The organism is Terrimonas rubra (assembly GCF_042686025.1).
Lineage (GTDB): Bacteria > Bacteroidota > Bacteroidia > Chitinophagales > Chitinophagaceae > Terrimonas > Terrimonas rubra.
In genome coordinates this window covers 2,363,859-2,479,201 of record NZ_JBHUOZ010000003.1, presented here as the reverse complement: position 1 = coordinate 2,479,201, position 115,343 = coordinate 2,363,859, and the positions used below count along the sequence as shown (strand labels likewise).

Annotated in this window: 94 protein-coding genes and 1 other RNA gene (1 of these 95 only partly in view); 49 read left to right on the top strand and 46 right to left on the bottom strand. The window is 42.8% G+C overall.

Annotated features, from left to right (window positions below; translation table 11 throughout):
- The first annotated feature begins 167 nt into the window (after window positions 1–167).
- The 6 genes from ACFS6H_RS19565 (at window position 168) to ACFS6H_RS19540 (ending at window position 8,897) form a co-directional block, all read left to right on the top strand.
- Complete coding sequence (locus tag ACFS6H_RS19565; protein WP_386103142.1) at window positions 168–3,443, top strand: WGR domain-containing protein; 3,276 nt, start codon at window positions 168–170, stop codon at window positions 3,441–3,443.
- A 27-nt stretch (window positions 3,444–3,470) separates the two neighbouring features.
- Window positions 3,471–5,129, top strand: a complete 1,659-nt coding sequence (locus ACFS6H_RS19560) for an SWIM zinc finger family protein (RefSeq protein ID WP_386103141.1) — start codon at window positions 3,471–3,473, stop codon at window positions 5,127–5,129.
- 324 nt (window positions 5,130–5,453) lie between these two features.
- Window positions 5,454–6,980, top strand: coding sequence for a reverse transcriptase family protein (locus ACFS6H_RS19555; protein ID WP_386103139.1), 1,527 nt, complete (start codon window positions 5,454–5,456; stop codon window positions 6,978–6,980).
- A gap of 196 nt (window positions 6,981–7,176) precedes the next feature.
- The gene (locus tag ACFS6H_RS19550; protein WP_386103137.1) at window positions 7,177–7,539 is read left to right on the top strand and encodes a hypothetical protein; all 363 of its coding nucleotides are present in this window, start codon (window positions 7,177–7,179) and stop codon (window positions 7,537–7,539) included.
- Between the two features lie 24 nt (window positions 7,540–7,563).
- Window positions 7,564–8,052 (top strand): SRPBCC family protein, encoded by a 489-nt coding sequence (locus tag ACFS6H_RS19545; protein ID WP_386103135.1) that lies wholly within the window; start codon window positions 7,564–7,566, stop codon window positions 8,050–8,052.
- A gap of 11 nt (window positions 8,053–8,063) precedes the next feature.
- Window positions 8,064–8,897 carry a VOC family protein gene (locus ACFS6H_RS19540; RefSeq protein WP_386103133.1) on the top strand — a complete coding sequence of 278 codons (834 nt, stop codon included), beginning with the start codon at window positions 8,064–8,066 and terminating at the stop codon, window positions 8,895–8,897.
- A gap of 34 nt (window positions 8,898–8,931) precedes the next feature.
- Here ACFS6H_RS19540 and ACFS6H_RS19535 read toward each other — a convergent pair whose 3' ends face one another.
- Both ACFS6H_RS19535 and ACFS6H_RS19530 read right to left on the bottom strand, forming a co-directional pair.
- The gene (locus ACFS6H_RS19535) at window positions 8,932–9,513 is read right to left on the bottom strand and encodes a Crp/Fnr family transcriptional regulator (protein WP_386103131.1); all 582 of its coding nucleotides are present in this window, start codon (window positions 9,511–9,513) and stop codon (window positions 8,932–8,934) included.
- A 119-nt stretch (window positions 9,514–9,632) separates the two neighbouring features.
- Window positions 9,633–10,325 (bottom strand): NUDIX hydrolase, encoded by a 693-nt coding sequence (locus ACFS6H_RS19530; protein WP_386103129.1) that lies wholly within the window; start codon window positions 10,323–10,325, stop codon window positions 9,633–9,635.
- Between the two features lie 19 nt (window positions 10,326–10,344).
- Here ACFS6H_RS19530 and ACFS6H_RS19525 point away from each other — a divergent pair, with 19 nt between their 5' ends.
- Together ACFS6H_RS19525 and ACFS6H_RS19520 are read left to right on the top strand one after the other, a co-directional pair.
- The gene (locus tag ACFS6H_RS19525; protein ID WP_386103127.1) at window positions 10,345–11,937 is read left to right on the top strand and encodes a transferase; all 1,593 of its coding nucleotides are present in this window, start codon (window positions 10,345–10,347) and stop codon (window positions 11,935–11,937) included.
- 179 nt (window positions 11,938–12,116) lie between these two features.
- A complete protein-coding gene (locus ACFS6H_RS19520; RefSeq protein ID WP_386103125.1) occupies window positions 12,117–13,274 on the top strand; it encodes a homogentisate 1,2-dioxygenase in 1,158 nt (385 codons plus the stop codon).
- 155 nt (window positions 13,275–13,429) lie between these two features.
- On the opposite strand, the gene ACFS6H_RS19515 is transcribed toward ACFS6H_RS19520, so the two are convergent.
- Entirely contained in the window at window positions 13,430–14,035 is a 606-nt protein-coding gene (locus ACFS6H_RS19515) for a hypothetical protein (RefSeq protein WP_386103123.1), read from the bottom strand.
- Window positions 14,036–14,202: 167 nt separating this feature from the next.
- On the opposite strand from ACFS6H_RS19515, the gene ACFS6H_RS19510 reads away from it, so the two are divergent.
- From ACFS6H_RS19510 to ACFS6H_RS19470, 9 genes are all read left to right on the top strand, one after another.
- Window positions 14,203–14,616, top strand: a complete 414-nt coding sequence (locus ACFS6H_RS19510; protein WP_386103121.1) for a hypothetical protein — start codon at window positions 14,203–14,205, stop codon at window positions 14,614–14,616.
- A 277-nt stretch (window positions 14,617–14,893) separates the two neighbouring features.
- Window positions 14,894–15,112, top strand: a complete 219-nt coding sequence (infA, locus tag ACFS6H_RS19505; RefSeq protein WP_386103119.1) for a translation initiation factor IF-1 — start codon at window positions 14,894–14,896, stop codon at window positions 15,110–15,112.
- A gap of 50 nt (window positions 15,113–15,162) precedes the next feature.
- Window positions 15,163–15,279 (top strand): type B 50S ribosomal protein L36, encoded by a 117-nt coding sequence (ykgO, locus tag ACFS6H_RS19500; RefSeq protein ID WP_071836964.1) that lies wholly within the window; start codon window positions 15,163–15,165, stop codon window positions 15,277–15,279.
- Between the two features lie 70 nt (window positions 15,280–15,349).
- The gene (gene rpsM, locus ACFS6H_RS19495) at window positions 15,350–15,730 is read left to right on the top strand and encodes a 30S ribosomal protein S13 (RefSeq protein ID WP_386103116.1); all 381 of its coding nucleotides are present in this window, start codon (window positions 15,350–15,352) and stop codon (window positions 15,728–15,730) included.
- Between the two features lie 164 nt (window positions 15,731–15,894).
- Entirely contained in the window at window positions 15,895–16,299 is a 405-nt protein-coding gene (rpsK, locus tag ACFS6H_RS19490) for a 30S ribosomal protein S11 (RefSeq protein WP_386103114.1), read from the top strand.
- A gap of 192 nt (window positions 16,300–16,491) precedes the next feature.
- Complete coding sequence (gene rpsD, locus ACFS6H_RS19485; protein ID WP_386103112.1) at window positions 16,492–17,097, top strand: 30S ribosomal protein S4; 606 nt, start codon at window positions 16,492–16,494, stop codon at window positions 17,095–17,097.
- A 185-nt stretch (window positions 17,098–17,282) separates the two neighbouring features.
- Window positions 17,283–18,284, top strand: coding sequence for a DNA-directed RNA polymerase subunit alpha (locus ACFS6H_RS19480; RefSeq protein WP_386103110.1), 1,002 nt, complete (start codon window positions 17,283–17,285; stop codon window positions 18,282–18,284).
- Between the two features lie 177 nt (window positions 18,285–18,461).
- Window positions 18,462–18,977 carry a 50S ribosomal protein L17 gene (rplQ, locus tag ACFS6H_RS19475; RefSeq protein ID WP_386103108.1) on the top strand — a complete coding sequence of 172 codons (516 nt, stop codon included), beginning with the start codon at window positions 18,462–18,464 and terminating at the stop codon, window positions 18,975–18,977.
- Window positions 18,978–19,465: 488 nt separating this feature from the next.
- Window positions 19,466–22,042, top strand: coding sequence for a phosphoenolpyruvate carboxylase (locus ACFS6H_RS19470; protein WP_386103106.1), 2,577 nt, complete (start codon window positions 19,466–19,468; stop codon window positions 22,040–22,042).
- Between the two features lie 286 nt (window positions 22,043–22,328).
- On the opposite strand, the gene ACFS6H_RS19465 is transcribed toward ACFS6H_RS19470, so the two are convergent.
- The 14 genes from ACFS6H_RS19465 to ACFS6H_RS19400 all read right to left on the bottom strand — a co-directional run bounded on the left by ACFS6H_RS19465 (window position 22,329) and on the right by ACFS6H_RS19400 (window position 43,464).
- On the bottom strand, window positions 22,329–23,831 hold the full coding sequence (locus ACFS6H_RS19465) for a glutamate synthase subunit beta (RefSeq protein ID WP_386103104.1): 1,503 nt from the start codon (window positions 23,829–23,831) through the stop codon (window positions 22,329–22,331).
- Window positions 23,832–24,050: 219 nt separating this feature from the next.
- Window positions 24,051–28,565: a glutamate synthase large subunit gene (gene gltB / locus ACFS6H_RS19460; RefSeq protein ID WP_386103102.1), complete on the bottom strand. Its 4,515-nt coding sequence runs from the start codon at window positions 28,563–28,565 to the stop codon at window positions 24,051–24,053.
- A 157-nt stretch (window positions 28,566–28,722) separates the two neighbouring features.
- Window positions 28,723–29,991 carry a threonine ammonia-lyase IlvA gene (gene ilvA, locus ACFS6H_RS19455; RefSeq protein WP_386103100.1) on the bottom strand — a complete coding sequence of 423 codons (1,269 nt, stop codon included), beginning with the start codon at window positions 29,989–29,991 and terminating at the stop codon, window positions 28,723–28,725.
- Between the two features lie 239 nt (window positions 29,992–30,230).
- Entirely contained in the window at window positions 30,231–31,358 is a 1,128-nt protein-coding gene (gene ilvC, locus ACFS6H_RS19450) for a ketol-acid reductoisomerase (protein WP_386103098.1), read from the bottom strand.
- Between the two features lie 55 nt (window positions 31,359–31,413).
- Window positions 31,414–31,878 (bottom strand): DinB family protein, encoded by a 465-nt coding sequence (locus ACFS6H_RS19445; protein WP_386103096.1) that lies wholly within the window; start codon window positions 31,876–31,878, stop codon window positions 31,414–31,416.
- 8 nt (window positions 31,879–31,886) lie between these two features.
- Window positions 31,887–32,477 carry an acetolactate synthase small subunit gene (gene ilvN / locus ACFS6H_RS19440; protein ID WP_386103094.1) on the bottom strand — a complete coding sequence of 197 codons (591 nt, stop codon included), beginning with the start codon at window positions 32,475–32,477 and terminating at the stop codon, window positions 31,887–31,889.
- 142 nt (window positions 32,478–32,619) lie between these two features.
- On the bottom strand, window positions 32,620–34,383 hold the full coding sequence (gene ilvB, locus ACFS6H_RS19435; RefSeq protein WP_386103093.1) for a biosynthetic-type acetolactate synthase large subunit: 1,764 nt from the start codon (window positions 34,381–34,383) through the stop codon (window positions 32,620–32,622).
- A gap of 57 nt (window positions 34,384–34,440) precedes the next feature.
- Entirely contained in the window at window positions 34,441–36,123 is a 1,683-nt protein-coding gene (ilvD, locus tag ACFS6H_RS19430; protein ID WP_386103091.1) for a dihydroxy-acid dehydratase, read from the bottom strand.
- A gap of 481 nt (window positions 36,124–36,604) precedes the next feature.
- On the bottom strand, window positions 36,605–37,720 hold the full coding sequence (gene leuB / locus ACFS6H_RS19425; protein ID WP_386103089.1) for a 3-isopropylmalate dehydrogenase: 1,116 nt from the start codon (window positions 37,718–37,720) through the stop codon (window positions 36,605–36,607).
- Between the two features lie 22 nt (window positions 37,721–37,742).
- Complete coding sequence (locus ACFS6H_RS19420) at window positions 37,743–39,230, bottom strand: ATP-binding cassette domain-containing protein (protein WP_386103087.1); 1,488 nt, start codon at window positions 39,228–39,230, stop codon at window positions 37,743–37,745.
- 20 nt (window positions 39,231–39,250) lie between these two features.
- Window positions 39,251–39,865, bottom strand: a complete 615-nt coding sequence (gene leuD, locus ACFS6H_RS19415; protein WP_386103085.1) for a 3-isopropylmalate dehydratase small subunit — start codon at window positions 39,863–39,865, stop codon at window positions 39,251–39,253.
- A gap of 3 nt (window positions 39,866–39,868) precedes the next feature.
- Complete coding sequence (locus ACFS6H_RS19410) at window positions 39,869–40,624, bottom strand: class I SAM-dependent methyltransferase (RefSeq protein WP_386103083.1); 756 nt, start codon at window positions 40,622–40,624, stop codon at window positions 39,869–39,871.
- A gap of 7 nt (window positions 40,625–40,631) precedes the next feature.
- Window positions 40,632–42,053, bottom strand: a complete 1,422-nt coding sequence (leuC, locus tag ACFS6H_RS19405) for a 3-isopropylmalate dehydratase large subunit (protein ID WP_386103082.1) — start codon at window positions 42,051–42,053, stop codon at window positions 40,632–40,634.
- 250 nt (window positions 42,054–42,303) lie between these two features.
- Entirely contained in the window at window positions 42,304–43,464 is a 1,161-nt protein-coding gene (locus ACFS6H_RS19400) for a 2-isopropylmalate synthase (RefSeq protein WP_386103080.1), read from the bottom strand.
- Between the two features lie 211 nt (window positions 43,465–43,675).
- On the opposite strand from ACFS6H_RS19400, the gene ACFS6H_RS19395 reads away from it, so the two are divergent.
- The gene (locus ACFS6H_RS19395; protein WP_386103078.1) at window positions 43,676–45,226 is read left to right on the top strand and encodes a hypothetical protein; all 1,551 of its coding nucleotides are present in this window, start codon (window positions 43,676–43,678) and stop codon (window positions 45,224–45,226) included.
- A gap of 324 nt (window positions 45,227–45,550) precedes the next feature.
- On the opposite strand, the gene ACFS6H_RS19390 is transcribed toward ACFS6H_RS19395, so the two are convergent.
- The gene (locus ACFS6H_RS19390; RefSeq protein ID WP_386103076.1) at window positions 45,551–45,898 is read right to left on the bottom strand and encodes a hypothetical protein; all 348 of its coding nucleotides are present in this window, start codon (window positions 45,896–45,898) and stop codon (window positions 45,551–45,553) included.
- A gap of 262 nt (window positions 45,899–46,160) precedes the next feature.
- On the opposite strand from ACFS6H_RS19390, the gene ACFS6H_RS19385 reads away from it, so the two are divergent.
- Window positions 46,161–46,589 (top strand): PepSY-like domain-containing protein, encoded by a 429-nt coding sequence (locus ACFS6H_RS19385; RefSeq protein ID WP_386103073.1) that lies wholly within the window; start codon window positions 46,161–46,163, stop codon window positions 46,587–46,589.
- 52 nt (window positions 46,590–46,641) lie between these two features.
- Here ACFS6H_RS19385 and ACFS6H_RS19380 read toward each other — a convergent pair whose 3' ends face one another.
- The 6 genes from ACFS6H_RS19380 to ACFS6H_RS19355 all read right to left on the bottom strand — a co-directional run bounded on the left by ACFS6H_RS19380 (window position 46,642) and on the right by ACFS6H_RS19355 (window position 52,270).
- Window positions 46,642–47,298, bottom strand: coding sequence for a VIT1/CCC1 transporter family protein (locus ACFS6H_RS19380; protein WP_386103070.1), 657 nt, complete (start codon window positions 47,296–47,298; stop codon window positions 46,642–46,644).
- 76 nt (window positions 47,299–47,374) lie between these two features.
- Window positions 47,375–48,604 carry an ornithine--oxo-acid transaminase gene (gene rocD / locus ACFS6H_RS19375; RefSeq protein ID WP_386103067.1) on the bottom strand — a complete coding sequence of 410 codons (1,230 nt, stop codon included), beginning with the start codon at window positions 48,602–48,604 and terminating at the stop codon, window positions 47,375–47,377.
- Window positions 48,605–48,780: 176 nt separating this feature from the next.
- Window positions 48,781–49,626, bottom strand: a complete 846-nt coding sequence (gene ispE / locus ACFS6H_RS19370; RefSeq protein ID WP_386103064.1) for a 4-(cytidine 5'-diphospho)-2-C-methyl-D-erythritol kinase — start codon at window positions 49,624–49,626, stop codon at window positions 48,781–48,783.
- Window positions 49,627–49,679: 53 nt separating this feature from the next.
- Complete coding sequence (locus ACFS6H_RS19365; protein WP_386103061.1) at window positions 49,680–50,282, bottom strand: bifunctional nuclease family protein; 603 nt, start codon at window positions 50,280–50,282, stop codon at window positions 49,680–49,682.
- A gap of 245 nt (window positions 50,283–50,527) precedes the next feature.
- Window positions 50,528–51,490: an electron transfer flavoprotein subunit alpha/FixB family protein gene (locus ACFS6H_RS19360; protein ID WP_386103058.1), complete on the bottom strand. Its 963-nt coding sequence runs from the start codon at window positions 51,488–51,490 to the stop codon at window positions 50,528–50,530.
- Between the two features lie 36 nt (window positions 51,491–51,526).
- Window positions 51,527–52,270: an electron transfer flavoprotein subunit beta/FixA family protein gene (locus tag ACFS6H_RS19355; RefSeq protein ID WP_386103055.1), complete on the bottom strand. Its 744-nt coding sequence runs from the start codon at window positions 52,268–52,270 to the stop codon at window positions 51,527–51,529.
- Window positions 52,271–52,403: 133 nt separating this feature from the next.
- On the opposite strand from ACFS6H_RS19355, the gene ACFS6H_RS19350 reads away from it, so the two are divergent.
- The 8 genes from ACFS6H_RS19350 (at window position 52,404) to truB (ending at window position 60,788) form a co-directional block, all read left to right on the top strand.
- The gene (locus tag ACFS6H_RS19350) at window positions 52,404–52,715 is read left to right on the top strand and encodes a tetratricopeptide repeat protein (RefSeq protein ID WP_386103052.1); all 312 of its coding nucleotides are present in this window, start codon (window positions 52,404–52,406) and stop codon (window positions 52,713–52,715) included.
- Between the two features lie 304 nt (window positions 52,716–53,019).
- Window positions 53,020–55,464 carry an outer membrane beta-barrel protein gene (locus ACFS6H_RS19345; protein ID WP_386103049.1) on the top strand — a complete coding sequence of 815 codons (2,445 nt, stop codon included), beginning with the start codon at window positions 53,020–53,022 and terminating at the stop codon, window positions 55,462–55,464.
- Window positions 55,465–55,629: 165 nt separating this feature from the next.
- Entirely contained in the window at window positions 55,630–55,866 is a 237-nt protein-coding gene (gene rpmB, locus ACFS6H_RS19340) for a 50S ribosomal protein L28 (RefSeq protein WP_386103046.1), read from the top strand.
- A gap of 63 nt (window positions 55,867–55,929) precedes the next feature.
- Window positions 55,930–56,112, top strand: coding sequence for a 50S ribosomal protein L33 (rpmG, locus tag ACFS6H_RS19335; protein ID WP_038102283.1), 183 nt, complete (start codon window positions 55,930–55,932; stop codon window positions 56,110–56,112).
- 65 nt (window positions 56,113–56,177) lie between these two features.
- Window positions 56,178–56,351, top strand: a complete 174-nt coding sequence (locus ACFS6H_RS19330; protein WP_240827089.1) for a DUF4295 domain-containing protein — start codon at window positions 56,178–56,180, stop codon at window positions 56,349–56,351.
- Between the two features lie 89 nt (window positions 56,352–56,440).
- The gene (gene ftsY, locus ACFS6H_RS19325; protein ID WP_386103041.1) at window positions 56,441–57,403 is read left to right on the top strand and encodes a signal recognition particle-docking protein FtsY; all 963 of its coding nucleotides are present in this window, start codon (window positions 56,441–56,443) and stop codon (window positions 57,401–57,403) included.
- Between the two features lie 288 nt (window positions 57,404–57,691).
- Window positions 57,692–60,040, top strand: coding sequence for a prolyl oligopeptidase family serine peptidase (locus ACFS6H_RS19320; RefSeq protein ID WP_386103038.1), 2,349 nt, complete (start codon window positions 57,692–57,694; stop codon window positions 60,038–60,040).
- A gap of 43 nt (window positions 60,041–60,083) precedes the next feature.
- Window positions 60,084–60,788, top strand: coding sequence for a tRNA pseudouridine(55) synthase TruB (gene truB / locus ACFS6H_RS19315; RefSeq protein ID WP_386103035.1), 705 nt, complete (start codon window positions 60,084–60,086; stop codon window positions 60,786–60,788).
- On the opposite strand, the gene ACFS6H_RS19310 is transcribed toward truB, so the two are convergent.
- Window positions 60,778–63,150: a BamA/TamA family outer membrane protein gene (locus tag ACFS6H_RS19310; RefSeq protein ID WP_386103032.1), complete on the bottom strand. Its 2,373-nt coding sequence runs from the start codon at window positions 63,148–63,150 to the stop codon at window positions 60,778–60,780. The genes truB and ACFS6H_RS19310 overlap by 11 nt on opposite strands.
- Before the next feature lie 38 nt (window positions 63,151–63,188).
- Here ACFS6H_RS19310 and ACFS6H_RS19305 point away from each other — a divergent pair, with 38 nt between their 5' ends.
- On the top strand, window positions 63,189–63,935 hold the full coding sequence (locus tag ACFS6H_RS19305) for a TrmH family RNA methyltransferase (RefSeq protein WP_386103029.1): 747 nt from the start codon (window positions 63,189–63,191) through the stop codon (window positions 63,933–63,935).
- A gap of 189 nt (window positions 63,936–64,124) precedes the next feature.
- On the opposite strand, the gene ACFS6H_RS19300 is transcribed toward ACFS6H_RS19305, so the two are convergent.
- A complete protein-coding gene (locus ACFS6H_RS19300) occupies window positions 64,125–65,360 on the bottom strand; it encodes an ABC transporter permease (protein WP_386103026.1) in 1,236 nt (411 codons plus the stop codon).
- 147 nt (window positions 65,361–65,507) lie between these two features.
- On the opposite strand from ACFS6H_RS19300, the gene ACFS6H_RS19295 reads away from it, so the two are divergent.
- A complete protein-coding gene (locus ACFS6H_RS19295; RefSeq protein WP_386103023.1) occupies window positions 65,508–66,779 on the top strand; it encodes a type IX secretion system plug protein in 1,272 nt (423 codons plus the stop codon).
- 75 nt (window positions 66,780–66,854) lie between these two features.
- Here the strand turns inward: ACFS6H_RS19295 and fsa are convergent, their stop codons facing one another.
- The 9 genes from fsa to ACFS6H_RS19250 form a co-directional block, all read right to left on the bottom strand.
- Window positions 66,855–67,505: a fructose-6-phosphate aldolase gene (gene fsa / locus ACFS6H_RS19290; protein ID WP_386103020.1), complete on the bottom strand. Its 651-nt coding sequence runs from the start codon at window positions 67,503–67,505 to the stop codon at window positions 66,855–66,857.
- Between the two features lie 33 nt (window positions 67,506–67,538).
- Window positions 67,539–67,799 carry a four helix bundle protein gene (locus ACFS6H_RS19285; protein WP_386103593.1) on the bottom strand — a complete coding sequence of 87 codons (261 nt, stop codon included), beginning with the start codon at window positions 67,797–67,799 and terminating at the stop codon, window positions 67,539–67,541.
- Between the two features lie 162 nt (window positions 67,800–67,961).
- Window positions 67,962–68,060: signal recognition particle sRNA small type (ffs, locus tag ACFS6H_RS19280), an RNA gene on the bottom strand.
- A gap of 95 nt (window positions 68,061–68,155) precedes the next feature.
- Complete coding sequence (locus tag ACFS6H_RS19275; RefSeq protein WP_386103017.1) at window positions 68,156–68,545, bottom strand: hypothetical protein; 390 nt, start codon at window positions 68,543–68,545, stop codon at window positions 68,156–68,158.
- 85 nt (window positions 68,546–68,630) lie between these two features.
- A complete protein-coding gene (locus ACFS6H_RS19270; protein WP_386103014.1) occupies window positions 68,631–69,368 on the bottom strand; it encodes a pyridoxine 5'-phosphate synthase in 738 nt (245 codons plus the stop codon).
- 194 nt (window positions 69,369–69,562) lie between these two features.
- A complete protein-coding gene (locus tag ACFS6H_RS19265) occupies window positions 69,563–70,372 on the bottom strand; it encodes a 5'-nucleotidase, lipoprotein e(P4) family (RefSeq protein ID WP_386103011.1) in 810 nt (269 codons plus the stop codon).
- Window positions 70,373–70,521: 149 nt separating this feature from the next.
- A complete protein-coding gene (locus tag ACFS6H_RS19260) occupies window positions 70,522–70,794 on the bottom strand; it encodes a hypothetical protein (protein ID WP_386103008.1) in 273 nt (90 codons plus the stop codon).
- A 95-nt stretch (window positions 70,795–70,889) separates the two neighbouring features.
- Window positions 70,890–71,666, bottom strand: a complete 777-nt coding sequence (locus tag ACFS6H_RS19255) for a hypothetical protein (RefSeq protein WP_386103005.1) — start codon at window positions 71,664–71,666, stop codon at window positions 70,890–70,892.
- Window positions 71,667–71,740: 74 nt separating this feature from the next.
- On the bottom strand, window positions 71,741–72,202 hold the full coding sequence (locus ACFS6H_RS19250; protein WP_386103002.1) for a hypothetical protein: 462 nt from the start codon (window positions 72,200–72,202) through the stop codon (window positions 71,741–71,743).
- A gap of 50 nt (window positions 72,203–72,252) precedes the next feature.
- On the opposite strand from ACFS6H_RS19250, the gene ACFS6H_RS19245 reads away from it, so the two are divergent.
- From ACFS6H_RS19245 to ACFS6H_RS19225, 5 genes are all read left to right on the top strand, one after another.
- Window positions 72,253–73,254: a LuxE/PaaK family acyltransferase gene (locus tag ACFS6H_RS19245; protein ID WP_386102999.1), complete on the top strand. Its 1,002-nt coding sequence runs from the start codon at window positions 72,253–72,255 to the stop codon at window positions 73,252–73,254.
- Window positions 73,255–73,352: 98 nt separating this feature from the next.
- Window positions 73,353–73,970, top strand: coding sequence for a hypothetical protein (locus tag ACFS6H_RS19240; protein ID WP_386102996.1), 618 nt, complete (start codon window positions 73,353–73,355; stop codon window positions 73,968–73,970).
- Window positions 73,971–73,980: 10 nt separating this feature from the next.
- Window positions 73,981–74,412 (top strand): hypothetical protein, encoded by a 432-nt coding sequence (locus tag ACFS6H_RS19235; protein WP_386102993.1) that lies wholly within the window; start codon window positions 73,981–73,983, stop codon window positions 74,410–74,412.
- Window positions 74,413–74,554: 142 nt separating this feature from the next.
- Window positions 74,555–74,875 carry a carboxypeptidase-like regulatory domain-containing protein gene (locus ACFS6H_RS19230; RefSeq protein WP_386102990.1) on the top strand — a complete coding sequence of 107 codons (321 nt, stop codon included), beginning with the start codon at window positions 74,555–74,557 and terminating at the stop codon, window positions 74,873–74,875.
- Window positions 74,876–74,886: 11 nt separating this feature from the next.
- Window positions 74,887–75,264 carry a carboxypeptidase-like regulatory domain-containing protein gene (locus ACFS6H_RS19225; RefSeq protein WP_386102987.1) on the top strand — a complete coding sequence of 126 codons (378 nt, stop codon included), beginning with the start codon at window positions 74,887–74,889 and terminating at the stop codon, window positions 75,262–75,264.
- Window positions 75,265–75,315: 51 nt separating this feature from the next.
- On the opposite strand, the gene ACFS6H_RS19220 is transcribed toward ACFS6H_RS19225, so the two are convergent.
- The 9 genes from ACFS6H_RS19220 to ACFS6H_RS19180 form a co-directional block, all read right to left on the bottom strand.
- A complete protein-coding gene (locus tag ACFS6H_RS19220) occupies window positions 75,316–77,469 on the bottom strand; it encodes a S9 family peptidase (protein ID WP_386102984.1) in 2,154 nt (717 codons plus the stop codon).
- A 26-nt stretch (window positions 77,470–77,495) separates the two neighbouring features.
- Window positions 77,496–79,181 carry a M1 family metallopeptidase gene (locus tag ACFS6H_RS19215; protein ID WP_386102981.1) on the bottom strand — a complete coding sequence of 562 codons (1,686 nt, stop codon included), beginning with the start codon at window positions 79,179–79,181 and terminating at the stop codon, window positions 77,496–77,498.
- 343 nt (window positions 79,182–79,524) lie between these two features.
- On the bottom strand, window positions 79,525–80,403 hold the full coding sequence (locus ACFS6H_RS19210) for an AraC family transcriptional regulator (protein ID WP_386102978.1): 879 nt from the start codon (window positions 80,401–80,403) through the stop codon (window positions 79,525–79,527).
- Between the two features lie 320 nt (window positions 80,404–80,723).
- Window positions 80,724–82,481 (bottom strand): DUF885 family protein, encoded by a 1,758-nt coding sequence (locus ACFS6H_RS19205; RefSeq protein WP_386102975.1) that lies wholly within the window; start codon window positions 82,479–82,481, stop codon window positions 80,724–80,726.
- A 104-nt stretch (window positions 82,482–82,585) separates the two neighbouring features.
- Window positions 82,586–84,079 carry an L-arabinose isomerase gene (araA, locus tag ACFS6H_RS19200; RefSeq protein WP_386102972.1) on the bottom strand — a complete coding sequence of 498 codons (1,494 nt, stop codon included), beginning with the start codon at window positions 84,077–84,079 and terminating at the stop codon, window positions 82,586–82,588.
- A 33-nt stretch (window positions 84,080–84,112) separates the two neighbouring features.
- A complete protein-coding gene (locus ACFS6H_RS19195; protein WP_386102969.1) occupies window positions 84,113–85,267 on the bottom strand; it encodes a galactose-1-epimerase in 1,155 nt (384 codons plus the stop codon).
- Between the two features lie 132 nt (window positions 85,268–85,399).
- Window positions 85,400–86,101, bottom strand: coding sequence for an L-ribulose-5-phosphate 4-epimerase (locus ACFS6H_RS19190; RefSeq protein WP_386102966.1), 702 nt, complete (start codon window positions 86,099–86,101; stop codon window positions 85,400–85,402).
- Window positions 86,088–87,728, bottom strand: coding sequence for a ribulokinase (locus tag ACFS6H_RS19185; RefSeq protein ID WP_386102964.1), 1,641 nt, complete (start codon window positions 87,726–87,728; stop codon window positions 86,088–86,090). Before ACFS6H_RS19185 ends, ACFS6H_RS19190 begins: the two co-directional genes overlap by 14 nt.
- Before the next feature lie 56 nt (window positions 87,729–87,784).
- Window positions 87,785–88,495 (bottom strand): NUDIX hydrolase, encoded by a 711-nt coding sequence (locus ACFS6H_RS19180; protein WP_386102961.1) that lies wholly within the window; start codon window positions 88,493–88,495, stop codon window positions 87,785–87,787.
- 357 nt (window positions 88,496–88,852) lie between these two features.
- Between ACFS6H_RS19180 and ACFS6H_RS19175 the strand changes: the two genes are divergently transcribed.
- The 10 genes from ACFS6H_RS19175 to ACFS6H_RS19130 all read left to right on the top strand — a co-directional run bounded on the left by ACFS6H_RS19175 (window position 88,853) and on the right by ACFS6H_RS19130 (window position 101,858).
- Window positions 88,853–89,734, top strand: coding sequence for an AraC family transcriptional regulator (locus ACFS6H_RS19175; protein WP_386102958.1), 882 nt, complete (start codon window positions 88,853–88,855; stop codon window positions 89,732–89,734).
- A gap of 166 nt (window positions 89,735–89,900) precedes the next feature.
- Window positions 89,901–90,851 (top strand): dihydrodipicolinate synthase family protein, encoded by a 951-nt coding sequence (locus ACFS6H_RS19170; RefSeq protein ID WP_386102955.1) that lies wholly within the window; start codon window positions 89,901–89,903, stop codon window positions 90,849–90,851.
- An 84-nt stretch (window positions 90,852–90,935) separates the two neighbouring features.
- Window positions 90,936–92,417 (top strand): aldehyde dehydrogenase (NADP(+)), encoded by a 1,482-nt coding sequence (locus ACFS6H_RS19165; RefSeq protein ID WP_386102952.1) that lies wholly within the window; start codon window positions 90,936–90,938, stop codon window positions 92,415–92,417.
- Window positions 92,418–92,697: 280 nt separating this feature from the next.
- Window positions 92,698–93,705 (top strand): 4-hydroxyproline epimerase, encoded by a 1,008-nt coding sequence (locus ACFS6H_RS19160; RefSeq protein ID WP_386102949.1) that lies wholly within the window; start codon window positions 92,698–92,700, stop codon window positions 93,703–93,705.
- Window positions 93,706–93,721: 16 nt separating this feature from the next.
- Window positions 93,722–94,981 (top strand): NAD(P)/FAD-dependent oxidoreductase, encoded by a 1,260-nt coding sequence (locus ACFS6H_RS19155; RefSeq protein ID WP_386102946.1) that lies wholly within the window; start codon window positions 93,722–93,724, stop codon window positions 94,979–94,981.
- Between the two features lie 13 nt (window positions 94,982–94,994).
- Window positions 94,995–95,936 (top strand): ornithine cyclodeaminase family protein, encoded by a 942-nt coding sequence (locus ACFS6H_RS19150; protein WP_386102943.1) that lies wholly within the window; start codon window positions 94,995–94,997, stop codon window positions 95,934–95,936.
- A gap of 164 nt (window positions 95,937–96,100) precedes the next feature.
- The gene (locus ACFS6H_RS19145) at window positions 96,101–97,834 is read left to right on the top strand and encodes a DUF885 family protein (RefSeq protein WP_386102940.1); all 1,734 of its coding nucleotides are present in this window, start codon (window positions 96,101–96,103) and stop codon (window positions 97,832–97,834) included.
- Between the two features lie 188 nt (window positions 97,835–98,022).
- A complete protein-coding gene (locus ACFS6H_RS19140; protein ID WP_386102937.1) occupies window positions 98,023–99,456 on the top strand; it encodes an APC family permease in 1,434 nt (477 codons plus the stop codon).
- Between the two features lie 9 nt (window positions 99,457–99,465).
- Window positions 99,466–100,992 carry a M61 family metallopeptidase gene (locus tag ACFS6H_RS19135; RefSeq protein ID WP_386102934.1) on the top strand — a complete coding sequence of 509 codons (1,527 nt, stop codon included), beginning with the start codon at window positions 99,466–99,468 and terminating at the stop codon, window positions 100,990–100,992.
- 131 nt (window positions 100,993–101,123) lie between these two features.
- Window positions 101,124–101,858, top strand: coding sequence for a GLPGLI family protein (locus ACFS6H_RS19130; RefSeq protein ID WP_386102931.1), 735 nt, complete (start codon window positions 101,124–101,126; stop codon window positions 101,856–101,858).
- Between the two features lie 66 nt (window positions 101,859–101,924).
- Here the strand turns inward: ACFS6H_RS19130 and ACFS6H_RS19125 are convergent, their stop codons facing one another.
- Window positions 101,925–103,394 (bottom strand): hypothetical protein, encoded by a 1,470-nt coding sequence (locus tag ACFS6H_RS19125; protein ID WP_386102928.1) that lies wholly within the window; start codon window positions 103,392–103,394, stop codon window positions 101,925–101,927.
- A 203-nt stretch (window positions 103,395–103,597) separates the two neighbouring features.
- Window positions 103,598–106,345, bottom strand: a complete 2,748-nt coding sequence (locus tag ACFS6H_RS19120; RefSeq protein WP_386102925.1) for a DUF5695 domain-containing protein — start codon at window positions 106,343–106,345, stop codon at window positions 103,598–103,600.
- Window positions 106,346–107,074: 729 nt separating this feature from the next.
- Between ACFS6H_RS19120 and ACFS6H_RS19115 the strand changes: the two genes are divergently transcribed.
- The 5 genes from ACFS6H_RS19115 to ACFS6H_RS19095 form a co-directional block, all read left to right on the top strand.
- The gene (locus tag ACFS6H_RS19115) at window positions 107,075–110,209 is read left to right on the top strand and encodes a SusC/RagA family TonB-linked outer membrane protein (protein ID WP_386102922.1); all 3,135 of its coding nucleotides are present in this window, start codon (window positions 107,075–107,077) and stop codon (window positions 110,207–110,209) included.
- Window positions 110,210–110,226: 17 nt separating this feature from the next.
- The gene (locus ACFS6H_RS19110; protein WP_386102919.1) at window positions 110,227–111,858 is read left to right on the top strand and encodes a RagB/SusD family nutrient uptake outer membrane protein; all 1,632 of its coding nucleotides are present in this window, start codon (window positions 110,227–110,229) and stop codon (window positions 111,856–111,858) included.
- 25 nt (window positions 111,859–111,883) lie between these two features.
- Entirely contained in the window at window positions 111,884–112,576 is a 693-nt protein-coding gene (locus ACFS6H_RS19105; protein ID WP_386102916.1) for a hypothetical protein, read from the top strand.
- 29 nt (window positions 112,577–112,605) lie between these two features.
- Complete coding sequence (locus ACFS6H_RS19100) at window positions 112,606–113,583, top strand: DUF5007 domain-containing protein (RefSeq protein ID WP_386102913.1); 978 nt, start codon at window positions 112,606–112,608, stop codon at window positions 113,581–113,583.
- A gap of 107 nt (window positions 113,584–113,690) precedes the next feature.
- Window positions 113,691–115,343, top strand: partial view of a S9 family peptidase gene (locus ACFS6H_RS19095; protein WP_386102910.1) — the 5' portion only. 624 nt of this gene lie beyond the right edge of the window; 1,653 of the gene's 2,277 nt are visible here — the first part of the coding sequence; its start codon is at window positions 113,691–113,693; the stop codon falls past the right edge of the window.

Below are 115,343 nucleotides of genomic sequence, written 5' to 3'. Positions count from 1 at the left end.
TAAATAATTTGCTTAATTATGAAGCAAAAATAAAATCTTTTTTGATTTGACCAAATAATGCTTAAAAAATAAGCAAAATAAAGTAAATGGAATTTCAAAATTTTATTGATCTTAAAAGTTGGTAAAATGAAATAAATAGTATCTTACTACCGGATAATAAATGAATTATGAAGTTAGTCAGGCAGGCAAAACTTTTTTTTAGGGAAGGCAACTCTGATAAAGTATACGAAATTGATTTATGCGATATTGGCAATGACCGCTATGTGGTCAACTTCCGCTATGGCAGGCGCGGAGCTGCATTAAAAGAAGGAACCAAAACAGAGATAGGTGTGGATAAAACCCGTGCAGAAACTATTTTCAATAACCTGCAACAGGAAAAAACAGCGAAGGGATATATATTATCAGATGGTGAAGTGTTGCCGGTAACTGCTCCGGTTGCCGATGCTGTTATGCCCGTTTTTGAGCCGGTAGACTGGGATGCAATACCCGAAGGAAGGGAAAAGGCTGTATTACGCCGTTTACAAAATGCACTTGAAGGAAAAACCAGTACAAAAATTCCCTGGAAGATATCCCGTATCATGTGGATGGCCGGGGTGTTACAATTAAAAGAAGCTGTTCCTTATATTTACCAGTTAGCGCTTAAGGGCGATAGTATGCAGCAATATGCGGCGGCCTGGGCACTGGGTCGTATAGGTGATATACAGGCTATCCCATTATTGCAGGTTTTAGCCAGCTCTTCCATTGCTACTGTTAAACGTATTGCGGGTGATGCTTTACTGCAATTAAGTGACGGGGAGGAAAAGGAAAAAATGATCCGTCATCACCTTAACTCTCTGGCCGAACCTTTTAAGCTGGCCATTACTGAAAATGATCCTGTCACGCTTGAAAAGTTATTAACCGAAAGGGTAATACAACAAAAACAACCCGATTATCCCGTTCTTGAACATTTATATGCTATTTCATTGCAGGAAAAATGGCTGCGTGAACCTTTAAAACAGTTGCTGATCCAGTTACCAGCCAGGCCCGGTTATTTTAAGCATATCCGGCATATTTTTAAGTTAGCCGAATTCAGGGATGATTTTGAAATACTGGGTGTTTTAACACTGAAGTTTGAAAGAGAGCCGGAAATGTTCAGCAGCAGTATCGCGTATGCCGGGCAAAGAACTTATATAACAGAGCTCAGTGATTTTTTTAATGTAAAAGAGGAGCTTAAGAAAAAAACAAGCGCTCTAGCTTATAGTAATAAAACCCGGAATTATTTCCGTAAAAGGATCCACAGGAATTTAACTAATACAGGCGTTTATGGGAATGTGAATTATGTGCGTATGGCTACTGGCATTTTATTGGCCTATGATAAACAGGATCATAAACCTGCCTATTCTTCCAATAATTATATATGGCAAAACGGGCGTTACCAGACAGTGATAACACAATTTCCTGCTAATGCTCATGCTACTTTATTACACCAGATCATTTCGGGTAATGACCCGGCTTATTTTTTAGACAACAACAATACCTGGCAACTGATAAACCCTGATGATAGAAAGAAAATAAACAGGGAGCAGCCGGCTCCTGCCAACGAGCCTGGTCTATTTAAAAAAATTATCTCCTTATTTGGCAGTAAGAAAAAAGAAGCTCCTCAGCCGGAACCAGTAGTGCAGCAGGAAACAATACAACATGCCACCCCTTTTATTCATTTATGGAACCAGTTACCGCAGGCCTATATACAGTTACTGGTAAATGGCAGGATGAGCGAATTGCACAGATTTGCTTTAGAAAACCTGCAAAAACACCCTGACTATGAAGCTATCCGTACAAAAATAGATAACCAGGTGTTGAGCCTGTTATTACGCAGTGAATTTGATCAGCCGGCGGATTATGGTTTTACACTGGCAAAAGAGCGTTATAACCCGCATGCGCCTGATTTTGGATTAGTAAGTGCTGTACTGGCAAGCCGCATCGTTGCTGCCCGTGATCTGGCCAGGCAGTGGATAGCGGGGGATCCCAAAGTCTTTTTTGAGGATACGGAATGGGTGGCGAACGCATTATTCAATCCTTATAAAGATGCCAGGAACTGGATAGCCATGCTGATGGAACAGCAGTTATATACACCCACACAGGCCGAGCTGATCTGCGGAAGAGTAATTACAAAAGCCATTACGTTAAGAGACAATAATGCCGAAAATAATGAGGCGCTGGATGATGCTTCGGCCATTATACGGAAATTGTTTGCCGATAAATTAAGTACAATCAGTACTAATGTAATTGAAGACCTGATAAAAAGTCCTGCAGCAGGGGCCAAACTATTAGGATTATATATTCTCCTGCTTAAAAAGGATACGGTCAATTATGATGATATACCGGTTAGTGTATTTATGGGTTTACTGGAAAATGAATCTGCAACGGTAAGAGAAACAACTGTTCATCTCTTATTGAACCTGAGCGTGGATGAACTATTAAAGCGCCAGGAACTGGTAGCAGCCTGCACGGTATCGGGCTTTTCTAATATCAGGGTAGCAGTGCGTCCTGTACTGCAAAAAATGACAGACCGGGATACTGCTTTTGGCAGCAATATGGTAGAGCTGTTGATCCCCTACTTACTACGTAAAGAAGTTTCGGAGGGGCTGCATAAAGATGTTAGTGAGACATTACAGACGGTTTTATTGGCGCATGTAAAAAATGCTGATAAAGCGATGGTATTAAAACTGGTATACAGTGATTATATGCCTACGCAACAGTTTGGTATAGCTGTTTTAAACAAATACGTTGATCCTGATACTTTCACCCTGCGCCAGATCATTGGCCTGGGAAATCATGAAACTTTGCTGGTAAGGGAATGGTGCCGGCAATATTTTACCGGCCATGTAGCCCGTATTAAATATGAACGGGACGAAGCTATCCGTTTGCTGGATGCAACATGGGAGGATACCCGTGAGTTTGCCAAAGCTTTTTTTGAAGAACAGTTTACAGAGGCCGATTGGTCACCTGAAGCCCTGATCGCCCTGGCGGATTCGGTAAGGCCTGATGTGGAAGCTTATGGCCGCTTGTTGATAACAAAGTTTTTTACAGATGAGGCAGGGGAGGAATACTTGATCAAATTAAGTCAGCACCCAAGTGTCAAAATGCAATTATTTGCGACCAATTACCTGGAAAGATTTGCAACGGATAATCCGGAGCGGTTAGAACAACTGGGTTTTTATTTCCGTTCGGTATTGAGCCGTGTTAACCAGGCCAGGACAGCAAAGAACAGGATATTTAAATTTTTATTAGCGGAGGGGAAAAAATCTGAGCAGGCCGCAAGAATAGTGGTGCAGCTGATCACGGGTATTTCGGCAACTGTAGCGATCGGCGATAAAGCCAAGTGTATTGAAATATTGCACAGTTTAAAAAAACTGTACGATGTAGAAGTGCCAATGGTGCTAAAGCCGGTAAGTGTAAAATAAGATTAAACAGGATGACAAATAAAAGATATGTTATTTAACTATAAATATGGCGGTAATACAACGGTGACAAGCAGTGCGCTTGCAACCGGCTTATCATTTGCGCCGGATACCTTACGAGATCCTGTGTTTTTCGTTGGTAAACTGCAGCATAAGATAGCTTTCAGGGAAGCAATTTCTGCCTTGCATGATGTGGTGGTTTCGGACCTGCGTTTTAAACCAAAGGATAAAACTGCATATAAAGAATGGGCGGCACAACAGGAGGCGGTATGGTTGTCCGAATACCTGGCCGGATACAATGAAACAACTGCCGAGGCCAGCATAAAATTATTAAAACAGGAGATTGCTGAAGTAAGAAGCGAAAAGGATAAACTATTACAACCTTTTTATAAGGCAAAGAGAAAGTATTTTGATTACCTGTATCATAAAGATAAAGATGCGTGGATTGTACTGGACCCGGTCATTACGGTTCATCCAGATGAAATGTTTTTTGAATGTTTTAGCCAGGACGAATCTACCTATGGTCGCCTGGGGGCCAATTATAACGTGTTTAAAGAAGTGAATGATTTTAAATGCGGTACCACTAATATTGATTATTCGGCCGATCTGTACAATGAGTTTCAGAAGATAAGGGATTATAAAGAAACAGACTTTAAAGTGGATCCTTCAGGTTTTGAAGTACAGACGACTAGAGAGGATTTGTTTAAGGAAGTAAAAATTGATCTGCCGGAGAGTTGGGTACGGGGCTTTTTACAGGTAAGCTCCGCCATGACCCTGCCTGCTACCCGGTTTGACCTGCACCCGATGGATGTTCACAATTTTTGTTCCTGGTTAAGGCGGTTCAGGGAGAAAAAAGGCCCGCGTTATATCAGGTATGTTTTAAATCCCGGCGAGCCGGTTAAAGTAGTTTTTGAACCCTGGGGAAAAGAGATCATCTGCAGCAGATCGGTATATACCGGCAGCCACAAACAGGAAATAAAAATATGGGGTAGGAGAAGGTTACTGATCCTGGAGAGACTGATACCTCTTGCAAAAAAGTTTACCGTCCATTTGCTGGGAACCGGCATGCCATCATTTTATATTGCTGACCTGGGTGATATGAACTTTACACTGGGGTTATCGGGTTGGACGGCCAATGACTGGTCGCGGGCCGGGAATTTTGACCTGATGGCACCAAGGGCCATTATCGATGATGCCATCAAGGCAAAAGTATTTGCCGGATTAAGTAAAGAGTGGTATGCTGAGACGGAACAGCTGGCACAAAACCTGGGCCTCAGTACTGCCGAAGTAGCCGGTGCATTGGGTATTTACACACAGGCAGGACGTGTAATGTTTGACCTGGAGAAGAATGTTTATCGCCTGCGGGAATTATCAAGGGAACCTTTGCCTATGGATAAGCTAAGGTTTTCTAATCCTAATGAAGAACTGGCCAGTGAACTGTTAACACAGTTGAAACCGGTGGTAAAGGCCGAAACAATCAGTGGCGTTGGCCTTAAGCTATCGGCTACGATAAAAATTGGTAAACGAACCTATAATCCCGAGTTGGTTATTGACGAGGACGAACGTATAAAAACAGGTAATTGTGACTGTAGTTTTTATATAGAGAACAAATTATATAAAGGCCCCTGCGAACACATGCTGGCCATGCGTTTACAGTATGGCAATACAAAAAGAACAGAGAAAACTTAAAAACAATTTTGTTATAAAAACCGGAATAAGTAATTTTCGATTTCTTCAATGAATTAGTTCTTAGACAAGAGGGATTACAGGTAAGCACCTTGCCTCCGAAAGGAGCGAACGATGTATCGTCGTTCATGTTAAGTGATTGTATATGCATCACTACATGTAATCTTTACTATGGCCATGGGGTATCTGTGTAGTATTAACAGTACCGGCCCCATGTGCCTTAATACTACACAGATACCCCATGGCCTGGAGTTGATTAATATAGTCCGGGGCCAGCACGAAGGTTTTTCCTGCCCTTTTGTTTTGAACTAATAAAAAATGACCTACATGGATAGTCGTACTACCCGTCAGCAGATCTACGATAAAATAAGTGCTTCCTCCAAAGAAGAATATATACTGGAAGAAATGAAACGTCTTGGTTTTTGGAATAAAAACGAAGACGAGCCCCAGCTTCCTGAACTATTAATAAAAAAAGAAGGCGAGCTACAGCGTGACCTGAATAAATTATTAGCAGAAAAGAAACGCTATGAAGATAAGGAACAGGTATTGAGAGACATGCGGTTGAAACGTATGGAAGCAGCGAAGAAAAAGCGTATAGAAACCAAAGAAAAGAAAGAAAAGGAGCGGGCTGAAAAAGCGGCGCAATGGACCGTTACAAAAAATACCGATATTATTTTTTTAGGACAGGACGTATCGGGTGGTTTGCAACAGGTGGAAACGGATATCACACAGTTAAATAAATTTGGGTTACCTGCGTTTAATGATGTGGAAACATTAGCGGCGGCAATGGGTATTACTATCAGTGAATTAAAGTTTTTAAGTTATCACCGGAAAGTAGCTACCACCACACATTACAAAAGGTTTTTAGTAGCAAAAAAAAGTGGTGGTCACCGGGTTATATCGGCCCCTATGCCCCGTTTAAAAAAGATACAACATTGGGTATTGCAACATATATTGAATAAAGTGACATTACATGATGCCGCCAATGGGTTTGTCCTTAACCGTTCTATTTTAACGAATGCCGCACAACATATTAACAAAGCCATAGTAGTGAATATTGATTTAAAAGATTTTTTTCCTACAATCACTTATAAAAGAGTGAAGGGGCTTTTCTGTAAATTGGGCTACAGTGAAAAGATCGCTACCATCCTGGCCTTATTGTGTACGGAACCCGCACGGGAAGAGATGGAACTGGATGGAAAGAATTATTATGTGGCTTCCGGAGAACGTTTTTTGCCACAGGGAGCGCCTACCAGTCCCGCCATAACCAATATTATTTGTTATAAGCTGGATTGCCGGTTTACTGCTATTGCCGCAAAAATGAATATCAATTACACCCGCTATGCCGATGACCTGAGTTTTTCCATCAATGATAAGTCTGACACAGGCAACAAGTTGATACAACAATTACTTTGGCAGGTTAAGGCTGTGGTAAAAGAAGAAGGGTTTACCATCCATCCTGATAAGGTGAAAATAATGGCGAAAGGTACCCGACAGGAAGTTACCGGTATCGTTGTTAATAAAAAACCGGGCATCAACAGAAAAACCTTACACCGTTTCAGGGCTTTGATCCAGCAGATTGAAAAGACAGGACTTGCGGGTAAAACGTGGAAGGGGGGCGATAATATTGTTGCCGAAATGATAGGTTATGCCAATTTTATTATGCAGGTAAAACCTGAGCAGGGAATTAAACTGAAGCAAAAATTGCAAACGGTGTTTAACTTACCTCTTGTACAGGATGCCATCAGGGCATTACCCCAAACAAATAATATTGCTGCAAATAAGCCCGCAAACGATAAAAATAACGATAAGCCTGCTGCACCGGATAACAAAGACTGGTGGAATGTATTATAAGTAAGACTATTAACGTTTCTCCTTTTAAAATATTAACCGGGCTATTTTTAGCCCGGTTTTTTGTATAATGATGTTTTCTTGTCATATGCCAAGAGCCTTGTGTACCGGGCTGCTTAGCTTTACTGTGCAATAAAATGATACTTATTATCTTTTATCAGGTGATTGATTTGTAGTTGTTAATCCTAAAACTGTTCAAATGAGATTTGAAGCAGGCACAAATATTGCGATGAAAATACCAGCGTACCAGTATGCCGATACGGTACATTTTTACAGGGATGTATTATTGCTGGAAGTAGAAGAGAAGCCGATAACTCATCCGACTGTTTTACAAACCCATACCGTAAAATTCGGTACCTGCACTTTATGGCTGGATTGTGTGGAAGGTATTGACACATCCTCTATCTGGCTGGAAATAAAAACGCCTGATGTACCTAACGCTACCGATTATTTAACCACCAATGGCACGCAAACTTTTGATGAACTGGAAGAAATACCACACAACATGCATTGGATAAAAGACCCGGCCGGAACAATACTGCTGTTAAAGGAAAATAAATAATTTTTTAACATTAAACGGATGGTTATGAAAACGACTTACGAAGATTCCAAAGACGGAAAAGCATTAACGGCTATACGTACTTTTGAGGCACCACTGAATAAGGTGTGGAACGCCTGGACAAACAGTGAGGTACTGGATAAATGGTGGGCACCCAAGCCCTGGGTAGCAGCAACTAAGCGGTTTAGTTTTACTCCCGGGGGAGAATGGCTGTATGCAATGAAAGGTCCGGACGGGGAGGAGCATTGGGCTATTGTAACTTATAAAACTATTAACCCCAATGTATCTTTTACCGGTACAGATAATTTTTGTGATGCAGAAGGTAATGCCAGTACTGAATATAAAGATACACACTGGGATGTGCGGTTTGCGGATAATGGCAATAATACCACCACCGTAACCACTACCTTAACTTTCGGTACACAGGAGGATAAGGACAAACTGGTGGAAATGGGTTTTAAAGAAGGATTTTCCATGGGACACGATAACCTGGACGAACTTTTAAAAAATGAATAAAATATAATCGTATGAATAATAATATCTATCCCTGTATCTGGTTTGATGGCAATGCCAAAGAAGCTATGGAGTTTTATTGCCGTGTATTTCCTGATTCAAAAATTGTTGCTGATACACCCATGGTGGTCAATGCTGAACTGGGCGGACAACTATTGATGGGGTTGAACGGCGGTCCGCAATTTAAACCCAATGCCAGTATTTCTTTTATGGTGATTTGTGAAACAATGGAAGAAACGGATCATTGCTGGCATAAACTGGCAGAAGGTGGGGATGTTTTAATGCCCCTGGATAAATATGCCTGGAGCGAAAGATACGGATGGGTGCAGGATAAATTTGGTATCAGCTGGCAGATATATAAAGGGGATATTAGCCAGGTAGGGCAAAAGATCGTTCCTACGCTGATGTTTGCAGAAGCACAGCAGGGTAAAGCGAAAGACGCTATTCATTTTTACGTGGACCTCTTCCGCTCTTCTTCGTTGGGCGGTATATTGGAATATGGCACGGGTCCCACAGAGGGACAGGTACAGCATGCCCAGTTTAAGCTGAATGAGTATGTACTGATGGCCATGGATAGTGGTGTACCTCAGGCATTTAGTTTTACCGAGGGTATATCATTGGTAATACAATGCGATACCCAGGAAGAAATTGACTATTACTGGAACGGCTTTACCAAAGAAGGTAAGGAAAGTATGTGTGGCTGGTGTAAAGATCAGTTTGGTGTATCCTGGCAGATCATTCCACGAAAACTGGCACAACTGATGAGCGATCCGCAGCGGGCACAAAGAGTAATGCAGGAAGTATTAAAGATGAAAAAACTGGATATAGCTATTTTAGAAAATGCATAAGTAAAATAAAAGAGCACCAGAAGGTGCTCTTTTATTATTCGCTTAATAATTCTTTTCTTATCCTGCTTAAGGAAGTATCAGTAATGCCAAGGTAAGTGGCAATATGTTTTAAAGATACATTCTGTATGATATGTGGTTTCTCTTCCAGTAATCTTACATAACGTTCTTTTGCATGATCGGTGAGCATGGCAATACTATGCTGCTTTAAGGTAAAATAGCCCTGCACCATGGTGCCGCGGCCATGTTCATTAAAGGCCTTAATGCCATGGTAGAGCTTTTGAAATTTATCAAAATCAATTTCCCATACCACGCAATCGGTCATGGCCTGTATATTTTCCTTCGCGGGGGTATGCTGGAAAAAAGAGATCCAGTCAATGATCAGGTCGCCCACTGCATAAAAATTGGTGCTGATATCATTGCCCTGTACATCAATAACATAAGCCCTTACAAAACCACTTTCCACGAACCAATACTTGTAAGCGGTATTACCCTCTTTTATTAGATAATCATTTTTGGTAAAACTTACCTGTCGGAACTGGGATATGATCTCTTCCTGTTCGGCAGGGGTAAAATCCTTACTGGTAAATACATGATGTAAAAAGTGAGCAACTGGCATAGCAGGTTTTTTGTAGTCCGAAAGATAAGCATATATCCGATTGATCGTTGGCGGATGTGCATAAGAAAAACCGGAATCTCAAAGTCCCGCTTTTGGAGGTAGATAATCAACGCTAATAGTTATATCTCGAAATGAAAGCCTTCTTTCAATAATTCTTTATACCGTTTTTGGTTAAAACGGTACATCTTGCTGGGACGGCCTTTGCCCTCTGGTTTGGATAGTTCGCCGGTCTCCTCTAAAAAATCAAAGGAGAGTATCTTTTTACTGAAATTGCGCCGGTTAATCTCTTTATCCAATAAAGCAGCATATAATTTCTCGAGGTCGGAGAAGGGGAATTTTTTATCCAGCAATTCAAAGCCTATTGGCTGGTAGCGTATTTTACTTTGTAATCGTTCCACCGCCTGGCGGATAATTTGTTTATGATCGAAAGCCAGCGCAGGTAGTTTTTTAATAGAGAACCAGGCGGCATTCTCTGCATCCGTGCTGGCTTTCAGTTCGCGGAACTGGGAGGTTTTTACCAACCCGAAATAAGCAATGGATATTACCCGCTGGCGCGGATCACGGTCGGGTTCGCCAAAACTGTATAACTGTTCCAGGTAATTAACGGTAATGCCTGTTTCCTCCTGCAACTCACGTATAACGGCTGTTTCTAATGATTCATCGGCCAATACAAAACCACCGGGCAGGGCCCAGCTGTTTTTATAAGGCTCATATTTACGTTGTATGAGCAAGAGGGAAACACCTTCTTTTTTGGAATAGCCAAAAACAATGGCATCTACCGCTACTTTTATGTCAGAAGTTTTATTTTGCATAACTCAAAAGCAAATTTACATGTATTTATTAATTCCCGGCCGTCACCAGCTATTGACCAATTTTCAGCAAACCTATCTTACCAAGTTGTTGAATACGCCATTACAGGAATTAAAGGATATTTATGGCCGGGCTGTTACCACACCCGGAAAAATAGAAGCGGTCATTTTTGCTGTTACATCCGCCAATCATTCCAATACCAGGCGTAACCCCTTACCTTTTTATTTAAGGGCCATCAGTATTGAATCCATGGCGGCATCCTTGCCCGTGCCCGTGTATATATATGGTATTGATGATGTGGGCAGCCTGGATAGTTTTGCCGGTTATACTATTAAACGTATTAAACATGAAAGTGATGGCATGTTTGATTGCCGGCCCGCTAATACCCTGGTTGTTTGCTCCACGCCGGTATTACGGTTATATGAGTCTCTGGGTTTTACCATATTGCCTGCAGAACTAAAGGATATCAACAACTGGGAACACCATGCCACTATGCCCTGGGACCTGGTGGAACATATTGCACGTGTACCTCATTGGGAAGAGGATGATTTTGTAAAGCAGGAAATGCACAGAACCGCCTATGAAGTATGGAAGAAATACAAGCTGGGACAGAAGGTAAAACAATTGTTCAACGATACCATGATCAGCAGCGATGGTGACCTGACCGAAACCCGCGACTACAATGTGTACGTAAGGCAGATGGATGATATTGCCGGACTGAAATACAGGGAAACAGCCGCCTATTTACAACCCGGCCGTATTGGCGATATTGGCTGTGCAGTAGGTAGCTGGATAAAACTGGTAACAAAGGATGCCCGTTTAAGGGAAAGTGATGTGTATGGTATTGAAGTGAGCCGGCATTTGTTCGAGATATGTAAACAGCGGAAAGAGAACGGTGAGTTTGCCCATCCCTTTGTATTCTTTGCCCAAAAGAATGCCGTGACGGGCCTGGTATTTGATCCCCATTCCATGAATACCATTCATACTTCATCGCTTACCCATGAAATTGAAAGTTATGGCAGTCGCGAGGATCTGTTGCAGTTCATTAAAAACAGGTACGATGAATTAGTGCCGGGTGGGGTATGGGTAAACCGGGATGTGGTAGGTCCCTATAATAAACAACAACAGGTATATATGTTGTTAAACAGGGAAGACGGTAATAATGAAGATCCTTATAAAACATTCGCGGAAAGGGAACTGTTGTCACAATATTTACAGCAGCTATCCACCTATGCCCGTTTTTTACGTTTTGAAAGGGATTTCCGGGCTGCAGAGGGCTACCAGCTTTCTTATACAACTGTTGTAGCTGAAGGACATACTTACCTGCAATTAAGCCTGCAGGATGCTGCCGAATTTTTGAGCCGCAAGGATTATACAGATAACTGGCAAAGTGAAATGCACGAAACATTCTGTTTCTGGGATTTTGATGAATGGCAGGAGCAGTTGCGCAGTGCGGGTTTTAAAATTCATCCACAGTCTTATGTTACCACTAACCAGTGGATCGTAGAAAACAGGTGGAAAGACAAAGTCTCCTTATTTGTGCCGGAAGATGGTATATTGAAGCCATATGCCTACCCGGTAACACATATGGTATTGGTAGGGATAAAAGAATAGTTTTTCGTAACTTTATGCCAACGATTGTTTTATGCCTTACTTCAGGAACTTTACTTATTGGATAGATAAACGAAAGTGGAAATACTGTTTCCTGCTTTCTTCGCTTGCACAATCGTCCGGGGCGGTGTTGTATTAACGCAATTACCAAATTTCCAAATCATCAAATCAGTTAATTAGTTATGCCGCATTATCAACAATTGGGACAGATCCCGCATAAACGACATACACAGTTCCATAAACCCGATGGTGGTTTATATTCGGAGCAGTTATTCTCTACCGAAGGATTCAGTAACGATTACTCGCTGTTATATCATGTACACCCGCCCACACAAATTATTAAAACCGAACCGCAGGTAGATGTTTCGCCGCAGATAGCCGAAGAGAAAATGCTGAAGCACCGCAGCCTGGAAGGGTTTAATGTTAAACCCGTGGCTGATTACCTGCAAAGCCGTGTACCGGTACTGGTAAATAATGATTGCCATATTGTACTGGCCGCACCCCAGCAAAGCATGACCGATTATTTTTATAAGAATACCGATGCTGATGAAATGATCTTTGTGCATGAAGGGCAGGGGGTGTTACGTACCATGTACGGTGAATTGCCCTTTGGCTATGGCGATTACCTGGTTATACCGAGGGGAACTATTTACCAGATCCAGTTCAACGATACGCATAACCGACTGTTCATTGTTGAATCCTTCAGTCCTATACGTTATCCCAAACGGTACCATAGCAAATACGGGCAGTTGCTGGAGCATGCACCTTATTGCGAACGCGATATACGCGGGCCGCAAAACCTGCCTACGTTTGATGAAAAGGGCGATTTCCTGATCAAGGCTAAAAAGAAGGGCATGTTATACGGCCTGCATTACGGAACACATCCTTTTGATGTTATAGGTTGGGATGGCTGCTGTTATCCTTATGCTTTTTCTATTCACGATTTTGAACCCATTACCGGCCGGGTACATCAGCCACCACCGGTACACCAGACTTTTGAGGCGCATAATTTTGTGGTATGTTCCTTTGTGCCCCGTTTATACGATTATCACCCCCAGGCCATACCTGCTCCTTATAACCACAGTAATATTGACAGTGATGAAGTGTTGTACTATGTTGATGGTGATTTTATGAGCCGCAAACATGTTACCCGCGGTATGATCACGCTGCATCCTGCCGGTATTCCGCACGGGCCGCATCCGGGTGCCGTACAAAAGAGTATTGGTGCAAAGGAAACCAAAGAGTTAGCGGTAATGGTGGATACTTTTCATCCGTTAATGTTAACCAAACAGGCACTGGAAATTGAGAACAGTGATTATGTGATGAGCTGGGCGGAGTAATTTTTATGTAGTCAACTACAGTACTACTGTCATCGTCTGTTGCGTCGCACGCTTGTACGTTCGGTAATTCTATTCAGCATTGTGCAAGCAACTATATTAAATAAGAAAGCCTGTCAATTGACAGGCTTTCTTATTTATACCACTATAATAAAAAACTAGAAGTTTTTAGTGATACCAATGTTTACGGTTTTACCAAAAGTTAAACCGGTATTGGTAACAGCTTTAGCGCCGTCAACATCCACTTTTGAGCTGTTGAAATTAAAACCACCGAAGTTAAAGTTTAAACCAAAATTGTCTTTCAGGTTTACAAATACCGCAGGGTATAATTTTACACCAAAATTATTGATGTCATCATTTTTAACGGTTAAAGAAGTGCTGCCGCTTTTGGTTTCGGTTTCACCTTTAGTAACGCTGGTAGTACCTTCGGCCTGGAAGTACAGGTTAAAGATAGAAGACAGGGGTTTTGAGTAACGTACAAACAGACCGCCACCAAATGTGCTGTTTTTGGCAGTAGTAGTTACTGAACCGTTTACATCTTCGGTTTTACCAAAAGAAGATACACCTAATACACCCGCAGTCCAGTTATCGGTAAACTGGTAACCTACCATCGGGTTGAAGTCTATACTGTTTGTTTTTACTTCGGTGTTTTTGTTGTTGCCAAAATTAAAACCTAAATCACCACCTACTAAAATACTTCCTTTCTGAGCAAAGGCAAAGCTGGTCATTCCTAAAGCCAGGGCACTGATAAATAATCGTTTCATAAAGTTTTTAAATTTAATGGCGCAAAGTTATGGGTGGTTCATAGTAAGATAACGAATTGATAACCACATTTTAACATTTTTTAAGGTATTGCTGGGGAAACGATGGGAGGAACACTATTTATTATGGCGTGATTTTTCGGTATATTAGAAGTCTAAAACGTTTTGCTATGCTTAAACTATCTGAATTAAAAACAAACGACCTGGTTTTGGTAAATGAAGACGGTACCATAAGAGAAGGGAGGGTGGTGGAAGTAAACCATACTGATAATAAAGTACTGGTGGATAATGGGGTACAGGATTTCTGGTATACCAAAGACGCACTGACGGGTATCCTGATCAACGATACCATATTAATGAACAAATTAGGTTTTGAAAAACAACTGGAAGACGGGTTTGTTAAATATAAAAAAGACGCCTTCCGGCTGGTAGTAAAAGACAATTACGATTTCTCCCATATTGATATGTGGTACCGCGAAGACCGCAGGAGCTTCAACACCCACCTGGCCACCCATACTTTACAAAATCTTTTTTACGATATGACCAAGATCCACCTGGAGCCGGTGGGCATGGAACATGAATAGAAACGGTATCATATCTTAGATCTCAGATCTGAGATCTAAGATATGATACCATAGTCCGGAGTTTACAACTGATTCCCTGTTTATTAGTAAAGAAAGGGAGGTCAAATCTTTAAAAGTCTTCATATTTCTTCTTTTTCTCCTTATTTTCCCCAAATTCAGGCCTGTAAATCCCTGAATTTTACTTAGTTTTGCGCCTTCGGTGAGATTTTAGGAAAAAAAAGGTAGCTTTTTTCTTTTTTTGGCTACTTAGTCCTATCTTTGCACCCCTAAAAATAATATGTCAAAACAGGCGCTAATAAAACAAGACGGTGTAATTCTGGAAGCCTTATCCAACGCAATGTTCAGGGTAAAGCTTGAAAACGGTCACGAAATACTGGCCACCATCTCTGGTAAAATGCGGATGCACTATATCAGGATATTACCCGGGGATAAAGTTGGCGTGGAGTTGTCGCCATATGATTTAACAAGAGGGAGAATTAATTTTAGATATAAATAATAATAGCGAAAGCCCTATGCTACGGGCTGTGAGCAGTAAAACAAACACTCATGAAAGTAAGAGCATCTATTAAAAAGCGTAGCGCTGACTGCAAGATTGTACGTCGCAAGGGTAAGTTATATATTATTAACAAAAAGAACCCTCGCTTCAAGCAACGTCAGGGTTAATAACCTGGTGCCAGAAGCACGACAACGAACTTTTTTCAAAGCGATAACTAACAAACAATAAACAAAGACTATGGCTCGTATTGCCGGTGTTGACTTACCAAAAAACAAAAGAGGCGAAATTGGACTTACCTATATTTATGGTATTGGCCCAAGCAAAGCCAAATATATTCTTGATAAGAATAATATTGACCGTAACAAAAAGGTTAATCAGTGGAATGACGAAGATCTGAACGCTATCCGTACTACTATTACTGAAGAGTTAAAAGTAGAAGGACAATTACGTTCGGAAGTGCAAATGAGCATTAAACGTTTATTGGATATTGCTTGTTACCGCGGTTTACGTCACCGTAAAGGATTACCGGTTCGTGGTCAGCGTACTAAAACAAACAGCCGTACCAGGAAAGGTAAGCGTAAAACAGTTGCAGGTAAGAAAAAAGCAGCTAAAAAATAATAACAACTATCAGACGTCTGGCAACAGATGTCTGATTTGTTTATATACAAAGGCTTATAAAGACATGAACCTGCTTCGGATGGCCTCGTAAGCCGGCAGTAGAAAAGGGTTCGGTTCCGGGATACCGGGATTTTATTTTAAACATTTTTTGACTACCTCACAAGATGGCAAAAGCACAACAGAACAGCGCAAAAGCCGCTGCTAAAAAAAGAATTGTGAAAGTGGACGCTTATGGCGACGCTCACATTTCAGCTACATTCAACAACATTATTGTTAGTTTAACCAACAAAACAGGCCAGGTTATTTCCTGGAGCAGTGCCGGTAAAATGGGTTTCCGTGGTTCTAAAAAGAACACGCCCTATGCCGCACAAATGGCTGCCGCTGATGCTGCTAAAGTAGCATTGGACGCTGGTTTGAAAAGAGTTGACGTATACGTAAAAGGACCAGGTTCTGGTCGTGAAGGCGCTATCCGTTCTTTATCTCAAAGCGGTATCGAGATCGTGATGATTAAAGACGTTACTCCTTTACCTCACAACGGATGTCGTCCTCCTAAGAAAAGAAGGGTATAACATTAGTTATAAGTATTAAGCTAAAAGTTATAAGTAAAAGGATATTCCTTCGCTTATAACTTTTAGCTTTTGAAATAAAGATTTTTGAGCCATTCCGGTTTCATTTTTAAAAAGGGTACACGATTAATTTTTTTCAAAGCTTTTTACTGATCGAGGTACCGCATTCTAAAAAAGCTTAAATGAAAGTATATTATGGCACGTTACAATGGTCCAAAGACCAAAATTTCTCGCATTTTTGGAGAGCCTATTCTTGGCAATGGTAAATGGTTGGGTAAAAACAGTAACCCTCCAGGTCAGCACGGTGAAAAACGCAAACGTAAAACCTTAGGTGAATACGCTTTGCAGTTACGTGAAAAACAAAAAGCAAAATACACTTACGGTATTTTGGAAAAACAATTCCGCAAAACTTTTGAAGAAGCCGCACGCCGTAAAGGTGTTACCGGTGAAAACTTAATTAAATTGCTGGAAGCCCGTTTGGACAACACCGTATTCCGTATGGGTATTGCTCCTTCACGTCCTGCTGCCCGCCAGTTAGTAAGCCACAAACACATTGAAGTTAATGGTGAAGTAGTAAACATTCCTTCTTTCCAGCTGAAAGCCGGTGATGTTATTACCATCAAAGAAGGTAGCAGAGCTAACTCTTCTATTACCAGTGTTGTTCGTGCTAAAAATCCTAAATTCGGTTGGGTTGATTTCAACGAAACTACATTTACAGGTACTTTCATCACTTATCCTGAAAGGGAAAATGTTCCTGAGAACATTAAGGAGCAATTAATTGTTGAGTTGTACTCTAAGTAATAGTTAGATGGTTAAAAGTTATGGGTTTAACGAGGTAACAGCTGTTAACCTGGTAACAGTTAATATATAACCGAACTTGGATGGATTTGCTGGTTGCTGATGACTGTTTGGTATTCCTCCGGGAAGTATAAAGCAGGTATCGGCAAGGGTAACACAATCATTAAAAACCTAAAGACAAATAAAATATGGCAATCTTAAATTTCCAGAAACCTGATAAGATCATTTTACAAAAAGCTACCGACTTTGCTGCTCAGTTCGAGTTTCGCCCGTTGGAGCCTGGTTATGGTGTAACTATCGGTAATGCACTGCGTCGTGTATTATTAAGTTCATTGGAAGGGTACGCTATTGTAGGTGTTAAAATTGAAGGGGTTGACCACGAATTTGCTACCATGAAAGGTGTTAGTGAAGATGTGGTGGAAATATTCCTGAACTTAAAACAAGTACGTTTTAAGAAAATTGTTGACCACGAAGTGGCAAACGAAAAAATCGTTCTGTCATTAAAAAATAAAACAGAATTCTTAGCCGGTGATATCGGTGAGGGTACACACTCTTTCCAGATCATGAACCCCGAGCTGCTGATCTGTACTTTAGACTCATCTGCAAGAATGGATATTGAATTAACTATTGGCAAAGGCCGTGGTTATGTACCTGCAGAAGATAACAAAGTAAAAGATGCACCTGTTGGTTATATTCCTATTGATGCTATTTACACGCCTATTAAGAATGTTAAATACAGCATTGAGAATACCCGTGTGGAGCAAAGAACTGACTTTGAAAAACTGATCATGGAAGTATCTACCGATGGTACGATTCATCCGGAAGAAGCAGTGAAACAAGCGTCACGTATTTTGATCCAGCACCTGATGATCATTACCGACGAGAACATCACTTTCGATAACAAAGAAGAGAAAAAAGAAGACCTGGTGGACGAACAAACTTTACAATTACGTAAAGTATTGAAAACGCCATTAGAAGATCTTGACCTTTCTGTACGTGCCTTTAACTGCCTGAAAGCAGCTAAGATCAACTCATTAAGCGAGCTGGTACAGTACGAGCAGGAAGACCTGATGAAGTTCCGTAACTTCGGTCAGAAATCTTTAGCTGAAATTGAACAGGTTTTAAGCGAAAGAGGCCTTGGCTTTGGTATGGATCTGCAGAAGTTAGGTGTAGATAAAGACGAACTTTAATTAGATAATGAGGTAATTTGAAAATGTGATAATGTTTTCAAATTACCTCATTGCTTTATAAGTATTAATAACAAGTAGGTTACAATTCCTGACACGGTGTAACCGGATTTTTAAACAACAATTTGGGATTAATAATTTTCAAATTATCTAATTACCAAATTACCAAATTAAACAGTCATGCGTCACGGAGACAAAATCAACAATTTAGGCCGCAAAAAAGCACACCGCGAAGCCTTATTAAGCAACTTGGCTATTCAGCTGATCCAACACAAACGTATTGTAACTACTTTGGCAAAAGCTAAAGCATTACGCGTATTTGTTGAGCCGCTGATCACTAAAGGTAAAGACAATACCACGCATCAGCGTCGTGTTGTATTCAGCTACTTACAGGACAAAGAAGCTATCAAAGAATTATTTGGTACTATTGCTGAGAAAGTAGGTGGCCGCCCCGGTGGTTACACCCGTATCATTAAATTAGGCATCCGTCCTGGTGACGCTGCTGAAAAAGCAATGATCGAGCTGGTTGACTTTAATGAAGTTTACGGTAAAGTAGCTGATGAAGCTAAAGCAACTACCAAACGTACACGTCGTTCGGGTGGTGCTAAAAAGAAAGCAGAAGCTACTGAAGCTGCTGCGCCTGAAGCTACAACTGCTCCTGCAGAAGAAGCTAAAGAAGAAAAAGCAGCTGAGTAATCAGTTTCTTATATTACCAGGAAAGCCCCTTGCATTGCAGGGGGCTTTTTATTGCCATCGTCCCACCCCTGGTTTGGCTTTGGTTGTGTCACTCACTTGTACGTCCGGTAATGCTATTGGGCAGCTGATAACGCAGACGTTAATAGTTAAAGGTTATTCGTTAACAGTATTAATCATCTATTACTTTCTGCCCTTCGGACATAGGTACTTCCTGACTACCAGACTTTCCTCTGTTGATTAACGAACGGAACGATGCAGTGTGCGACGCAACGAAAGATGAGTACTATTCCTGTTGCCGGTAACATAAAAATTGTTTACCGGTATTTACGTTAAGGAGTATTATACAGGGATGATTGAATAGCTAACGCTTGTTTTTACTTTTAAATTTTCAGTTTTTACTTCCGGTTCCGAATCATTAAATTGTTTTATCTTCAAGGCCTATACGATGCTTGCTGCTTAATTTATTTACCGGATAATTTTATTTCCATATGGATCAATATGTAAGTGCTTTACAGCAGTTCAGGAATGAGGTTGGCATACGTTTTCAACTCTACAATAGTTTATTTACCTCTTTGCCTTTTCATAAAATTGAAAAGACGGGTATCTTATTATCCCTCTTATCCAGTAACTGTGAAGAAGGTTATGTAAAGGGCTTAAGTCCTATCAATATCATTGAAGATTTTTTTAGTAAACAAACTACTTATGTAACGGAGCAGGAGAAGGTGGACCTGTTATTCCGTTTTGTACAATATGCTGAAAGGCAGGTGGTATTGTTTGATGCACTGGAAGATGCCGCTTTTAATAAAGTGCATGATATGAACGGCGCCGGCACGCTGAAACATTTAGAGTCCGAAGTAATACAGGCATCCAAACAGGCCGACCTGGCCGAACAGTTAAAAGTATTTACCGTACGTTTGGTATTAACGGCGCATCCAACACAGTTTTACCCCGGCCCGGTACTAGGTATCATCAATGACCTGGCAAAGGCTTTATCGGCCAATAAAACCAGCCTGGTGAACGAATTGCAACAGCAGCTGGGCCGTACACCGTTTTTAAAGAAAGTAAAGCCTACTCCCTATGATGAAGCCGTAAGTTTAATATGGTACCTGGAGAATGTATTTTACCAGGCGGGAGGCAATATTGTGGCTTCACTGAAGAGCCGGTTCCCGGATGCGGTAAGCAAGGCTAACCCTGTTTTCCAGATGGGCTTCTGGCCCGGAGGCGACAGGGATGGTAATCCTTTTGTTAGAACAGAAACCACGTTAAAGGTTGCGGATGCTTTGCGCGGCAGCATTTTAAAATGTTATTATATGGACGTACGCAAACTGCGTCGCCGTTTAACTTTCCAGGGCCTGGAAACATTATTGCTGAACCTGGAAACCAAGCTATATAATAACCTGTTTGTGCCCGGTTATAAATCTGAATTAACAAAGGCTGAACTTACCGGTACTTTAGAAGAGGTAAAACAAATTATTATACACCAGCACAATGGCCTGTTCCTGGAGCTGGTAGAAAACCTGATCAACAAGATCGATATATTCGGTTTACACTTTGCCTCGCTGGATATAAGGCAGGATAGCGGCACTCATGGCAACCTGTTCAATTACCTTGCTGAAAATAATATTGTATTAAACAAGGACTATTTACAGTATGATGAAGCACAGAAAATAGAAGCACTGTTAAACGTAAATGAAACAATTGATGCCAGTGTATTTACCGATGATGTTCACCAGGATACGATCCAATGTATAGGTGCTATTAAAACCATTCAGCAGTTCAATGGTCCTGATGGTTGTAACCGTTATATCATCAGCCAGTGTAACAGTGCGCTGAATGCCATTGAAGTATTTACCTTATTCAAATTAGGCGGCTGGGAAGAAACAACAATAGAAGCCGATATTGTGCCTTTGTTTGAAACCATTGATGACCTGGAGAATGCGGCAACGGTAATGGAAACATTATACAATATACCGGCATACCGGGCACATTTAAAAAGGCGGGATAATTTTCAAACCATCATGTTAGGTTTTTCCGATGGTACCAAGGATGGTGGTTACCTGATGGCCAACTGGGGTATTTATAAGGCCAAGGAAGAGCTTACTGCTATTTCCCGTAAGTACGATTTGGATGTTATTTTCTTTGACGGCAGGGGAGGCCCTCCCTCAAGAGGTGGTGGTAAAACCCACAGGTTCTACGCTTCCATGGGTAAAAACATTTCCAGCAAGGAAATTCAGTTAACCGTGCAGGGGCAAACGGTGAGTTCCAATTTTGGTACTGTTGATTCTGCCGGTTACAATATTGGCCAGTTACTAAATGCCGGCTTATCCAATGCGCTATTCTATAATAAAGAAGAAACATTAACCGCTGAGCAGGAAGCATTACTGGGAAAACTATCGGATATCAGTTACGAAGCTTATAAAAAATTAAAGAACCATCCTTATTTAACGGCTTACCTGGTGCATGCCAGTCCGCTGCGTTTTTATGGTGAGACCAATATCGGCAGCCGTCCGGCAAAACGTGGCCAGGCCTCCGGTATTTCATTAAAGGACCTGCGGGCCATTCCTTACGCAGGCTCATGGAGCCAGTTAAAACAAAATGTAACCGGTTTCTTTGGGGTAGGAACAGCGTTGAAGGCCATGGATGAAGCGGGTAATCTGTCTGAGATAATGGCCCTGTACAAAAACTCACTGTTCTTTAAAACCCTGTTGGATAACTGCGAAATGGCCATGTCCAAATCCTTCTTTCCCTTAACCAGTTATTTGGCTAAACATAAGGAGTACGGGGAGATCTGGCAGATGATCTATGAAGAGTATCAGCTGACCAAAGAATATATCTTTAAATTATCCGGGCGAACAGAACTGATGAGTGATTACCCGGTTGACCGCCTGTCCATTCAAATGCGGGAAAAAATTGTATTGCCATTGGTAACCATCCAGCAATATGCACTTACCCGTATCCGTGAAATGGAAGAACAGGTAGCACGTACACCTATTGCCGATGTGTATGAAAAACTGGTGATGCGTTGTTCTTTTGGTATTATTAATGCCGGAAGAAACTCGGCGTAAATTTGTATAATTATTTATAGAGCTGCCACCTGGTATTTATCAGCGGCGGCTCTTTTCTTTTATTTATAGGTCATATTAACTCAGATTTCCGGTATAAATAATTATTATCCTCGCCGGTAAAAGGCGCTTTTCCAAATTCTTATTTTCCTTTATTTTATTATTGGTAGCCAAAAGTGGAAGATTTATTCAAACCATAGTGTAAACTCGCCGGGTCATCAAAAAAACAAAAACCTCCTGCCCGCGAGCAGAAGGTTCTGTTACACAACTTAAAACTCAATAAACACTATTAAAAGGAAGCTAAAATAGAAGCTTCTTTTGTTTCTAATATGGAACTGCCCATTAAAAACTCATCCACTTTACGGGCACATTCACGGCCTTCGCTAATGGCCCATACCACCAGGCTCTGGCCCCGGCGCATATCACCTGCTGTAAACACTTTGGCTATATTACTTTTAAATTCTTTTTCGCCGGCTTTTACATTACCACGGGCATCCAGTTCAACACCCAGTTCATCAATAAAACCAACATGCTGCGGGTGTACAAAACCCATGGCCAATAATGCAAGATCACAGGGAATCTCTCTTTCTGTACCGGGTATTTCGGTAAACTGAGCCGGGCGGCCGTCTTTACTGGCTGTCCATTGCAGGTTAACAATTTTAAGGCCTTTTAATTTACCGTTCTCATCACCAATAAACTCTTTGGTTGCAATAGCCCATTCACGAATGGCGCCTTCTTCATGCGACGTAGTTGTTTTTAACAACATGGGGTAAGTTGGCCAGGGCATAAAATCGGTGCGGTCAGCCGGAGGCTTTGGCATTAATTCAAACTGTGTAACCGAAGCAGCGCCATGGCGGTTACTGGTGCCTACACAGTCACTTCCGGTATCGCCACCACCAATCACCACTACATGTTTACCAGTAGCTGTTACTTCATGCGGTAATATATTGCTCTCGATATGAGCATTGGCCAATACATCTTTACCGGCTACACGTTTATTGTTTTGTTTTAAAAAATCCATCGCAAAATGTACGCCGTCCAATTCACGGCCTGGAATAAACAAATTGCGTGGTGCGGTACTGCCACCTGCTAATACAATGGCCTGGTGCTCCCTTAACAGGTCGTTAATGCTGATGTTCACACCTACATTGGCCAGGTAATGAAACGTAATACCTTCCTCTTCCAGTAAAGCAATACGGCGGTCAATCACCCATTTGTCCAATTTAAAATCGGGAATACCATAACGTAATAAACCACCCGCGGCATCATCACGTTCATACACATGTACGGTATGGCCCGCATAATTCAATTGCGCTGCGGCGGCCAGGCCGGCGGGCCCGCTGCCAATAACGGCAATTTTTTTACCTGTACGTACATTAGGCTTTTTGGCTTTTACAAAACCTTTTTCAAAAGCTATTTCAATAATATGTTTTTCTATTTCCTCGATAGATACGGGCGGCTGGTTAATGCCTAACACACAGGCGCTTTCGCAGGGCGCAGGGCATATACGACCGGTGAATTCGGGGAAGTTATTGGTAGAGGCCAGTATATGATAAGCTTCCTCATAGTTTTTATTATACACGGCATCATTAAATTCCGGTATCACATTACCCAAAGGGCAACCACTATGACAAAAAGGTATGCCACAGTTCATACAACGGGCGGATTGCTCGTTTAATTTATTTTCAGGGTATTGACTTACAAATTCCCTGTAATGTTGTAACCTTTCCTGCACTTTCGCTTTCGGCGGTGCTTCACGGGTGAATTCTAAAAATCCTGTTGGTTTGCCCATTTTTTATTTAATTAAAAAGTAAAAAGTAAAAATGAAAAGGGTGTTTATGACTGCTCTTCTTTTTTAACTTCTTAATTTGTTCACTTTTATTTTTTTGCTACCGGCTGCATTAACACAGATCATCGTTCCTTGCGTCGCACACTTGTACTGCAGTAATGCTATTGAACAGTGAATAACCAATATTCAATAGGCAGTATACAATAGGTAATGCCGGCTGATTTACTTACTTACTGTCACTGCTGCACGGCTTTGTAAAACCTTCTTATAATCCCTTGGGAATACCTTGATAAAGTTTTTAGTCTGGTTTTCAAAATCACTTAAAATGAATTTGGCTACCGCGCTGTTGGTCAATGCCGCATGCTGGCTGATCATATATTTTAAGGTACAGCTGTCGTCCTCATCTACCGGGTCAAGATCAACCATCTCGGGGTTACACCTGCCTGCAAAACTGTTGTTTACATCGTATATGTAGGCAATGCCGCCACTCATACCCGCTGCAAAGTTGGGCCCGGTCTCGCCAAGTACTACCACGGTACCGCCTGTCATGTATTCGCAACCATGGTCGCCAATACCTTCTACCACCACGCTGGCACCTGAGTTACGAACGGCAAAACGTTCACCGGCCTTGCCTCGGATATAGGCATTACCCTGCGTAGCGCCATAAAAGGCAGTGTTACCAATAATGATATTTTCCTCCGGTTTAAACGTCGCTTCCTTATCCGGGTATACCACCAGGGTAGCACCGCTTAATCCTTTACCAAAATAGTCATTGGCATCACCTTCCAGTTCAAACGTAATACCCCTGGTGCTGAATGCGCCCAGGCTTTGGCCCGCTGTGCCTTTCAGTTTTAAATGAATGGTATCATCGGGTAATCCTTCGGCACCATATTTTTTTGTTATTTCATTGGATAACAAAGTACCTGCGGCGCGATCGGTATTGATGATGTTGAACTCGGCCCTTATTTTTTCTTTATTGTTTAAGGCAGGTTGTGCCGCCTCTAAAAACTTCCAGTCTAAAATAGCATCCAGGCCGTGGTCCTGTTCTTCGGTATTGTATAAGCCTACCCATTCAGGCGCTTCCTCTTTATGCAGTAAAGGCGAGAGGTCAAGTTTACTGTATTTCCAGTGTGTAATATTTTCTCTTACCTGTAAAGCGTCTACCTGACCGATCATTTCATTTACGGTACGGAAACCAAGTTCGGCCATTAACTCGCGCAGATCCTGTGTGATGAACTTGAAAAAGTTAACCACGTATTCCGCATCACCGGTAAAACGTTTTCTCAGTTCCGCATCCTGTGTTGCTACACCAACGGGACAGGTATTTAAATGACATTTACGCATCAAGATACAACCTTCCACTACCAGGGCCGCTGTGGCAATACCCCATTCTTCAGCGCCTAATAAGGCTGCTATGGCAATATCGCGGCCGGTCCTGATCTGGCCATCGGTTTGTACAATTACCCGGCTGCGTAATTTATTTTTAACGAGTGTCTGGTGTGTTTCGGCCAAACCTAATTCCCATGGTAAACCTGCATGTTTAATAGAGCTCATGGGCGAGGCGCCGGTACCGCCATCAAAGCCGGCGATCAGTACCACATCGGCTTTAGCTTTGGTAACACCCGTAGCGATGGTGCCCACACCGGCTTTACTTACCAGCTTTACATTGATACGGGCTTTACGGTTCGCATTTTTAAGATCGTATATTAATTGAGCTAAGTCCTCAATAGAATAAATATCATGGTGAGGCGGCGGTGATATTAAACCTACACCAGGGGTAGAGTGACGGGTTTTACCGATCCATTCATCCACTTTATGCCCGGGTAACTGACCACCCTCACCGGGTTTGGCACCCTGTGCCATCTTAATCTGTATCTCGTCGGCCTCCGTTAAATAAATACTGGTTACACCAAAGCGGGCACTGGCCACCTGTTTAATGGCGCTGCGCATGGAGTCGCCATTGGGTAATGGGGTGTAACGTTGTTCGTCTTCACCACCTTCGCCGGTATTACTCTTACCGCCTAAACGGTTCATGGCAACGGCCAGGGTAGTATGGGCTTCCCAGCTAATGCTGCCAAAGCTCATGGCACCGGTAGCAAAACGTTTGTATATATTTTCTGCAGGCTCTACTTCATCTATGGAAATAGAGGGGCGTGTACGCTTAAAGTCCAGTAAGCTGCGTAATGTAATGGCTTTGTGCTGCTGATCGTTGATGGATTTGGTATACTTTTTAAATATGCCATAATCGTTCATACGGGTAGCATATTGTAACAGGTGAATGCTCTCGGGGTTAAACAGGTGTGCTTCGCCTTTACGTTTCCATTGGTATATACCACCCACCGGTAAACGGTCAACAGGAATATCTTTTTTACTGAAAGCAAAGAAATGTTTGGCCAGCGCTTCTTTGGCTATTTCATCCAGGCCCAAACCTTCAATACGCGATGTAGCGCCGGTGAAATATGCATCTACTACCGACCGGCTGATACCGATGATCTCGAATATCTGTGCACCCTGGTACGATTGCAGGGTACTGATACCCATTTTGGAGAATACTTTCAGTAAGCCTTCATTTACAGCCTTGATATAGTTCTTCTTCAGCTCGTCCTCGCTTAGTGCGGATTGCAGTTTGCCGCTTTCCTTCATATCACGAATAGAGGAAAGAGCTAAGTAAGGGTTAATGGCGGTAGCGCCAAAACCTAATAAACACGCAAAGTGATGTACTTCCCAGGCATCACCGGCTTCCACTACAATACCTACCTGTCCGCGTAAACCTTTACGTATTAAGTGGTGGTGTACAGCTGAAGTAGCCAGTAAGGAAGGAATAGGAGCGTGGTCACTGTCAATCGCCCTGTCCTGTAATATCAATACTTCAAAACCATCCCTTACCGCATCTTCGGCATAACGGCAAAGACGTTCAATACCTCTTTTTAAATTGCCGGGTTTGCCATCGGCCAGGAAATAACATTGTAATGTTTTGGCCTGGAAAATGCCGGTATCAATACTACGTAAGGTTTCTAATTCTTTATTGTTTAAAACCGGGTGTTTTAATCCTACCACGTGGCAATCCAGCTCATCCTCCACCAACAGGCTACCGTTATTTCCTACAAATGTTACCAGCGACATTACCCTTTTTTCCCGGATAGGGTCAATAGGCGGGTTGGTTACCTGCGCAAATAACTGCTTGAAATATGAAGATAAATGCTGGGGCTGATCGCTTAATATGGCCAGCGGTGTATCGGTACCCATTGAGCCGATGGGCTCTTTACCATCAAGGGCCATGGGTAAAATAATTTGTTCCAGGTCTTCGGTGGAATAACCAAAAGCTTTCTGGTATTTAAATACCTGGTCATGTTCCAGGTGGGTGAACATGATACGTGGCGGTGGTAATTCATTTAAGCGGATCTTATATTTATTCAGCCACTCATCGTAGGGCTTTTGCGTGCATATATTTCTTTTTACTTCCTCATCGCTGATGATACGGCCCTGTTCCATATCTACCACGAACATTTTACCCGGTTGTAAACGGCCTTTTTCTTTGATCAGTTTCTGGTCAATAGGCAATGCTCCGGTTTCCGATGCCATGATCACACGGTCATCAGTGGTAACGCAATAACGGGATGGGCGTAAGCCGTTACGGTCTAAAGTAGCGCCGATTATTTTTCCATCAGTAAAAGAGATGGAGGCCGGGCCATCCCATGGTTCCATTAAACAGGCATGAAACTCGTAGAAGGCTTTTTTTACCGGGTCCATATCTTCATTACCATCCCATGCTTCCGGTATCAGCATCATCATTACATGTGGTAAAGAACGGCCGGTAAGGGTCAGTAATTCGATCATATTATCCAGGCAGGCCGAGTCGCTCTGGTTATTGCTGACAATGGGCAATAACATATCCATTTCTTCCTTACTGAAGAAAGGTGTTTCAAAACCAGGTTCACTGGTCTTCAGCCAGTTTAAATTACCCTGTAAGGTATTGATCTCACCATTGTGGGCAATATAACGGAAAGGCTGAGCCAGTTTCCAGGAAGGGAAAGTGTTGGTAGCAAAACGGGAGTGCACCAAACCAAAGGCACTTACCACCCGTTTGTTGGTAAGGTCCGTAAAATAGTTACGTACCTGGTTACTGGTTAACTGTCCTTTATAAACAATGGTCTTATAAGATAAAGAAGCCAGGTAAAAACCTATCTCATCCTTCTTCACCGTATTATTAATAATATGTGTGGCGTAGTTACGCAGCACAAATAATTTTCTTTCAAATTCAAGTGCATTGGTAATATGGTCGGGACAGGCAATAAATACCTGCTCTATCTCCGGCTCCACACTCAATGCAGTAGGTCCGATATCCGATTTATTTACCGGTACCTTACGCCAGCATAATACTTCCAGGCGTAATTTTTCTGCAGCACGTACAAAAATCTCACGACACTCTTCACGCAATCTTAATTCCTTTGGAAAAAATACCATGCCTACGCCATATCTTTCAAAGCGGGGCAGGGGTACACCCAGTTTAAGACATTCATCAAAGAAAAACTCATGGGGTATCTGGATCATAATACCGGCGCCATCACCAGTGTTTGCCTCGTGGCCACAGGCGCCACGGTGTTCCATATTTTCCAAAATAGTTAAGGCATCACCAATGGTCTGGTGATTTTTATTGCCTTTAATGTTAGCAACGAAACCTATCCCGCAGGCATCATGTTCAAACGACGGGTCATATAATCCGGTAGCACGAACCATAAACAATGTTGTTTTGAATAAATTATAATAAACCTCACAAAAGGTTGGAAAAATTGGCAGGCAAACAGTCTAAATTACAAACTTTCTTCAATAAAACCATCATGTTGCTGTTGGTTTTTTCAAAAAAGTTTGATACAAACGCTTGTTAATGCAATCGTTAGACCAGGTAGCTAAACAAAGTATCGTTCTTGTTCAGTTCGGTATAGTTGATGGCAAAAGCATTTAGTTTTTCTAAGAATATCTTGTAGTCTTCTTTTCGTTGTAGTTCAATGCCTACAAGGGCGGGTCCGTTCTCTTTATTGGTTTTGTGAATGTATTCAAAACGGGTAATGTCATCATTAGGTCCTAATACATTATTCACAAATTCTTTCAGTGCACCGGGACGTTGTGCAAAATTGATCAAAAAGTAATGTTTTAATCCTTCGTACTGCAGGCTACGTTCTTTTATTTCCTGCATACGGTCAATATCATTGTTGCTGCCGCTGACAATACATACAATGGTCTTGCCCTTTATTTCACCGGCAAAAAAATCGAGTGATGCAATGGATAAAGCGCCGGCCGGTTCCGCAACAATAGCATCTTCGTTATATAACTTTAAAATACTGGTACATACTTTTCCTTCGGGTACCAGTTGCACCTTATCCACTACATCTTTACAAATATCAAAGGTGAGGTCGCCGATGCGTTTAACAGCAGCACCATCAACAAAACGTTCAATACTGTCCAGTGTAACAGGATGTCCGGCAGCTAATGCAGCCGTCATGGAAGGGGCGCCTTCCGGTTCTACGCCAATGATCGTTGTAGCAGGAGAAACATGTTTGAAATAGGTGCCGGTACCGGCAGCTAAGCCACCACCACCTATAGGTACAAATAAATAATCAACTGTAATATTGGAGTAAGTAAGATCGTCCAATATCTCTTTCGCAACAGAAGCCTGTCCTTCTATAATCCGCAGGTCATCAAAGGGCGGAATAAAGGTCATGCCATGCTCTTCGGTATATTTTTTGGCAGCAACGGCACAATCATCAAAAGTATCACCCACCAGTTTTATTTCTATATTACCATCGCCAAACATTTGTGTCTGACGTACTTTCTGTTTGGGCGTAATAACCGGCATAAACACCACACCTTTTACCTGGAGGCTTTTACAACTGAACGCAAAGCCCTGCGCATGGTTACCGGCGCTGGCACATACTACTCCTTTTTGTAATTCCTCCTTGGGTAAGCTGCTCATCATATTATAAGCACCACGCAGTTTATAGGAACGTACTACCTGGAGATCTTCTCTTTTTAAGTAAACATGACACCCGTACCGGCGTGATAAGTTGGCATTGTACTGCAAAGGGGTTTTGGTTACTACGCCTCTTAGTCTTTCTGCTGCGGTATCTACCTGTAATTGGTCCCAATATGTAGTTAATGCTTCCATTGTAGTGAATGATGAATTATGAATGATTAATTAATAATGAAGAATTAGTAATTAATAAGATGGTGCTATTTATCTCAAATAAACGGGTAATAAATTTTTAATGAGCAGTAGTCGAGGGCAAAGAAGTGTAAACAATTTAACTTATCAGTGACCGGGGCGAAATTTAATGCTCCCAGGAACAAAAGAAAATGATATTAAATAAGCCGTTACAATCTGTAACGGCTTATTTAATAAAATGATTAACCTACCGATTCTGTTTTTTGTGTCAGCTGGTCAAATACTTCTTTGGTTGAGTCGCTGCCTGCGTCAGCTGCTTTAGGCGCCTGGTTTTCCGGGCGTAAGCTACGCACGGTTTTACCAGCCTGCCACATTTCACTCTCTCTCAGTTCTTTTAATTCAGCATCTAATTTCTCACGGTAGTCGGCCTGTGAGTTGCTGTCAATGGAGCGTTGTGATTCTTTACCAGTTGCAACGCTTTCATATAATTCTTTAAATACAGGAGCAGTTGCATCCCTGAACTTTTTCCACCAATCCAATGCACCACGTTGTGCAGTGGTAGAGCAGTTGGCATACATCCAGTCCATACCGTTTTCGGCTACCAATGGCATCAGCGATTGTGTTAACTCTTCAACAGTTTCGTTAAACGCTTCAGAAGGGGTGTGGCCGGCATCACGTAATACCTGGTATTGTGCCGCAAAAATACCCTGGATGGCGCCCATTAAAGTACCGCGTTCGCCGGTAAGATCAGAGTATACCTCTTTTTTAAAGTTGGTTTCAAATAGGTAACCGCTACCTACGGCAATACCTAAAGCAATTACTCTTTCTTTAGCTTTACCGGTAGCATCCTGGAAAATAGCATAAGAGCTGTTCAAACCACGACCCTGTAAAAACATACGGCGTAAAGAAGTACCGCTACCTTTAGGTGCTACTAAAAACACGTCCACGTCTTTAGGAGGAACGATGCCGGTTTGCTCGTTAAAAGTAATACCAAAACCATGAGAGAAGTATAATGCTTTACCCGGAGTTAAATGTTTTTGTACAGTTGGCCATAAGGCAATTTGTGCAGCATCACTTAATAAATAACAAATGATGGTACCGCGCTGTAAAGCTTCTTCAATTTCAAATAAGGTTTCACCGGGTACAAATCCGTCAGCAATAGCTTTATCCCATGTTTTTGAATTTTTACGCTGGCCAACAATTACGTTAATGCCATTGTCTTTTTGGTTTAATGCCTGTCCGGGGCCTTGCACACCGTAACCAATAACAGCAACAGTTTCGTTGCTTAATACCTGTTGTGCTTTGCTAAGCGGAAATTCGTCACGGGTTACCACGTTTTCTTCTACGCCCCCGAAGTTTAATTTTGCCATTGTTATCTTTTTAATGATTAAAAACTTTGTTTTATTGTTTGTATAGATAAAGACTTTATTGTTGTACCAGTTTACGTAAAGCACTTACCTGGCCTGTATGCATATTGTCGTGTGCTACACAGCATAATAACATTTCATCAATATTTTGCACCGTGTACTTATAGGTGGAAGTTGCAAACGGTACAAAGTTCTCAAATGCTTTTGCCTGGTAATCCTGTTCTATCCTGTCAATGCTTTTTAAAAGCTCCTCCTTCATCCGTTCAATTTCTTCCGCACTGATCTCAGCTTCCGGTTTGGTGCCCTTCATATATTTTTCCAGGTAGGGTATAGGATATTGCGGTTGTACACTGCTGCGTAAGTAACATAATGCCGGAGTACTTACTACCAAATGCCCCAGGTTCCAGGCAATATTATTATTAAAACCGGCCGGTATTTTGTTTAACTGTTCTATGCTTAATCCTTCTGCGAGGGTTAACAATATTTTCCTGGTCTGCCTGGTATAATCAAAAATGCTGTTCATAATATCCATTACATGGTAAATACTTTCTCGTTATCATTCAGGAACTCATTCTCTACCAGCTCAGTGCCTGGTTCACGGTATTCAAATTCCTTTAACCGTTTGTGGAAGCCTTCACTGTTATTAATGATAGCAATACGGGCGCTGCGTACAAACTCGATCAGGCCGTGGTTGCCCAGCTTTTTTACCAGGCGGTCAATTTCTTCACCATGACCGGTGGTTTCAAAGACTGTATAATCTTTCCGGATAGCCACCGCTCTTGCCCCGTATTCACGTAACAGGCGTTCTACTTTAATGTTATCAATTACTTCCTCCGTGGATAATTTAAACAGACCCATTTCCTGCCAGGTGATCTCATCGTTGGTATTATAAAAAGCCCTTAAAATATCTACCTGTTTTTCAATCTGGCGGATCAGTTTACGCACTACTTCTTCCGTTTCATTGATGACGATCGTAAAACGGTGAATACCTTCAATTTCGCTAGGCGAGGTATTCAGGGTTTCTATATTAATTTTCCGGCGCGAAAAAATTATCGCAATACGGGGTATGATGCCGATCTGGTTTTCGGTATATACGGTTATGGTGAAATCCTGCTTTTGCATATTTTATAATTAAAAAGTAAAAAGGAAAAAGGAAAAGTTAAAAGGGTTACTGTTAGGGCTTGATTTTTCTTTGCATTAACAATAATGGCCCCGATTACTTTTGCTATTTCATTTACTTCGTTTTTTAATTTTAACTTTTTACTTATATCTCATCAGATGACAATACAATTTCCGCTACACCACGTCCCTGTGGTACCATTGGGAATACATTGTTTTCTTTACCTACCACTACTTCCAGTAAATAGCTGCCATCATGATCTAACATTTCCTGTAAAGATTGTTTCAGGTCGTTACGATCACTGATCTTTTTACCGGCAATACCAAATCCTTTTGCCACTTGCACAAAATCGGGACTGGTGATATTTACAAAAGAGTATCTTTTTTCATGGAACAGTTGCTGCCATTGGCGTACCATGCCTAAGAAACTGTTGTTAAGGATCAGGATCTTTACCTTAGGTTTAAACTGCATGATGGTGCCCAGTTCCTGCAAGGTCATCTGGAAACCGCCATCACCAATAATGGCAACGGTATGTCTTGACGGATCGCCAAAAGCGGTACCGATAGCAGCCGGAAGCGCAAAGCCCATGGTGCCTAAGCCACCGCTGGTAATATTACTTTTGCTTTTAGTGAATTGTGCATACCGGCAGGCTACCATCTGGTGCTGGCCTACATCGGTAACAATGATGGCATCACCTTTGGTTAATTCATTCAGGGTTTTAATTACTTCACCCATGGTCATTACGTCCGTAGTCGGGTTTAATTCCTCGTCAATAACCTTGGTCTGTTCTTTTTGCGCATAATCTTTAAACAGCTGCAGCCATTCCGTATGTTGCTTTTGATCTACCAATTGCGTAAGCAAGGGCAGGGTTTCCTTGCAGTCGCCCCAGATACCTACATCGGCTTTTACATTTTTATCAATTTCTGCGGGGTCAATATCCAGGTGTATTACTTTCGCTTGTTTGGCGTATTTATCCAGGCGACCGGTAACACGATCATCAAAGCGCATGCCTATAGCAATTAACAGGTCGCATTCATTGGTGAGTACATTGGGGCCATAGTTACCATGCATACCTAACATACCTACACCTAATGGGTGGTCAGTAGGTATGGCACTCATACCCATGATGGTCCAGGCTGCCGGCAGGCCTGCTTTTTCAATAAAAGCTTTAAACTCAGCTTCCGCTTTACCCAGTATCACACCCTGGCCAAATACCACAAAAGGTTTTTTTGCCTGGTTGATCAGTTGGGCTGCTTCCTCAATATATTCTTTGCGGATGATAGGGTTGGGACGGTAGCTGCGGATATGGTTACATTTTTTATAACCTTCATATTCAAACAACTGCATCTGCGCATTCTTGGTAATGTCTATCAGTACCGGGCCGGGCCGGCCACTGGCCGCAATAAAGAATGCTTTGGCCAATACCGATGGTATTTCTGTAGCATCCGTTACCTGGTAGTTCCATTTGGTAACGGGTGTGGTGATATTGATCACATCCGTTTCCTGGAATGCATCGGTGCCCAATAAGTGCGCAAATACCTGGCCGGTAACGCATACAAGCGGTGTGGAGTCAATCATGGCATCGGCCAAACCTGTTACCAGGTTGGTAGCGCCGGGGCCGCTGGTTGCGAATACAATGCCGGTTTTACCACTCACCCGGGCAAAACCCTGGGCTGCATGTATAGCACCCTGTTCGTGGCGTACCAGTATATGTTCTAACTTATCGTTATAATCGTACAATGCATCATAAATAGGCATGATGGCACCACCGGGGTAACCAAAGATAGTACTGACTCCTTCAGCAATAAACGCTTCCAATACCGCTACAGAGCCGGATATGGTTGTTTTTTTACTTGCTGCCGGCTCAACTGCCTGTGTGTCCTTTTTTGTTTCGATGATCGTATCCATGATCTGGTAATTTATAATTGTATTACTACTAGCTGATTATTGTTTACTGTTTGTCTGTTATGCTTCGTCGGTTACACAACCCTCACTGGCATCTTTAACCGTACGGGCATATTTAAATAAAACACCCTTGGTTACTTTAGGGGTGGGCTTTACCCATGCGGCCCTGCGCCGGGCAATTTCTTCTTCGCTTACTTTCAGCGTGATGGTGTTTTTTACGGCATCTAATTCAATGATATCATCGTCTTCTACCACACCGATCAAACCACCTTCAACTGCTTCCGGTGTAATATGACCTACCACAAAACCGTGGGTGCCACCGCTGAAACGACCGTCAGTAATTAACGCTACCGACTTGCCTAAGCCTGCACCGATAATCGCTCCGGTAGGCTTTAACATCTCGGGCATGCCGGGTGCGCCTTTGGGGCCTTCATTTTTAATTACTACCACATCACCCGCTTTTACTTTACCGGAGGATATGCCTTCAATTAATTTCTTTTCGCCGTCAAATACACGGGCAGGACCACTGAAGTATTCCCCTTCTTTGCCACTGATCTTAGCCACACTTCCTTTTTCGGCCAGGTTGCCATATAATATTTGTAAATGCCCGGTTGTTTTAATGGCTTTATCCAGTGGCAGGATGATATTTTGTTTTTCAAAATCAATCGGAGCAATATCCGCCAGGTTTTCTGCAATGGTTTTACCGGTTACCGTCATGCAATCGCCATGTAACAGGCCTTCATTCAGTAAATACTTCATTACAGCAGGTAAGCCGCCATGGTTATGTAACTCCTGCATCAGGTAACGGCCACTGGGTTTAAAATCGGCCAGTACCGGCGTCTTATCACTGATACGCTGAAAGTCATCCTGCGTTACAACCACGCCAACACTCTTGGCCATGGCTATTAAGTGTAATACCGCGTTGGTACTGCCACCCAATATCATAATAACCGTGATGGCATTTTCAAAAGCCTTGAAGGTCATGATATCTTTAGGCTTAATATCTTTTTCCAGTAAGTTTAAAATGGCTTTACCGGCAGCTAAACATTCCTGTTTTTTTTCATCGCTTAAAGCAGGGTTGCTGGATGAGTAGGGCAGGCTCATGCCCAGGGCTTCAATAGCACTGGCCATGGTATTGGCCGTATACATACCACCACAGGCGCCTGCACCGGGACAGGAATGTTTTACAATGCCTTTAAAATCTTCCTCATCCAGGTTGCCGGCAATTTTTTGTCCTAAAGCTTCAAAGGAAGAAATGATATTTAATTCCTGGCCTTTATAGTGGCCGGCGGCAATGGTACCACCATACACCATAATGGACGGGCGGTTCAACCGGCCCATGGCCATTATACTGCCCGGCATATTTTTATCGCAACCAGGTAGGGTAATTACACCATCATAATAAAAGCCGCCGCATACCGATTCAATACTATCGGCGATCAGGTCACGGCTTACCAGCGAGTAACGCATACCATCCGTACCGTTACTGATACCATCACTGATACCGATGGTATTAAAAATAAGTCCCACCATATCATTATCCCACACACCCTGCTTTACAATTTTAGCCAAGTCGTTCAGGTGCATATTACAGGTGTTACCATCGTAACCCATGCTGGCAATGCCTACCTGTGGTTTCTTCAGATCTTCTTCCGTTAAGCCAATGCCGTATAACATGGCCTGCGCGGCCGGTTGCGTAGAATCCTGCGTTAATGTTTTGGAGTACTTATTTAATTCACACATAATTATTTATTTATCCGTTGGTAACGGTGTTGTATTTACATAAAAAAACCCGCCAGTGTTGGCGGGTGTGTATGTTTGTTTTGGTTAAAAACTATAACTTATCCGCCTCCATGCAACGCAGGAATAATAATCACGACAATAATAATGACTAAGGCAGCCATTACTGATGTGATATATGATTTCTTGTTTTGCATATAAAGACGTGTAGAAAACGAATATACACCTGCCATATAACTTGTCAAAATTTTTTTTTGACTTTGGCAAACTTTTTAAAGAACTAATGGTTGTTTGTTGGTCGGCTGTGAAATGCTACGAAGCTTAATCGTAAGGCTAAAAGCTGAAAGCCGAAAGCAAAACCCGGGTCATGGTTCGTGGCATACGAACCAGTAACATGAATAGTACAACAGCAGCCGGTAACAAAAAAAGAACTAATGGTAATAGAATCTAAATACTATATACTTAATACTACATACTACTGTTATTAAATAATCGTCGACTTACGCAGCTCTATATTTTCGCTCATGGCCGAGCCGGGAATTTTACCGGAAACATAATCGCTGATCAGTTCGCCCACGGTTGAAGTGAAGTAGGAGTTAACCGGGTCAATGTCCTTGGTAACAAAACCGCTTTGTAAGGTCCAGGTTACGGCTTCTCTTACCAGGTTGGCTTCTTCTGTTAGGTTGAAATGATCTAACAGCATGGCCGCAGAAAGGATAGAGCCGATAGGGTTGGCAATATCCAGGCCGGCAGCCTGCGGGTAAGAACCATGGATAGGTTCAAATAAAGCTACACCATTGCCTACCGATGCAGAAGGTAATAAACCCAATGAACCGCTGATCACGCTGGCCTCATCGCTGATAATATCGCCAAACATGTTCTCCGTCAGCACCACATCAAATTGTTTGGGATTTAAGATGATCTGCATGGCAGCATTGTCAACAAACAAAAAGTCAAGGGTTACATCAGGGTATTCAGCCGCAATTTCTTTTACCACTTTACGCCATAAACGTGATGTTTCCAATACGTTGGCCTTATCAACCAGGGTTAATTTCTTTCTTCTTTTTTGCGCAGCTTTAAAGGCAAGGTGTGTAATGCGACTGATCTCATCGGCTGTATAGGTACAATCGTCGGATGATTGTGTACCTTCTTCATTCGTTAATTTATTACCAAAATAAATACCACCTGTCAGTTCACGATAGATGATGAAATCAACATCTTCAATATTCTTGGTCTTTAACGGCGATAAATGGTGCAAGGCCGGGTAAGTGGTTACCGGGCGTATATTGGCAAAAAGGCCTAACGATTTTCTAAGCTTTAATAAGCCTTGCTCGGGACGAACTTTGGCGGTGGGGTCATTGTCGTATTTAGGATGACCAATGGCGCCAAATAAAATACCATCGCTTTTTAAACAAACTTCCAGGGTTTCATCCGGAAGGGGAGAACCTGTTTTGTCAATGGCGTCTGCGCCCATTAACGTATAGGTGTATTCGAAACTATGGTTAAATGTTTCGGCAATAGCATTCAATACACGGATTGATTGTTTGGTTACTTCCGGTCCGATCCCGTCTCCTTCAATTATGGCTATATTCTTATGCATAAAAAATGTTTCAGCGTTTTATTTAATAGGTTGGTATATGTTCTTTTAATAGTTCGTGTTGTTTACTTTCGGTGGTTACCCTGTACGAATAGGCTTTGCCGCTCTTTAATTCAATTACATGCGATACACAGGCCGGGGTTTCAGCCGCATAATGACTGGTAAATACCATGCTTACTTTTGTAGCGGCATGAATGGTGTTGAGGAGGTTAATTAACCTCGCTACCTGTTCATCATCCAGTCCCTGTGTGGGTTCGTCCAATACGAGTAATACGGGGTTTTTAACCAGCGCCCTGGCAATTAATATCAGGCGTTGTTCGCTGGCCGATAGTAAGGACAGTGATTTATGCTGTACGGATGTTAAATTAAAATATTGTAACCAGGCTGTAACGGCTTTATGTTGTTCGGCATTTAACTGCCTGAACAACCCCATGGTATCAAAAAAGCCGGAGCCAATGGCATTATAGCCCGTGGTGGTAATATCGAAATACTTGTGTAATTCCGGCGATACAAAACCTATTTTGCTTTTAATATCCCAGATGCTTTCGCCCGTACCACGGCGTTTACCGAATAAAGAAATATTTTGTGAGTAGGCCTGTGGATTATCGGCCGTTACGAGGCTTAGTAAAGTTGATTTACCGGCGCCATTAGGGCCTTTTAATGCCCAGCACTCACCGCTTTTAACCTTCCAGTTAACCTGCTGCAGTATTTGTGTTTGACCGTAACGGATAGACACATTGTGCATTTCAATAACCGCACCTTCGTATTTAACCGGCTGCAGGGCCGGCATGCCTGTGGTGCTGAATTCCTGTTTTGCCGGTGCAGGAACAAATTTGTTTTTGGTAACCAGTTGCTGCAGGTTACCATCCTGCATTACCGCTACATGCGTAACATAGGCGGGCACCTGGTGCTCGCTGCAGATACTGATGATGTGTAAACCTTTTTGTGCCAGGCTGCTTAATTGTATTTCCAGCTGCTCACGGCTATTTACGTCTAACCCTACAAAAGCATTATCCAGTATCAGCACATCGGGGCGCTTTAACAGGTGTTTGATAAGCTGCATTTTTTTCAGCTCACCATTGGATAGTTGTAACAGGGGCGTATTGGTTCGGTGATTTAATGCGAATGTTTCCAGCCAGTATTGTATATCATTGGTATGATCGTTATCACGGCTTAACTCCTGTAACAGGGTCAGGCTATCTTCGTTTTCTGTACTGTTAAAACGTTGCTGGTAATAAAAGTCGGTAACATTCGACAGGTTCTTCAGAGTTTCCAGTTGCGCAACATAGGTGATCAGTGGTTTGTACGCTGTATTATTCTTAAAAAACTGAACCGTACCTGCAGTAAACAGTAAACCGGCTATGGCTTTGGCTAATGAAGTTTTGCCACTGCCGCCGGGGCCCATAATAGCTAACTGTTCCTGCTCATGAATAGTAAAGCTGATATTGTTCAATACCGTTTTACCAAACTGTTTTGCCGTAATGTTGTTTACTATGATACTTGCTTGCTTCATGCTACACTTGCCGTTGCCGCTTACAGGGTTCTGCTGGCTTCGAATTGTTCTATTTCTGCTTTTACACTTAATAAATAGTCTATATCATCATAGCCATTCAATAAGCATGTTTTTTTATAGTTGTTTATCTCGAATTTTTCCTGTTTAATACTGCCGGTATAATCAGCATCGGTTACCGTGATGGTTTGTTCCGGTAAGTTTACTTCAATGGTAGTAGCGGGCTTTTTTTCTATCGCTTCAAATATCTGTTGTAAAAAAGCCTCACTAACCGTTACCGGTAATAAAAAGTTATTTAAAGAGTTGTTCTTGAAAATGTCGGCAAAAAAACTGCTTACCACTACATCAAAGCCGGCATCTTTAATAGCCCAGGCAGCATGTTCACGTGATGAACCGCAACCAAAGTTTTTGGCCGCAACTAAAATATTACCGCTGTAACGGCTGTCGTTTAAGGGGAAGTCTTTTTTGGGCTGGTTCTCATCATCATTTTCATAACGCCAGTCGCGGAAAAGGTTTTTACCAAAGCCTTCGCGGCTGGTGGCTTTTAAAAAACGTGCGGGTATGATCTGGTCCGTATCGGTATTTTCAATATTTACCGGAACCGCTGATGAAGTAATGATATTTATTTGCTTGCTCATTTTTTAATTTTTAATTGCTTTAATTCTCAACCTTACATAATCTGCATACCAGGTGCCGTTGCTGTAATTAGTGGGTTTTAACCTGGCCACTGCTTCCTGCGTTACGGTTGCTGCTTTAGCCGCATCGATATTCCTGAACAAAAAGCTGCCAAACATATCTATCCAGTTTTTCATACCGTCCTCACCGGTTAAGGGGGTAGGTCGGTTAAAGTATAATACACTTTCTACAGTAAAGCCATGTTGCTCCAGCAGGGTAGTGTAAGCAGCTACTGATGGGAAGTACCAGAACTGGAAGGGTTGTCCTTCCAACAGTTCTTTTTCCTGCAAAGTAGTTACTACGGCATCGGCAATACTTTTAATATTGTTTTTGCCTCCCATTTCCAGTACAAAACGGCCACCGGGTTTTAATGCTTTGTTTACCGCGGTTAATGCCGCGTCCTGGTCGTTGATCCAGTGCAGGGTAGCATTGGAAAAAACAGCATCATACTGTTGGCTTGTTTCAAAACCGGTAGCATCACCTACAAAGAACTTTGTGCCGGGATAAGCGGCTGTTGCTTTTTCTATCATCTCAGCCGAAGCATCCATCCCTGTTACTGTTGCACCACTTTTTGTTATTTCGTGGGTAAGTTGCCCGGTACCGCAGCCAAGGTCCAATATGGTTTCATTTTCGCGGGCATCCAGCCAGCTCAACAGGTCTTCGCCATATTTGGCAACAAAACTGTGCTTGTTGTCATATAGATCTGCATTCCACTTTATCATATCAGTATCAGGATAAATGTTCTCTAATATCGCCTACAGTTCCGGTAACAGCTGCCAGTGCGGCCGTTAAAGGACTGGCTAAAAATGTACGGGCGTTTGGTCCCTGGCGGCCTTCAAAGTTGCGGTTGCTGGTACTGATACAATATTTACCTGCGGGTATCTTGTCCTCGTTCATGCCCAGGCAGGCACTGCAGCCCGGCTGGCGTAACATAAAGCCCGCTTCTTCAAATATTTTATCAATGCCTTCTTCTTTGGCCTGTGCTTCTACCTGTTTACTACCCGGTACAATCCATACTTCCACATCCTCTGCCTTATGTTTGCCTTTTACAAAATCGGCCACCATGCGCAGGTCTTCAATACGGGAGTTGGTACAGCTGCCTATGAATACATAATCCACTTTTTTACCTTTGATATCTGCACCAGCTTCCAAGCCCATGTAGGCGATGGATTTTTCAAAAGAAGGTTTTTCTTTTTCATCAATCTCGCTTAGTGCCGGTACATGACCACATACGCCAATACCCATACCCGGGTTGGTACCGTAAGTGATCATTGGGGTAATATCTTCCGCTTTAATATTTACTTCGGCATCAAATACAGCATCAGCATCGCTGTATAATGTTTTCCAGTAGGCCAGGTGTTTATCCCAGTCTTCACCGGTATACATAAACTTACGGCCCTTCATATAATCAAAAGTAATCTGATCAGGAGCGATCATACCGCAACGGGCGCCCATTTCAATACTCATATTACAAATGGTCATGCGGGCTTCCATGCTTAAAGAGCGGATAGCGCTGCCGGCAAACTCCACCGCATAACCGGTAGCACCGCTGGCCGATATAACAGACAGTATATACAGCACAATATCCTTACTCACCACTCCTTTTTTCAGGGAGCCTTCCACGTTAATACGCATTAATTTAGGCTTGCTCTGCATTAAACACTGGGTAGCCATTACCATTTCCACTTCGCTGGTACCAATACCAAAAGCAATGGAACCAAAGGCACCGTGTGTGCTGGTATGGCTGTCGCCGCAAACCATGGTCATGCCGGGTTTGGTAACACCCAGTTCAGGGCCTATTACGTGCACAATACCCTGGTAAGGATGGCCTAAACCATATAATTCAATACCAAACTCGTCGCAGTTGTTTTTTAAGGTTTCTACCTGTACTCTTGACAGCTCTTCTTTAATAGGCAGGTGCTGGTTTAAGGTTGGTACATTGTGATCGGCCGTAGCAACGATCTGTTGCGGGCGAAATACGCCGATGCCTCTTTTTTTCAGACCGCCAAATGCCTGCGGGCTGGTTACTTCATGTATAAAATGTGTATCAATATATAAAACCGAAGGCCCGCCTTCAATGGTTTTTACCACATGTTTGTTCCATATCTTTTCAAACAGTGTCAATCCTTTTTTATGTTGTTGTTCGCTCATTTTTATTTTATTTGGTCAGCTACATTATTACTTATCAGCTACTGTTGTGTCACTCACTGCATCGTTCTGTAATCCTATTCAGCTTTTGGCCCTGCGGCCTTATTCATGTGGTTCGTGAGACAGGAACCAAGGCATTGGTTTTGCTTTCAGCGTTCAGCTTTTTGCTTTAAGCTGTTGATTAACGATATACTGTACAAGTGTGCGACGCAAGGGACGATGCCAGGTGTTACTACAGCCGGTAACCAACTTGTTATGCTATACTGGCTACGGCTTCTGCCAATACTTTCAGGTCTTCATCCGCTACTTCTTTTTTGGCATCGGCCACCTGTAAAAACTGCTGGTATAAAGCATCTACTTCATCACGGGTAAAATCGTAACCCAGTTTTTTAAAACGGAAAGCCAGGGCGCTGCGGCCACTGCGGGCGGTTAATACAATTTTAGAGGTATCGGCACCCACTTCTTCGGGGGCAATGATCTCGTAGGTAGTGGCTTCTTTCAAAAATCCATCCTGGTGAATGCCCGAGGAATGAGAGAAGGCATTATCGCCAACAATCGCTTTATTAGGCTGTACCATCATACGCATGGTTTCGGATACCAGGCGGCTGATACGGGTAAGCTCTTTGGCGTTAACACCGGTGTACAGGTTCAGCTCCGGGTGTTTTTGTATGGTCATTACCACTTCTTCCAGTGAAGTATTACCGGCACGTTCACCAATACCGTTAATAGTACACTCAATCTGGCGGGCGCCTGCAATAGCACCGGCAATGGAGTTGGCAGTGGCCAGGCCAAGGTCGTTATGACAATGGCAGGAGATAATCGCTTTATCAATATTTTTTACGTTGTTCACCAGGTAGCTGATCTTTTCAGCATACTGATGAGGCAGGCAAAAACCGGTTGTATCGGGAATATTTACTACGGTGGCACCCGCAGCAATTACTGCTTCAATTAACTGGGCCAGGAAGGTCAGGTCGGCACGACCGGCATCTTCGGCATAAAACTCCACATCGGGAACAAAATTGCGGGCCAGTTTGGTAGCGGCCACTGCACGTTCAATAATGTTTTCGCGGGTGGTGTTGAATTTATATTTAATGTGGTTATCCGATGAGCCAATGCCGGTATGGATACGTGGCAGTACCGCAGGCTTTAAGGCTTCGGCCGCAACACGGATATCATTCTCTACCGCACGGGTTAAACCACAAACGGTTGTACGTTTTAATGTTTTTGCAATTTGATTTACTGATTCAAAATCGCCGGGGGAAGAAACAGGAAAGCCTGCTTCCAGGATATCAACACCAAGATGCTCCAGTTCTACCGCTAATTTTACCTTTTCTTCGGTATTCAGTTTACAACCCGGTACCTGTTCGCCATCTCTCAGTGTGGTATCAAAAATGTGAATTTTTCCGTCGCTCATGATTAGTTTTTAAATTGTTTTACAAAACTATCGGCATAATTTGCAAGCTCTTTTAAACTTTTAGGTTGATGCAAGCCGTATATTAGCTTACTAAATTACCTATAACACAAAGCGCAGGGAAAACAAAGTTGAGGTAGAATTACGCACCTGAAAGGGGGTGATTTTGGCTGAAACGCAGTACTGTAAAGAATTTTAAAGTTTTTCAATTACAATGCCCAACAGGTCAACAGATACACTATTCCAGCTGATTAAGTCGCTTACCAAGAGCGAAAAGCGCAATTTTAAGCTGTATGTAACCCGTAACACGGCCAGTGATACACTGAAAACCACCCAGTTATTTGATGCATTGGATAAATCGGCCGATTATGATGAGAAAGCCATCCTGCAAAAAAACAAGTCCATCAGCAAGCAGCAGCTGTCTAATTTAAAGGCGGCTTTATATAAACAGATACTTTCCAGTTTACGCATTATCCGCGATGAGGATAATATTGACCTGCGGCTGCATGAGCAGATGGATTATGCCCGTATTTTGTATAATAAAGGTTTGTATTTACAGGCCCTGAAAGCCCTGGATAAATTAAAAGACCTGGCCACCCAGTACCAGCAATACACGTATGTACAACAGGCTTTGTTTTTTGAAAAGAAGATAGAGGCTTTATACATTACCCGCAGCATGCAGGGCCGGGCAGATGAATTGTCCAACGAATCGGAGATCATCAATGAACGTTTGACCCTGGTAAGTAGGTTATCCAATTTATCCCTGCAATTATACAGCTGGTATATTCAACACGGGCATGCCCGTAATGAGAACGACCTGAAGAGCGTAAAACTTTTTTTTGAGACCAGCATGCCCAAGGAAGCCGCTTTAAGCAAGGGCTTTTATGAGCGGTTATATTATTACCAGTGTTTTGCCTGGTACTCTTTTATCAAGCACGATTTTTTATTGTACTATAAATACTGCCAGCGCTGGGTTGACCTGTTTGAACTGCACCCCGAGATGCTGGCCGTTGAAACGGCCAATTATATCAAGGGCATGCATAATTTAATGAGTGCCCATTTTGACCTGCTGAACCATGATAAACTACTGGAATGTATTAAAATGTTTAAAACATTTGCGCAGACAAAACTGGTAGAAGACAATGAGAATAACCGGATACTGACCTATGTATACCTGTACACGGCCAGGATCAACCTGCATTTCCTGGAAGGCACTTTTGAAAAAGGAACCAAACTGGTGCCGTTTTTAGAGGAGATGCTGGTAGAATATGGGCTTTACCTTGACCGGCACCGGGTAATGGTATTTTATTACAAAATAGCCTGCCTGTATTTTGGCAGTGGTAATAATGAAAAGGCCATTGATTATTTAAACCGCATTATTAACCAGAAAGATGACCTGCGTACCGACCTGCAGAGTTATGCCCGTTTGTTAAACCTGATTGCGCATTACGAGTTAGGCAATTTTGATCTGCTGGAATACCTGAGTAAATCGGTGTACCGGTATATGGCCAAGATGGAGAGTTTGAGTAAGGTGGAGGAGGAGATGTTCGCCTTCTTACGCCGTTCCTTTAAAGTGGGCGCCCATTCCATTAAACCCGAGTTTGAAAAGTTACTCAACAGGCTGAAGAAATACGAGGGTAACCCCTTAGAGACCCGGGCTTTTGCTTACCTGGATGTAATATCCTGGCTGGAAAGTAAAATATACAATATCAATGTGCAGGATGTGATCCGTAAAAAATACCTGCGGGAAAAGAAAGGGGAGTAGCGGGTAGTATGGAGTATATAGATATTTAGTATATAGTATTTAGTATGTAGACAAACAAGTGTATATGGCCTGCATACAAGTTTCTATATACTACATACTACTATCTAAATACTAATTTCTATATACTTTTTTTAATCATCGTCCCTCCCCTGATCGGGCTTTTGTTGCGTCGCACACTTGTACAGTATATCGTTAATCAACAGCTTAAAGCAAAAAGCCGAACGCTGAAAGCAAAACCAATGCCGTGCTTCGTATCCCTCGAACCAATAACTGCGAGGCTACATTGTAAAATAAAAAAAGACCGGCTTGCCGGTCTTTTTTATATTATGCTTCAGTTTCTTCTTCTTCCTCGTCATCAATGGGTTCCAGTTTACGCTCTTTTTCCAGTATCAGGTTGTCTTCATCGTCGTATAACTCGTAGCTGTATTCCAATTGTAACCTGTCAATGATATTGTGTAAGATCCTCAGGTTCTCTTTTTCGTAGTTGATATAACCTGTTACAATAGGTTTAATATCATCGCCTTCTAAAAATAAGGTTGACCACTCGTTTTTCAGGTCATAATTACCACCGCCGGCTCTGCTGGCCGTCCAGGTGTTCATTTCAAATGCGTCTTTCAATGCAGTTTTGCTAATTAAGGAGAATTTAGCAAAAAAGTTACTCTTTTCAGGCATACTGCGTTCTTTTATAGTTAGTTACAATTGATTTCTCCAATAGCCACAGGCTATCAATAACGCAAATATACAAGCCTATTGCATTTACAAAGCGGAAAAATGCATTTCGTAAAAAAATATGTTTCGCCGGTCCATTTTCAAATGTCCGGCCTTACAGGGGTTTTATTATAGGAATAGGGTAGCCCCGGTAGATTTTATGGTATAATTTCTGCATGGTTTTAGTATCTGATATTGTAGTAAACATTTATAAAAATTAATACTGATGAAAAAGTTATTGCTGTTATTGGCCGTTCCCGTTTTATTATTGAGTGCCTGTAAAAAGGAAAAGGTAATTGATGATAATGACCTGCCCAGGGATGCCAGGGATTTTATAGCTACGCATTTTTCCGGCATTACCATTTCGCAATCGGTAAGGGAGTGGGACGATACCAACTGGAAATACGAAGTGTATTTAAGCAATGGTACCAAGCTGGAGTTTAACCACCGGGGCGATATTGAAGAAATATCCGGCAACAGTGCTTTACCTGATTCGGCCCTGCCTTCTTTACTGGTAAGTTATGTTCGCACTAATTATCCCAATGAATATATCAGGAAATGGGAGCTTGAGAGCACTACACAGGAAATAACACTCTCTAATAATGTAGAGCTGGTATTTGATAAACAAGGCAATTTTTTAAGGATCGATCAGTAATCACTTACTGATCATATTGTATAGAAACGGGTAGGCTATGCTTACCCGTTTCTTATTGTATAAAAGTGCTGACAAAATAAACGGCAGCGGTACAGGCTGCTCCTATCAATGCAAGGGCCAGGCCACCTAATAAAGGGTTGGCACCCATGGACCGGGCTTTTAAAAAACCAATGATCAGTAGTACCGAATGACCAATAATAGCCGATAAGCGGAATGCAAAGCCGGTATCCTTACTTAAATAAAAGGGTAATACGGTAATAAATGCGCCAAATATATAGGACAGGCTTACCCAAAAGCCATATTGCACGGGATTTTTTACCCTTGCTTTATCGGCTTCGCTTGTTTCGGTATCCAGGGCATCGCGCCAGATCTTTTTTTCTCTCAGCTCATCAGCGATCACTCGTTCCTGTAACTCGCTGCTAAAGCCCAGGTTGGCATAAAATGCTTTTGATTTGGTAAAGCCGATGGTTTTTGTGGTATCGCTGATCTTAGCATCGGCATATATCTCATTCTCTAAAGTTGCTTCGCCCTTTGCTGCAAAAAAAATAGTAATGCCCACTAAAAAAGTAGCGATCAGGGTTACCGTAATAATTGTACCGCCTGCCGTGCTGAAGGCGGTCATGATGGCTAATAAACAAAGTAAAATTATGATGCCATCACTGGCACCCAGTAAAACGGGAGGGGCTGTATTATTAACTTTTTGCTGCAATAGTAATTTTTTAAGGCTGCAAATTAGGCCAATGTTTGTGAAAACAGTTTAAAAAATAAATAATATGACACTGCTGTTATACATCCAGGCAGGCCAGTGATTTTTGTATAATGGCTATTGATTGCTGAATTTCCGCTTCGGTTATCAATAGCGGCGGTGCAAAACGTATCTTATCACCATGGGTAGGTTTGGCCAGCAGCCCGTTCTGCATCAGTTCGGTACACAGTAACCAGGCAGCATCGGGATTAGCATGTTCAATTACAATAGCGGTTAACAAACCTTTACCGCGTACCTGTTTAATATGTTTGGATTGTAATGCAGTGAGGCCATCCCTTAATAATTTCCCCATTTTTTCGGCATTGTCCGCCATCTGTTCATTCTTTAATACTTCTAATGCCGCAATGGCTGTTACGCAGGCCAGGGGGTTGCCACCGTAGGTAGAGCCATGTTCGCCCGGTTTAATGGTGAGCATAATTTCATCATTTGCCAGCACCGCACTTACCGGTAACATACCACCACTGAGGGCTTTACCCAATAATAAAATATCGGGGCGTACCTTTTCATGATCGCAGGCCAGTAATTTACCGGTACGGCAAAGACCTGTCTGTATTTCATCGGCAATGAATAAAACATTGGCTGCAGTGCATAAAGCTTTTGCTTTGCTTAAGTAACCTTCATCGGGAACCAGTACACCTGCTTCACCCTGGATGGGCTCCACTAAAAAGCCGGCAACATCTTTGTCCTGCAGGGCCTCTTCAAGTGCTGCCAGGTCGTTATAGGGAATGCTGATAAAACCGGGTGTATACGGACCATAATTGTGTTTGGCACTGGGATCGCTGCTAAAGGAAATAACAGTAGAAGTACGGCCATGAAAGTTGCCTGCACAAACAATTATTTTAGCCTGGCCCGGGGCAATACCTTTTACTTCGTAACCCCATTTACGGCAAAGTTTAATGCCGGTTTCCACCGCTTCCACACCGGTATTCATGGGCAATACCTTATCATAACCAAAATACTGGCAGGTATATTTTTCGTATTCACCTAATGCATTATTATAAAAAGCACGGCTGGTAAGGGTAAGCTGTTGTGCCTGTTGTAAAAAGGCCTGTACAATTACCGGGTGGCAATGTCCCTGGTTAACGGCAGAGTAACCACTCAGGAAGTCGATATATTTTTTGTCATCCACATCCCATAACCAGATGCCTTGTCCCTTTTTTAATACAACGGGTAAGGGGTGGTAATTGTGGGCGCCAAAATCATTTTCTAGATCAATATAATACTGCGAGGCAACACTGGCTGTATGCATAACAACATTGTTTTAAAAGTGAAAGAAACGTGTAAAAGGAACGGGTATGGTGAATGATCATTCACCATGTAAGCACACTACTCAGTGATTGAGCAGGTCTAAGTTGTTACTTAAAAACAATGGTATGGTAGCTATTGAGGTAATAGTACAATAATTATTACGGCAAAGGTACGATATTAAATGGTAGCAGTCCCCAGTGAAACGGTTTTTTGAAAATAGTTGGTGGGGAAATTAAAAACGGGGTTGGCATCTTTGGGGAAAAGGCCGTATACCGTACTGCCCGAGCCACTCATAGAGGCATACTCGGCCCCTGCATCATAGAGTTCCTTTTTTAAACTTTCAATCTGCGGGTAGCTGCGGAAAACGGTCGATTCAAAATCATTATACAACTCCTTACGCCAGGTGCTGACCGGCTGTTGAATGATGGCTTTTAATGATCGCTCTGGTTGCATGGGTATGACATAAGTAAATGCCCATGCGGTGGATATTTCAATGCCGGGATTAACAATAACTAGTTTGTAATCGGACAGGTCCAGTTTTATCCGCTCCAGTACTTCACCGCGGCCTGTTGCATAACAGGGCTCGTTCACAATAAAAAAGGAGGTATCGCTGCCTATCTGTGCGGCATAGTCTATTAATTGCTGCTCGCTTAATCCCAGTTCATATTTATCGTTTAACCCTTTTAAGGCAAAAGCACCGTTGGCACTGCCTGCACCTAAACCGGCACCAGGCGGTATCATTTTATGTAAATGAAAATGTACGGGTGGTAAAAGGGGAAAGTCTTTTTTCAGCAGCTTATAGGCTACTACAATCAGGTTACCGGTAATGGTACCGGGTATAGGTATACCTGTCAGGCTCAGGTTTACGGAGCCCCCGCTTCTGCTGTCGGAGCCGGTCATTATTTCCAGTACATCATGAACAGGAACAGGGAAAAAAATTGTTTCTATATCGTGGTAAGCATCTGTTCGTTTTCCTGTGATATGTAACCCTAAATTGATTTTACAATTTGAAAATAGAATCACGATTGATATTGGTTTTAGGATAATGTAAATCAGTGATCGTTATACGGTGGATTTTATTTCTTTTTACGGCTATTGATCTCGTCGCGGATCGTAATGGCTTTTATGTAGTCTTCGTTCTCTAATACTTCGTTTAAAAGTTGATTTAATTCTTCGAGTGTCAGGTTTTTCAGGTTTTCATCTGCTGCGGGCTCACTGCTTTCTTCAAAGCTTTCCTCTTCAGCTTTTTTGCCTTGCTCGGAGCCTGTTTCGTCCATTAAGATACCCGCATTTTCCAGGATGTTCTCATATGTATAAATGGGGCATCCGAAACGTACGGCCAGGGCCAGGGCATCGGAGGTACGGGAATCAATTTCAATAGTGTCGTTGGCCGATGAGCAGATCAGCTTGGAGAAGAAAATACCTTCCTGCAGATCACAGATAATAATTTCGTGCAGTTCAATATTAAAGGCCTGCAGGAAATTTTTCATCAGGTCATGGGTCAGGGGCCGGCTGGGTTGCATTTTTTCCAGGGCAACAGCAATAGCCTGTGCTTCAAAGGCACCAATTACGATGGGCAATCTTCTTAATCCGTTTATCTCACCCAGCACTACCGCATACGAATGTGTTTGCGTAATACTATGTGATAAAGCCACTATTTCCAATTCTATTCTCTTCATAATTAGGAACACGAAACTAATGTTTTTACCTAAAAAAACATAGCCTGTTTTAATAAAGTTAGGGGCCGGGAGCCCGTTTAAGGTTTTGGGTTTACAGTTTAAGGTCCCGGGGCCGTTTTATGAGTTATGAATGTGGAATTATGAATGATGAATAAAGCGTGGGTGCAGGCGGTTTTGTAACAGGGCAAAAAAAGTCCGCCAACGTTTAGGTTGGCGGACATGGTATGATAAGGGGAGCGAAGGGTTTATGCTCCTTTTAGTTTATTGATGGCAGCAGTCAGTTTAGGTACTACTTCAAAAGCATCACCTACAATGCCATAATCTGCTGCTTTAAAGAAAGGTGCTTCCGCATCTTTATTAATTACCACAATCACCTTACTGCGGTTTACACCGGCCAGGTGTTGAATAGCACCTGATATGCCTATGGCAATATAGAGGTTGGGGGCAATGGCCCCGCCGGTCTGGCCTACGTGTTCGTTATGCGGACGCCAGTGTGCATCGGCCACCGGGCGGCTGCAGGCTAAACCTGCATGTAATGCTTTGGCCAAGTCTTCTACAATACCCCAGTTTTCCGGTCCTTTTAATCCACGGCCGCCACTTACCACTATTTCAGCCTCGGCCAATGGTATTTCGCCGGATGCTTTGGTGGTGCTTACCAGTTTTACTTTTGAAGCCGACAGGGTAGGCGCATAGGCTACTACCTCCGCACTGCCGCCGGTCTCTTCAATTTTATAGGCATTGGGGCTAAGCGCAATAATTTTTACGGCTGTGGTAATGCTGATATTGGCAAAAGCCTTACCGGAAAAAACGTTTTTCTTAACCGTAAATCCATTTGCCGTATCGGGTAAAGCTACAGCGCCGGATACCAATCCTGCTTTCAGTTTAGCCGATAAACGGGGTGCAATGGCTTTACCCGTTGTATTATTGGAGAAAACAATTACATCTGCATTAATGCTTTGCGCTAATTGGGCTATAGCGGCGGTGTACTGCTGTGCATCCAGGTGGTCCAGCGCGGCATCGGCGGCATGGTGTATTTTTTGTACGCCATACTTACCTAATGCGGCCAGGTCTTCGGTTACATTACCCAGTACAATACCTTCGGCAGTTGTGCCGTTTTGCTGTGCTATTTTTACACCATAGCTGATGGCTTCCAGGGAAGCTTTTTTTATTTGTCCTTCTGCGTGATCTATAAATATTAAAACGCTCATGATTGTAGTGTTAAAAAGGGTGAATAATGGTGCGGGTTAAATCGCTTTTGCCTCTTCGTGTAATAAACGTACCAGTTCTTCTACATTATCTGCATCCACCAGCTTTACACCGGCTTTTGCAGGAGGTAAACCAAAGCTGGCAATGGTGGTAAGCGTATCAACCGCAACCGGTTCCACCACTTTCAAGGGTTTTGTGCGGGCGCCCATAATACCTTTCATGTTAGGTATGCGCTGCTCGGCCAAACCTTTTGACGCACTCAGTACCAATGGTAAGGTTACTTCTGCTACTTCTTCACCGCCTTCTATTTCACGGGAGATGGTAGCCTGCGTGCCATTTAATTCAAATTTTGTAGCTAAAGCAATATAAGGAAGGTCCAGTAATTCCGCTACCATGCCGCCAATGGATGAACCGTTGTAGTCGATCGTCTCTTTACCGGTAAACACCAGGTCATAACCACCTTCTTTGGCTACTGCCGCAATTTGTGAAGCAATATAATAGCTGTCATGGCTGTCAGCATTTACACGAATGGCCTCATCGCCACCCAATGCCAGCGCTTTACGTATAATAGGATCGGCATCTGCCTGGCCTACAGTAATGAGGTGCAGCACCGTTGCAGGGTCTTTTTCTTTTAATTCTACCGCACGCACCAGGGCATACCATTCGTCCGATGGATTGATGATCCATTGTACACCATTGGTATCAAATTTTGTGTTACTGTCGGTGAAAGCAATTTTTGCCGTTGTGTCAGGCGTTTTACTAATACAAACTAATATTTTCATACAACTTGTTTTATTCCGTTATTTGCTTTTATACAAAACCTGGGAAAGTTTAAAAAGGTTGTTTATGCAACTAAACAAAGATAAGGGTTGTGTTAGTTCAATGATTATTAAATAAGGAATTTTTTTTGAAGTTATGAGCAGGGTTGAAAAACTATTGGCCATGTTGCAGGATAATGCGAATGATGCTTTTTTACAGCATGCATTGGCCCTTGAATATATCAAATTGGCGCAGGATGAGCAGGCAATAACTATTTTTGAAAACCTGCTGGCTGTTAACCCCGATTATGTGGGCAGTTATTACCACCTGGCTAAACTGCAGGAAAAAACCGGCGAGGTGGACCAGGCTATTTTAACGTATGAGAAAGGAATGGCCGTTGCCCAAAAGTTAAATGACCGGCATGCTTACGGTGAGTTGCATGGGGCCTGGGAGGAGTTAACCATGTAAGGGAAAAATAACCCGGTTAAAGAATGACGGGCCGGGCAGTGACTTTCATTTTTCAGCACAATAACTATGTGACAAGAATGGTTCCCTTCCAATGCCTGCAGGAAAAATGTAAGATTTTCTTTCAGGAGGATATGTACGGCGTATATTTTTTGTGTCTTTTTGTAAACAATACTAGTAAAATTACTATTTTGTATTATCCTGACTTTTAATATGTTAGGATTTTTTTGCGCTGTTTTGCGTTTTAAATCCACAAAATTTGTGTACTAGTCGCATTCTTTTTTATCTTGTTGGCCAATTTAGCTGCATGTTGCGTACCCAGTACATTAGACCATTACTGCTTATTTTTTTACTCATAGCCTCCAGTTTTCTGTACGGCCAGCAACCACATTTTCCCAAACATATCACCATAAAAGTAGCCGATTCCACGGAGCATGGTATAGCGGGTGCCACGGTTTCTTTATTACATGCCGATTCAACCGTTAATAAAATTAAGGTCACCGGCGATAATGGTGAGACAGGCTTTGATATAGCAGCAGAAGGCACTGTATTATTTAAAGTGTCGGCCCTGGGTTTTATCAGTATCTATACCCGGTTATACATCAGTCCGAACAGTAACTCCTTTAGTGTTACCCTGTTTTATAAAGATAATACCCTCGAACATGTTGAAGTAACGGCCAAGTTGCCGCTGATACAGATGCTGCCCGATAAAACGGTGGTGAATGTGGAGGCTTCCATATTAAGCAGCGGTTCTTCTATTTTGGAAGTACTGGAGCGTTCTCCAGGTGTATTTGTGGATCGCTCCGGCAATATCAGCCTGAAAGGCAGGCCTTCGGTCCTGATCATGATGGACGGAAAGCCGGTACAGGTAACGGGGCAGGAGCTGCAGCAGTTATTAAGCGGTATTAATGCGGCTACTATTGAAAAGCTGGAACTGATGGAAAATCCCCCGGCGCGGTACGATGCGGCAGGTAATGCCGGTATTATTAATATTGTTACCAAACGGATCAAACAGGTGGGTTTTAACGGTAGTGTGAATGCCAGTTACGGACAGGGGAAGTATCATAAGAATAACAATAACCTGCAACTCAATTTCAGGAAAAACAAGTTATACCTGTTTCTTACTTATGGTTTTAATGCCAACAAAAGCTTTACCGACCTGTATGCACACCGTAAGTATTACGATGCCAATGATGCCGTTTTATTACAGGTAGAGCAGCCTTTTTATACCACTGCTGATCATAAAAATCACCGCGTGTCAACGGGGATCGATTATAAATTATCCGGGCAAACCAATATTGGCGCTACTATATCGGGCATGTATGGTTACCGCACCAACAATGGCCGCAGTGAGGCGGTATGGTACAACGGTAGTATGGTCCGCGATTCGGTGATAGCCACCAACAGCCGCAATACCAACCGGCAAAGACAGGGCAGTGTGAACCTGTATATGCGTCATAAATTTAATGAGTACCATGAACTTTCCATTGATGCTGATGCAATAGGCTATGACCTGTTTGGTACACAGTATTTTATTAACCGTAAAACCATACCCATTAGCATGGCCAACCCCGATCAGGCCCGTGCAGATATCCCCTCCAATATAACCATCTATTCTGCGAAGGCCGATTACATTTATTCGCGTAATAACCTGGTTTGGGAAACAGGATGGAAGTCTTCCATTATAAAAACGGATAACCAATCCAGTTTTTACACCAATAACAATAATGTATGGCAGGATGACCTGGGCCGCAGTAACCATTTTTTATATGACGAAAATATTCATGCTGCGTACACCAGTATACAAAAACAAACCGGCAAATGGAACCTCCAGGGAGGATTAAGGTACGAGTTTACTGATTATAACGCCAACCAGTTGGGCAATGGTGTCAGCCTGGATTCTTCTTTTTCCCGTAAATATAACAGCCTGTTCCCGACAGCTTTTGTTACTTATGAAGCCGATACACTTAACTCTTTTACCTTCCGTGCCGGACGCCGTATTGACCGCCCTGCGTTCCAGAAACTGAACCCGTTTTTATACATCATTAACAAGTATACGTACCAGAGCGGTAATCCTTACCTGGTACCGCAATATACCTGGAATATGGAGCTGGCGCATTTGTTCAAGAGCTTTTTAAATACATCGGTGAGTTATAATTATACCCACGATTATTTTTCGCAGGTGTTTACACTGGATCCCGTTACCGGTATTGTGGTATACACGGATGGTAATATTGGCCGTATGTATAATATCGGTGTTTCTGTCAGCCTGCAAAAAGATATCCGGCCATGGTGGTTTGCAGTAGCCGAAGTAAACTATAATTACAAGGAGATCAGAGGCAGGGTACAAAATACTGAATATAACCCCACCATTAACCAGGTACAGTTTAACCTGAGCAGCCAGTTTAACTTTAAAAAGGGCTGGGCGGCGGAGCTGAGCGGTTTTTATATCAGCCGCAGCCAGAACGACCTGCAGGAAGTGCTGGACCCTAACGGGCAGGTATCGCTGGGCATTTCCAAACAGGTATTGAAGGATAAAGGCAATATCAGGTTCTCATTCCGGGATATTTTTTATACCCAGCGTATGCAGGGCAATACCTATTTTAACCGGTCGGACGAGTTTTTTACCATACAGTACGATACCCGGGTAGCTACTTTATCATTTACCTATAAATTTGGCAAACTGTTCAAACCGGCCCGTACTTCCTCCGGATCGGCAGCCGATGAGATACAAAGGGTGGAAAACCAGTAGCCGGCCAGGAGCCTCGAACGGGCTTTTTATGCCGGTTTTTAGCCTTAACGACTCTAAATCAGTACATTTGCCTGGCTTTTTTAAAAAAAGAGTGATTTTTTCTTCACGAATGCCATCTTTTCCATAAAATATCCCTACCTTCGCCGTCCAAAATTTAGAACAGTCATGGCAAGAGTATGTCAGGTTACAGGTAAAACCCCGATAGGTGGAAACAAGGTTTCCCACTCAAATATTAAAACAAAACGTCGTTTTTTGCCCAATTTGCAAAAAAAGAGGTTTTACCTTGTTGAAGAAGACAAATGGATCACCCTTAAGTTAACTACCGACGCAATGCGTACCATTAACAAACAAGGTTTGTATAATGTGGTAAAAGACTTAAGAGCTAAAGGAGAAAAAATATAAGTTTGATTTGTAGTCCGGTTGTAAGACCGGAAACCAAATTCTCACCTTTTCAAATAAACAACAATGGCAAAGAAAGGAAACCGTGTACAAGTTATATTGGAATGCACTGAGCACAAAACAAGTGGTCAGCCTGGCACCAGTCGTTATATCACGGTAAAAAACAAAAAGAACAACCCTGAGCGTTTAGAGTTAAAGAAATTTAACCCTATCCTGAAAAAAGTGACTGTTCACAAAGAAATTAAATAATTAAGCAAGGCAGGTTGTTGTTCACGCAGCAATACTTCCTGACATAACTTTTCAAATAATTTACAATGGCAAAAGCAGCTTCAAAGAACGCTAAAGTAAAAGACGCTAAAGCAGCAGCAGAATCTAAAAACTGGACCAAAGTTATTAGAGCCGTACGCAGCCCTAAAACAGGCGCCTATACTTTTAAAGAACAAATCGTTCACAAAGAAAAAGTAAAAGACTTTTTAGCTCAGAAATAATGCTGAGTTGGTGATATATTTAAAAGCTGTTCGTTTTTAGCGAATGGCTTTTGTTGTTTACGTACCTGCATCATTAATTTACTACAACTATGGGTTTTTTTAATAAGTTATTCGGTAAAAAGGAAAAAGAGAGTCTGGACCAGGGCCTGCAAAAAACCAAAGAAGGTTTTTTTGCAAAAATTACCAAAGCCATTGCGGGCAAAAGTACGGTAGATGAGGAAGTGCTGGATAACCTGGAGGAAGCCCTGGTAGGTGCCGATGTGGGCATTGAAACCACGGTTGAAATTATTAACCGTATTGAAAAAAGAGTAGCCAAGGATAAATACCTGAGCAGTGCCGAGTTGAATAAGATGTTGCAGGAAGAAATGGAGCAACTGCTCGTAAATGCACCTGAAAGCAACAGTTATGCTTTTACCAGCGACCTGCCTGCCAAACCCTATATTATTTTAGTAGTGGGGGTGAACGGGGTAGGTAAAACAACCACCATTGGTAAACTGGCTTACAATTTTAAAAAGGCCGGTAAAAATGTATTATTAGGCGCTGCTGATACTTTCAGGGCCGCAGCTGTGGACCAGCTCACCATCTGGAGTGAAAGGGTAGGCGTTCCTATTGTAAAACAGGATATGGGCAGCGATCCTGCTGCCGTGGCTTTTGATACGGCCCAGAGCGCTGTGGCCAAACAAAGCGATGTGGTATTGATTGATACCGCAGGCCGTTTACATAACAAAGCGCATTTAATGGATGAGCTGAGTAAAATTAAACGTGTTATACAAAAGGTAATTCCCGACGCACCGCATGAAGTACTGCTGGTACTGGATGGCAGCACCGGCCAAAACGCCCTGGAGCAGGCCAAACATTTTACCGCGGCTACCGATGTTACCGCACTGGCCATTACCAAATTAGATGGTACGGCAAAGGGTGGTGTGGTATTGGCCATTGCCAACCAGTTTAAAATACCCGTTAAATTTATCGGCGTGGGCGAAAAGATGGAAGACCTCCTGGTGTTTGATAAACACGAATTTGTCGATAGTCTTTTCAGTCTTGAAAAATAAAATAGCTAACCCCTCCGCAAGAGGGGTTTTATTTTAGGTATATTTTTTTGTTATCATCGTCCCTCCCTTGATGGGGCTGCTGTTGCGTCGCACCCTTCAGCTGTATATCGTTAATCAACAGCTTAAAGCTGAATGCTGAATGCAGAAAGCTTAAAGCGGAAAGCTGAAAACGAATACTAACCATTAATGATTAATTCTAACTCCTCATTCATCATTCATAATTCCTCATTCAAATTAACAAATTCCCAAATTTGATTTTCCTATCTTTAAGCAGGAAAAGAACTCTATATGAAAAAAGTTTTTTGTATTGTTATGATGAGTAGTGTACTGGGTGCGCAGGCACAAATAAAATATCCCCAAACGAAGAAAGAAGCTGTTACCGATAATTATCACGGAACTATTGTTGAAGATCCCTATCGCTGGCTGGAAGATGATAACAGCGCCGCCACCAAAAACTGGGTAACACAACAAAATACCGTAACACAGGATTACCTGGCTACCATCCCTTTCCGTAAACAGGTATATAGCCGCCTGGAGGAACTGTGGAACTATCCTAAATACGGCTCACCCTTTAAAAAAGGCGAATATTATTATTTCTTTAAAAATGATGGTTTACAGAACCAGTCAGTGATGTACCGGCAGATCGGCCTGGAAGGTATGCCTGAGGAGTTTTTAAATCCCAATACTTTAAGTACTGAAGGCATTGTGGCATTGGGCGGGGTGTACTTTACCAAAAGCGGTAAATATATGGCCTATTCGGTAGCAGTTGCCGGTAGCGACTGGCAGGAGATATATGTAATGGAAACGGCTACCAGAAAGATATTGAGTGATAAAATTGAGTGGTCAAAATTCAGCGGGGCCAGCTGGAATGGGGATGATGGTTTTTATTACAGTGCTTATAGTAAACCGGATTCAGCCGCCAGGTTAAGCGGCAAGAATGAATACCATAAAGTATTTTACCATAAACTGGGCACAGCCCAAACAGAGGATCAGCTGATATACGAGGATACCAAACATCCCCTGCGTTATCATGGTGTGAGTTTATCCGAAGATAAAAGGTTTTTATTCCTGACTATCAGTGAAGGTACAAGTGGTACGGAAATATGGTTCAGGGACCTGAAACAACCAGCACAGCAAAACTTTAAATTACTGATATCGGGTTTTAAAACCGAGCCGGATGTAATAGATAATGACGGCGATAAAATTTTAGTGCGTACCAACGATGGCGCTCCCAATTATAAAGTTGTTTTAATTGATCCGGCCAACCCGGCTAAGAAAAACTGGAAAACGGTTATACCTGAAACAAAAGAAGCCTTACAGGGGGTGAGCACTGCAGGTAAATACATGTTCCTGTCCTATTTAAAAGATGCGGCTTCAAAAATATACCAGTATACTTATGATGGCAAACTGGTACGTGAAATAAAATTACCCGGAGTGGGCAGTGCAGGCGGTTTTAGCGGCGAAAAGGAAGATGCCGAGTTATTTTATACCTATTCTTCTTTTGCCACACCGCCAACTATATACCGTTATAATATTGCATCGGGCGTATCTACACTATTCAGGCGTACGGAGGTTAAACTGGATGAAAGCCAGTTTACAACCGAGCAGGTATTTATTACCAGTAAGGATGGTACCAAAGTGCCGGTATTCCTGTCCTATAAAAAGGGCCTGGTGAAAGACGGCAGTAACCCGGTGTTACTGTATGGGTATGGCGGGTTTAATGTGCCTGTTACACCCGGTTTTAGTGTGAGTAATGCTTTCTTTATGGAGCAGGGAGGCATATATGCTGTAGTGAATTTGAGAGGGGGGAGTGAGTATGGGGAAGCCTGGCATAAGGCCGGAATGCTGGAAAAGAAACAAAATGTATTTGATGATTTTATTGCCGCGGCTGAACAGCTGATCAAATTAAATTATACCTCACAGGGAAAGATCGCTATACGTGGCGGCAGCAACGGCGGACTATTGGTAGGCGCCGCTATGGTACAAAGGCCCGACCTGTTTACTGTTGCTTTACCGGCAGTAGGTGTACTGGATATGTTACGTTACCATAAGTTTACCGTAGGCTGGGGCTGGGTAGTGGAATATGGCAGTTCTGATACGGCCAGGCATTTCCCATTTTTATACAAGTATTCACCCTATCATAATTTAAAGAAAGGAACTACTTATCCTGCTACACTTATTACTACTGCCGATCATGATGACAGGGTAGTACCTGCACACTCGTTTAAATTTGCGGCACGTTTGCAGGAATATCATATTGGTACAAACCCGGTATTGATACGTATTGAAACCAATGCAGGTCATGGCGCCGGTAAACCTACTGATAAACAGATTGCTGAAGCGGCAGATACCTGGAGTTTTGTAATGTATAACCTGGGCATGAACTTTAAAACTGAAACGGATAATAAAAGGGATAATGCCATAGAAAAGGAGCTTCAAAAAATACGGGAAGAAAATGGTGGTTCACTCTCCAAAGAAGAGGAAGAAAAACACCGGCTTAAACTTTCCCAAAAAATAGACGGCCGCCGGCAGGCAAAAGAACAAAGGGACAAAAAGAATGCAACGGCTGAACAACCAGCCAACGGTACGGAGGCCTCCAAAGGTGTTAAGCCGGTGAAGAAGGCAAAGCTGGATTAACGGGTACCCGCCGTATCAATTATATGCAGTAGTTTTGCCGCTTATGACAGTGAAACCGTTAACACCGCTTCAGCAAGCGTTTACCGAGGGAAAAGTATTATTGATTGACAAACCGCTGCACTGGACATCCTTTGATGCCGTAAGAAAAATACGTAACCTGATACGGATAAAAAAAGTAGGCCATGCCGGTACCCTGGATCCGCTTGCCACGGGGCTTTTAATCATATGCACCGGAAAGTTTACCAAGCGTATTAATGAATATATGGCAAAGGAAAAGGAGTACACCGGCACTTTTGTACTGGGTGCTACTACTCCCACTTATGACCTGGAAAGCGAACCGGAAAATCATCGTTCCATTGAAGGCATAGATATAACGGCCATAGAAAAGGCTGCCGGACAGTTAACCGGTGAGATCATGCAGGTACCGCCTGCACATTCTGCTATTAAAAAAGATGGCGTACGGGTATATGAGCTGGCCAGGCAGGGTAAAGAGGTAAAGCTGGAACCCCGTAAAATAACCATTCATACATTTGAGATTGTAAAGGTTGAACTGCCTGTTGTACATTTCAGGGTAGTATGTTCAACCGGCACTTATATACGCAGCCTGGCCCATGATATGGGGCAGTTATTAGGCTGCGGTGCTTATTTAAGCAGTTTATGCAGAACCCGCATAGGCGAGTTTGAACTGAAAGATGCCAGTACTATTGAACAGTTCAATGCCAGCGTAGATGCAATGACTAAAATATAAAAGGATAATTTATTCCTAACTGGAACTGGTCACCTTTAAAGAAAGGATAAGCAAAGAATTTATTTTTATAACTGCTGAACTCCACGGAAGGGCTCGGGTCTTTTATTTTATAGGCATAATCAAAGCGTATAACAAAAAAACTAAAGTCTATCCGCAGGCCTGCACCGGCGCCAATGGCTATATCCTGCGGCAGCCTGGAAAACTTAAACACTTCCTCTGCCGGGCGGTTAGGCGCATTTTTTAAATACCAGACATTCCCTATATCTGTAAACAAAGCACCGTTCACAGGTACACCAAATGGCTTGGCCACAGGGAAACGATATTCCACATTGGCCTCTATCTGTACATCGCCAAAACGGTCAGGGGTACTGCCTACACCGGTAAAACTCTTTACGGTTGATCCTGGTCCTAAGCGGCGTAACTGCCAGGCACGCATACTGCTGGGGCCTCCGGCCACATATTGTTTGAAGAAGGGCAGGTTATATTTCTTGGTTTCGTCGGCTGTAAAATCAAACTCGTAACCCACACCGGCAAAGCCTCGTAATACCAGTGATGTTTTTCCGAATGTAAACAGGCGTGCCAGTTCAAGGTCCACTTTAATATACCGGTATAAATTAGAGTCCAGGAATTTGTTTTTTATTAACCCGGTTAAAACACCGGCCTGTTCAATATTCACTTTAAACAAACGGTTCATTTTGGTATTGTCGCTACCCGATAAAGTGAAATTGGCTACAACAGATGAAATAAAACCATCCGAAAATACATTGGCCAGGCTGGGGTTTTGAACAATAAGATCATTTAAACCACTAAGCTTGGTTAAGTTGGAGTATTCAATATTGGGCAGCTTAATATTCAGTAACCAGTTATTACGCTGGTAGCGGCGTTGAAACTCGTAACCCCATGAACCGTTTACCGATACCAGGTTAAATAAGTTATAACGTTCGGTATTACCAATGCTGCTGCTGAACACACTCCTGATATTTCCTCTGAATCTTTCTTTGATACCTTTAATAAAACCGATATCCGGTGCTAAGAAACGGGAAAAATAGATCTGGTGTGTAAGGCTCACCTGCCGTGTTTGGATGAATTGTTTTTCATTAAGGTTGCCGAGCTCCACGCCGTAACGCAGGTTGGTATTGGTAATATTGGCGCCTTTTAAAAAGTTACGGTTTTGCACACCGGCCGTAATACCCACACCAAACAGGCTTCCTAATATGGTGCTCTGGTTAACACTGCTTTCAAAGTTGGTATTGAAAGTGTATTTCTTTTTAGGGGTAAGCCGGATTATAAAATCTACAGTGTCAGATCCTTTATTATAGAAAGGTTCAATATTTACAGCGCCCCAGGTATCCAGGCCGTTAAAGCGGTTAATGGTACGGTCGTAGTTGCGTTGCCGGAATAAACTATCGCTTTTTAAATACACGTAACCGGGAAATATCCTGGGCTTGAACTTATAATCGTATTGTATTACTTTTACCCCTTTTACAAAACTTACATGCGGCGTTTTACCTACCGTGTCAAGGGAGTGGTTAGGGTATAAAGTAATATTCCGTATAGTGTATTGCCAGTGTTTGGTACTGTCGGCCAGGGGATGTCGCCTTATTTCCAGGTTGGCAGTAGGATTTTCCCTTCTCACTTTCAGTTTTTCCAGGGCCTGGAATTGTTCAAAGGGATCGAGGTTGGGTTGTAATAAAGACACATCCAACGTATCCCATAGACCAAAGAGGTCGTCACGGTTAAACCGCAGGTAACCATTGTTGCGGTACAGGGTTACCAGGCGGTCCAGTTCGGCAGATATGATGCCCTGGGCAAAAGGCACTCCTTTTTTTATCAGTGCGTCTTTTTTATTTTGGTCAGTTATTTTTTGCAAGGTGCTATCCTTTAACAGGTATCCCACCGAATCAAGTTTTACCTGTTTACCCAGTTTAACATCAAATGCTATATGGGTACGGAACTGGTCATTTTGGGCAGTATCTACAGTAGTGATAAAGGAAATAGTATCGGTGAAATAACCTATAGAGTTGAGGTAGTATTTCATAAACTGTATGGACTTGCTGATGCTGCTGCTGTCGAATGAAGAAGGGTGTTTGATTAAAGCACCAAAGGGATAGTTAATTACTTCACCCAGGGATTTACGGCTTGTTCGTACCTGTAAGCTGTCATCTAACTGGTTTTCCAGTTCGGCAGTAATGTTTTGTAAACTATCTTTCGAGGTATTACCATTTACCTTTACATCCGTTTTATAAACAAAGGGTTTATTGGGCGGATAGTGTTTAACATAAGGTTCCAGTACGTTACACGAATCAAGCATAAATATGGCAATAATGCCCCCCAGTATACTCAGGAAAAGCCGAAAGCGCATAATTTTGTCCTGTTCGTTAATAAGATTAATTTAAAATAATGATCTCTAAATCAAAGCTCAAATATATTCAAAGTTTAGGCCATAAAAAATTCAGGGATGAGGCCGGTGTTTTCCTGGTGGAAGGCCCAAAAATGGTAGCGGAGATATTACAGGAAAAATTATTAACGGTAACCGGCCTATATGCCCTGCAGGACTGGATTACAGCCAATGAACAACTGGTACAACGGGTATCGGAACAGGTGGAAATAGTAGCAGTAGACGAGATTTCTTTAGCAAAAATATCACAATTAACCACTCCCAATAAAGTAGTGGCCGTTGTAACACAACAGCCATTATTGCCTGCTGTGGATACCTCGCAGCTGACCCTGGTGCTGGATACCATACAGGACCCTGGTAACCTGGGCACCATTATCCGTATTGCTGACTGGTTTGGCATACGCCAGCTGGTTTGCAGCCAGGAATGTGCGGACAGGTATAATCCTAAAGTGGTACAATCAACCATGGGCAGTATTGCCAGGGTAGGGTTTTATTACACGGACCTGCCCGATTTTTTAAAAGCCAATAACAATACCCGTATTTATGCCGCCGCCCTGGATGGTATACCGGTACAAAATCTTGGTAAGCTGGGCAATGGTTTTTTAGTGATAGGGAACGAATCAAAGGGAATCAGCCCCGAAGTGATGAACCTGGTGAATGTCCGCATGACCATTCCCCGTATCGGCCAGGCCGAGTCGCTGAATGCCGCGGTAGCTACGGGTATTATTTTATCGCATGTGACAGGGTAGGGAGTGTTTAAAGTTTAATGTTTTTGGTTTAAAGTTGGGAAGTTGAGAAGCCGGAAAGACAGAAGTCAGAAAAGACCGGAAGTCGGGAAGTCAGGAAGACGGATAGTTTAAGCAGACAAGTAAACTATCTGCTATATCATTGTCCATTTTCAACTGTCCATTGTCAATTCTCAATTGTCCATTGCAACCCTACCTGAACTGTATAGCCCTTACCGGCTGTACCTTACGTACAATAAGCGAGGGGATCATGAGGATGAGCATACATACCAGTAAAGTAGCTATACAAATCGCGGCTACCTGCCACCAGATTATGTGTACGGCCGCTTTGTCCATGTAGTAAGCATCTTCGGGCAACGTAATGAAGCCGGTATAAATTTGCAAGTACAGGATGCCTAAGCCTGCAACAGCGCCTGCAGCAACCCCCACGATGGTTATTAATAAAGAATGGCGTAAGAAAATCTTCTGGATGGTCCAGTCGGTAGCGCCCAATGCTTTTAACACACCTATCATACGCACCCTTTCCAATACCAGGATAATAAGACAGGTGATCAGGTTAATGATCGCCACCACCACCATAAAGCCGATGAGTACATTACGGGTAGTATCCTGCATGTTGAGCCAGTCAAATATATTGGGGGATACGGTTTTGGTACTTTCCGATTCCCAGGTGGCGGGGAAATCACCAAGGGTATAAATTTCATCGGCCACTTTTTCGGCCTTTTTGTAATTGTCGGTGAAAATTTCATAACCGCCGATCTGCGCCGGGTCCCATTCATTTAAACGTTGAATGAGTTTGAGATCACCAATGGCAAATGTTTTATCATAATCCTCTATACCGGTTTTATAAATGCCGGTAATGGTTAATTTATCAGGGCGGATATTACCATCGGGTTTAATGAAGTAGATGAGCAGGCCATCATTTACCTTTAAGTGCAGCTGTTCGGCAGTATAGGCCGATATCATGATCTCGCGGCTATAGGTACTGTCGTTGAACTGTACACTGCGGCCGGACTGCATAAAACCTTCCAGGTTTTTAAAGTCATAGTTCTTATCAACGCCTTTTAAAAGCACACCTTCAATATCTTCCCCGGATTTAAGGATAGCATATTTGGTGGCAAAAGGAGCTACGGTTTTTACCGCGGGGTTTTGTTTGATCTGCTGTACCAGTTCGGGGTAGGCTTCAATGGGAATTTCTTCGGCTATGAGTGCTTTATAAGGCTGTTTTTCCTGTATGCGGATATGGCCCCAGAAACTAAACACTTTTTCGCTTACCGTACGCTGAAAACCATTGGCAAAGGCCAGGGTAACGATCATTACCGCCACACTTATTATTGTTGCAATAATGGACAGGCGGATAATAAAACGGGAAATGGACCGTTGTTGATTAAAAGCTATTCTGTGTGCTATGAAACCTGCAACCTTCAATTGATAAAATTTGTCTTGGCTTCAAAATTAAGCGCTTTCGGGTTATAAGGGTGTTATAATTATAAATATCCACCCAAAAGGCCCGTTAACAAAAACATACTTATTTTTATAGCGTTTAACAGAATGTTTCCTCTTTAAAATACCGGCATGAATAAATTGTTGTTACTTGTTTTATTGTTTGCGGTGAATGTGGTACAGGCACAAACAGCGGATAAGATCTTTCATAATAATATCCGGTCCGTTAAGTTATACAAGGCCAATAACCAGGTGGCTTATCCTATACTCACCTTAAAAGGTACCGATAAACTGGAACTGCATTTTGATGATATGGATGGGGATGTAAAAAATTATTTTTACAGTTTTGTATTATGTGATGCCGACTGGACTGTAGCCAATGTAGTGCCGTTTGATTATATACAGGGTTTCCAGACCACCCGTATCAGCACTTACCGTATCTCCTCTATTTCAGAAACCAAGTATACACATTACACCGCTTCGTTCCCGGAACGCGGCTCCATACCCACCCGTTCGGGCAATTATATTTTAAAAGTTTTTCTGAACAACGATACGTCTAAGCTGGCTTTTACCAAACGGTTTTTAGTGATAGATACCAAGGTACAACTGGCAGCCCAGATCAAGCAGCCATTGAACGGGCAGTTGTTTCAGACTCACCAGCGGGTGCAGGCTACCATTAATACGGCCAATAATAAAGTGAATATATTATCGCCACAGGATATAAAACTGACCGTGGTGCAGAATTTTAACTGGAACCAGGCCGTATTACAAACCAGGCCTACAATTTTCAGGGGTAATTATTTTGAGTACAGTGATGACGGACTGACTTTCCCGGCCGGTAGAGAGTTTCGCTGGGCTTACCTGAACACTTTTCGTTTATTAACAGACAGGATGCTGAAGATTGATGATAAGGTGGACGGACAGATACAGGTATATTTAAAACCCGATGCCGACCAGAGTAAACAGGTTTATTTTTCGTTCAACGATATAAACGGTTTGTATACTTTGGAGAATGAGGATGGTAATAACCCGTTCTGGCAAAGCGATTATGCCTATGTACACTTTACTTATGTGCCTTCCAACAGGCTGGCCATACCCGGAAAGGATGTATATATTTTTGGAGAGCTGACACAGTACCAGACGAACGAGAGTAATAAAATGAGTTTTAATGAGACGGATGGTGTGTACGAGAAAACCTTGTTCTTAAAACAGGGTTATTATAATTATTCGTACGTAACACAAACGGCAGCACCGGGTAAGGCAGCTGCTAATCCTGAAAACCTGGAAGGGAATTTCTGGGCGGCCGAGAACACTTATATGGTGCTGGTATACTTCCGTCCTTTTGGTGCCCGTTCCGATGAGTTGATCGGTTATGCTACGGTAAACTCTGTAGCCGGCAGATAATAAATGATACACCTGATACATAAAGAAAAACGGCACCATTGGTGCCGTTTTTTATAGCTTGCTGCAGCGGTAAGCTTACAGTTTTTTTGCATCTTCCAAAAACTTGGCTAAGCCGATATCGGTAAGCGGGTGTTTTAATAAAGCTAAAATAGAATCCAAAGGACAGGTACAAACATCGGCACCTACTTCGGCACAACGGATGATATGGTTGGCATTACGGATAGAAGCGGCCAGTACCTGGGTTTTAAAGCCCTGGATAGCATAGATATTAGCGATCTGCTCTACCAGCTGAATACCATCCCAGCCGCTGTCATCTACACGGCCAATAAAAGGCGATACATATTTAGCGCCGGCTTTGGCACATAAAATAGCCTGGCCTGCAGAGAATACCAGGGTACAGTTGGTACTGATACCATTATCGGTGAACCATTTAATGGCTTTGATACCGTCTTTGATCATGGGTACTTTTACCACGATATTGGGGTGGATAGCGGCCAGCTTTTTTCCTTCGGCAATGATGCCATCAAAATCGGTGCTGATCACCTCTGCACTGATATCGCCATCCACAATATCACAAATAGCTTTATAATGATTGATAATAGCTTCCTGTCCTGAAATACCTTCCTTAGCCATTAAGGATGGGTTGGTAGTTACACCGTCCAATATGCCTAAATCGTTAGCTTCTTTAATTTGCGCAAGATTTGCAGTGTCAATAAAAAATTTCATAACTATGTTTATTTAATAGGTAATATATAATATTTAAGATTTTTGGGTCTGTGAAGTTTTACGTGAAGATGCTAAAATTCTGGTTAATTCGTCCGCTTCTTTTACAATTAATTCTAACTTTTCTTCCGGTATCAATTTAAGGTCTTTAATTGTTTCGAGCCAAAATAATGATTCATCAATTTCTTCGAAAGCAATACTAAGTTTGGCTACAAAGGCTTTATATGATTGTGCTTTACAGGCAGCACGATAATTGGCGGCGGCAGAAAAACTGGAACGTAATAACTGGTCTTCAATAATTTGGGATGTTTTTTCTTAGGCAGGGCGGTGCTTAGGGTGACAATCCGGTAAGCAAAATGCTTTAATCGTTGTTGTAAAGTACTGGCGTTCATTAGTAATAACAGTGGTTAGGTTGCAATTACTAAATTAATAAATATTACCTCAACAATAAGAAAATAAAAAAGGCAGGCTACTCACATCGCACCGCTCAACCACATATCCTTGCTGCCTTCCGGCCCTGGGGAGTTTCTGCAGGAGCTGGTCGTGTAAGACCTGCCGGGCGCAAAGATAAGGGAACCCGGCTAATTATTTAAATGATTGATAAAGAAAGTTGTAAGAAATGTATACTGTTTTACACGAAAAATAAGTTACGCTCAGTTCTTTTTGCGTTTGGGCTTCAGTACCTCATCGGTAGTGGGTAATACTTCGGGATTGGGGATGGTTTTGATCCAGATAGTTCGCTCCAGCCATAAGTTGCTGTTTGATTTAAGCACCGCTTTTACCGTTACTTTTTTAACAGTGGGGTTTTCGGGTAATACAAGATCGTTACCTGAAAAATGCCCGTAATCGGTAGTAAATGTCAGGTCCTTATCGGTTAAGGGCTGCCACCTGCCATTGGACAGTTTAGCATCAACATTGATATAGTTGTGGGTGCCTTTTTTTAAGCTGTCGGTATACAGGTGAAAATAAATACTGTCAACTTTTTGACTAAAAGCCGATTGACCGATTGCTGAAACCAAAAGAATAAGTAGAATTTTTTGCATTATACGTACCGGTTTATGTTTCAGACGGAAAATGGGATGAAATGGTTTGCCGTTTATTGCCTTTGGCAACAGGGTTAACAAGGTTTTAGTATTTGGGAGCCGGTACCAGTAAACGTTTGTATAGTTGTACCGTGTTTTGCAGGCCATAATAGAGTGCATCGGTAATGAGTGCATGACCAATGCTCACTTCGTCCAGCCAGGGAATGTTTTGGGCAAAATAAGCCAGGTTGTGCAGGTCAAGATCGTGGCCGGCATTGAGGCCTATTCCCAGTTCCCTTGCTTTTTCGGCCGCAGCCACATAAGGCGCAATGGCTTGTTTTTGCTGACCATCGGCAAACTGACGGGCATATTGTTCGGTGTAGAGTTCTATCCGGTCGGTGCCGGTGGCGGCAGCCCCGATCACCATTTCGGGATCAGGATCAACAAAGATGCTTACCCGGATACCGGCATTTTTAAATACCTGTATCATATCGGTAAGGTAATCTTTATGTGTAATGGTATTCCAGCCATGATCGGAGGTAAGCTGTCCCAGTACATCGGGTACAAGGGTAACCTGGTGGGGGCGGGTTTCCAATACAAGGTCAACAAATTTTTGTTCGGAGCAGTTGCCTTCAATATTGAATTCGGTGGTGATTATTTTTTTTATTTCCCGTACATCGTTGTAACGGATATGACGTTCATCGGGGCGGGGGTGTACCGTTACACCATCGGCACCAAAATGTTGTACATCAACGGCTGCTTTCACTACATCGGGATTATTGCCGCCACGTGAGTTACGCAGGGTTGCTATTTTATTGATATTGACGGAAAGTTTAGTACTCATTACTGATAGTTAATTGTTAAACGTTATTCGTTAAAGGTTAACTGTTAATTGCCCAACCCTTACATTTATCATTCATAATTCCCAACTCTTAGCCGACGGGCTGCCGGATTGCAGCGGCATACCGACCAGCGGGAGGTATACAGCGGAAAGCCGGAACAGCAGCTGAGGATAGTTACTACAGCTGACAGCCCCTGTTAATACCCGCTGAGATTAGCTTTGATAGCCGAATCTTTTTGTGCAGGTGTCAGGTTGTGCGAGTTACCGTATATGGCATCTTCCCAGCCACCATAGTTGGCATTGGGCAATACGATGAATTTTTTACCAAATTCGTTTTTCAGCTGTTGCACATTGGCGGCTCTTTGTGCAGTGCTTTGTTTATCAAACAATAGACTGAAGTCGGACAGGTTATCGCCCATGAGCAAAATAATTTCGTGGGTGTTTGCTACCTGCTGGCGGCGGCTTTCTTTACTGCTGGAGCCCTGGCGCAGTATGAGGTGCTGGTTATCGGCATTGGGGAAACCAAAACGCTGCAGGTTGGCCAGGGTGCCGGCACGTTCCTGTTCGTCGCGGTTAGTGATATAAAAGATGGTAATGTTTTTAGCGGCGGCATATTTAAAGAAGGCTAAGCCACCGGTTAGGGTATCGGCAATGCCTTTGGCGGTCCACTGGTTCCAGGTTTCCGGAGAATAATCCTTGCCCTGTAAGGCGCGGTGCACGGCGTAGGGGCTGTTATCTAAAAAGGTTTCATCAATATCGGTAATAATGGCCAGGGGTTTATTGTGCGGTTGCTGCACGGCCTGGTCCACCCTCAGCTGCGCAATATTAAAAGCCTGCAAACAGAGCGCCTGGTATTCGGCCGATTTTTGCTGGAATAAAGATGACCATAGTTTACCATCGGCCACCATATTGGAAGCGGACGGCGCACCCGTTTTTTGTACTTTAGGGCTACAGGCTGTAACCAGTAAACAGGTAATAACGGAGAGTATGAGCCAATTTTTTTTCATGGTATGAACCGCAATGAGTGAACTGCAAATTTATACCGATTGAACAAATAATACTGACCAATTTTAACGGCTTACACCCTTGCTACCGGCCAGTATTATTGAATTGCTGTTATATAATATTTGGGAAAAGTAAGGACAGCCGGGCCTGCCTAGTTTTCTTCGATACCTATTTCAATTTCGGAATTGAATTTGTCCTCGTTTTCGGTGATCCATTGAGGAAGGATCTGTAAAGGGGATAATATCCATTTGCCATCTTTTTTCTGCATACGGAATAAGATCCTGTTACCGCGGTCGTCCACGGTATCGGCGTTAAAAATCTCCTCACCATCCACGGTCACTTTACGGAAATTAAACTCACGAAGTCTGCCACCTGCTTTTATTAAACGAGTGAAATGAACAATTTTTGAAAAATTTATGTGCATAAGCGTTTTACATGAAGTTGAAAGCAATGTTACATCAATTTCTATGCTAAAAAAGCTATGAAAACCTTAATTTTTTATGCACATGACGTTTAGGCTTAAAAGAGACTGTAAATGGCATATAAAACTGCCGAAAATGCCATAACTCCGTCTAATACAAAATAATAAAGCGGGTCGGTGGGTTGCCGGATGGAACGGTTTTTTAAGGCGGCGGTGATAAAAACGGGTGCGATAAGTATGATAAAGGATATAAGCGAAAACCCGTTAAAAAACATAAGGCCGGTGAATAATAAACAAAGGATGAGGGAGAGCCGGAAGAGCTGGAATACCTTACGGGGCGATAACCAGGTAATGAGGCTGCGGATGCCGTTCTCCATATCGTAGTTCCTGTCGCGGTAGTCGAATAGGATACAGATGGCATACAATAAACAAAACCTGCTGCAGATGAAGAACCATATGGTGGCTGTAAAAGGTTGTTGCGCTATTACCAGGGGCAGGGCGGTAGTGGCATAGGTCCAAATAAAAGCCAGGAAGGCTGTTTTACCAATGGCTATTTTGCGCAGTTCCTTAAAAGCGGGCAGGGGGATTTTTGGGGCCGAGTATAAAAAGGTCATAACTGCGGCCGGGATAAGCCAGAACCAGCTGGCTAAAAGGAACGTAAAGAAGTAAATAGTGGCCACCAGGCTAAGGCAAAACAGTACCAGGTGAACCTTTTGGTGCTGCCGCAGCCATAACATACGGCCGGTAAAGGGGGCTTCTGCCGTGGTAAAGTACCAGTGAAAACTATAACTGGTAAGGGTGGAGAAGAAAAGGAAGCAATAAAAACCGGAATGCAGGGGTGTGGCTGCCAGGAGGGCAATACTATGCCAGGCCATGATTACCGCACAGCAACAGATAAAAATATTGCTGTAGACAAAAAAAGAGAATATTTTTTTTATAGCAACAGGAATTACATTTCAATAACGATCATATCGGTTACCAGGGTGTCGCTGGAATTTTGTGCCCTGTCAAGCAGCCAGATATTGAATTTAAGCGAATCGTTCTCAGTTCTGCTGTCTTTTAGAAAGTTATGGGAAAGCCGGAATAAGAGTTCACCGGTGGTGCGTTTGTCCTGTATATTATCAATGGCAAAGGAGCCGATGATGGAATCCCTGTTTACATCGCCGGTACCGAGGGGTCGTTGGTTTAACCTGGTTTGGGTAACATTCAGGCTGCCGCCCACCAGATCGCCTTCTTTATCGGTGTATTTTAAGGTTACCTGCCAGTAGGATTCACCTTCGGCCGCCCGTTTCAGGTTTTTGGTATTATATTCCTTGACTTCTAACGTGGGCCTGGTTTCAAACTTATCTTTGCTGCAGGCTGTTATTAAAAATACCAGCAGGAATGTATATAGATAATAATTTGCCTTCATATTGTAACTGTATATAACAAATATAACCCATAATTTGATATTGATAGAAGATGAGTAGCCAATGGAATGATAAAATTTTTGGCGTAACCGAAGCGGGTTTTGAAGCGCTGAGCCTTGAAATTTTCCGTTTTCAGTACCAGCATAACCCGGTTTATGGGCAGTATGTGGATGCGTTACAGGTTAAACCGGGAGAAGTGAAAAAGCTCGGGGACATTCCTTTTTTGCCTATCCGTTTCTTTAAAAGCCATGCGGTGACCACTACGGGCTTTACCCCGCAGCTGGTATTTGAAAGCAGCGGCACCACCGGTAGCATTAACAGTAAACACCTGGTAAAAGACGCCTTGGTGTATGAAGAGAGTTTTACCCGGGCATTCCGGCAGTTTTATGGTAATGCAAGCGACTGGTGCGTGATAGGCCTGTTACCGGCTTACCTGGAAAGGCAGGGCTCATCGCTGGTATACATGGTGGATAAGCTGGTAAAAGCCAGCGATCACCCGCAAAGCGGCTTTTATTTGTACGATTTTGAAAAATTGCAACAGGTGTTGCTGCAGCTGGAAAGCCGGGGACAGGAGGTATTACTGATAGGGGTGACTTTTGCCCTGCTGGATTTTGCCCGGCAATATCCCACACCCCTGCAACATACGGTGATGATGGAAACAGGTGGTATGAAGGGGCGCCGGGAGGAGCTGATCCGTCCGCAGGTACACGAAATATTGCAGCAGGCATTTGGGTTGCCGGCGATACATGCGGAGTATGGTATGACCGAATTATTATCGCAGGCTTACAGTAAAGGCAATGGCCTGTTTAGCTGTCCGCCCTGGATGCAGGTGCTGATAAGGGAAGAGGAAGACCCACTGGCCGTACGTTCCGCAACAGCTGTACAACAAAAACCGCTCAGCGGGGCCATTAATATTATTGACCTGGCCAATATTTATTCCTGTAGTTTTATTGCAACTGATGATGCGGGACAACTGGAAGCCGATGGCCGCTTTCGTGTAATGGGCCGGCTGGATAACAGTGATATACGGGGGTGTAGTTTGATGGTGGTGTAGGGAGAAGTGAGAAGTCAGAAGTGAGATCTAAGATCTGAGATCTCACTTCTTAGATCCTTGTCTATATACTATTTTCTATATACTATTAACACGATACTATGCTTGCTGAATGGATGGGCTATGCGGCCTCCCTTTTTTTAATATTATCCTTATCGGTTACCAACAGTCTTAAGTTCAGGTGGCTGAATGCTGCCGGCTGTGCCTTTTTTGTAGTGTACGGGGCATTGTTAGGCGCGATACCTGTATTACTGACGAATGGTATTTTGCTGGCTATTAATATCTACTACCTGGTGAGCATCTACCGGTACAGCGAAAAGTTTGACCTGTTATCCTTCAGGGCTGATGACCAGGTTGCCCATCAATTTATTGATTATTATGAAAAGGGAATAAAGGATTATTTCCCGCATTTTAAACGGGAGCAGATCGGACACGATCAATGCATTAATTTTTTTGTATTGCGGGATATGGCCATTGCCAATATGTTCAGCGCCAGCATAACACCAGCGGGAGAAGCCATAGTGCATATTAATTTCACGGTGGAAAAATTCCGGGATTATAAAGTGGGGCGGTATATTTTTAAACAGGAAAAACAATACCTGCGGGACAGGGGCATTCAGAAAATAGTGTACCAGCAAATGCCCAACCGTAAGCATATTGAATTTTTAAAAGTGATGGGTTTTGTTCAGGAGGGAGATTACTGGGTAAAACTTATTTAATTTTGTGGTTATGAAACATCGTTTAAAGCCCGAGGTGGATATTGTACTGGATGTATTGGTTGCTGTACAGGCTGCAAGGCCCAACGATGCTTTTGTGCAAAGTATTTTACAACAGTACCGGGAGAGAGGGGGGCTGAGCAAAAAGCAACTGGAGGGTTTATATGGCAAGGCCAGCCGTATTGAAACAGTACCCCAGCATAAGCTGAGTACCCTGGAAGCCATCATTATGCGTAAGCATACCAAAGAAAAATCGGTATTACCGCCTGTTACTCCTTTATATACAAAAGATGAAGCGGCCGATGCCGTGATTACCACCATTCTGGAAAAATTTCCCCAGCATAAAAGAGTACTTTTCTTTAAAGCCAAAGTGGATAATAATGAACCACTGTCTGCCGCTGAATTAACTGAATTACAAAAGTTTGAGAAGCTGCTGAGTAAGTAAGTAAAGGTAACCTGCGGGTTATGTATGTGTAATGCACATAAAATATTAGTCTATAAATTTGGTAGACTAATAAAGCCGACTTAATATTGTGTTGTCAATTCACCTGTTATTTACTTATAACCTGTTTTGTAAACCAAGTGTTATGCGTGTAAAATTTATTGGCTGTGCGGCCGCCCTATTGATCATGACATTTTTTTTAACAGCATATAGTCCCGGTGCATCAAAAGTGACCATTAGCGGTAAAGTGCTGGATCACCAGACGGGGGAACCTATTGTAAATGTTTTGGTATACACCCGTGCCGGTGAAATAGAAGCGGTAACGGATAAAAGAGGATTTTTTAAAATAGAGACCTGGCAGGAGCTGCCTGTTGAATTGCAGGCTTTTCATCCTAAGTTCAATTCCTATAAAGTGCAATTGAAGCAGGCAGGGCAGGACCTGAAAATAAAATTACTGGCTAAATAAAACGCATTGAAATGATAAGGATCATCACCGCTTTACTCCTGATCATAGGAATAGTTGGAATTATAAATGCACAAAATAATGACCGTACATTGACGGGCATTGTAACCAGTAGCGAGGATGCTGCCCCGCTGGAAGGGGTGAGTGTATTTATTAAGGGAACCAACGCCAGTTCGGGTACACAGGCCGATGGTATTTATTATATTAAAGTAAAACCTTCCGATTCAGTGGTTGTTTTTCAGCTGGATGGCTATGAAAAGCAGGAGGTAAAAATAAGCGGCAATGCAGAGATCAATATCGGCTTAAAACGTCTTCCTCAAGTGTTTTTATATGATGATCAAAAATATAAAAACGTTCCGACAGATGTAATAAAGGCAAGCTTTCTCAGATAGTTTACAAACAATAAACCCCTCAGTTGAGGGGTTCGTTGTTTAATGAATGAATCACCTGCCGCCACCCGGGCAATAGGTTTTTAAGAAGTTGGTAAATAATTTAGATAAATGGGCCGAAGTGCCGGGCCCTTCATTAATGCTGTGTGAGCGGTTGGGGTAGCTCATCATCTGGAATTGTTTACCTTGTTTTATTAATTCGTTGATCAGTCTTTCTGCACCCTGGTAGTGTACATTATCATCGCCTGTGCCATGTACCAGTAATAAATTACCTTTTAAGTTCTTGGCATGCGTAATAGGAGAACCCTGTATAAAAGGTTCCCGGTTTTCCTGCGGCAGGCCCATATACCTTTCCTGGTAAATATTATCGTACAATAACTGGTCGGGTACCGAGGCAATGGCAATGCCTGTTTTATAGATATCGGGGTATTGGAATAACAGGTTTAAGGTAGTAGAGCCACCACCGCTCCAGCCATGTACTGCGATGCGTTCACTATCAACAAAAGGCCATTCCAGTATTTTTTTAGCAGCCATGGCCTGGTCGCGGATATTGATGATGCCAATATTCTGGTAAATAGCTTTACGCCAGGCAGCGCCTTTGGGCGAAGGGGTGCCACGGCCGTCCAGGCTTATCTGTATATAACCGTCGGCAGCCATATCACCGGCATATAAATATGTGCCTGCACTTCCGGCTGCGTCGTTTACAGTAGTAGAAGCAGGCTCGGCATATACATAAAATACAACCGGGTATTTTTTAGTATTGTCAAAATTCTTGGGTTTGATCATCCAACCATCCATGGTCACATTATCTGCGGTGGTCACCTGTATCATTTCCACATTGCCGCTAGGGGTCATATTCCTCGTGGTTTCCTTGATGGTCTTATGTCCCGGGAATGATACCCATTCGTTTACCCGCTGATTTTTATGATTGGAAAAATTATGCGTGGAGAATTTGCCATTGGGCGATAAGCTATAACTATGCGTACCTTCCTGGTCGGCAGGGGATAACAGCTCTAATTTGCCTTTACCATTGATGGCAGTACGGTACAGGTATTCCTGCGTGGCATTTTTGGGCGAAGCCATAAAATATACATAACCTTCTTTCTCGTTCACGGCTTTCAGGCTGATGATATCATAATCGCCATTGGTAATAAGGGTTTCTTTTTTACCATCGCTTTGTATACGGTACAGGTGGCGCCAGCCGTCTTTCTCTGATAATAATAAGAATTCCTTGCCATTATTGATCCATTTCCAGCCATTGCCATCCGTCGGGATCACATCGATCCAGGAGTTGTTTTTTTCGTGGTAAATACTGGTAACAGTTCCGGTTGCAGCATTACCCAGGAACAGGTTACTTTCATTCTGCTTACGGGTCAGTTGCTGCAGCATCACCGTATTACCATCGGTCATCCATTCCATAGCCGGTACATAGTGCTGGCGCGGATCACCGGGAATATTTAACCAGGTGGTACTATTGGGCTGATTTATATTCACAATACCAACTTTATAAGGTGAAGGAGCTTCTCCTACTTTTGGGTATTCCACCGGTATGGTGAATGAGTAAAGGGAATCGGTATTATTGATCATCAAAAAATTCCTGATCTGGCGGGCATCGATCTGCCAGTAAGCAATTTTCTTGCTGTCCGGGCTCCAGCGAAAGCCATCACGGCAACTGAATTCCTCTTCATAAACCCAGTCAAAAGTACCGTTGATCAGTCGGTCCGTACCATCGGTAGTTAAAGGTGTTATCACACCACTCGCAATATCCTCTACATAAATATTGTGTTTGCTTACATACGCTACCTTGGTATTATCGGGTGATATTTTTGCAAACATCAGAGAGGATGCAGGTTTGTCTTTTCCTAACTGGCGCAGGCTTTTGGTCTGCAGGTTTAATATCCAGTAATCACCGCGGGTATCCATACGCCATACCCGTTTTGTATTGGTGTAGATCAGTACCAGGTTACCATCATTACTGAAACTGAAATCCCTTACCGGTAACGGGCTGCTTGCTCCCTGCGGAGTGAGCAGTTCGGGTTTGATCAGTTCTGTTTTGGTAAAAGAAGGCAGGGCATAACTGACAATGGTTCCTCTTTCATTGGTGAAATAAGCGGTACCATCAGCATTCCACTTCATGCCGCGCTGGGCAAGCAGTATACCGGGAATACTGATAAAGAATAACACACAAAAATAAACTAGCTGTCGCATGATCGTTATATGGTTTGTTTAATATTTTATCGGGCAGGTTTTTCCGTTAATAAAACCGGCTTCACATAATACATAAAATCGATGGTCTCGATTTTTACCAGGGCGGCCTGGGCTGCGGATAAAGCGGTTGTTTTCCAGTTATCCGTTGGCAGCAGTTTCAGTGTAGCGCTTTTATCCGTAAGCGTAATGGGCAGGTTAAAACCTTTTACACAGTTTGTGTAACGGTAGGTAACCGATTTTTTATCGGGTGAAATATAAAACTCAAAAACAGGTATCTGTATCGTACGCAGGTACTGATCAAATACTTTATCGTAATTGAATTTTGCTTTTTGATTAATGTAGTTCTCCACTTGTTTGGTGGTAACGGTCTGGTGATAAAAATCCTTATTCAACCCCCTCAGTATATTACGGAACAACACATCATCATTTAACCCGTGACGGATACTGTGTAACATATTGCTGGGCTTGGGATACATATCGCCACTGCCCTGTGCATTTACATTATAAGCGGGGATCACTGTTTTGTCATTACGGATAGCGTTCCTTACACCACGGTTGTAAGCATTACCGGCATCTTTACCAAAATGATATTCCACAAACAGGGTTTCGCTGTAATTGGTAAAGCCTTCGTGTACCCACATATCCGCCAGGTCTTTCGTGGTAATATTATTACCAAACCATTCATGACCACTTTCGTGTATCACGATAAAATCCCATTTCATACCCCAGCCGGTACCACTGCCATCACGCCCACGGTAACCGGGTTTAAACCAGTTGCCATAGGAAACGGCACTCTGGTGTTCCATGCCCGTGTGTGAGGTCTCTATCAGCTGGTAACCGTCTTCATAAAAAGGGTAGGGGCCAAACCAGTATTCAAAGGCTTTCATGGTATTATGTACCTCGGTGGGTAAATAAGCTTTGCCTTTGGCCAGGTTATAATCCAGCACCCAATAGTTCAGGTCCAGTACACCTTTTTCGCCGTTGTATTTTTCTTTAAAACTTTCGTATTTGCCTATATAAGGAATAATGCAATAATTGTTGATAGGATTGGTAACTGCCCAGGTATAAGCAGCCGTACCATCCTGGTTGTTTTTATGTGATTGCAAACGGCCGTTGCCAATAGCTACCAGCGTATCGGGTACGATCATGGTTAACCTGGCACCTTTATCGGGCTCATCACTCTGGTGGTCCTTACAGGGAAACCAGATAGAAGCGCCCAGTCCCTGGCAGGCCACGGTCATCCAGGGGCGACCTAATGAATCCTTTGCCCAGATCCAGCCACCATCCCATGGTGCACGAACGGCTTCATGCACTTTGCCCTGGTAATAAATGGCTATATTATGCGTACTGTTCACGGCCTGGTCCGGCACTGTTACATGCCAGGCATTACCTTCCTTGATAAAGGATAAAGGCTTTTTACCGTTTAAAATAATACTGTCTATCGCCAGGGGCTCCTGCAGGTCAAGCTGCATGGTTTTACCGCGAGGTGCACTCACCACTTTATAGCTGATAATGTTTTTACCAATGATGGTTTTGCTGTTATAATCCGGTTTTACGGTTAAATCGTAATGTTGCACATCCCACCAGGTACGGGCAGGTAATAAACTGCCCCTTAAAGTATCGGCATGGGTAAATGTTTTATCCTTTTGTGCCATCACGCATGATGACAGCAACAGCAACGTAACACAAAGCGAAATAATTTTTGTAGCCATAAAATATATGTATATAAAACTGTTAGATCTTGTCAAATGTATCTTTTCTTCATCTCGTCAACCTGTCCTATTTTACCGGGTACTAACCAATAATTAACCGGTCCGTTTGTACATAAAGCTGTTTTTCGGTTCGTGAGACACGAACCGCGGCTTCGGGGTCGGCCTTTCTTAAAGCTGTTTTTATTATGTAACCAGCTGTAGTACTACTATCATCGTTCCTTGCGTCGCACACTTGTACGGCTGATTTGCTATTGGTCAAAGTTACGGTTCGTGTCTCACGAACCGCGGCTTGGTTGGCAACATTCATTACCAAATTTCCCAATCAACTAATTACCAAATTATCCTACCCCGTTTTCTGCGCATACTCTTTCTGGTATTGTCTTGGCGACATACCTGTTGTTTTTTTAAAAACCCGGTTAAAACTCACAATACTGCTGAAGCCCGCTTCAAAAGCCAGGGCAGCAATAGAGTCATAATTGCCGGCGACCAGTTTTTTAGAGGCCGCATTGATCCTGATCTCGTTTAAAAAAGTAATATAGGTTTTGCGGGTATGTTTTTTAAAATACCGGCAAAAAGCCTGTGGCGTTAAATGAGCAATGGAAGAAACTTTTTTAAGGTTAATATCCCCGGAATAATTATCCATGGTGTATTGGTATACATCATTCATCCTTAGTCCTTCCTGCTCTGTAAAATGGTGATCGGCACGGATGGTGGATAATACTTTAATATCACTGATCTCGGCAAGCTGTTGTAACAGTTCAATAAAACTGCTGATGCGGCCGGCCTGTTTACTGTCATGAACCTTTAACATAGCGGCTGCAATTTCGGCTTGTTTACCGGCAGGTACCTGCAGGCCGGTATGCATGGCCTGTACAAACTTACCGGCAGCATCCAGCTCGGGTAAGAGTAATAAATTTTTTAAAGGCCCCAGCGGGTTAAAAAAAATGGTCAGTGCGGTAACCGTTTTTTTATTTTTTTTCTCGAAATAAGACGGGTCGCTTTTAAATATGTGCGGCTGGTTGGAGCCGATAATATAAATATCGCCGGAATGAAAGGCCTGCATATAGTTACCGGCAATCAGGGTGCCGTTGCCGTCAATGATCCAGGTTAATTGTACTTCGTTATGACGGTGCAGGTAATTATAAAAATGCGGCATTACTTCATGCTGTGCCACCACGGTATTATCGCGGGAAACCGGTATGGTAAATTGTACTACTTTCATGTGTGCCGTCTGCAATTTATTTATTATTCTTTACTTTTTATTGCCGCCTGTACATTTATACTTAAACGTTTGCGTAAATGTTAAAAGCGCCGTTTCATTACCATATAAAAAAGCAGCGCTTAAAAAAGCACTGCTTACGATATATGCCATGAGAAAATGACTATGTTTATCCGGGAATATTTGTCACTAATAACGCTCCCTTTAACCCTTGCAGCAAAATTTTACAAAAAAATACCTGCTGTAAGTATTTCAAAGCTATACTTACAACAGGTATTTCTATGCCTGATAATTGATATTTATTGTACAGATATTAACTGTACTTATTTACCGTAGAACCGCCAGTTGGTAGTAAAGTTCTTTTTAAGCGGCTGGTTGGTTAAAATAGCCCGCAGCATTTCAATCGGAATATTATTTTCTCTCAGGATAGCATCATGGTACTGTTTGTAGGTCATCTTCTTAGTATCTACCAGTTCCTTCTTCAATGCATAAAACTGCAGGCCGCCGATCATATAAGCTATCTGGTACAGGGGGCCATAACCGCCTGTGAAGGAACGGCGTACTTCGCCTTCGGCATTGGCACGTTCATGCCCGACACGGTCCACCAGGAAGTCGATACACTGCTGCGGTGTCCACTTATTCAAATGATAATTAAGGGAGAATATGATACGGGCACAACGATGCATACGCCAGAACAGCATGCCAATGCGGTCTTCAGGCGAACGCGGAAAGTTAAGGTCCCATAATACCAGCTCCCAGTACAGTGCATTACCTTCAATCCAGAAAGGAGTTCTGAAATTGCGGTAGGTTTTGGAGCGGTTATTCATATACCCCTGCAAATGATGCCCGGCTATTAATTCATGATGCACCGTTGCCCTGGAGAAATGCGGGTTATTACCACGCATACTCATCAGTTTATCTTCGTACGACATGGTATTGGTAGGGTAGGATACAATGAGTGATTCACCTCCCAGGAAAAAAGGACTTACCAGCTGGCGTTCGGGACTCATCATATAAATACGCCAGCTTTCTTCGGCTAGTGGAGGTATGGTTAACAGGTCATGTTTCTTTAAAAAAGCAACAGATTGGTTGTACAGGTCCAGCATGGCTTCGGGTTGTTGTCCCGGTGCAACATAACTGTTCTTTACTTTTTCCTGGGCTGCTTTCCAATCAGTGCCAAAGCCCATTTCTTTGGATGCTTTTAATAATTCGGCATCACACCAGGCAAATTCTTTATTGGCAATTTCTACCAGGTCTTCAGGCGAATAGGGTATGAACTCCAGTTTCAGCTGGCGTATCAGTTCTTCCCTGCCGATGGGGTTACCAATAATACCGCTGCCATCATCTTTTTGCGAGCTGGTCTGTTTTCCTTTTTTAGAAAGGGCATCGACATATTTATTCAATTGTGCATCCAGTTCAGTATAGGTCTTGGGTACCCACCAGGTAAACATGGGGTCATAGCCATTATAAAAATCAAAATAGTTCTTTAAAATACCCTGTAATCCTTTTGCGGCAGCTGTGGCCATCTGTGCCTGGGGAAGGTCCATGTCCGGTTCTTTCTTCAGGCTTTCTATGGCTTTCTCCACATCCTTAATAATGCTGCTCATCTCTTTGGCCACTTCCTCACCCTTTACCGAAAGGCCACGTTTACGGGGCTTTTCCAGGTTGAATATCCTGTCAGAAAAACCAAGGTATTTACTAACCTGTTTGTATAATTGTGCTTCCTGGTTCAACTGGTACTGTTCGTCTTCCAGTTTACTTTTAAATAAAATATAATCAACCTTTCCGTTGATGCTGGTTTTATCAAAATCCGTTTTATCCAGTTCGCTTAAATAGGTATTGATCAAAGTCAGCAACCTTTCCCGGCGTTCGGGTGTATTGTAATTACCGCTGCCGCCACGGCCCCATTCACCGCTGCTGATGCCATAGAAACGGGTAATGCTGCCTTTATCGGCATTATAACGTACCATGATATCATGTATCTCACTGGTTTGTATATACAATTTATCGGTAGCTGTCTGTGCAAATAGCGAATAGCTAAAAAAGAAAAGCGCTAGCAGGATGCTATAGTTTTTTTTCATGCTGAAAGTTTTGAGGTAGACAAATATAAGGTATCGTTGTATGATATAAAAAGAGGCTGTCTTATCCGGGACAGCCTCTCTGATCATTCGATCGGTATAACCTGTTAGCGATAGTAAACTTCGCTCCAGCGTAATTGATTTTTTAATTCTGATAAACGGGTATTGTTATCTATCTGTACATACTCAATACCTGCCATGGCAGCAAAATCCTCAAACTGGTCGGCAGTAAGGTTTTGGCTGTAACCGGTATGGTGTGCCCCACCGGCGTATATCCACGCTGCCAGTGCATCATTCATATTAGGGTGTGGTTTCCATAATACCCTGGCCACCGGTAGTTTAGGCAGGTCTCTTTTGGGTGATACTGCTGTAACGGTATTAACCAGTAAACGGAAACGGTTACCCATATCTATTAATGAAGCATTCAGTGCGGCGCCGCCGGCAACATTAAATACCAGGCGTACGGGATCGGCTTTACCACCAATGCCTAAGGGGTGTATCTCGCAGGAAGGTTTATTATCGGCAATACTGGGACATATCTCCAGCATATGTGATCCTAATACCATCTCGTCATTGGGTTCAAAATGATAAGTATAATCTTCCATAAAGGAGTTACCACCCTGTAAGCCGGTTGCCATTACTTTCATGGCACGTACCAGCGCTGCAGTTTTCCAGTCGCCTTCGCCGGCAAAGCCATAGCCTTCATTCATTAAACGTTGTACAGCTATACCCGGTAATTGTTCCATACCATAAAGGTCTTCAAACGTATCGGAGAAACCTTTGTAATTACCATCCTGTAAAAAACGGCGCATCCCGATTTCAATACGGGCTGCTTCACGTAAAGAACTGTGTTGCTCACCACCTTTACGCAGCACATCCATTACTTTATAACTGTCATCATACTCCTGTACCAGTTTATCTATCTCGGCATCGGTGGTTTGTTTGATCACATTCACCAGGTCACCGATACCATGGGTATTGCAGGAAAAACCAAATTTCAATTCGGCTTCTACCTTGTCACCATCTGTAACTGCTACATAACGCATGTTGTCGCCAAAGCGTACAAAGCGTGCTGTTTGCCAGTCGTTCCATCCAGCTGCCACACGGGCCCATTTGGCAATCTGTAAAATAACGTTCGGGTCCTGCCAGTGACCAACCACTACTTTTCTTTCCAGGCGCATACGTGATACCATAAAACCAAACTCGCGGTCGCCATGGGCCGACTGGTTCAGGTTCATGAAATCCATATCAATATCGCTCCAGGGAATATCGCGGTTAAACTGTGTATGTAAATGTAACAGGGGTTTCTGTAATTTCTTTAAACCGTTGATCCACATTTTAGCTGGTGAAAAAGTATGCATCCAGGTAATGATGCCGATACAGTTTTTGCTGTTATTGGCTTCTGCACAAAGTGCCGTTATCTCTTCTGTTGATTTGGCAATGGGCTTAAAAATAATATTGATGGGCATATTTTCTGCCTCATGTAAAGCCTTTGTAATTACCTGTGAGTTTTGTGCTACCTGCTTCAGGGTCTCTTCGCCGTATAAATTCTGACTACCGGTGATGAACCAAAGTTCCAGTTCGTTAAAATGTTTTTGCATTATTTTCTGTTTATATAGGAGTAATGTTCCCTTTTATTTTATGATATCAAATTTGTAAATGGTGGTTTGTTTGTAGGTTTCACCCGGCTGTAAAATAGTAGTGGGAAAGTTGGGCTGGTTAGGACTATCCGGGAAATGTTGTGTCTCCAGGCATAGTCCCGCATGTTTTACATATTGGGTACCGCCACGGGTATTGGTCAGTGTACCATCTAAAAAGTTACCAGAATAAAATTGTATGCCCGGTTCAGTGGTCCATACTTCCATTTTACGGCCACTTACACTATCCGATAATTCAGCAACTCTTTCCAGGTTATTGCCTTTTTTATTCAATACCCAGTTATGGTCATAACCGCCTGTTACCTGGGCAATATCACGTCCAATTAATTTGGCGCTGGTAAAGTCCATGGCATTTCCTTTCACGGGTGTAAGCTCACCAGTGGGTATCAGTTTATCGTTTACTGCGGTATAGCTGTCGGCATTGATCCATAAATGATGGTTCAATATGGTAGCATCCCTGCCCGCTGATAAATTGAAATAAGCATGGTTGGTCAGGTTTACCGGGGTGGCTTTATCCGTAGTAGCTGTGTAATCTATCTTCAGTTCATTATTGCCGGTAAGGGTATAAACCACCTGTATGTTCAGGTTGCCGGGATAGCCCTCTTCACCGTCCTTGCTCAGGTAGGTTAATAAAAGGCTGCTGTCGCCGGGTTGTTTAGTGGCAGTCCAGACTACCTTGTCGTACCCTTTATTACCACCGTGCAACGTATTGCCATTGTCGTTGGAAGCCAGCTGGTAGTTTTGACCGTTCAGGGTAAATTTAGCATTGGCAATACGGTTGCCAAAACGCCCGATGAGGGCGCCAAAAAAGGGATTACCTTTTTGGGTAAAGCCGCTCAGGGAATCAAAGCCTAACACTACGTTACCATTCTTACCTTCCTTATCCGGCGTTAAAATATCGGTAACGGTGCCACCATAGTTAATAATACTTACCTGCATATTATGGGCATTGGTAAGCGTGTAACGTGTTATGGTATCCTTGCCCAGAATACCATAAAAACTTTCAGTAACCGGTTTATGCGCCTGCTTTTCCCCGGTATCGCCGGTGGCAGGTTGTTCGGTTGTGTTGTTGTTACAGGCACTGAATAGTACGGCAGCTACCAGCGCTAAAGAGGTGATTTTTTTTATCATGTACAATCGTTTTTATTGAATTAATTTTTATTTGTTAGTCAGCTGTATTACTACTTTCATCGTTCCTTGCGTCGCACACTTCAACTTCATCAATGCTAATCGGCATTATAAAAATGCAAAGTGTATATAATTTTATGACTGACCATAATACGAATCCGGCCCGTGTTTACGCTCAAAATGTTTTTTGATCAGGGAGTCTTTTAAACGTGGAGCACCGGGGTTTATCTGTTGTGTTAACAACGCCATTTGTGCAATGCTTTCCAGCACGGCACTATTGTACACCGCTTTTGCAGCAGTTTTGCCCCAGGTAAAAGGCGCATGATTGCCTACTAAGATCATCTCCACCTCTTTATAATCCATTTTTTTATGATTGAGGCAATTGATGATCTGGTAACCGGTTTCATGCTCATAATTGCCCTTGATCATTTCATCATCCATAGGTGGGGCACAGGGAATGTCTACGGTATTATGATCTGCATGAGTGGTACCAAAAATAGGAATATCCAGCTGCGATTGCGCCCAGGCTGTGGCATAGGTAGAGTGGGTATGACAAACACCGCCGATACTGTCCCATTCTTTATATAATACGGCATGGGTCTTTGTATCGGAGGAGGGGCGAAGTGTTCCTTCCACCACCTTGCTGTCCAGGTCAACGATCACCATTTTACCGGGCGTAAGTTCGTTGTAAGGCACGCCGCTGGGTTTAATGGCAAACACACCCAGGCTCCTGTCCAGTGCGCTTACGTTGCCAAAAGTGTACAATACCAAACCCAGTACAGGTAATTGCATATTGGCTTCATAAGCCTCCTGTTGTATATGACTATATTTTCCCATGTTCAATAAAATTTCCTGCTTGTTTATATTGTTCGTAACGTTTGGCGTACACTGCAGCAGTGCTTTCATCGGGGTAATAGGTTTTATCAAAACCTTGTCCCATCTGTGTCATAGCCTCTTCCACTTTTGTGTATACACCGGCTACGGTGGCGGCAAACATAGCAGCCCCGGCAGCACAGGTTTGTTCGCTTTTATGTATGCGTAAAGGCATGCCGATAATATTGGTCATGGTCTGCATGATATAAGGGGCTTTCTGTGCCACACCGCCCATACCAATTAATCCTTTTACCGGAACTCCCTGTTCTATAAAACGGTCTGTAATAGCTTTGGCGCCAAAGCAGGTGGCTTCCACCAGGGCTTTAAAAATACGGGGCGCATCCGTTGCTAAGTTAATGCCTTGTATACTGCCTTTCAATAACTGGTTGGCATCGGGTGTGCGGCGGCCGTTTAACCAGTCAACAGCCAGCTCATCATTTTCCTGTAAGGGTAATTGTTCCGCTGCTGCGGAAAGTCTGGCAATAATAGTATCACTTACCTGTTGTTGTATCGTTTCATCTTCAATCAAACTTAAAGGCCAGGTAAGTATATTCTTAAACCAGGCATATACATCACCAAAAGCCGATTGCCCGGCTTCCAGGCCGATCATACCGGGAATGATGGAGCCATTCACCTGGCCGCAGATACCTTTTACCAGGGTATCCTGCATGGCATCAACAGGCGCTACCAGCATATCACAGGTTGAAGTCCCCATTACTTTACTCAGGTAATAGGGCTCTATCTGTCCGCCTACGGCACCCATATGGCAATCAAAAGCGCCAATGCCGATTACAACGGTATTGGGAATACCTAAGCGTGTGGCCCATTCTTCCGAAATAGTGCCGGCAGCTTCGGCAGCAGTATAAGTGTGCTCAAAATTCTTTTGTGCATGGCCTGCCAGTAAAGGGTCCAGCGAGGTAAAGAAATCTTCCGGGGGCAGTCCACCAAACTCCTCCGCCCATAGGGCTTTGTGACCGGCACTGCAGATACCTCTTTTCAATTGGGTGAAATCGGTACCGCCGGTTAATAAGAAAGGTATCCAGTCGCAATGTTCTACAAAAGAATGGACATGCGTACGCAGGGTTTCGTTTGTACGTAACAGGTGTAATAGTTTAGCCCAGTACCATTCACTACTATAAATGCCGCCGACAAATTGCAGGTAATCAGTATCAAATTTTTGTGCATGGCTGTTGATCTCGGCCGCTTCTTTTGTTGCCGTATGGTCTTTCCATAATACAAACATGGCATCCGGCTCGTTTTCAAATTCGGGTAACAATGCCAGCGGTGTGCCGGCTTTATTTACTGCTACGGGTGTGGAGCCGGTGGTATCAATGGATATGCCCACTACCTGGCTGGCAACCGATCCACCTGCTTTTTGTAAACAGTCTTTAATGGTGTGTTCCAACCCCTCCACATAGTCTAATGGGTGTTGCCTGAAGCGGTGTGCCGCAGCATTACAATACAATCCTTTTTTCCAGCGGGGATAATGAAACACAGAAGTGGCAAGCTCTTCACCGTTATGAGTATTCACCAATACTGCTCTTACGGAGTCAGTACCATAATCAATTCCAAAAACAAATTTTTGCATCATGACAAGATAATTAGTGTAAATTTAACACTTATTAATTCGAATAAAAAAATATAAGCTTACATGGTCTTAAATGATACCGGTACGGGTATCATGGTTAAAAAGGCCTGGAAATTATTTTTATAACTTTTCTTATTTAGTTTATAGTAATAAGCTCCTTTCTTGGAGCTGGTTTTTTCTTTATCGTTTTGTTTTACCAATAAATTGGTTGACAGTACTTTCCGGTTGAAATTACGTTTATCCAGGCTGGTATTGTATAAGGATTCATACAGGCCATGTAATTGCGGGATGGTGAATTTGGTAGGTAACAGTTCAAACAAAATAGGATGCAGGGCCGCTTTATAACGTAGCTTTTCCAGTGCCATGGTGATCATATCCTCATGATCAAAGATCAGTTCGGGTAATTCGTTCAATGCAAACCACTCGGCATGATACGCTTCTGTAATTTGTTTTTCGTACTGCTGTATATCTATTAAAGCAAAATAAGCCGTGGATAAGGTTCTTTCGTAGGGGTCACGGTTGGGATCGCCAAAAGTATGCAATTGTTCCAGGTATACGCCGTGTAAGCCGGTTAATGATGATAATACCCGGTTGGCGGCCTGGTCCGGGCCCTCGGTTGGCTGGATAAAGCCGCCCATCAGGCTCCATTTACCCTCTTCAGGTTTAAAGCCACGTTGAATAAGCAGCACTTTCAATGTTTGCTCGTAAAAGCCGAAGATGATACAATCAACAGCAGCCAGTAATTTTTTTTGGTTCTTGTAAGATGTCATTCCCGCAGAATTGTTTCAAATCTAAGTAAACTACCCATATAGTTACGCATTAATCACCACAAAATATTCACGCAATCGTTGTAATACCGCCTCCTGCTAAAATAATACCGGTAATCGCTAAAATTATGTCATACCGGCAAATACCGGTTGCGGGTACTATCTCAGCGTTTCCATTCCCCGCTCTTGGGGTGTTCATTGCGGCAACCCATACAGATAAAGTGTTGTTTAGACAATTATTTTAAGTTAAAAAATGACCATCATGAACTAATTATAGTCATATTTTAACCTGTTTTGCTATTAAATGATTGTTAAGTGATAAAATAATGTAGTTTACGGGTACAACAACAGCTATAGAAAATGAAACCTCTCCAATTTACCGTTCCGGTTACTGCCGAAAAAACCATCATGGTCCAGGAAGACAAAGTGCCTCATTTTTACCCGCATTTGCACAAACATAAAGAGGCGCAACTGGTATGGATAGTAAAGGGTCAGGGCACACTGATAGCCGATAATACCATGCATTTATTTGAGCCGGGTGACATTTTTTTAATAGCACCCAACCAGGCACATGTATTTAAAGGAAGTGAGTCAGATATGGCGGTAGCTACACATGATACCATACATACCATCTCTGTTTTCTATGATCCCAATGGTAACTTAAGTAAGTTACTGGAATTGCCTGAGCTGGTACAGTTGAACGGTTTTTTAAAGGAATATAAAGGCGGGTTTAAGCTGGATCCGGCCTATTTCCGCCTGGTATCACAAAAAATAAAGTTGTTGAAAGAGGCCAGTCATATGGACCAGTTATTTCATTTTTTATCCCTGCTGCGGATATTCTGTAAAATGAATCCCAGGCCTCAGTCATTATCATCCGTACCTACCTATGAAAAAACGGGCGAGCGGGAAGGTGTGCGGATGGAGCATATTTATAACTATATCATGCTGCATTATCACCGTGATGTAACCCTGGAAGAAGTGGCAGCAGAAGCCCATATGACCTCGCAGGCATTTTGCCGTTATTTTAAAAAACATACCGGTGTAACTTTTGTTACCTTCTTAAACCAGATGCGTATCAGCGAAGCCTGTAAGCAACTTACGGTTGGTAAATACAATAGTATATCTTCTGTAGCCTATAACAGCGGTTTTAACAGTATTACCAATTTTAACCGTGTATTCAAATCCATTGCCGGCACTTCCCCCAAAGAATATCTGGATAAGTACAAAAAAAACCTTGCTTAGGCTATTTTCATTAATTTACCGGTTAATATTTGCACATTGTTTACTAATAAACAGGCGTTGTATAAATTATCGCTGAGCGATATTTGCCTGTAAGCCGATGCCCCTGTTCATACAAACTGATAAAGGCAAAGGAGTAATATTTTGACTAATTAAACTACAAATCATCATGAGTAAAACAGCGTTATGGCACGGTGTGTACCCGGCATTATTAACACCATTCAAAGCCAACGGGGACATAGATTATGACATGTTTCAAAAAAACCTGAACGCGCAGGTAGAAGCGGGTGTATCGGGTGTTATCCTGGCCGGTACCCTGGGTGAGGCCAGCACTTTAACCGCACAGGAAAAATTTGACTTATTGGTTTTTGCTAAAAAGAATGTACCTGCACATATACCCGTTTTACTGAATATTGCTGAACAGGCCACTGCTGTTGCTGTAGAGATCGCCAAAAAAGCGGAGAGTATTGGTGCAGATGGTTTGATGTTATTACCGCCTATGCGTTACAAGGCTTCTGATAAGGAAGTGGTGACTTATTTCCAGGCTGTAGCTTCAGCTTCTTCTTTACCTATATTAATATACAATAACCCGGTTGATTACGCCATTCATGTTACGTTGGATATGTTTGCCGAGCTGGAAGCTTACCCAACTATCCAGGCGGTAAAAGAATCTACCCGTGACCTGACCAATATTACCCGTATGATCAACCGTTTTGGCGACAGGTTTAAAATACTGGGTGGTGTTGATACCATTTCACTGGAGTCGCAGTTAATGGGCGCCAGCGGTTCGGTTGCCGGATTGGTTGATGCTTTCCCTAGAGAAACTGTAGCCATTTTTAATTTGGCCAAAGCCGGTTACCTGGAAGAAGCGTTAAAAATTTACCGCTGGTTCATGCCTTTGCTGGAATTGGATATTCATCCGAAACTAGTTCAGTATATTAAGCTGGCGGCGGTAGCGGAAGGTATCGGCAATGAACATGTAAGGGCTCCGCGTTTACCACTAGAGGGTGAAGAAAGAGCACGCATTCAAAAGATCATCGACACGGCTATTGCATCAAGGCCTGAACTACCTGATTATTTAGCTTTAGAAACTATTTCAAAAGAAGCGGTACTGGCCTGATATCCGTAACCTGTACCATGGATAAAAGCAGCGAAGACTTATTTTTTATAACGCCTGCTTTTACCACATAATTTTATAATAAGCATGAGTTTGAATACTACTATTACAGAGATAGATAACCTCCTGGAAAAAGCCCAGGAGGCTTTTTTTATTTTTAAAAATTTCACAGTAAAACAAAGAGCGGCTTTCATGCACCAGGTGGCTGATGCGATTGAAGCGCTGGATGATGAATTAATTACAACGGCACAGGCCGAAACCAATTTACCTGTTGCCAGGCTGCAGGGTGAAAAAGGCCGCACTGTTTTTCAATGGCGCAGTTATGCCGATGCCTTGCAAAGCGGTGTAGTATTGCCTGTTCGTATTGATACGGCTTTGCCTGACAGGCAGCCTGCTCCAAGACCATCTATCCGCAAAACATACACGCCGTTGGGGCCTGTAGTTGTTTTTTGTGCCAGTAACTTCCCCTTTGCTTTTTCCACCGCCGGCGGTGATACGGCTTCAGCTATAGCAGCCGGCTGCCCGGTAATTGTAAAAGCACATTCTGCCCATCCCAAAACATCGGGCATTATGGCGGCGGCTATTAACGGGGTTATACAAAAAGCAGGTTTGCCCGAAGGTTTATTCGGACATGTGTACAGCAACTCATTTGAGAATGGTACTTACCTGGTATCACACCCGGTAGTAAAGGCAGTTGGTTTTACCGGCTCACATGGTGGCGGCAAGGCCTTGTTTGACCTGGCCAATAAAAGAGCCGAACCTATACCCGTATTTGCGGAAATGGGCAGTGTGAACCCCGTGTTTTTATTAGCGCAAAAACTGAATAATGCAGCGGAGGAAGTAGCTAAACAATATGCGGCTTCCTTAACATTGGGTGTGGGACAGTTCTGTACCAATCCCGGTATTTTTGTAGCGCCGGAATCGCCTGCTTTGGCTACTTTTATTAATACCCTGGCACAGCAGATCAGTGCAACACCCGCAGCGCCCATGTTACATAAGGGTATTGCAGCTGCTTACCATACCAACAAAACAAATGTATTACAACAGCCGGCGGTTGAAGTAATAGCACAGGCTACCGAAGGCGCCGAAGGCTTTGGTAATGCGGCCATCGCTATTACCACGGCAGCAGATTTTATTGCCAATAAAAAACTATCGCAGGAAGTGTTCGGTCCCTTTGGTCTGTTGGTTACCTATAAAACACAGGAAGAGGCAGCAGCGATAGCCAAAGCCCTGGAAGGACAACTGACCATTTCCATTTGGGGTGAAACAGAAGAGTTAGCAGATAATAAAACGCTGATCAATATTGTTGAATCGAAATGCGGCCGTTTATTATTTAATAATTTTCCTACCGGTGTGGAAGTATGTTATGCTATGACGCATAGCGGCCCTTATCCATCCTGCAGCGACAGCCGTTTTACAGCGGTGGGTCCTGATGCCATTAAACGTTTTGCCCGCCCGGTGAGTTACCAGAACTGGCCCGATGCTTTATTGCCGGATGAGTTGAAAGATGAGAATGTATTGGGTGTATGGCGTACGGTTAACGGTGAATTGAGTAAGGAGAATGTTTAATTTGATAATTTGGTGATTTGGAAATTTGCTAATGATAAACCCGGATAAAACAGGGAATATTGTAAAATGGTGAATAGAATTGTTGCCGCACAAGTGAGTGACACAACGGAAGCACCATCAGGGGAGGGACGATGGTAATAAAACAAATTTTAGTTTACCAGCTGCATAGCCCTGATTGAACTGTTGTTGCGACGCTCCGTTCAACAGTAGTAATGCTATTCATCATTTATAATTCGTAATTCATAACTCATAATTCAACATTCATAATTCATAAGAATAAATGAAAAAAACTTTCTCCTGTATTGACGCGCATACCTGCGGTAACCCGGTGAGGGTGGTAGCCGGAGGCGGTCCTTTATTGCGTGGAAATAGTATGATGGAACGCCGCCTGCATTTTTTAGCAGCGTATGACTGGATACGCAAAGGCCTGATGTTTGAACCCCGTGGACATGATATGATGAGTGGAAGTATCTTATATCCACCCATTGATGAAGCCAACGATATTGGGGTACTATATATTGAAACCAGTGGTTGCTTACCCATGTGTGGGCATGGTACTATCGGTACCGTAACCATTGCCATTGAAGAAGGGCTGGTGATACCCAAAGTGCCTGGCAAGTTAAGGCTGGAAACCCCGGCAGGACTGGTGTTGATCGATTATGTACAGGAAGGCAAGAAAGTAAAATCGGTAAAACTGACCAATGTAAAATCATTTTTACATTCAGAGAACTTAACCATTGAAAGTCCCGATTTAGGCACACTCACTTTAGATGTGGCCTATGGCGGAAATTTTTATGCCATCATTGATCCGCAGGAAAACTTTAAAGGTATTGAGCATTATACCGCCGATCAGCTGATCAGCTGGAGCCGGGTGATCCGTAAACGGATGAATGAAAAATACACGTTCATACACCCGCAGGATGCCAATATTAACGGGCTTAGTCATATACAATGGACAGGCGCCGTTATCAATGATAATGCCACGGCCCGTAATGCTGTGTTTTATGGCGATAAAGCCATTGATCGCTCGCCCTGCGGCACCGGTACATCGGCCCGTATGGCCCAATGGCATGCAAAAGGAAAACTGAAGAAAGGCGATCAGTTCATACACGAAAGTATCATCGGCTCGCAATTCGTAGGTACGATTGAAGAAGAAGTACCTAATGCCTTTGGCGATGGTAAACCGGCTATTGTTCCCGGTATTGAAGGCTGGGCAATGGTTACAGGTTATAATACAATTATTATTGATGATGATGACCCTTATGCACACGGGTTCCAGGTGATATAAACTTTACACACAAAAAATGAAACAGGATAAAGGTTCGGTACTGGTAATTGGCGGCGGTATTGTAGGTTTAAGCAGCGCTTTTTATTTAAGCAAGGCCGGCTGGCAGGTTACCGTTTTGGATAAAGAAGATTTTACAGACAGTTGCTCCTATGGTAATGCGGGCATGATCGTGCCCAGCCATTTTACACCATTGGCAGCACCGGGCATTGTAGCACAGGGCATTAAATGGATGTTTGACAGCAAGAGCCCCTTTTATGTAAAACCATCTTTAAGCTGGTCGATGATCTCATGGGGTATTAAATTCTTACGCCATGCCAATGAAAAGCATGTTACCCGTTCGGCTCCTTTTATCCGTGACCTGAATTTATACAGCCGGTCATTATACGACGAATTACAGGCTGAACTGGCAGCAGATATTGACCTGCACCACAAGGGTATTTTAATGTTGTACAAAAATACCAAAACACAGGACGAAGAAATAGAACTGTCTCATACTGCCCAAAAAATGGGCCTGGATATTGAAGTGCTGGATAAAACCCAGGTACAGGCTTTGGAGCCCGATGTACAGCTCGATGTATTAGGTGCCGTGCATTACCGTTGTGATAGTCATTTATACCCACAGGCATTAATGCAATCGCTGCTGGCGAAATTACAGGCAATGGGTGTTACCCTGGTTAAACATGCGGGTGTAACCGATATTACGGTAAGCAACGGAAAAATTACTGAAGTAATTGGTGGTGGTAATAGTTATAAAGCAGATAAAATAGTAATGGCCAGTGGCGCATGGTTAGGCACACTGGCTAAAAAAGCCGGCTTAAACGTACCCATCATGCCCGGTAAAGGGTATTCTTTTTTAACCGATGCTTTCCAGGGTAAGGTACAACACCCGGCTTTACTATTAGAAGCCCGGGTAGCCCTGACACCCATGGGTGGTAAAGTGCGTATTGGTGGTACAATGGAACTGGCGCCTATTAATCATGTGATCAACCGTAACCGTTTGGAGGGTATTGTGGCATCGGTACCTAAATACTATCCTGAATATACATTGCCGGTGCCTGCTGAAAGTGATACCTGGCATGGGTTCCGTCCCTGCTCACCGGATGGCCTGCCTTACCTGGGCGCTTCTTCAAAGGTCAATAACCTGGTCATTGCCGGTGGTTTGGGAATGATGGGCTTAAGCCTTGGCCCGGCAGTAGGCAGGGTGGTGGCCAATATTATTGAAGAGCGACCATCCAAAGTGAAAGTAGATATTTTTAACCCCGAACGATTTAATTAGCCTGCCCCCTGTTATGTTAGTAATACCGGATGATAAAGTAATAGCTGCATTAAACTATGCGGACCTGATCGATGCATTGGAAAAAATGTTCTGTTCCGATTATGAACTGCCGGTACGGCATCATCATTTTTATACGATAAAGGAACAACAGGAAAATGCGCTGATCCTGATGCCGGTATGGAACAAAACTTATTTAGGGGTGAAACAGGTAATTGTGGCCCCCAACAATCATACACGTAATATTCCTGCTATACATGCTGCTTATACTTTATGGGATGCGGTTACCGGTGAGCAGCTGGCTATGATGAACGCAGCCCAGCTAACTTCACGCCGTACAGCCTGTACATCGGCATTGGCGGCAAAATACCTGGCACCCGCAGATGCCAGGCGTTTACTGGTAGTAGGTGGTGGTAAAGTAGCTAAACACCTGGTGCAGGCACATAGTGCGGTGCGGAACTATGAAAGCATTGAAGTGTGGATGCGCAACCCGGATAAACTAAAGGCATTTATTACCGAACTGGAAAAGGAAGGTATTCGTGTTACTGCTATTGAAAATTTAGAGGAAGCTGCACGTAAAGCCGATGTTATTTCTACTGCTACCTTATCTCCAACACCCGTAATAAAAGGGGAATGGCTGAAACCCGGTACCCACCTGGACCTGATAGGCTCCCATAAACCTGATACCCGGGAAACCGACGATACAGCCATTACACGCAGTCATATTTTTGTAGACACCCGTGAAGGCGCTTTGCATGAAACAGGTGACCTGGCCATACCGATTAAAACAGGAGTATTCGATCCTGCGGATGTAAAAGCCGATATCCGGGAACTATGCCTGCAACAACATCCCGGCCGTACAAGTGCCGGTGAAATTACCATCTTTAAATCCGCCGGCCTGGCGGTAGAAGACCTGGCAGCCGCTTTATTGGTATACAACAGTTATACCGGCGCCTGAGCAGTTACCATTTTACAAGTTTAAATGAGGCTATTACCGGTTAATATGTGCTTAGTGCTATGCTGGTGCATTGGGTATATTTGGCAACAAGCTTTGCCATATATCTATTTCAAACAGAAAATATATAACTGATGCGTCATTCTTTTAAGCTGCTAAAACTTTCTATGTCACTTTTTTTTGCTTCCCCGGCCCTTGTCAATGCACAGGTGCCTTCGGTATTATATGAACAGGCTACTGAAACATCCGGCAATGTGATCCAGTATTTACAGGATGTACGGGCCATTGATTATTTCTATGGCGCCATGTCATCCGGCGGCCGCTGGGGCGGTTCTTCGGTTCACAGCCCGGAGCAGATTACCCGCCTGATGAAACTGAACAATGATCACCTGGCTATTTTAAAAAAGCTGGACTTTGATAAAATGAGTATTTATGGCAAGGCCGATTATATTTTATTGCGCCAGAAAATTGAGAATAACCAGGTATTGCTGGTGAATGAACAAAAGCAACAAAAGGCTGCCTGGTTGTATGTACCATTCGCCGATTCTATTTATGCCTTTGAACAAAAAAGAAGAAGGGGGACAGCTGTTGATGGCGAAATGATCGCTAATATGCTGCATAAGATGCTGGCCGTAGTTAAAAAAGCAAAAACAACAGTAGAGGCCGGTAATAAAATACCCGAACAACAGGCACAATATGCCGCCGACCTGGTAGATGATATTAAAAACCGGTTGAAAAGCGCTTATGATTTTTATAACGGGTACGACCCTATGTTCACCTGGTGGGTCCCCAAACCTTATGAGGCCTTATCTTCTTTGTTAGGAGAATATGCAAAATCTATCCGTTCAAAATCAGATAAAAAAATATTTAACGATGGCAGTAATATAGGCGGTAATCCTATTGGTAAGGACGAGATCAACCGCCAGTTAAAAAGCGAGATGATCGCTTATACCGCGGATGAGCTATTACGTTTAGCCGACCAGGAGATGGAATGGTGCCGTAAGGAATTACTAAAAGCCTCCCGTGAAATGGGCTTTGGTGATGACTGGCGTGCGGCACAGGAGAAAGTAAAGAACTCCTATGTACCGGCTGGTAAACAACCCGAGTTAATTATCAAGCTGAACGATGATGCCATACAATTCATTAACCAGAAAAAATTAATGAACCTGCCGCCACTGGCGGAAGAGACCTGGGGCATGATCATGATGAGCCCTGAAAGACAATTGGTAAACCCTTTCTTTACCGGCGGCCGTGAGATCAGTATTTCTTATCCTACCAATACCATGTCGCATGAAGATAAACTGATGAGTATGCGGGGAAACAATCCTTATTTTTCAAGAGGTACGGTGCAGCACGAACTGGTGCCCGGGCATCATTTACAATTTTATATGAACAGCCGGTATAAGACATATCGCCAGTCGGCTTTTAATACGCCGTTCACTACCGAGGGCTGGACTTTATACTGGGAGTTATTATTATACCGTGAAGGTTTTGCCAAAACACCGGAAGAGCGTATTGGTATGCTGTTCTGGCGTATGCACCGTTGTGCCCGCATCACTTTCTCTCTTAAATTTCATTTAGGTGAATGGACCCCACAGCAATGCGTGGATTACCTGGTGAACGAAGTGGGGCATGAATATGCCAACGCTCATGGCGAAGTAAAACGTTCTTTTGAAGCTAACTACGGTCCGCTGTATCAACTGGCCTACCTGGTGGGCGGCCTGCAGTTATTCAGCATTCATAAGGAATTAGTGGATAGCGGTAAAATGAGTAATATCCAGTTTCACGATGCAGTGATAAAGGAAAATCATTTACCCATGGAGATGTTAAGGGCTACTTTATTAAACCAGAAACTAGATCGTAACTACGAAACCCGCTGGAAGTTTTACGAGTTTAAATAGTGCGTTTTTTTGTTTACCGGCTGCAGTACAACTGGCATCGGCTGTTGCGTCGCACATTGGTGCTGTAGTAATACTGATGGGCAATATGGACTACTCCGGATTTTATCGGGATAGTTTATAAATGTTTAACCGGGTGACGAATGCCTTCATTACCAAATTTCCAAATCATCAAATTTCCCAATTATTCTATGCAAGAAGAGAAAACAGGTTTTAAGCCCTCTCTACGTTTAATAGATGCGACCATGCTGGTGGCCGGTAGTATGATCGGCTCGGGTATATTTATAGTGAGTGCCGACATAGCCCGCAATGTAGGCGGGGCAGGCTGGTTATTATTGATATGGCTGATCACGGGATTTATGACCCTTACGGTCGCTTTAAGCTATGGCGAATTAAGTGGTATGTTTCCCAAGGCCGGTGGACAGTATGTTTACTTAAAAGAAGCTTATAATCCTTTGGTAGGTTTTGTATTTGGCTGGACTTTCTTCACCGTAATACAAACAGCCACCATTGCGGCAGTAGGGGTAGCGTTTGCCAAATTTACCGCTTACCTTATACCTGCCTGGGATGAAGATGTGGTGGCATTAACCCTGGGTAGCTTCACCATATCTTCCGCCCAGCTGGTATCCATTGTTGTGATTGTGGTGCTGACAATTATTAACACAAGAGGGGTAAGCAGTGGTAAAATAGTACAGACAACCATCACATTGGCCAAACTAATCAGTTTACTGGCCTTGATCGTATTTGGCTTGTTTGCTTTAAAAAGCGATGTATGGGCCGCTAACTGGCATGCGGATAATGTGTGGAACCTGTTCCGCTTAAATGCGGATGGCACCACCGCTAACTATACCATGTTTGCTGCGCTGGGTGCTGTGGCGGCAGGTATGGTAGGCGCTATTTTCAGCAGCGACTCCTGGCATAGCTCCACATCAGTGGCCGGTGAAATTAAAAACCCGCAACGTAATGTGGCTTTAAGCCTGGCTTTGGGTACCATACTGGTAACGGTAGTGTATTTGCTGGCCAATATCATGTATACCGGTGTACTGACCATGGAACAGATGGCATCGGCCGAGAAAGACAGGGTGGCAATTGTTGCTGCACAGGTGATTTTTGGCCCGGTAGGCATTACCATTATTGCAGTAATGATCATGGTATCAACCTTTGGTTGTAATAATGGCCTGATCATGGCCGGCGCCAGGGTGTATTACTCCATGGCTAAGGATGGTATGTTCTTTAAAAAAGTGGGAACACTCAACAAAAAATCAGTACCAGGTGTGGCCTTATGGTTACAATGTGTTATTGCCGCTTTATGGAGTTTAAGCGGTAAATATGGCGACCTGCTGGATATGATCTCCATAGTAGTGGTTATATTTTATGTACTGGCCATCATCGGCATCTTCCGGTTACGTAAAACCCGTCCGGATATTGAAAGACCGTACAAAGCTTTTGGTTATCCTGTATTGCCTTTCTTATACATTATCATGGGCATTAGCTTTTGTGTATTGATGGTGATATATAAGCCAAGTTATACCTGGCCGGGCATTATCATAGCAGCCCTGGGTATTCCGGTATACTACCTTATTAAAAAGAAACCTGCCGCTCTGGTGCATAGGGGTGGGGCATAAATGAATATTATGAAAAATATACTAGCTGTATTATTCATGCTTATAATAGCAGGCCAGCTGCAAGCACAAAAAGATACCGTTCGTTTTACGGTTGATACCAAACTGGCAGCAGCACATACAATCGGGATAACAATGAGCGTACCGGTAAACAATAAGGCTATTGTTGATCTTAAATTACCGGTATGGTCACCGGGGTATTACCAGGTGATGAACTATGGTAAATCGATCCAGGATTTTTCCGTTAAAGACCAGGGTGGGAAAGTATTGACCTGGCAACAGATCGGTAATGATACCTGGCGTATCGCTGCCAAAGGCACTAAATCATTAACGGTTGTCTATACTGTTAAAACAGAGCGGGCTTTTGTGGCTACCAGTTATATTGATAAAGAAAGGGCTTTTATAAAACCTACCGCTAGTTTTTTACATGTGGATGGGGCTTTACAATTACCGGCTGTTATTGATATTCCATTACAAAACGGGTGGACAAGAATAGCAACCGGCCTGGATTCCACAGGCAAAACTACTTACCGTGCCAGGGACTTTGATATCCTGTATGATTGTCCCATTTTAATTGGTGACCTGCAGGAGCTGCCTGCTTTTAAAGTAAAGGGCAAGCCACACCGGTTCATCGGTTATAAAATGGGCAGCTTTGATGGTGCCGCCCTGATGAAGGATATTGAAAAGATAGTCATAACAGCGAGTAACCTTATTGGTGATATTCCCTACGAGCATTACACTTTTATTGCTACAGGCCCGGGTGCAGGAGGCATAGAGCAGTTAAATTCAACTGCTATTGGTTTTTCCGGTGAAGGATTAAATAATCCCGCAGGCCGCAACCGGATGCTGAGTTTTATTACGCATGAATACTTTCACCATTATAATATCAAACGCATCCGGCCAATTGAACTGGGGCCATTTGATTATTCAAAAGCCAACCGCACCAATTCATTATGGGTAGGCGAAGGCTTAACTGTGTATTATGAAGACCTGATATTAAACCGTGCCGGTTTAATGAATAAACGGGAAGTACTGGATGCCTGGCAAGGCACTATACAGGGCTTTGAGAACAATGCCGGCCGGTTAAAACAAACCCTGGCACAATCCAGCGCCAATACCTGGGAGGATGGTCCTTTCGGTAAAAAAGGTGAAACCATTTCTTTTTATGAAAAAGGTCCCATTGTTGGTTTGTTACTGGATATTGAAATAAGATCAGCATCAGCCAATAAAAAATCGCTGGATGATGTAATGCGTTATTTATATAACACCTACTATAAAAACGCAGGCCGTGGTTTTACCGAAGCCGAAGTAAAAGCGGCCTGTGAACAAATGGCAGGACAGAAGCTGGATGAACTGTTTGATTATATTTATACTTTGAACAAGATCGATTATCAAAAATATTTGTCAAAAGCCGGCTTAAGCATCAACTTCAGCGAAGAGAAAAACCAGAAAGGTGAGCTGTTTACAAAAGTTGTTCTTTCGGAAAACGTCAATATGACCGCATTACAAAAAAATATTTTGGGTAGTATGCTGCAATAGAACAATGCCATGTTGAACAAAGGCTCTTTACCGCCGGTAAAGGGCCTTTTATTTTTTTGGGAAGCAGGGGTATGGAATTTTTGCTTTTGTGAATCTAATAAAATATTATATCACCACTAAACCAATTGCTCATGCAACTAAAAACCTGCATTGCCGTTCTGCTGTCAGTAACGCTACTACCAACCCTTCATGCACAGGAAAAAGAACTGTTATTCTCCGGGAAAATAATATTTGAAAAGAAAGTACAGATCGTAAAGGCTTATGAAAAATATCACCATATCCGCAGGGGAGAGAAAGACACTCTTCCTGAATTTAAATACAGCTATTTTGACCTGTATTTCGATGTTGCCAAAACCCTCTACCGCCCTGGTGAGAAGGTAACTAATTTTAATGCATGGGAATTTCCTGCGGAGGATAATATCGTTTTCAACGATTTAACCTTAGCTACTACAGTTAGCAGCAAACGGATAGAGCAAAACTATTTCCTGTTTAATGAAGCACTAAGAAAGCTGAAATGGAAGATGACAGAAGAAGTGAAAAATATAGCCGGCTTTGCCTGTAAAAGAGCCAATGCGGCATTATGGGATTCGGTAATTGTTATTGCTTATTATTGTCCATCCATTCCTGTTTCCGGCGGCCCTGAAAGCTTTACCGGTTTGCCCGGTATGATACTGGGGCTTGAAATGCCGGATGAACATACCAGTATTTTTGCTACAGTGGTAAAAAAAGAAGCAGATATAACAAGTATAAAAAAGCCTCAGAGAGGCGAACCTGTTTCGTATAAAGAGCTGGATAAAAAATTACGCCCCATTCTCGCTACCTATGGTAAAGATGCGGAATTTTACCGCAAAGGCATGTTCCTGTAAAACAAGAGTAATCATAAAGGCCGGGCATTGCCCGGCCTTTAGCCTTTATATCACTATAGTGTATTATTATTCGTATGTAAAGTGATAGCCTGTTAACTTTTCAGTGGGCATTATTTTACTTATCAGGTCATATAACCTGGTGTCGTAAGTACGTAACTGTTCTCTTGTTTTTAATTTGGTACTAACCCCATTGATCATTACATACATGTTACAGGTATCAAACCATGCCTGTACACCTTCTGCAAAATACTCGGCATCATTCTCCATGGAGTAGGTACCTGCCCATAAACCATTTGTTTTGGCATAGTTAAAGGCTGCTAATAATTCGGTAGTAAAGCCGGCACGGGCTTTCCGCAGGCCAAAGTCCACATTATGTGCAAACTCATGTACCATAATGCTTTCAAAAGGATAACGTTCTGTATAGCCCGGTATCTTTACAATATTCTCTTCGCCGCAGGACATTACCGGCAAAAATTCGGTAGCGCCATAACCGCGGCCCCTGGCATCCCAGTCGGTGCCGGGCCACCATTCATTCATCTTCCTGTTTTCAGGTAAGTCGGTTACGTTTTCATAAGCGCCTATTACGCCTACACGGAAATTAGCGGTTAACATGGCCGCTTTGGCATCGGGTATCCGGGTCAGCATTTGTATTACTATCTTTTTGGTTTGCACCAATGCAGAATCAGACACAAAACGGGAAGCCACAATAGGGAAACCCTCTGCATCAATATATTTCCTGTAATACGTATCCAGGTCACTGATAACGTAGTTAAGCGATTGTTTTAAGGTAGCAGGCGGCAGGGTAATACCATCAGGGTTGGGTGTAAAAGTTCTGGCCCCCCAGCTTTCCTGCAGGGTAGCAAAACATACAGGATCAAATCTTTCCAGCTCATGATAGTCAAACGGGAAGAAGTTATTGGTCGACAAATAAGCTTCAGTGTTTTCAGCAAAATAATCGGCTACACTTTTAGCTGCATCCGATACCTGTTCTCTTACCAGTTTAATACCATTGGTGCCGTACACTTTTTTATACTTGTCGTTAATAGTGCCAAAATGTGCGGTTAAATTTGTTTTTGCCTCAGCTGATAAATACCTGGCATAGTATTGCCGGGCTAAATAATTAAAAAGCAAACCGGGTTGGTTGTTCTTTACCAGGTCGTAATAAGCTACTACATTACCTACTATTACCGATCCGGCATGTTCACGGTCAGCGGCTTCTTCAAATTTTATAGCCGGGCCGTGATCTTCTACCCACAAAGTATCTTTTGCAAACCTGCCTGAAGCGGTACTGCTGACAGTAGCTTCAAACCGGGCCAGGTTTTCTTTGATCAGCTTGATGGCTAAAGAAGCATTACCACCACGGCTGGCTTCATCCTTATGTATGGCAAGGGTCATACCGCCTTCTTTACTGAAATTGTATTTGCTGGTGGGTATTTCCGGCTCCGGTGGTGTTACGGGTGGCGGGGCTGTTTCTTTATCTTTTTTACAGGACGCTAAGGTGATAAACAGCGCTGTTAATAAAAGTACAGGCTTCATGTACATAAAATTTTGGTTCAGTTTTTAATTAAAATGAGTCTCAACAAATCTATCTGTATTGATAATCTTCTTAAACACTGATATTGGCTATTACTTACCTCATTTTGATATTGCAACGGATAGATTATTTAGAAGCCGGCCCTGTAAAATACAAAAGCTCCTTCCGGTGATCAGAAGGAGCTTTGGGTGTACAACTATTAAATTTACCTGGTGAGTGAAATAGTTGTATTGTTGGTGGCTAATGGAATATTGTAAGTGCCGCGTTCTTCTTTTTGGTAATGATTTACTTTATAGGCACTGGCTTCGCCCTTGCTGTTCTCTACACGCAAATAAGCAGCAGGTGTAAATTCATTGGCAGGCAATAGCGTAGCTTTTATTTCACCTGTTTTAGTATTGTACGACACTTCATCAAACCTGCCGGCGTCCAACTGCAACCATACACCAACCGGTGCAATAAATACACGTGATTTGCCTGCAGTGGTTATGGTTGTGTTTATCCAGTTTCCTTTTTGTGATAAGTTACCACTGAAAGCCAGCCAGCCAAATTCCGGATGCTGCGTAATAAAGGTGGCAGAGTTAACGGCATAACCATAAAAGCCGGAACCGTAATCGCCGGATATACCATCAATGGCCAGGGTAGAAGGGTAGGAGTGAAAGGCTGCAGGTCCAAAACCATCCTGGGTAATATTCGCCAAAGCACCTAATGTACCGGCATGACCGGTGCGTAGCAGGTACAGGTCATCGGGTTTGTCTTTATAAGCGGCAATCACCGGTATGGCATTTAATGCTGAGCCGTAATGATGCAGCTGTCTTTCAATACGTGATAATTTACCGCCATACACAAAATCCCAGTAACGGCGGGCACTGCCATTGTAACCCCAGTGTGGTAAGGTAGGCATATAGGCTAATATCGCGTTTAGTGTTACGTCGGCTTTATCATCGTACCCAAAATAACTTGACCACAGGTACACTTCTTCCTGCCCGGTGGAATCCCAGGGCATTTCACTGCCGAAAGGATAGTTAAGGGTGCGCCAGTGATCGGCTCTTTTACGCATGGCCGTTTCCAGTTCCATGGCCTGGTAAGTTAAACCTTCGCGTTTCAGGTCTTTTAAAATATATACAAAAATGGAGCCTTCCATTTGTCCGAACTGCGCATAGTAAGGCGCTAAGCGTACCATGGCTATGGCAGTCTGGAAAGCATCTTCTAAATATTTTTTCCATTCATGTTCAGTTACCAGTCCCTTGTAGTTACGTGCTAAACGGTACATTACCCAATGGGCGGCGGCTACATGCGGGTAGTTATAAGAACGGCCTACATTGTCAGCCTCTTTCTTTGGCCATGCCGACCATACTTTCCAGTTTAATGAAGTATCATAAGTGCCTTTAGGCATGGAATCCGGTTCGTAATAAAAAAGACTTTTTACCACACCATATTTCTTTGGGCCTTCGGTAAGCTGTATCCGTCCGGACAGGGTTTCATGCACAAAACGTTTTAGTTTATCAATCTCTTTACTATCGGGTTGTACATACTGTTTCATCATGGCCGCTAACCAGCTGGCAGCGCCCGCTTCATCGCTTAAGCCGGCAAACCAGGCACGATTCTCCTGTGTAACCGGGGCTTTTTTATCATAATCATACGTGATAACCGAAGGAGCTCTTTTAAACGCATCATTTTTATTATCATACCATTGTTCAGTGGTTAAAAAATGTCCGAGGTCACTTACCGTCTCTGCCTCCGGTTTAATAACCTTATAATTGATGGTTTGTGTAAGGCCGTCAGCATAGGTAACAGTAACACGGGCACGTCCCCAGTTATTGCCGGTAATATGGTAAGTGGCCCATCCGTTCGGTGTTGTTTTTCCTTTTGTTATCTGTAGGGCATTGGCTGGTTCAGCCTTTATACTTTTAATTGCTTTGTTATGTTTAAGCTGCAGCCTTACGCTTACATTTGATGGTATCACATATCCCGGTAATCCCACTGCTACAGGCCGCTGATGGTTCAGTAATGTTTGTTCTATAGCTTTAATAGAAGGTGATAACACAAATTTTAATGCGTAGGATTTCTTTTGACCGGGAGCCAGTGTAACCGATGTTGGCGTATTCCATGGATCAGCATTTTTCCATTCCTTATCAGCAAAAGCTTTACTATATATCAGCCATTCATGAAAGCCTTCAAAAACAATACCTCTCGGGCTGGGGTCGTCATTCAGCGGGTTATAGGCTTCAAAGGAAGCGTTTTCACCCGGCAGTACCAACAGGCTCACGCCTTTGCCATGCAGGCGGTTTACCTGCAGGTAACCGGCATCTTTGCCGATATAGGGATCAAAAAAAACATTGTGTTTATGTGCCTGGTCCAGGTTTTTACCTTCCAGTATATTATTAAAGATCATGGGAATACCCAGTGCACCTATTTCAACCGGCTGGTTTGTTTTATTGGTTAATTCAAAACGTAACTGGATACCATTATTTATTTTTTCCCAGTAGCGTTTAATTGTTATGGGGCTTTTTTCATCAATTGTATTCGAAAGATCAGCCGCCGCCAGTACATTGCCCGAAGCCGGTAAGGACTGTACAGTATTTCTTTTCTTGGCGCTGGACAATTTCAGCCATTCATTGCTGCCGCTTGTTTTTACCTGCAGGTTAATATCACCCAGGTGGTAAAGCCCGTCTTTATCCCTTCCTTTTAACCGGTCCGAGGGGGTATAGTCAAAATCTTTTTCTGTATTCAATACCAGGCCGGCCGCAGTCTGCGATCCGTTCACCAGTTTTAAAATAAAAGCGCCGCTGGTGTACTCCTGTATGCCCTTGTCCAGTCCCAGGGTCGAGGGACGTGCGGCGATCCTGTCCCAGGGCGATTGTTGCTGCTGGGCCATTACCGGTACGGTACTTTGTAAGGTTAAGCCCAGTAATAAGCCGGCAATTCCGGTGGCCGGTATTCTTTTTTGTATCATGGTTGTTATATATTCTGAAATTGAAATGTTAAGCGAACTATGTTTAATTAATTTTTTATTTTTTTTCCGGGGCTGTCAACTGCATATCGCTGCTAAGCTGTAGTTCCCCGCCCGGTTCCAATCTTTGTGCCCCTTCCCGCATTGCTGCCCGCCGCACAAAGGATTTTCACCTCAGCGGGGCAGCCCTTCAGCTTGCTCAAATGTTTTCGGCATACCAATATCTGATGGAACGATCAATACACAGCACAGCTTATTTACAAATATTGCTATCTGTCCCGGTAGTTGTAGTAAAATATAAGAAAGGCAGGTGTTGTCAGGTAGTGAAGTCTATAGTGTGATAAAGATAGGAATAGAATCAATGAAAAAGCCGGGAAAACCTCATTTTATTTCAGGATGAATAAATGTTTAAATAACAGTTAAATTTTGCTTTTTACTGAGCAAAATCCGGTTAATACTGTGTAAAAAGCAGTTCTATATTTGTTTGCGTCATATGAAAGTCTTGATGGTTATTGGTTCTACAGGTGGGCAATAAAGTATAGGGATGGTTAAGGTTAGAAATTAAGGTAGCTGTTGATGTCTATAGTAATGATTGAAGCCTTTGCAACGAAATCATTTTAATTAACAACACAAAAAAATAATAATGCCTGCTAAATAAAAACAACTGCAACACACAGGCCTTTAGGCCGGATTTTTTATACCAACATTTATTCACTAACTACAAAACAACTTATGAGATATTTACTGCTATCTCTCATTGGGCTCATTTTTACGGTCTCGGCTGTTGCACAAACAGTAACCGGAACGGTAAATGATGAGAAGGGGGCGCCTATTGATGGGGTGACCGTTACGGTTAAGGGTACCAAAGTATCCACATTTACAAACGACAAAGGTAAATTCAGCATTATAGCGGCGGCGACTGCTACATTGGAGTTTACGAATGTTGGTTATGAAACCAAGTCTGTTCCTGTTAATAACCAAACCGATCTTACCGTACAGCTGGCAATAACTGATAGCCGTATGGATGAAGTGGTAATTATCGGTTACCAGAAGGTTATCAGGAAAAAGAATACCGCTGCTGTATCCAGTATTTCGGGCAAAGAAATTGCCAACCTGCCTGCCGCGAGTTTTGACCAGTTGATGCAGGGCCGTTTGGCCGGCGTAAACGTACAGAACTTTACCGGTGAGCCGGGTGCATCCCCTTCAGTACAGGTAAGGGGTACTACGTCTATCAGCAGGGATTATGATGGTAATGTTATTATCAACCAGCCTTTATATGTTGTGGATGGTATTCCACAGCCGGCACAGGATAATTATTCACCCGGGCAGGGAACCGGCACCAACTTTATTGCCGGTATCAACCCCCAGGATATTGAAAGTATCGACGTTTTGCGTGACGCATCGGCTGCAGCAATTTATGGTTCCAGGGCGGCTAATGGCGTAATATTAATTACAACAAAAAGAGGACAGAATACTGCGCCAAGGGTTAACCTGTCCTATTATACAGGTTTTACCCAAAGACCTGAACTGCGTAACACTACTTTAGGGGTAACCGAAAGAAGGCAGAAAATGGCCTTATTAAATGACCTGTATGCTACCAGCAGGCTGGATAATAACCAGATGCGTAATATGCCTATTCTGTTAACAGATAGCCTTAACCCGGCCTTTAACGGTAATACCGACTGGCAGGATATGTTTTACAGGGTAGGCCGCATTAACAATGCCGATTTAAGTTTAAGCGGTGGTGGTGCAGGTGGTATGAACTACCGTTTCAGCACCGGTTATTATAATGAAGAAGGTATTGTGAGAGCTACCGGCTTTACACGTTATTCTTTACGTTTAAACCTAATGGCGAAAGCTTTAAATCAAAAATTAAGCATCAACCCCATTATCGCTTATTCCCGTACAGACAGGGCCAGGGGTAATGGTGGCGCCGTTGGATTAAATGCTACCAATATGCCGTCTTCCCTGTTTAACCTGGATCCGGTAAGAAAAGAGTTTATGCTGGGTGCATATGATAAAAACCTGGATCAAAACCAGAACGGGCAGTTAAGTGTGAACCTGAATTTAGGTTTTGAGTTTACCAGGCACCTGAATTTCATGTCGCAATCATCTTATATTGTTACCAACTCCAGGAGGGACCAAAGCCGTAGCAGTGCCCTGAACGGGGGAGCCGGCAACTCTGCCAGCTCGTTTGCCGATGTTTCCATGAATACCCGTACTTCTAATTTCTTTACGTACAGTAATGAATTTGGTAAGCACAACTTTACAGGAATGGTAGGTATGGATATTGAATACAACCAGTATAAACCTATTTCTGTTAGCGGTTATGGTGGTGTTTCTGACCAGATACAGGTGGTGGACGGATTTATCAGGCAAAACATGAACGGCGGAACTGACTACCAGGCTTATGGTATGGTATCTTATTATGGCCGTTTAGTGTATGATTATGATAGCCGTTATATGCTTTCTGCAGTAATAAGAAGAGACGGATCTTCCCGTTTTGGTGAAAACAACCAGTGGGGTAATTTCCCTTCTGCTTCTGCAGGTTGGTTAATATCTGAAGAATCCTTTATGAAGGACAGGCTTTCTGCCTTAACATTATTGAAGCTAAGGGGTAGTTATGGTACCTCGGGTAAACTGCCCGGGTTAAACTACCTGGCTTACAACCTTTATAATGTAAATGCAGGTGGCTACCTGGGTAGCGATGCCGCTTCTTATAACGGTGTACCTGCCATTATGCCCAATTTTAACAACGGTGTGGCACAACCTAATATCAGCTGGGAAAAAGCAAAAGAGTGGAATATTGGTTTAGAAACAGAGTTTTTAAACGGCAAGTATCAGGTAATGTTTGATGTGTATAACCGTGAAGGATCCAAGATCTTCATGGATGTATTATTGCCTTTAACCACCGGGTACAATGTAGCTAAAACCAACTCCATTGGTATGCGTAACTATGGTGCCGAACTGGTGCTGGCAGCATCTCCGCTTAAACGTGATGCAGCTATTAACTGGTTTAGCCGTTTAAATGTATCGTTAAACAGGAACCAGGTAACTGCATTACCTAACTCGGGCCGTGATATTATTTTCTCCGCAGGTTCGTTTGATAAAACACATATTTTAACGGTTGGCCGCCCTGTTAATACATTCTACATGTACCAGACAAAAGGCATCTTCTCTACGGTGAATGATATACCCGTTAATCCCCTTACCGGTGAAAGGCTGGGTGTGCCCGGTGAATATAAAGCCGGTGATATGTGGTTTGTGGACCTGGACGGTGACTACTTAATTAATCCGTTTGAAACGGATGTTAACCCCGATAAATTACCTTATGGTGATCCTAATCCTAAATTTACCGGTGGCTGGACCAATAACTTCACCTACAAAAATTTCACCTTAGGTATTTTTACCACCTTCCTGTTTGGTCGTGATGTATTGAACACATTTGATTCGGATTTATTTGAAAATGTGGCTGGTAGCGGCGATATGTCTTTATTTGCACGTTTATCAACACCCGATTTCAGTAAAATAAATATGTGGCGTAAGCCAGGTGACAGGGCCGACTTCCCTGCTTACCCGATGAACTCTTACCGTTATTATTATGTACGCGGCCAAACGTTCTGGTTAGAAAGCGGTAATTATGTGCGCATAAAAAGTATTAATCTTTCTTACGATTTACCTAAAAAAATAATAGACAGGTGGAAGCTGGGCCAGGCACGTTTTTACGGCGTTTTTGACAACGTGTTAATGTTCCAGAAATCGAAACGTTTACCTGATGCAGAGGCCGTGGATTATTACGGACAATACTCAGGCGGCGGTTACCCGATCCCCAAAAAATTCACAATTGGTGTGCAATTACAATTTTAACAAGTGAAACTAAGTTTATGAAAAAAGGTAAAAATATAATACTATTCACAGGCTTTGCATTATTGATGTTATTGTCTGTTTCCTGCAAAAAGGTATTGGACCAGGAGCCGCGCAATTCTACCTATGGTGAAGCCTTCTGGAAAGATCCCAATGCCGGTACTACGGCAGTGGCCGGTAACTATGCGTTGATGCGTGATATGTTATCTACCGGCATGATTAATACTGATAACCGTTATTATGCTTATGGTGAAACCGCTGCCAACCTGGGTTACACCATGTTTGCGGCAGATGGTTATGGCAATATGGATATTCAGAACGGGAATTTTGCGCATAACTATGTGGCAGCCAGCCTGGGCGATTGGACAGCTTATTATAAGACAATTGCCATGGCAAATATTATTTTGAAACAAATGAATGCAGTGCCGGAATCGGTGCTGGCAGTGCATGATAATCCTGAGAATTATAAAAATAATATACTGGGCCAGGCCCTCTTCATCCGGGCTTTAACTTACTTCATGCTGGTGCGTACCTGGGGTGATGTTCCGTTGGTAATAGAAGCCTATGACGATCCTATCAGGGCTCCTCACCTGGGACGTACACCTAAACTGGAAGTAATGGCTCAGATTGAGAAGGATTGTAAAGAAGCGCTTACTTATTTAAAATGGGAGTATAATAATAGTTCTGAAAAGTCGGTTACTGCCAATAAAGGAGCTGTGAATGCCTTGTTGGCCCATTTATACCTGTGGCGCGCTACGGTAAGTAATGTGTCAAGTACCACACCAATTATGGCCGATGTGGATAAGGCTGCAGAAGCTATTTTCGAAATTGAAACCAGGGGCAGTTATGCACTAACCGATACGTCCAATTATTACCAGACTTTTATCGGCCGTTCCTCCGAAAGTATTTTCGAGATCAATAAAAGTGAAAACACTTTAGAGGGTACCAACAGGCATATTGCCAACCTGTTCCTGAACAGGGATTATATAAACGGGTATGGTATCAATCCTTTTTACCGTGTTAATCAAAGTTACCTGAACAGCCATTTTTATAAAGTAGAGACCGTTACTGCCTGGGCCTGGTATTGGGATCCCCCAGGGCAGTGGGTTTGGCGCGAAGGTACTACTACCACCAAAAGCCCTGATAACAGCGATATCCGCCGCAGGAAGAACTTTACGTTATCTGAGAATAATGTTGATATGTGTATTAAATACAGCAACGTTATTTACAGGAACCCCGGCCAGAAACTGGATCACCGTATCAGTAACAACATGAACATTTTCCGTTTGGCTGATATGAAATTATTAAAAGCAGAAATTGCCATTTATAAAAACCAGGACCCGGTAGCAGTGGATATCATTAACAGCTTCAGGACAAGGAATAATGCGCATGCTTCACAATTACTGACAGCGGCTGCTCCCAGGGATTCGGTAATGAATGCCTATATCGAAGAGCGTTACAAAGAGCTTTTCCTGGAAGGACATATTTTTTATGATTTAATTAGAACAAGAAAATGTTTTGATATCATAGGTTGGCTGTCTCCAACATCAAACAGGTTTGCACAGGAAGGTTTTTACTGGCCTGTTGCACCGGCTTTATTTAAAGAAAATAAATACCTGGTACAAACCCAGTATTGGAGAGGTAAAATCTAATTGCAGACAAATTAAAAATTGAATCATGCGAATTACAATAAAATATTTTTTGACGATCTTATTATTGGGAGCTGTTTTTATTTCCTGCAAAAAGGATAAATATAAAAATGACGGCGGTACTCATTCTCCCAATGTAAATATGACAACCTACGATTACCTCAAACAACACGGATCGTTCGACTCATTAATTGCGGTAATTGACCTGGCCGGTATGAAGGATATGGTGAACAGCAGCAAAACTTTTTTTGCGGTTCCGGATTGGGGTATTAATGATTATGTAAAGGCAAAAAAGCAAAAAAAGGTAATTGAGACAGGCGACGAGAATATCAGTTTTTATGTGAAAGACCTGGATGTATATACTTTACGCGATTCTTTAAAAATGTACATGTATCCTGAGCTGATCAACCGCCAGAATTTAACAGTGGCCGGCAAAGAATATACGAGCGCATTTGGCCCGATGGCCAATGATACCAGGATGTATATCCGTTTACGTCGTATTGTTAATTATAACAGCTATGTAGGCACTGTTGATTTTATCAACTTTGGACAGGTTATCGGCACACTGGATACGGAAGAGCCGGATGTGAATGCCATACCCATTAGTCAAAGAGATAAAACGGTTGATTGCCAGACATCCGGTATTATTACCACAACAGGTACTTTACATGTTGTTAATAACTTTCACCGGCTGTTTTTCAATAATGAGCCATTGCCTTAATATTTAATTACTACTTAACAAAAGTTATTATGAATAAAAAACATTTTCTGTATATACTGGCATTTATCGCTTTTATCTTTGGATGCTCCAAAGTAAGGGAAGGTTTTTTAAGCGATACTATCCGTTATAAAGACAGGGTGCTGTATGCTAAAAAGGGCATGACCTTAACACAGTCTGACCGTATCAATGCTGACGGATCAACTCCGCCGCTTACCTTTAAAATGTCAAACCTGCGTGATATAGCAACAGGCGCACCTGCCCCGCAGGAATTCTTTACACAATACGAGGTAATGGTATTTAAAACCGGGGAGGTATTTAACCCGGATACCGATACTACCGTAGAGCTCTTAAATAAAAAAAGAGAATTGCAGAAAATGACACCGATGCATTTTAATGAGATCAGTGGCCAGCTTTCTTTTAACCGTGCATCCAGTAATTTGCCGGTAGGCGAGTATACTTTTGATATCCAGGCTACGAATGTATGGGGTACCAAACAATACGAATCTTTTGCCGATGTTCATGTGGTGGAGCCAACAACCGAAGACGTGTTTGAATTAATTTATACTGCTTCCAGTGCTTCTAACTCCAGCGAGGTGTTTACTACTTTAAAAGCGCCTATTGTAACAGCCAAAAGGGTTTCAGGTGATGGAGCCAGGGTAATTTTAAAATATGTAGATAAAAACGGTCGTTCTTTTAACCCCGCTCAGGGGCAGGTTATTAAAAGAGGGGACAGGCCTTTCTTTGAAACCTATGCTAAATTCAACCCTGTTCAATATACAGATACGGCAATGATCTGTGACTTTGAAGTAGCTCCTTTCCCTTTGCAAAAATATGTAACGCCGGCAACCGACTGGGGATACCTTATCTATTACCGTATACCCATGGCATTTGTGGCGCCTGACGGGTTAGCCAACCACAACGTAAATCCCGTGGTATCATTCAGGTTGAAAATGGAAGGTACCTACGTGGTTACGGTCCAGATTCCTGATGTTACCCGTATTAACTAATATTTCTTTTGTCAATGCATGACCTTTATTAAAGGTCATGCATTTGCTTTTCTATACTTTAACCGCTTTAAGTCCAGGGTACTTTAATAATAGCAACGCTTACTATCATGATGACAAATAAAAACCTTCTTTCCCTCGTTACTGCCACATTGCTTACAGGATTCCAGTTATTGGGCCAGGGTACTGCAGCCGATTATAAACGCTCAGCCGATTATGGTAAAATGGTGGCAGATAAAGTGATCAATAACCCATTTACTGTCCAGTGGATTGATAAAGAACAACGTTTATGGTATGTAAATAATACAGAGAAAGGGCGGGAGTATATTGTGGTGGATGCGGGTAATGCCCGGAAAGAAAAAGCTTTTGATCATGCGCGGTTAGCAGCGGCATTGGCCAAAGCCAGCAATGAGAAGGTAAATGCCGATAGTTTACCTATAAGCGGATTAGAGTTCAAAGCGAATAATAATATTGAATTCCAGGCATTCCGGAAAAAATGGTCCGTACAATTATCAGACTATAGTATCCGGGATAAAGGTACTGCTACTACTGACGACAGGCGTGGCGGTCGTGGCGGCGGCGGTTACTGGGGACAACGTCGTGATGATTCGCAGGGAGAACCCATTACATCGCCGGATAGTGCCTGGGTGGCTTATGTAAAAAACAACAATGTGTTTGTTTACCCGAAAGGTAAACCTGCCGAAGAAGTACAATTAAGTTTTGATGGTTCACCGGGGGAGTATTATGCCGGCTACCTGTCCTGGTCGCCTGATTCAAAAAAACTGGCCACCCATAAAATACGACCCAATACACCGCGGACTATTTATTTTATCCAGTCATCACCTGTTGACCAGTTACAGCCAAAACTGGAATCCAGAAATTATTTAAAACCCGGTGATGCTTTACCGCAGAAACAACCGGTTTTATTTATTCCTCAAACCAAAAAAATGTATGCGGTTGATCCGGCTTTGATACCTAATCAATACGATGTATCATGGATACAATGGCGTAAGGACAGCCGTGCCTTTACTTTTGAATATAACCAGCGTGGTCACCAGCAATATGCTGTGTACAGCGTGGATGCAAATACCGGTGTTACAAAAGCATTGATCGATGAACGCAGTAAAACCTTTGTGGAATACAGCGGTAAAAAATACCGGAAAGATATTAATGATGGTAAGGAAATCATCTGGGCATCTGAAAGAGATGGCTGGAACCATTTATACTTATACGACGGTGAAACGGGTAAAGTAAAAAACCAGATCACCAAGGGCAATTGGGTAGTGCGTAAAGTAGTACATGTAGACGAAGAAAAACGTTTCCTGATCTTTGAAGGCAGTGGCCGTGAAGCGGGCCAGGATCCTTACCTGATCCAGTATTACCGGGTGAATTTTGATGGTAAAGGATTTACTGCTTTAACTTCCGAGAACGGTAATCATAGTGCAGTATTCTCCTCAGACTTTAGCAAATTTGTAGATACTTATTCCCGTGTGGACATGCCGCCGGTAAAAGTATTACGAAGTGCAACTGACGGTAAGGTTATCCTGGAGCTGGAAAAAGCCGATATCAGTGCATTGCAACAAACAGCCTGGAAACAAACTGAAGTATTTACCGCCAAAGCCCGCGATGGGGTAACGGATATCTGGGGCATTATAGCCCGTCCTTCTAACTTTGATCCGAATAAAAAATACCCGGTTATCGAATATATCTATGCAGGCCCGCAAGGATCCTTTGTACCCAAGACGTTCAGCACTAACCCTTCG

Coding starts and splice junctions, on each gene's coding strand:
- ACFS6H_RS19565 (WP_386103142.1), top strand. CDS start 168: ATGAAGTTAGTCAGGCAGGCAAAACTTTTTTTTAGGGAAGGCAACTCT.
- ACFS6H_RS19560 (WP_386103141.1), top strand. CDS start 3,471: ATGTTATTTAACTATAAATATGGCGGTAATACAACGGTGACAAGCAGT.
- ACFS6H_RS19555 (WP_386103139.1), top strand. CDS start 5,454: ATGGATAGTCGTACTACCCGTCAGCAGATCTACGATAAAATAAGTGCT.
- ACFS6H_RS19550 (WP_386103137.1), top strand. CDS start 7,177: ATGAGATTTGAAGCAGGCACAAATATTGCGATGAAAATACCAGCGTAC.
- ACFS6H_RS19545 (WP_386103135.1), top strand. CDS start 7,564: ATGAAAACGACTTACGAAGATTCCAAAGACGGAAAAGCATTAACGGCT.
- ACFS6H_RS19540 (WP_386103133.1), top strand. CDS start 8,064: ATGAATAATAATATCTATCCCTGTATCTGGTTTGATGGCAATGCCAAA.
- ACFS6H_RS19535 (WP_386103131.1), bottom strand. CDS start 9,513: ATGCCAGTTGCTCACTTTTTACATCATGTATTTACCAGTAAGGATTTT.
- ACFS6H_RS19530 (WP_386103129.1), bottom strand. CDS start 10,325: ATGCAAAATAAAACTTCTGACATAAAAGTAGCGGTAGATGCCATTGTT.
- ACFS6H_RS19525 (WP_386103127.1), top strand. CDS start 10,345: ATGTATTTATTAATTCCCGGCCGTCACCAGCTATTGACCAATTTTCAG.
- ACFS6H_RS19520 (WP_386103125.1), top strand. CDS start 12,117: ATGCCGCATTATCAACAATTGGGACAGATCCCGCATAAACGACATACA.
- ACFS6H_RS19515 (WP_386103123.1), bottom strand. CDS start 14,035: ATGAAACGATTATTTATCAGTGCCCTGGCTTTAGGAATGACCAGCTTT.
- ACFS6H_RS19510 (WP_386103121.1), top strand. CDS start 14,203: ATGCTTAAACTATCTGAATTAAAAACAAACGACCTGGTTTTGGTAAAT.
- infA (WP_386103119.1), top strand. CDS start 14,894: ATGTCAAAACAGGCGCTAATAAAACAAGACGGTGTAATTCTGGAAGCC.
- ykgO (WP_071836964.1), top strand. CDS start 15,163: ATGAAAGTAAGAGCATCTATTAAAAAGCGTAGCGCTGACTGCAAGATT.
- rpsM (WP_386103116.1), top strand. CDS start 15,350: ATGGCTCGTATTGCCGGTGTTGACTTACCAAAAAACAAAAGAGGCGAA.
- rpsK (WP_386103114.1), top strand. CDS start 15,895: ATGGCAAAAGCACAACAGAACAGCGCAAAAGCCGCTGCTAAAAAAAGA.
- rpsD (WP_386103112.1), top strand. CDS start 16,492: ATGGCACGTTACAATGGTCCAAAGACCAAAATTTCTCGCATTTTTGGA.
- ACFS6H_RS19480 (WP_386103110.1), top strand. CDS start 17,283: ATGGCAATCTTAAATTTCCAGAAACCTGATAAGATCATTTTACAAAAA.
- rplQ (WP_386103108.1), top strand. CDS start 18,462: ATGCGTCACGGAGACAAAATCAACAATTTAGGCCGCAAAAAAGCACAC.
- ACFS6H_RS19470 (WP_386103106.1), top strand. CDS start 19,466: ATGGATCAATATGTAAGTGCTTTACAGCAGTTCAGGAATGAGGTTGGC.
- ACFS6H_RS19465 (WP_386103104.1), bottom strand. CDS start 23,831: ATGGGCAAACCAACAGGATTTTTAGAATTCACCCGTGAAGCACCGCCG.
- gltB (WP_386103102.1), bottom strand. CDS start 28,565: ATGGTTCGTGCTACCGGATTATATGACCCGTCGTTTGAACATGATGCC.
- ilvA (WP_386103100.1), bottom strand. CDS start 29,991: ATGGAAGCATTAACTACATATTGGGACCAATTACAGGTAGATACCGCA.
- ilvC (WP_386103098.1), bottom strand. CDS start 31,358: ATGGCAAAATTAAACTTCGGGGGCGTAGAAGAAAACGTGGTAACCCGT.
- ACFS6H_RS19445 (WP_386103096.1), bottom strand. CDS start 31,878: ATGAACAGCATTTTTGATTATACCAGGCAGACCAGGAAAATATTGTTA.
- ilvN (WP_386103094.1), bottom strand. CDS start 32,477: ATGCAAAAGCAGGATTTCACCATAACCGTATATACCGAAAACCAGATC.
- ilvB (WP_386103093.1), bottom strand. CDS start 34,383: ATGGATACGATCATCGAAACAAAAAAGGACACACAGGCAGTTGAGCCG.
- ilvD (WP_386103091.1), bottom strand. CDS start 36,123: ATGTGTGAATTAAATAAGTACTCCAAAACATTAACGCAGGATTCTACG.
- leuB (WP_386103089.1), bottom strand. CDS start 37,720: ATGCATAAGAATATAGCCATAATTGAAGGAGACGGGATCGGACCGGAA.
- ACFS6H_RS19420 (WP_386103087.1), bottom strand. CDS start 39,230: ATGAAGCAAGCAAGTATCATAGTAAACAACATTACGGCAAAACAGTTT.
- leuD (WP_386103085.1), bottom strand. CDS start 39,865: ATGAGCAAGCAAATAAATATCATTACTTCATCAGCGGTTCCGGTAAAT.
- ACFS6H_RS19410 (WP_386103083.1), bottom strand. CDS start 40,624: ATGATAAAGTGGAATGCAGATCTATATGACAACAAGCACAGTTTTGTT.
- leuC (WP_386103082.1), bottom strand. CDS start 42,053: ATGAGCGAACAACAACATAAAAAAGGATTGACACTGTTTGAAAAGATA.
- ACFS6H_RS19400 (WP_386103080.1), bottom strand. CDS start 43,464: ATGAGCGACGGAAAAATTCACATTTTTGATACCACACTGAGAGATGGC.
- ACFS6H_RS19395 (WP_386103078.1), top strand. CDS start 43,676: ATGCCCAACAGGTCAACAGATACACTATTCCAGCTGATTAAGTCGCTT.
- ACFS6H_RS19390 (WP_386103076.1), bottom strand. CDS start 45,898: ATGCCTGAAAAGAGTAACTTTTTTGCTAAATTCTCCTTAATTAGCAAA.
- ACFS6H_RS19385 (WP_386103073.1), top strand. CDS start 46,161: ATGAAAAAGTTATTGCTGTTATTGGCCGTTCCCGTTTTATTATTGAGT.
- rocD (WP_386103067.1), bottom strand. CDS start 48,604: ATGCATACAGCCAGTGTTGCCTCGCAGTATTATATTGATCTAGAAAAT.
- ACFS6H_RS19365 (WP_386103061.1), bottom strand. CDS start 50,282: ATGAAGAGAATAGAATTGGAAATAGTGGCTTTATCACATAGTATTACG.
- ACFS6H_RS19360 (WP_386103058.1), bottom strand. CDS start 51,490: ATGAGCGTTTTAATATTTATAGATCACGCAGAAGGACAAATAAAAAAA.
- ACFS6H_RS19355 (WP_386103055.1), bottom strand. CDS start 52,270: ATGAAAATATTAGTTTGTATTAGTAAAACGCCTGACACAACGGCAAAA.
- ACFS6H_RS19350 (WP_386103052.1), top strand. CDS start 52,404: ATGAGCAGGGTTGAAAAACTATTGGCCATGTTGCAGGATAATGCGAAT.
- ACFS6H_RS19345 (WP_386103049.1), top strand. CDS start 53,020: ATGTTGCGTACCCAGTACATTAGACCATTACTGCTTATTTTTTTACTC.
- rpmB (WP_386103046.1), top strand. CDS start 55,630: ATGGCAAGAGTATGTCAGGTTACAGGTAAAACCCCGATAGGTGGAAAC.
- rpmG (WP_038102283.1), top strand. CDS start 55,930: ATGGCAAAGAAAGGAAACCGTGTACAAGTTATATTGGAATGCACTGAG.
- ACFS6H_RS19330 (WP_240827089.1), top strand. CDS start 56,178: ATGGCAAAAGCAGCTTCAAAGAACGCTAAAGTAAAAGACGCTAAAGCA.
- ftsY (WP_386103041.1), top strand. CDS start 56,441: ATGGGTTTTTTTAATAAGTTATTCGGTAAAAAGGAAAAAGAGAGTCTG.
- ACFS6H_RS19320 (WP_386103038.1), top strand. CDS start 57,692: ATGAAAAAAGTTTTTTGTATTGTTATGATGAGTAGTGTACTGGGTGCG.
- truB (WP_386103035.1), top strand. CDS start 60,084: ATGACAGTGAAACCGTTAACACCGCTTCAGCAAGCGTTTACCGAGGGA.
- ACFS6H_RS19310 (WP_386103032.1), bottom strand. CDS start 63,150: ATGCGCTTTCGGCTTTTCCTGAGTATACTGGGGGGCATTATTGCCATA.
- ACFS6H_RS19305 (WP_386103029.1), top strand. CDS start 63,189: ATGATCTCTAAATCAAAGCTCAAATATATTCAAAGTTTAGGCCATAAA.
- ACFS6H_RS19295 (WP_386103023.1), top strand. CDS start 65,508: ATGAATAAATTGTTGTTACTTGTTTTATTGTTTGCGGTGAATGTGGTA.
- fsa (WP_386103020.1), bottom strand. CDS start 67,505: ATGAAATTTTTTATTGACACTGCAAATCTTGCGCAAATTAAAGAAGCT.
- ACFS6H_RS19275 (WP_386103017.1), bottom strand. CDS start 68,545: ATGCAAAAAATTCTACTTATTCTTTTGGTTTCAGCAATCGGTCAATCG.
- ACFS6H_RS19270 (WP_386103014.1), bottom strand. CDS start 69,368: ATGAGTACTAAACTTTCCGTCAATATCAATAAAATAGCAACCCTGCGT.
- ACFS6H_RS19265 (WP_386103011.1), bottom strand. CDS start 70,372: ATGAAAAAAAATTGGCTCATACTCTCCGTTATTACCTGTTTACTGGTT.
- ACFS6H_RS19260 (WP_386103008.1), bottom strand. CDS start 70,794: ATGCACATAAATTTTTCAAAAATTGTTCATTTCACTCGTTTAATAAAA.
- ACFS6H_RS19255 (WP_386103005.1), bottom strand. CDS start 71,666: ATGGCCTGGCATAGTATTGCCCTCCTGGCAGCCACACCCCTGCATTCC.
- ACFS6H_RS19250 (WP_386103002.1), bottom strand. CDS start 72,202: ATGAAGGCAAATTATTATCTATATACATTCCTGCTGGTATTTTTAATA.
- ACFS6H_RS19245 (WP_386102999.1), top strand. CDS start 72,253: ATGAGTAGCCAATGGAATGATAAAATTTTTGGCGTAACCGAAGCGGGT.
- ACFS6H_RS19240 (WP_386102996.1), top strand. CDS start 73,353: ATGCTTGCTGAATGGATGGGCTATGCGGCCTCCCTTTTTTTAATATTA.
- ACFS6H_RS19235 (WP_386102993.1), top strand. CDS start 73,981: ATGAAACATCGTTTAAAGCCCGAGGTGGATATTGTACTGGATGTATTG.
- ACFS6H_RS19230 (WP_386102990.1), top strand. CDS start 74,555: ATGCGTGTAAAATTTATTGGCTGTGCGGCCGCCCTATTGATCATGACA.
- ACFS6H_RS19225 (WP_386102987.1), top strand. CDS start 74,887: ATGATAAGGATCATCACCGCTTTACTCCTGATCATAGGAATAGTTGGA.
- ACFS6H_RS19220 (WP_386102984.1), bottom strand. CDS start 77,469: ATGCGACAGCTAGTTTATTTTTGTGTGTTATTCTTTATCAGTATTCCC.
- ACFS6H_RS19215 (WP_386102981.1), bottom strand. CDS start 79,181: ATGGCTACAAAAATTATTTCGCTTTGTGTTACGTTGCTGTTGCTGTCA.
- ACFS6H_RS19210 (WP_386102978.1), bottom strand. CDS start 80,403: ATGAAAGTAGTACAATTTACCATACCGGTTTCCCGCGATAATACCGTG.
- ACFS6H_RS19205 (WP_386102975.1), bottom strand. CDS start 82,481: ATGAAAAAAAACTATAGCATCCTGCTAGCGCTTTTCTTTTTTAGCTAT.
- araA (WP_386102972.1), bottom strand. CDS start 84,079: ATGCAAAAACATTTTAACGAACTGGAACTTTGGTTCATCACCGGTAGT.
- ACFS6H_RS19195 (WP_386102969.1), bottom strand. CDS start 85,267: ATGATAAAAAAAATCACCTCTTTAGCGCTGGTAGCTGCCGTACTATTC.
- ACFS6H_RS19190 (WP_386102966.1), bottom strand. CDS start 86,101: ATGGGAAAATATAGTCATATACAACAGGAGGCTTATGAAGCCAATATG.
- ACFS6H_RS19185 (WP_386102964.1), bottom strand. CDS start 87,728: ATGATGCAAAAATTTGTTTTTGGAATTGATTATGGTACTGACTCCGTA.
- ACFS6H_RS19180 (WP_386102961.1), bottom strand. CDS start 88,495: ATGACATCTTACAAGAACCAAAAAAAATTACTGGCTGCTGTTGATTGT.
- ACFS6H_RS19175 (WP_386102958.1), top strand. CDS start 88,853: ATGAAACCTCTCCAATTTACCGTTCCGGTTACTGCCGAAAAAACCATC.
- ACFS6H_RS19170 (WP_386102955.1), top strand. CDS start 89,901: ATGAGTAAAACAGCGTTATGGCACGGTGTGTACCCGGCATTATTAACA.
- ACFS6H_RS19165 (WP_386102952.1), top strand. CDS start 90,936: ATGAGTTTGAATACTACTATTACAGAGATAGATAACCTCCTGGAAAAA.
- ACFS6H_RS19160 (WP_386102949.1), top strand. CDS start 92,698: ATGAAAAAAACTTTCTCCTGTATTGACGCGCATACCTGCGGTAACCCG.
- ACFS6H_RS19155 (WP_386102946.1), top strand. CDS start 93,722: ATGAAACAGGATAAAGGTTCGGTACTGGTAATTGGCGGCGGTATTGTA.
- ACFS6H_RS19150 (WP_386102943.1), top strand. CDS start 94,995: ATGTTAGTAATACCGGATGATAAAGTAATAGCTGCATTAAACTATGCG.
- ACFS6H_RS19145 (WP_386102940.1), top strand. CDS start 96,101: ATGTCACTTTTTTTTGCTTCCCCGGCCCTTGTCAATGCACAGGTGCCT.
- ACFS6H_RS19140 (WP_386102937.1), top strand. CDS start 98,023: ATGCAAGAAGAGAAAACAGGTTTTAAGCCCTCTCTACGTTTAATAGAT.
- ACFS6H_RS19135 (WP_386102934.1), top strand. CDS start 99,466: ATGAAAAATATACTAGCTGTATTATTCATGCTTATAATAGCAGGCCAG.
- ACFS6H_RS19130 (WP_386102931.1), top strand. CDS start 101,124: ATGCAACTAAAAACCTGCATTGCCGTTCTGCTGTCAGTAACGCTACTA.
- ACFS6H_RS19125 (WP_386102928.1), bottom strand. CDS start 103,394: ATGAAGCCTGTACTTTTATTAACAGCGCTGTTTATCACCTTAGCGTCC.
- ACFS6H_RS19120 (WP_386102925.1), bottom strand. CDS start 106,345: ATGATACAAAAAAGAATACCGGCCACCGGAATTGCCGGCTTATTACTG.
- ACFS6H_RS19115 (WP_386102922.1), top strand. CDS start 107,075: ATGAGATATTTACTGCTATCTCTCATTGGGCTCATTTTTACGGTCTCG.
- ACFS6H_RS19110 (WP_386102919.1), top strand. CDS start 110,227: ATGAAAAAAGGTAAAAATATAATACTATTCACAGGCTTTGCATTATTG.
- ACFS6H_RS19105 (WP_386102916.1), top strand. CDS start 111,884: ATGCGAATTACAATAAAATATTTTTTGACGATCTTATTATTGGGAGCT.
- ACFS6H_RS19100 (WP_386102913.1), top strand. CDS start 112,606: ATGAATAAAAAACATTTTCTGTATATACTGGCATTTATCGCTTTTATC.